The organism is Pseudoalteromonas sp. SR41-7, from assembly GCF_014163935.1.
Classification (GTDB): Bacteria; Pseudomonadota; Gammaproteobacteria; order Enterobacterales; family Alteromonadaceae; genus Pseudoalteromonas; species Pseudoalteromonas distincta.
This window is the reverse complement of the sequence record NZ_JACJEF010000004.1, coordinates 57,672-173,014: the sequence shown is the minus strand read 5'-3', so window position 1 is coordinate 173,014 and position 115,343 is coordinate 57,672. Positions and strand designations below refer to the sequence as shown.

General features: G+C 38.9%; 88 protein-coding genes, 1 tRNA gene and 1 pseudogene (2 of these 90 cut by a window edge). 56 read left to right on the top strand and 34 right to left on the bottom strand.

Features of this window, described 5'->3' with window-relative positions; translation table 11 throughout:
* Nucleotides 1-1,288, top strand: the 3' portion of a protein-coding gene (locus H5092_RS07025; protein WP_182733200.1) for a VolA/Pla-1 family phospholipase. The gene continues 1,142 nt to the left of window position 1, outside the view; the window shows 1,288 of its 2,430 coding nt (coding positions 1,143-2,430); its start codon lies off the left edge, out of view; it ends in the stop codon at nt 1,286-1,288.
* A 100-nt stretch (nt 1,289-1,388) separates the two neighbouring features.
* Complete coding sequence (gene sohB, locus H5092_RS07020) at nt 1,389-2,405, top strand: protease SohB (RefSeq protein WP_182733199.1); 1,017 nt, start codon at nt 1,389-1,391, stop codon at nt 2,403-2,405.
* A gap of 96 nt (nt 2,406-2,501) precedes the next feature.
* Here the strand turns inward: sohB and H5092_RS07015 are convergent, their stop codons facing one another.
* The gene (locus H5092_RS07015; RefSeq protein WP_182724288.1) at nt 2,502-3,836 is read right to left on the bottom strand and encodes a dicarboxylate/amino acid:cation symporter; all 1,335 of its coding nucleotides are present in this window, start codon (nt 3,834-3,836) and stop codon (nt 2,502-2,504) included.
* 193 nt (nt 3,837-4,029) lie between these two features.
* Here H5092_RS07015 and H5092_RS07010 point away from each other — a divergent pair, with 193 nt between their 5' ends.
* Both H5092_RS07010 and topA read left to right on the top strand, forming a co-directional pair.
* Nucleotides 4,030-7,995, top strand: a complete 3,966-nt coding sequence (locus H5092_RS07010; protein ID WP_182733198.1) for an Ig-like domain-containing protein — start codon at nt 4,030-4,032, stop codon at nt 7,993-7,995.
* 249 nt (nt 7,996-8,244) lie between these two features.
* Nucleotides 8,245-10,953, top strand: a complete 2,709-nt coding sequence (gene topA, locus H5092_RS07005; protein ID WP_182733197.1) for a type I DNA topoisomerase — start codon at nt 8,245-8,247, stop codon at nt 10,951-10,953.
* Nucleotides 10,954-11,311: 358 nt separating this feature from the next.
* On the opposite strand, the gene H5092_RS07000 is transcribed toward topA, so the two are convergent.
* A complete protein-coding gene (locus H5092_RS07000) occupies nt 11,312-11,554 on the bottom strand; it encodes a hypothetical protein (protein ID WP_002959734.1) in 243 nt (80 codons plus the stop codon).
* Between the two features lie 510 nt (nt 11,555-12,064).
* Nucleotides 12,065-13,687, bottom strand: a complete 1,623-nt coding sequence (locus H5092_RS06995; protein ID WP_182715325.1) for an alpha-glucosidase family protein — start codon at nt 13,685-13,687, stop codon at nt 12,065-12,067.
* A gap of 663 nt (nt 13,688-14,350) precedes the next feature.
* Between H5092_RS06995 and H5092_RS06990 the strand changes: the two genes are divergently transcribed.
* The 6 genes from H5092_RS06990 (at nt 14,351) to H5092_RS06965 (ending at nt 26,467) form a co-directional block, all read left to right on the top strand.
* Nucleotides 14,351-17,143, top strand: a complete 2,793-nt coding sequence (locus tag H5092_RS06990) for a TonB-dependent receptor (RefSeq protein ID WP_182733196.1) — start codon at nt 14,351-14,353, stop codon at nt 17,141-17,143.
* A 104-nt stretch (nt 17,144-17,247) separates the two neighbouring features.
* Nucleotides 17,248-18,741, top strand: coding sequence for a tryptophan halogenase family protein (locus H5092_RS06985; protein ID WP_182733195.1), 1,494 nt, complete (start codon nt 17,248-17,250; stop codon nt 18,739-18,741).
* Nucleotides 18,741-20,597, top strand: coding sequence for a glycoside hydrolase family 13 protein (locus H5092_RS06980; RefSeq protein WP_182733194.1), 1,857 nt, complete (start codon nt 18,741-18,743; stop codon nt 20,595-20,597). The genes H5092_RS06985 and H5092_RS06980 overlap by 1 nt, the downstream gene beginning before the upstream one ends.
* 88 nt (nt 20,598-20,685) lie before the next feature.
* Nucleotides 20,686-22,545: an alpha-amylase family glycosyl hydrolase gene (locus H5092_RS06975; protein ID WP_182733193.1), complete on the top strand. Its 1,860-nt coding sequence runs from the start codon at nt 20,686-20,688 to the stop codon at nt 22,543-22,545.
* The gene (locus tag H5092_RS06970) at nt 22,538-24,043 is read left to right on the top strand and encodes an MFS transporter (RefSeq protein WP_182733192.1); all 1,506 of its coding nucleotides are present in this window, start codon (nt 22,538-22,540) and stop codon (nt 24,041-24,043) included. Before H5092_RS06975 ends, H5092_RS06970 begins: the two co-directional genes overlap by 8 nt.
* A 9-nt stretch (nt 24,044-24,052) precedes the next feature.
* Complete coding sequence (locus H5092_RS06965) at nt 24,053-26,467, top strand: glycoside hydrolase family 15 protein (protein WP_182733191.1); 2,415 nt, start codon at nt 24,053-24,055, stop codon at nt 26,465-26,467.
* Between the two features lie 250 nt (nt 26,468-26,717).
* On the opposite strand, the gene H5092_RS06960 is transcribed toward H5092_RS06965, so the two are convergent.
* From H5092_RS06960 to H5092_RS06950, 3 genes are all read right to left on the bottom strand, one after another.
* On the bottom strand, nt 26,718-28,625 hold the full coding sequence (locus H5092_RS06960) for a S9 family peptidase (RefSeq protein ID WP_182715331.1): 1,908 nt from the start codon (nt 28,623-28,625) through the stop codon (nt 26,718-26,720).
* Nucleotides 28,626-28,697: 72 nt separating this feature from the next.
* On the bottom strand, nt 28,698-31,883 hold the full coding sequence (locus H5092_RS06955; protein WP_024596124.1) for a TonB-dependent receptor: 3,186 nt from the start codon (nt 31,881-31,883) through the stop codon (nt 28,698-28,700).
* 274 nt (nt 31,884-32,157) lie between these two features.
* A complete protein-coding gene (locus H5092_RS06950; protein ID WP_024596123.1) occupies nt 32,158-33,174 on the bottom strand; it encodes a LacI family DNA-binding transcriptional regulator in 1,017 nt (338 codons plus the stop codon).
* A 290-nt stretch (nt 33,175-33,464) separates the two neighbouring features.
* On the opposite strand from H5092_RS06950, the gene glk reads away from it, so the two are divergent.
* The 6 genes from glk (at nt 33,465) to H5092_RS06920 (ending at nt 40,693) form a co-directional block, all read left to right on the top strand.
* Entirely contained in the window at nt 33,465-34,457 is a 993-nt protein-coding gene (glk, locus tag H5092_RS06945) for a glucokinase (protein ID WP_002959751.1), read from the top strand.
* Between the two features lie 38 nt (nt 34,458-34,495).
* On the top strand, nt 34,496-35,509 hold the full coding sequence (locus tag H5092_RS06940) for a LacI family DNA-binding transcriptional regulator (protein ID WP_182197028.1): 1,014 nt from the start codon (nt 34,496-34,498) through the stop codon (nt 35,507-35,509).
* A gap of 335 nt (nt 35,510-35,844) precedes the next feature.
* The gene (gene edd / locus H5092_RS06935; protein ID WP_002959754.1) at nt 35,845-37,695 is read left to right on the top strand and encodes a phosphogluconate dehydratase; all 1,851 of its coding nucleotides are present in this window, start codon (nt 35,845-35,847) and stop codon (nt 37,693-37,695) included.
* Nucleotides 37,696-37,728: 33 nt separating this feature from the next.
* Nucleotides 37,729-38,349, top strand: a complete 621-nt coding sequence (gene eda / locus H5092_RS06930; protein ID WP_002959756.1) for a bifunctional 4-hydroxy-2-oxoglutarate aldolase/2-dehydro-3-deoxy-phosphogluconate aldolase — start codon at nt 37,729-37,731, stop codon at nt 38,347-38,349.
* Nucleotides 38,350-38,358: 9 nt separating this feature from the next.
* Nucleotides 38,359-39,363: a type I glyceraldehyde-3-phosphate dehydrogenase gene (gene gap, locus H5092_RS06925; protein WP_002959757.1), complete on the top strand. Its 1,005-nt coding sequence runs from the start codon at nt 38,359-38,361 to the stop codon at nt 39,361-39,363.
* 205 nt (nt 39,364-39,568) lie between these two features.
* Nucleotides 39,569-40,693, top strand: coding sequence for a sterol desaturase family protein (locus tag H5092_RS06920; protein ID WP_024597617.1), 1,125 nt, complete (start codon nt 39,569-39,571; stop codon nt 40,691-40,693).
* Nucleotides 40,694-40,772: 79 nt separating this feature from the next.
* Here H5092_RS06920 and H5092_RS06915 read toward each other — a convergent pair whose 3' ends face one another.
* The 5 genes from H5092_RS06915 to H5092_RS06895 form a co-directional block, all read right to left on the bottom strand.
* On the bottom strand, nt 40,773-42,095 hold the full coding sequence (locus H5092_RS06915) for a leucine-rich repeat-containing protein kinase family protein (RefSeq protein ID WP_259398373.1): 1,323 nt from the start codon (nt 42,093-42,095) through the stop codon (nt 40,773-40,775).
* A 41-nt stretch (nt 42,096-42,136) separates the two neighbouring features.
* On the bottom strand, nt 42,137-42,850 hold the full coding sequence (locus H5092_RS06910; protein ID WP_002959761.1) for a YebC/PmpR family DNA-binding transcriptional regulator: 714 nt from the start codon (nt 42,848-42,850) through the stop codon (nt 42,137-42,139).
* Nucleotides 42,851-43,106: 256 nt separating this feature from the next.
* Nucleotides 43,107-45,185 carry a M13 family metallopeptidase gene (locus H5092_RS06905; RefSeq protein ID WP_182733189.1) on the bottom strand — a complete coding sequence of 693 codons (2,079 nt, stop codon included), beginning with the start codon at nt 45,183-45,185 and terminating at the stop codon, nt 43,107-43,109.
* Between the two features lie 240 nt (nt 45,186-45,425).
* The gene (locus tag H5092_RS06900; RefSeq protein WP_182733188.1) at nt 45,426-47,204 is read right to left on the bottom strand and encodes an ABC transporter ATP-binding protein/permease; all 1,779 of its coding nucleotides are present in this window, start codon (nt 47,202-47,204) and stop codon (nt 45,426-45,428) included.
* A gap of 129 nt (nt 47,205-47,333) precedes the next feature.
* Nucleotides 47,334-49,397, bottom strand: coding sequence for a hypothetical protein (locus tag H5092_RS06895; RefSeq protein ID WP_182733187.1), 2,064 nt, complete (start codon nt 49,395-49,397; stop codon nt 47,334-47,336).
* Between the two features lie 460 nt (nt 49,398-49,857).
* Between H5092_RS06895 and H5092_RS06890 the strand changes: the two genes are divergently transcribed.
* From H5092_RS06890 to H5092_RS06865, 6 genes are all read left to right on the top strand, one after another.
* On the top strand, nt 49,858-50,319 hold the full coding sequence (locus tag H5092_RS06890) for a hypothetical protein (RefSeq protein WP_182694981.1): 462 nt from the start codon (nt 49,858-49,860) through the stop codon (nt 50,317-50,319).
* 108 nt (nt 50,320-50,427) lie between these two features.
* Nucleotides 50,428-52,266: a protein translocase subunit SecD gene (gene secD / locus H5092_RS06885; RefSeq protein WP_182733186.1), complete on the top strand. Its 1,839-nt coding sequence runs from the start codon at nt 50,428-50,430 to the stop codon at nt 52,264-52,266.
* On the top strand, nt 52,259-53,194 hold the full coding sequence (gene secF / locus H5092_RS06880) for a protein translocase subunit SecF (protein WP_182715335.1): 936 nt from the start codon (nt 52,259-52,261) through the stop codon (nt 53,192-53,194). Before secD ends, secF begins: the two co-directional genes overlap by 8 nt.
* Before the next feature lie 181 nt (nt 53,195-53,375).
* On the top strand, nt 53,376-53,852 hold the full coding sequence (locus tag H5092_RS06875) for a GreA/GreB family elongation factor (protein ID WP_007582643.1): 477 nt from the start codon (nt 53,376-53,378) through the stop codon (nt 53,850-53,852).
* Nucleotides 53,853-54,260: 408 nt separating this feature from the next.
* Nucleotides 54,261-55,004, top strand: coding sequence for a BRO family protein (locus H5092_RS06870; protein WP_182733185.1), 744 nt, complete (start codon nt 54,261-54,263; stop codon nt 55,002-55,004).
* Nucleotides 55,005-55,185: 181 nt separating this feature from the next.
* Nucleotides 55,186-55,647 carry an REP-associated tyrosine transposase gene (locus H5092_RS06865; protein WP_182733184.1) on the top strand — a complete coding sequence of 154 codons (462 nt, stop codon included), beginning with the start codon at nt 55,186-55,188 and terminating at the stop codon, nt 55,645-55,647.
* 181 nt (nt 55,648-55,828) lie between these two features.
* Here H5092_RS06865 and H5092_RS06860 read toward each other — a convergent pair whose 3' ends face one another.
* On the bottom strand, nt 55,829-56,179 hold the full coding sequence (locus tag H5092_RS06860) for a zinc ribbon domain-containing protein YjdM (RefSeq protein ID WP_182724301.1): 351 nt from the start codon (nt 56,177-56,179) through the stop codon (nt 55,829-55,831).
* Between the two features lie 293 nt (nt 56,180-56,472).
* On the opposite strand from H5092_RS06860, the gene H5092_RS06855 reads away from it, so the two are divergent.
* From H5092_RS06855 to H5092_RS06845, 3 genes are read left to right on the top strand one after another with little or no spacing between them, the layout of a single operon-like run.
* On the top strand, nt 56,473-57,867 hold the full coding sequence (locus H5092_RS06855; RefSeq protein WP_182733183.1) for a RimK family protein: 1,395 nt from the start codon (nt 56,473-56,475) through the stop codon (nt 57,865-57,867).
* A 4-nt stretch (nt 57,868-57,871) separates the two neighbouring features.
* Complete coding sequence (locus H5092_RS06850) at nt 57,872-58,984, top strand: GNAT family N-acetyltransferase/peptidase C39 family protein (RefSeq protein WP_182733182.1); 1,113 nt, start codon at nt 57,872-57,874, stop codon at nt 58,982-58,984.
* 8 nt (nt 58,985-58,992) lie between these two features.
* On the top strand, nt 58,993-59,505 hold the full coding sequence (locus H5092_RS06845) for an MgtC/SapB family protein (protein WP_002960746.1): 513 nt from the start codon (nt 58,993-58,995) through the stop codon (nt 59,503-59,505).
* Between the two features lie 16 nt (nt 59,506-59,521).
* Here the strand turns inward: H5092_RS06845 and H5092_RS06840 are convergent, their stop codons facing one another.
* Both H5092_RS06840 and H5092_RS06835 read right to left on the bottom strand, forming a co-directional pair.
* Nucleotides 59,522-60,748, bottom strand: coding sequence for an EAL domain-containing protein (locus H5092_RS06840; protein WP_182733181.1), 1,227 nt, complete (start codon nt 60,746-60,748; stop codon nt 59,522-59,524).
* Nucleotides 60,749-60,836: 88 nt separating this feature from the next.
* A complete protein-coding gene (locus H5092_RS06835; protein ID WP_138488986.1) occupies nt 60,837-61,847 on the bottom strand; it encodes a GlxA family transcriptional regulator in 1,011 nt (336 codons plus the stop codon).
* A gap of 126 nt (nt 61,848-61,973) precedes the next feature.
* Between H5092_RS06835 and H5092_RS06830 the strand changes: the two genes are divergently transcribed.
* A complete protein-coding gene (locus H5092_RS06830; protein ID WP_182733180.1) occupies nt 61,974-63,881 on the top strand; it encodes a beta-ketoacyl synthase in 1,908 nt (635 codons plus the stop codon).
* 191 nt (nt 63,882-64,072) lie between these two features.
* A complete protein-coding gene (locus H5092_RS06825; protein ID WP_182733179.1) occupies nt 64,073-65,098 on the top strand; it encodes an energy transducer TonB in 1,026 nt (341 codons plus the stop codon).
* Nucleotides 65,099-65,160: 62 nt separating this feature from the next.
* On the opposite strand, the gene H5092_RS06820 is transcribed toward H5092_RS06825, so the two are convergent.
* Together H5092_RS06820 and H5092_RS06815 are read right to left on the bottom strand one after the other, a co-directional pair.
* Nucleotides 65,161-66,345, bottom strand: coding sequence for a DUF1624 domain-containing protein (locus tag H5092_RS06820; protein WP_182733178.1), 1,185 nt, complete (start codon nt 66,343-66,345; stop codon nt 65,161-65,163).
* Nucleotides 66,346-66,494: 149 nt separating this feature from the next.
* Nucleotides 66,495-66,911 (bottom strand): MgtC/SapB family protein, encoded by a 417-nt coding sequence (locus tag H5092_RS06815; protein WP_002960738.1) that lies wholly within the window; start codon nt 66,909-66,911, stop codon nt 66,495-66,497.
* 512 nt (nt 66,912-67,423) lie between these two features.
* On the opposite strand from H5092_RS06815, the gene H5092_RS06810 reads away from it, so the two are divergent.
* Entirely contained in the window at nt 67,424-67,798 is a 375-nt protein-coding gene (locus H5092_RS06810; RefSeq protein WP_008134020.1) for a hypothetical protein, read from the top strand.
* On the opposite strand, the gene fghA is transcribed toward H5092_RS06810, so the two are convergent.
* Complete coding sequence (gene fghA / locus H5092_RS06805) at nt 67,752-68,594, bottom strand: S-formylglutathione hydrolase (protein ID WP_182733177.1); 843 nt, start codon at nt 68,592-68,594, stop codon at nt 67,752-67,754. The genes H5092_RS06810 and fghA overlap by 47 nt on opposite strands.
* 72 nt (nt 68,595-68,666) lie before the next feature.
* On the bottom strand, nt 68,667-69,788 hold the full coding sequence (locus H5092_RS06800) for an S-(hydroxymethyl)glutathione dehydrogenase/class III alcohol dehydrogenase (protein ID WP_002960732.1): 1,122 nt from the start codon (nt 69,786-69,788) through the stop codon (nt 68,667-68,669).
* A 134-nt stretch (nt 69,789-69,922) separates the two neighbouring features.
* On the opposite strand from H5092_RS06800, the gene H5092_RS06795 reads away from it, so the two are divergent.
* From H5092_RS06795 to hflX, 6 genes are all read left to right on the top strand, one after another.
* Nucleotides 69,923-70,795, top strand: a complete 873-nt coding sequence (locus H5092_RS06795) for a LysR family transcriptional regulator (RefSeq protein WP_182694990.1) — start codon at nt 69,923-69,925, stop codon at nt 70,793-70,795.
* Nucleotides 70,796-70,942: 147 nt separating this feature from the next.
* Nucleotides 70,943-72,160, top strand: a complete 1,218-nt coding sequence (locus H5092_RS06790; RefSeq protein ID WP_024595632.1) for a lipoprotein-releasing ABC transporter permease subunit — start codon at nt 70,943-70,945, stop codon at nt 72,158-72,160.
* Nucleotides 72,153-72,851, top strand: coding sequence for a lipoprotein-releasing ABC transporter ATP-binding protein LolD (gene lolD / locus H5092_RS06785; protein ID WP_007375330.1), 699 nt, complete (start codon nt 72,153-72,155; stop codon nt 72,849-72,851). The genes H5092_RS06790 and lolD overlap by 8 nt, the downstream gene beginning before the upstream one ends.
* Nucleotides 72,841-74,085 (top strand): lipoprotein-releasing ABC transporter permease subunit, encoded by a 1,245-nt coding sequence (locus H5092_RS06780; RefSeq protein ID WP_182733176.1) that lies wholly within the window; start codon nt 72,841-72,843, stop codon nt 74,083-74,085. Before lolD ends, H5092_RS06780 begins: the two co-directional genes overlap by 11 nt.
* A gap of 117 nt (nt 74,086-74,202) precedes the next feature.
* Nucleotides 74,203-74,673 (top strand): DUF1456 family protein, encoded by a 471-nt coding sequence (locus tag H5092_RS06775; protein WP_182694991.1) that lies wholly within the window; start codon nt 74,203-74,205, stop codon nt 74,671-74,673.
* A gap of 327 nt (nt 74,674-75,000) precedes the next feature.
* Nucleotides 75,001-76,350 carry a GTPase HflX gene (gene hflX, locus H5092_RS06770; RefSeq protein WP_024595635.1) on the top strand — a complete coding sequence of 450 codons (1,350 nt, stop codon included), beginning with the start codon at nt 75,001-75,003 and terminating at the stop codon, nt 76,348-76,350.
* A 142-nt stretch (nt 76,351-76,492) separates the two neighbouring features.
* Here the strand turns inward: hflX and H5092_RS06765 are convergent, their stop codons facing one another.
* Nucleotides 76,493-78,226, bottom strand: a complete 1,734-nt coding sequence (locus tag H5092_RS06765) for an AMP-binding protein (RefSeq protein ID WP_182733175.1) — start codon at nt 78,224-78,226, stop codon at nt 76,493-76,495.
* Nucleotides 78,227-78,411: 185 nt separating this feature from the next.
* On the bottom strand, nt 78,412-78,858 hold the full coding sequence (locus H5092_RS06760) for a DUF3010 family protein (RefSeq protein ID WP_002960715.1): 447 nt from the start codon (nt 78,856-78,858) through the stop codon (nt 78,412-78,414).
* A gap of 354 nt (nt 78,859-79,212) precedes the next feature.
* Here H5092_RS06760 and thrS point away from each other — a divergent pair, with 354 nt between their 5' ends.
* From thrS to H5092_RS06710, 10 genes are all read left to right on the top strand, one after another.
* On the top strand, nt 79,213-81,123 hold the full coding sequence (gene thrS, locus H5092_RS06755) for a threonine--tRNA ligase (protein ID WP_182724307.1): 1,911 nt from the start codon (nt 79,213-79,215) through the stop codon (nt 81,121-81,123).
* Between the two features lie 59 nt (nt 81,124-81,182).
* Nucleotides 81,183-81,743, top strand: a complete 561-nt coding sequence (gene infC / locus H5092_RS06750) for a translation initiation factor IF-3 (RefSeq protein WP_002960714.1) — start codon at nt 81,183-81,185, stop codon at nt 81,741-81,743.
* A gap of 211 nt (nt 81,744-81,954) precedes the next feature.
* Entirely contained in the window at nt 81,955-82,155 is a 201-nt protein-coding gene (rpmI, locus tag H5092_RS06745; RefSeq protein ID WP_002960713.1) for a 50S ribosomal protein L35, read from the top strand.
* 15 nt (nt 82,156-82,170) lie between these two features.
* On the top strand, nt 82,171-82,530 hold the full coding sequence (gene rplT, locus H5092_RS06740; RefSeq protein ID WP_002960711.1) for a 50S ribosomal protein L20: 360 nt from the start codon (nt 82,171-82,173) through the stop codon (nt 82,528-82,530).
* A 441-nt stretch (nt 82,531-82,971) separates the two neighbouring features.
* Nucleotides 82,972-84,789: a M14 family metallopeptidase gene (locus H5092_RS06735; RefSeq protein ID WP_182674173.1), complete on the top strand. Its 1,818-nt coding sequence runs from the start codon at nt 82,972-82,974 to the stop codon at nt 84,787-84,789.
* Between the two features lies 1 nt (nt 84,790).
* Nucleotides 84,791-85,432, top strand: a complete 642-nt coding sequence (locus H5092_RS06730) for an MBL fold metallo-hydrolase (protein ID WP_182724308.1) — start codon at nt 84,791-84,793, stop codon at nt 85,430-85,432.
* A 106-nt stretch (nt 85,433-85,538) separates the two neighbouring features.
* Complete coding sequence (locus H5092_RS06725; protein ID WP_002960703.1) at nt 85,539-85,997, top strand: Lrp/AsnC family transcriptional regulator; 459 nt, start codon at nt 85,539-85,541, stop codon at nt 85,995-85,997.
* A gap of 129 nt (nt 85,998-86,126) precedes the next feature.
* The gene (locus H5092_RS06720; protein WP_024596640.1) at nt 86,127-87,683 is read left to right on the top strand and encodes a SulP family inorganic anion transporter; all 1,557 of its coding nucleotides are present in this window, start codon (nt 86,127-86,129) and stop codon (nt 87,681-87,683) included.
* Between the two features lie 249 nt (nt 87,684-87,932).
* Entirely contained in the window at nt 87,933-89,009 is a 1,077-nt protein-coding gene (locus H5092_RS06715) for a sensor histidine kinase (RefSeq protein ID WP_024596641.1), read from the top strand.
* Nucleotides 89,002-89,826 (top strand): LytTR family DNA-binding domain-containing protein, encoded by an 825-nt coding sequence (locus H5092_RS06710; protein WP_024596642.1) that lies wholly within the window; start codon nt 89,002-89,004, stop codon nt 89,824-89,826. The genes H5092_RS06715 and H5092_RS06710 overlap by 8 nt, the downstream gene beginning before the upstream one ends.
* A 68-nt stretch (nt 89,827-89,894) precedes the next feature.
* On the opposite strand, the gene pyk is transcribed toward H5092_RS06710, so the two are convergent.
* Nucleotides 89,895-91,331, bottom strand: a complete 1,437-nt coding sequence (gene pyk / locus H5092_RS06705; RefSeq protein ID WP_024596643.1) for a pyruvate kinase — start codon at nt 91,329-91,331, stop codon at nt 89,895-89,897.
* 377 nt (nt 91,332-91,708) lie between these two features.
* Here pyk and gndA point away from each other — a divergent pair, with 377 nt between their 5' ends.
* Nucleotides 91,709-93,082 (top strand): NADP-dependent phosphogluconate dehydrogenase, encoded by a 1,374-nt coding sequence (gene gndA, locus H5092_RS06700; RefSeq protein WP_024596644.1) that lies wholly within the window; start codon nt 91,709-91,711, stop codon nt 93,080-93,082.
* A 68-nt stretch (nt 93,083-93,150) separates the two neighbouring features.
* Here gndA and ansA read toward each other — a convergent pair whose 3' ends face one another.
* The gene (gene ansA, locus H5092_RS06695; protein WP_002962901.1) at nt 93,151-94,161 is read right to left on the bottom strand and encodes an asparaginase; all 1,011 of its coding nucleotides are present in this window, start codon (nt 94,159-94,161) and stop codon (nt 93,151-93,153) included.
* An 82-nt stretch (nt 94,162-94,243) separates the two neighbouring features.
* Nucleotides 94,244-96,109 carry a signal peptide peptidase SppA gene (gene sppA / locus H5092_RS06690; RefSeq protein WP_182721386.1) on the bottom strand — a complete coding sequence of 622 codons (1,866 nt, stop codon included), beginning with the start codon at nt 96,107-96,109 and terminating at the stop codon, nt 94,244-94,246.
* A gap of 219 nt (nt 96,110-96,328) precedes the next feature.
* Between sppA and H5092_RS06685 the strand changes: the two genes are divergently transcribed.
* From H5092_RS06685 to H5092_RS06655, 7 genes are all read left to right on the top strand, one after another.
* Nucleotides 96,329-98,290 carry an FAD-dependent oxidoreductase gene (locus H5092_RS06685; protein WP_182724309.1) on the top strand — a complete coding sequence of 654 codons (1,962 nt, stop codon included), beginning with the start codon at nt 96,329-96,331 and terminating at the stop codon, nt 98,288-98,290.
* 93 nt (nt 98,291-98,383) lie between these two features.
* Nucleotides 98,384-99,067 carry a DoxX family protein gene (locus H5092_RS06680; protein WP_182733174.1) on the top strand — a complete coding sequence of 228 codons (684 nt, stop codon included), beginning with the start codon at nt 98,384-98,386 and terminating at the stop codon, nt 99,065-99,067.
* 129 nt (nt 99,068-99,196) lie between these two features.
* Nucleotides 99,197-99,745 (top strand): NAD(P)H nitroreductase, encoded by a 549-nt coding sequence (locus tag H5092_RS06675; protein WP_138489000.1) that lies wholly within the window; start codon nt 99,197-99,199, stop codon nt 99,743-99,745.
* A gap of 203 nt (nt 99,746-99,948) precedes the next feature.
* Entirely contained in the window at nt 99,949-100,326 is a 378-nt protein-coding gene (locus H5092_RS06670) for a hypothetical protein (protein WP_024596649.1), read from the top strand.
* 144 nt (nt 100,327-100,470) lie between these two features.
* Nucleotides 100,471-100,561, top strand: a tRNA-Ser gene (locus H5092_RS06665).
* A 53-nt stretch (nt 100,562-100,614) separates the two neighbouring features.
* Nucleotides 100,615-101,001 carry a hypothetical protein gene (locus H5092_RS06660; RefSeq protein ID WP_024597253.1) on the top strand — a complete coding sequence of 129 codons (387 nt, stop codon included), beginning with the start codon at nt 100,615-100,617 and terminating at the stop codon, nt 100,999-101,001.
* A 69-nt stretch (nt 101,002-101,070) separates the two neighbouring features.
* The gene (locus H5092_RS06655) at nt 101,071-101,691 is read left to right on the top strand and encodes an FKBP-type peptidyl-prolyl cis-trans isomerase (protein WP_002962890.1); all 621 of its coding nucleotides are present in this window, start codon (nt 101,071-101,073) and stop codon (nt 101,689-101,691) included.
* Between the two features lie 361 nt (nt 101,692-102,052).
* Here the strand turns inward: H5092_RS06655 and H5092_RS06650 are convergent, their stop codons facing one another.
* Both H5092_RS06650 and H5092_RS06645 read right to left on the bottom strand, forming a co-directional pair.
* Nucleotides 102,053-104,422 carry a TonB-dependent receptor gene (locus tag H5092_RS06650; RefSeq protein WP_182711305.1) on the bottom strand — a complete coding sequence of 790 codons (2,370 nt, stop codon included), beginning with the start codon at nt 104,420-104,422 and terminating at the stop codon, nt 102,053-102,055.
* A gap of 215 nt (nt 104,423-104,637) precedes the next feature.
* Nucleotides 104,638-105,027 carry a YkgJ family cysteine cluster protein gene (locus H5092_RS06645; RefSeq protein ID WP_024597255.1) on the bottom strand — a complete coding sequence of 130 codons (390 nt, stop codon included), beginning with the start codon at nt 105,025-105,027 and terminating at the stop codon, nt 104,638-104,640.
* Nucleotides 105,028-105,307: 280 nt separating this feature from the next.
* Between H5092_RS06645 and H5092_RS06640 the strand changes: the two genes are divergently transcribed.
* Together H5092_RS06640 and H5092_RS06635 are read left to right on the top strand one after the other, a co-directional pair.
* Complete coding sequence (locus H5092_RS06640; protein WP_002961145.1) at nt 105,308-105,487, top strand: hypothetical protein; 180 nt, start codon at nt 105,308-105,310, stop codon at nt 105,485-105,487.
* A gap of 199 nt (nt 105,488-105,686) precedes the next feature.
* Nucleotides 105,687-106,115, top strand: coding sequence for a hypothetical protein (locus H5092_RS06635; protein ID WP_002961147.1), 429 nt, complete (start codon nt 105,687-105,689; stop codon nt 106,113-106,115).
* Nucleotides 106,116-106,252: 137 nt separating this feature from the next.
* Here the strand turns inward: H5092_RS06635 and H5092_RS20645 are convergent, their stop codons facing one another.
* The 4 genes from H5092_RS20645 to H5092_RS06625 all read right to left on the bottom strand — a co-directional run bounded on the left by H5092_RS20645 (nt 106,253) and on the right by H5092_RS06625 (nt 108,210).
* On the bottom strand, nt 106,253-106,414 hold the full coding sequence (locus tag H5092_RS20645; RefSeq protein ID WP_259395030.1) for an alpha/beta fold hydrolase: 162 nt from the start codon (nt 106,412-106,414) through the stop codon (nt 106,253-106,255).
* On the bottom strand, nt 106,387-106,785 hold the full coding sequence (locus H5092_RS20640) for a hypothetical protein (RefSeq protein ID WP_259395932.1): 399 nt from the start codon (nt 106,783-106,785) through the stop codon (nt 106,387-106,389). Before H5092_RS20640 ends, H5092_RS20645 begins: the two co-directional genes overlap by 28 nt.
* A 96-nt stretch (nt 106,786-106,881) precedes the next feature.
* Nucleotides 106,882-107,241: an alpha/beta fold hydrolase gene (locus H5092_RS20635; protein ID WP_259398372.1), complete on the bottom strand. Its 360-nt coding sequence runs from the start codon at nt 107,239-107,241 to the stop codon at nt 106,882-106,884.
* A 558-nt stretch (nt 107,242-107,799) separates the two neighbouring features.
* A complete protein-coding gene (locus H5092_RS06625) occupies nt 107,800-108,210 on the bottom strand; it encodes a hypothetical protein (RefSeq protein WP_024597258.1) in 411 nt (136 codons plus the stop codon).
* Between the two features lie 293 nt (nt 108,211-108,503).
* On the opposite strand from H5092_RS06625, the gene H5092_RS06620 reads away from it, so the two are divergent.
* The gene (locus H5092_RS06620; RefSeq protein ID WP_024597259.1) at nt 108,504-108,977 is read left to right on the top strand and encodes a hypothetical protein; all 474 of its coding nucleotides are present in this window, start codon (nt 108,504-108,506) and stop codon (nt 108,975-108,977) included.
* A 27-nt stretch (nt 108,978-109,004) separates the two neighbouring features.
* Nucleotides 109,005-109,593 (top strand): annotated as a pseudogene (locus tag H5092_RS06615) (DUF1287 domain-containing protein).
* A gap of 35 nt (nt 109,594-109,628) precedes the next feature.
* Here the strand turns inward: H5092_RS06615 and yfaE are convergent.
* The 5 genes from yfaE to ubiG all read right to left on the bottom strand — a co-directional run.
* On the bottom strand, nt 109,629-109,901 hold the full coding sequence (gene yfaE / locus H5092_RS06610) for a class I ribonucleotide reductase maintenance protein YfaE (protein ID WP_039489790.1): 273 nt from the start codon (nt 109,899-109,901) through the stop codon (nt 109,629-109,631).
* Nucleotides 109,901-111,031 carry a class Ia ribonucleoside-diphosphate reductase subunit beta gene (nrdB, locus tag H5092_RS06605; protein WP_002961159.1) on the bottom strand — a complete coding sequence of 377 codons (1,131 nt, stop codon included), beginning with the start codon at nt 111,029-111,031 and terminating at the stop codon, nt 109,901-109,903. Before nrdB ends, yfaE begins: the two co-directional genes overlap by 1 nt.
* A gap of 67 nt (nt 111,032-111,098) precedes the next feature.
* Nucleotides 111,099-113,381: a class 1a ribonucleoside-diphosphate reductase subunit alpha gene (gene nrdA / locus H5092_RS06600; RefSeq protein ID WP_182733173.1), complete on the bottom strand. Its 2,283-nt coding sequence runs from the start codon at nt 113,379-113,381 to the stop codon at nt 111,099-111,101.
* Nucleotides 113,382-114,445: 1,064 nt separating this feature from the next.
* Nucleotides 114,446-115,126, bottom strand: a complete 681-nt coding sequence (locus H5092_RS06595) for an HAD family hydrolase (protein ID WP_182733172.1) — start codon at nt 115,124-115,126, stop codon at nt 114,446-114,448.
* On the bottom strand, nt 115,126-115,343 hold the final stretch of the coding sequence (gene ubiG / locus H5092_RS06590) for a bifunctional 2-polyprenyl-6-hydroxyphenol methylase/3-demethylubiquinol 3-O-methyltransferase UbiG (protein WP_024600254.1). The gene runs 493 nt beyond the window's last position; the window shows 218 of its 711 coding nt (coding positions 494-711); its start codon lies off the right edge, out of view — the gene reads right to left on this strand; the stop codon is at nt 115,126-115,128. Before ubiG ends, H5092_RS06595 begins: the two co-directional genes overlap by 1 nt.

The following is a 115,343-nucleotide window of genomic DNA, read 5'->3' as shown; positions in this document are numbered from 1 at the left end:
CTTAGGACTAGATAGCACACGTCATTTAACAAAATATAACTCCATTCCAAAAGTACAAAGCATGGCAAATGTGCCAGTGCAAGTTACTAAGCCTATTTTACCAATAATTAATGGTGTACGTGCGCAGTTACAATTAGATCCTATCGCAATGCCTGATAGCGGATGGCCAGTTGTTATTATGCAACACGGTATTACAACACAAAAAGAAAGTATGCTTGCTTTAACGGCGCAGCTTTCTATTCAAGGCTTTGCAACAGTTGCTATTGACCATCCAAGACATGGTGAGCGTGGAATAGATGTTGATGGTGATGGAACAGACGACTTTAATGCAACAACGGGTTCTGTGCTTAGTTACATGAACTTAAGTTCATTACTTGTTGCGCGTGATAGCTTACGTCAATCAGCGGCTGATTTATTGGGTTTACGTTTAGGTCTAAACTTTATTAATGATGCAACGATTAATGCGCAAGATGTAACTTACATTGGTCATTCATTAGGCTCTATTGTAGCCCCTGCATTTATTGCACAAGCTAATAACCCATTAGCGCCAACCGTTGACCCATTATTTAATGTAAACACAGTAGCACTTGCAAGCGGCGGCGGCGGTATAGCTAGCTTCTTACTAGAATCAGCTGCATTTGGTCCATTTATCCAAGGTTCAGTACTTTCACAAGCAGGTACAACAGAAGCTGATGAGTTTAACGCGTATTTACAAGTTGATGCAGTGTCTAACTGTGGTGCAGTATTACCAGATATGGAAGCATATTTAACTTGTGGTTATAACGAGTATGTAGCTTCGTTAACTACAGCTGGTGAAACAAGTAAGCTTACTAATATTCAAGGAGTGTTTACTCAATTTGCATTTGCGGCGCAAACAGCGCTAGATAGCGGCGATCCAACTAATTACGCAGCCACTGTAAAAGCATTAGGTACTCCTGTTTATACTAATGTTGTTGTGGGCGATGGTGTTGATAACAAGCCTGACCAAGTGATACCACCAATGGCAGCAAATAATCCTATTTCAGGCACAATTCCATTAGCTAACTTGATGGGTCTTGAAACAGTAAGTACTTCGCAAGCATTGAGTGAAACACCAACAAGCTACTTAGTTAAATTTACTAAAGGGCATCATGGTTCTATATTAACGCCAGCTCAAGATGATGCACAAGCTGCAACTGTTGAAGGCAGTGCTGCCGCTAATACAGAAATGCAGTTGCAAGTAGCTACTTACTTAGCTGCTCGCGGTCGAATGTTATTAGTTTCCAACCCTGAGGTTGTGACTGATTAATAACCAGTAAAATAATTAACCTTTAAAAGCCACTGAAAAGTGGCTTTTTTTTGCTTTAAAGCATGCTAAATTAGCTGAAATTTATAAATGGAGAAACCAGTTGGAATTTTTATACGAATACGGTTTGTTTTTTGCTAAAACAATTACTTTTGTTATCGCTATAGCAGTTATTCTAATGCTAATAGTTGGCGCTGCAGTTAAGCCTAAAGCCAAAAAAGGTGAAATACAAATTGACGACATATCAGAGCAATTAGTCGATCTTAAAGAAAGTTTTCTACAAAATACGCTGGGTAAAAAAGAGCTTAAAGCACACCAAAAGCAGCTTAAATCGCAAAGTAAAAAAGCAGATAAAGATGAGCCTAAACCTCGTTTATATGTAATTGACTTTTTGGGTAGTATGGACGCTCACGAAGTAGAAAGCTTACGAGAAGAAATAACAGCCATTATCTCTATTGCTAACCCAAGTAAAGACAAAGTACTTATTCGTTTAGAAAGTGGCGGCGGAGTAGTGCATGGCTATGGACTTGCTGCATCTCAGCTACAGCGTATTAAAAATGCCGGTATTCCTTTGAGTGTTGCAATTGATAAAGTAGCAGCGAGCGGTGGTTACATGATGGCGTGTGTAGCCGATGAGATACTAGCAGCCCCTTTTGCCATAGTTGGATCTATTGGTGTGATAGCTCAAATACCTAACTTTAATAAAATATTAAAGAAAAATGATGTGGAATTTGAGCAAATTACTGCAGGTGAGTTTAAACGTACGCTTACTTTATTTGGTGAAAACACAGATAAGGCCCGTGAAAAATTTCGTGAAGAAATTGAACAAACACATGATTTATTTAAAACGTTTGTAAGCACTCAACGCCCAAGCTTAGATATAAACTTAGTTGCGACAGGCGAGCATTGGTTTGCAACTCAAGCGATTGATAAAGGTTTGGTAGATGTTATAAAGACAAGTGATGATGCATTGCTGGAGCAGCAACATGAGCGCCAAATTTATAAGATTAAATACAAAATTAAAAAGGGATTAAGCGATAAGCTAGCTCTTGGCCTGAGTAGTGGTGTAAATAAAGTGGGAATAAACTTACTCTCTAAATTTAAATCCCTAAATCCTTAGATTAGAATTTTTTTACGATTCAGTTTAATTCTTTCTACTCGAAAAAAAACCTTGATGTATTGCATCAAGGTTTTTTTATAGCTGTATAAATGTAGCTTATGAGTCAATAGACTGATGATAATCTTCTAAGTCTTTAGCTGCATTAGGGTCGTTAAAGATGCTCTCATCAAGTTCACCTTCAGATTTAGCCACAACACAGGTAACCATACAATCGCCAGTTACATTAACTGCTGTACGTGTCATATCAAGTAATCTATCTACACCGATAATAATTGCAATCCCTTCTACAGGTAAGCCAACTTGGTTAAGTACCATCGCGAGCATTATTAAACCAACACCAGGTACGCCTGCTGTACCTACAGAGGCAAGTGTTGCTGTTAGTATAACCATTAGATAATCAGAAATTGTTAAATCTACACTAAACACTTGTGCAATGAATACGGTAGCCACACCTTGCATGATGGCAGTGCCATCCATGTTAATGGTAGCACCCAGTGGGATAGTAAATGAGGCAACCGAGTTATTAGCACCTAGTTTTTTAGTAGCAGTTTCAAGTGTAATAGGCATAGTTGCGCTTGAGCTCGAGGTACTAAATGCAAATAAGCATGTGTGCTTCATTTTTGCTAAGAAAATAAGCGGGTTTAAGCCCGTTAATATTTTTAAAAGCAATGTGTAGTTTACAAAAGCATGTAATAACAGTGCAAGCACTACAACGCCAAAGTATTTGGCTAGGCTAACAATTAAGTTAAGCTCAATTGTCGTAAATAGTTTTGCCATTAAAAAGAACACGCCATAAGGTGCAATGTTCATTAACAGCGTAACTAGTTTTAAGATTACTGTGTTTAAATCTTCAAAAACACTTGCTACGCGTTTGCCTGTTTTACCACTTAATGCCATTGCTACACCAAATAATAGTGCAAACACTATAACTTGAAGCATATTACCCTTGGCCATGGCTTCAAATGGGTTAGTAGGAAACATATCTATAATTACACGTGCAAGGGTAGGCGCTTCTTTGGCATCATAAGTTGCATTAGATGGCAAGCTTATACCTTCACCAGGGCTAAATAATAAGGCAAGTGTAATAGCCACCGTTATAGCAATAGCCGTAGTTAATAAATATAAACCAATAGATTTACCACCTAGGCGGCCTAGTTTTTTAGGGTCACTTAAGCTACAGGTACCACAAACGAGCGATACAAAAACAAGAGGCACAACTAACATTTTTAAGCTGGCAATAAATATTTGGCCACCAACATGGAAAATACCATCAACAAAAAAGGCTTTAATTGGCAAAGAGAATAACCCAAGTGGTATTAGATAATCGTCTTCACCAGCTAATATAGCCTGAAATATAAAACCTACTGCAACCCCAAGCGCCATACCAATCATGATGCGAGTGGTTAAACTCATTGAACGGATTTTTGACATATTCCCTGATCTACATTTTATAAATTTGCCATAGACTACCAGCAAGGAAATATTTACTACAGAAAAAATTGGTATTTATTTAAAATTATTTTGCGCAAAAAAGTAATAAAAAACTGAGATTTTAGACTAAGTTATAGGTTAATATTAAGTGAAAATTAATTTTGATTATAATAACAACGCTAGGGAGAGGTTCATGCCTTTAATGCGACTGCTCGGCATTTCATTGCTAAGTTTTTTACTCACAGCCTGTGGTGGCGGTGGGTCACTTGAAAAAGACGGCTCTATTAGTGATGGTGATTCCACTACAGAGGCTGCTACATACTCGGTTTCATTAAAGGGATACTCTCAAACAGGCGAAACAGAGTCAAATGCTGTTACGGCAGATTCTCCCTTAAACTTAAGAGCAATACTCACTGATAACGACGGTGATGTTGTTGCTAGTCAGCGAATTACGTTTACTTTAACCGATACCGTTGGGGCTTTAAGCCAAACATCTGCACTAACAAATATAGATGGGGAAGCCGAAGTTGAACTAATGGCTGGTACTGTCGAAGGTGCTGGAGAAGTAACTGCCACATATACAATTGATGGCACGACCTATACAGATAGTTTTTCGTTTAGCTCAACAGGTGATGCTGGACTAAATCCAAATAATGAATACGTGATCCAATTACAAGGCTTCTCTCAAGGGGATGGATCTGAAACCAATTCAGTTTCAGGGGATACTCCAATCGATTTAATCGCCACTCTTACTAATAACGGTAATCAAGTATCTGGTGAGGTAATAACATTTTCTCTATCGGGTAATGTGGGTTCTTTAAATGCAAGTTCAGCACTTACACAAACTAATGGACAAGCGAAAGTAGAATTAACATCAGGAACAATTGAAGGCGCTGGTCAAGTTGTAGCAAGTTTCAACATTGATAGTGTTACTTATACCTCAAGTTTCTCGTTTCAATCCGACGGTAAAGAAGGTAACCAACCTGCTTATAGTTTAACTTTGCAAGGGTATTCAAATGGAACGGAAGTTCAATCAAACATGGTTACTTCATTAGTGCCACTTGAATTAAGAGCAACGTTACTTAATGACGGTACTCCAGTTAGCTCACAAAGCGTTAACTTTTCGTTAGCTAGTAATATAGGTGTTTTAAACCCTAGTTCTGGAAGTGTTTTAACCAATAGCAATGGTATAGCTACTATTGAGCTTTTAGCTGGAAATATTGAAGGTGCTTCAGAATTATCTGTAACTTACGTAAATAATGGAGTTACGTACTCATCGGAAGCCTTTGACTTTGAATCTATCATTGTTGAAAAGGCTGAAATTACGGTTAGCTTAATAGCAAATGATGGTTCGACCACTCGTAATGTAGATTTTTTAAACCCTGCTGTTGCCCAGGCGCAACTCTTATTAAACGGTGAACCAGGTGCCTTTAAGTTAGTAGCATTTAATTTATCAGGCTTAGGGACTATTAATCCTTCTAATGGTACTGCACTGACGAATGAGGAGGGGATTGCGAAGGTTGATTTATTAGCAGGAACAGAAGCCGGGGCAGGCTCAATAACGGCCGAATATATTGATAGCGATAACACGAGTTACACAGCTGAAGCTTTCACATATACAACTGCCGGGGATTCTCCTGCCCAAGGTGATGCAGATAATTTCACAATTGATCTGAGCCTAATATCGTCAACAACACTAATACAAACAAGTGAAATTAGTGCTAACGATAATGGCCTAGTGCAAGCTCTAGTCCTAGATTCAAATGGTGACCCAGTAGTCGGGGAAGTGGTTTCTTTTAGCTCTACCTTAGGTAGTCTTTTACCAAGCTCAGGTACTGCGCTAACAAATACTAACGGTATTGCTACTCTAAATTTAGCACCAGGTACAATTGAAGGGGCCGGTAATGTTACAGCCCAGTACGAAGCTATTACAGAAAAGGTTGGGTTTTATACTCGTGGTGATGCTATCGACCCTAATCAAAGCACCGCGGATATCAATTTTAAAATTTTGCAAAACTGTCCGGCTGATTTTAAAACAACTAGAGATGCAAGTTTCTGTGAAGAGGTAACAAGTATTTCAGGGGATTCTTCAGCTATTTTATTTATTGAAGTGACTAATGAAGACTCTACAACACCACTTACTCAAGCTTTAGTAACCGCTACTACTACTATTGGATCTATTACTCCTTCAACAGGCACTGCAATTACAGATGCAAATGGTATCGCACTACTCGATATTGTTCCTGGGCAGGATGTAGGGGCAGGTGAAATCACCGTGTCTGTACTTAATAGTAACTTGACTAAAGCGTTTCAGATTGCTGCGGTAGATATCGAAATTTCTATTTCGAGCTCTATTGCTGATGATGAGCTATTAGCTGCAGGGGCTACGGCTCTAATTTCTATTGAAATTTCTAAAGATGGTGAGTTATATACAACTCCATTAACGGTTGAATTCTCATCGGGCTGTGTAAGTTCGGGGCAGGCATCAATTGATGAAACAGTGACTAGTATTGGTGGATTTGCACGTTCTACATATCGCCCTTTAACTTGTGTGGGTGGTGATATTATTACAGCAACGGTTATTACTGGTGGAGATACCGTTTCTGCAAATACTACAATTAATGTATCACCTGCAAATATTGGTTTTTTACAGTTTATAGATGTTACAGAGTCTGTAATTGCATTAAAAGGTACAGGTGGTGCTGACCGTACTGAAATTTCAGAAGTGACTTTCAAACTTGTCGATTCGAACGGGAACGATTTAGCGTCAAGAACGGTTAACTTTGAACTTTCAACTGCTGTAGGTGGCATTACATTGGGCACAGCAAGCGCTATTACTAATGCCAGTGGCGAAGTGAAGACATCAGTACTATCTGGTTCGATTGCAACACCTGTACGTGTTATTGCATCAAGTGAAGAAGAGGTAGAAGGTAATACAGTTGTTGTAACAGCCCCTTCAGATATACTTGTTGTTAGTACAGGTATAGCTGATCAAAATAGTTTTTCGCTATCGCGTTCTATTTTCAATCCCCATGCATTAAATGTTGATGGTAATACAGTAGCGGTTAACGCACGTTTAGCCGATCACTTTAATAATCCTGTTCCAGATGGTACGGCCGTTACTTTTATTACAGAAGGTGGAGTTATTGAGCCAAGTTGTACTACAACGAATGGAGCATGTAGCGTTACTTGGACAAGTAGCAACCCGCGTCCTTTTACTGATTCAATGTACGAAAATACAATTGCTCAAAAATGTGATGGTGGATTACCGTGCCCATTAGGTATTTTAAATAATGATCTTACAATAGATTTACCACTTGGTGGACGAGCAACCGTTCATGCATATGCTATTGGTGAAGAGACTTTTTCAGACTTAAATGGTAATGGTTACTTTGATAGCGAAGACTTCTTTGATGATTTATTTGATATCCCAGAAGCTTTTATTGATAACAATGAAGATGGTACTTTTGGCGGCAAAGATTGTAGTGATGGAACAGACCCATGTTCTCGTGACAATTCAACAGGTGATGAGTTTGAAGAGTTCGTAGATTTTGATGGTAATGGCTCTTGGACTACCCAAAACGGTTTATACAATGGTTTACTATGTCGTGAAGAAGACGAAACCGCAGGACTATGTAGCCGTCAATTGGTTAATGTATTTCAAAACCAAGAGATTGTTATGTCGGGTGATGCGGCATTCTTTAGATTAGTAACCTATGCTGATGATTGCTCCGCTATTGCAGGCGTAACAGCATCTGAGGTGCATATAAACAGTGATCCAGCGAGCCCATTAGTACGTCGCTCACAAGCTGATCCAACAAGCCAACAGATGTGTCAAGTCAGTGAAATAGATTTAACCCAGAGTCCAACAGGGACTAGTAGTGTCAGTCTGATTATGTATATTGCAGATATGTATAATAATCCTATGCCTGCAGGTACTGAGGTATCTATTAGTACTGATAACGGTGAAATTACTGGCGAAACTAGTTATGTATTTCCTAATACTACGAGCTTTGTTCCAGTAGGTGTTTCTTTTGGTATTAAACGGGAACCTTTGACAGGTGGTAACGATAGTCCATCGGGTAGCTTAAACATTTCAGTTGAAGCTCCTTCAGGTTTAGTTTCGCCATTTTCAGTTTCAGTAATCGACGATTTATAATCGTTTAAAATAAAAAATGCCAACCTTTAGGTTGGCATTTTTGTTTCTGTTCTATATATTCCACATCAATTAATCTAAAAACACCTGTTTGTTTAATTTAACGACAAAAATTGTTCGTTTATTCAGTAAATACTGAAAAGTTTGTATTAAAAGCTTGTAACAACTAGTGTTTGTAGATATACCTATAAATATTCGCGCCGCTTATGTCGGCAAAACACATTTTTAATATTTGGTTAGAAATAGGCAACTATGGGCAAATCGCTAGTAATTGTAGAGTCACCTGCTAAGGCTAAAACAATTAATAAATATTTAGGTAATGACTTCATCGTAAAGTCCAGTATTGGGCATGTACGTGATTTACCTACTTCAGGTTCGAGCAAAGCTAAAGTGCCGGCAACTAAAACGCCAGCAGAAGTTCGCAAAATGGAACCTGAAGAGAAAGCAGCGTATAAAAAGCAACGAGATTATACTAACCTGGTCGCGCGTATGGGTATTGATCCTGAGCAAGGTTGGGAGCCGCATTATGAAATCCTGCCAGGTAAAGAGAAGGTTGTTCAAGAATTACAAAAGCTGGCTGAAAATGCAGATCAAATATACCTCGCAACGGATTTGGATAGAGAAGGGGAAGCAATTGCTTGGCACCTTCAAGAAATCATTGGCGGCGAACCTGAAAAGTATAAGCGCGTAGTTTTTAACGAGATTACCAAAAACGCAATACAGCAAGCTTTCGAAACACCTGGCGAGCTTAATACTGACATGGTTTACGCTCAGCAAACACGACGCTTTTTAGACCGTGTTGTAGGCTTTATGGTTTCTCCTTTGTTGTGGGCAAAAGTTGCACGTGGTCTATCTGCAGGACGAGTTCAGTCTGTTGCGGTACGCTTATTAGTTGAGCGTGAACGTGAAATTAAGGCATTTATCCCTGAAGAGTTTTGGGATATTCACGCTGATGTTAAGAATACTGAGTCTGAGTTACGCTTAGAAGTAACCAAACAAGCAGGAAAGGCATTTAAGCCTGTAAATGAAGCTCAGGCTAGCGCAGCTGTTGAAAGCCTTGAGAATGCAGAATACAAAGTAATTAGCGTTGAAGAAAAACCAAGTAAAAGTCGCCCAAGTGCGCCATTAATTACTTCAACCATGCAACAAGCGGCAAGTACACGCCTAGGTTATGGCGTTAAAAAGACTATGATGCTCGCTCAGCGTTTGTATGAAGGCGGTTATATTACTTATATGCGTACCGATTCAACCAATCTTTCAAAAGATGCGGTTGAAATGTGTCGTGAGTATGTAACGAACGAGTTTGGTGCTAAATATTTACCAAAAGATCCAATTAACTATAGCTCTAAAGGCAATGCACAAGAAGCGCATGAGGCAATTCGTCCTTCAAGCGTTACAGTGTTGTCTGGTCATATCGAAGGCGTAGATGCTGATGCTAAAAAGCTGTATGAGCTAATTTGGCGTCAGTTTGTAGCGTGTCAAATGGTACCTGCTGAATACGACTTAACAACACTGACTGTTGCAGCTAACGATTTCCAGCTCAAAGCAAAAGGCCGCGTGCTTCGCTTTGATGGTTGGACAAAAGTACAACCTGCGGTGCGTAAAAAGAACGAAGAAGATCAATCACTGCCAGCTGTTAAAGAAGGTGAAATACTTACTTTAATAGAACTTGATCCTAAGCAGCATTTTACTAAGCCGCCAGCTCGCTTTAGTGAAGCTAGTTTAGTAAAAGAGCTTGAAAAGCGTGGTATTGGTCGTCCATCTACTTATGCGTCGATTATATCAACAATTCAAGATCGTGGTTATGTACGTGTAGAAAATCGCCGTTTCTTTGCTGAAAAAATGGGTGAAATTGTTACTGACCGCTTAGTTGAAAACTTCACTGATTTAATGAACTTTGATTTTACAGCTAAAATGGAAGGTCGTTTAGATGACATTGCTGAAGGCGAGCGTGTATGGACTCAAGTTTTAGATAAGTTTTATGCTGATTTTTCAACGCAACTAACTGTCGCTAAAGACGAGCCAGAGAATGGTGGCATGCGCCTTAATGAGATGGTTGAAACCGATATAGAATGTCCTACATGTAGCCGCAAAATGGGCATACGTACGGCTTCAACCGGTGTTTTCTTAGGGTGTACTGGTTACAGCCTTCCGCCAAAAGAGCGTTGTACTACAACAATGAACTTAGTGTCGGGCGATGAAGCGGTTGCTGCTGATGTCGAAGACGTAGAAACCGAAAAATTAATGCAGATGAAGCGTTGTCCTATTTGTGAAACTGCAATGGACTCATACCTAATTGACGAAACCCGTAAACTACATGTGTGTGGTAATAACCCAGCATGTAAAGGGCATATAGTTGAAGAAGGTACCTTTAAAATTAAAGGCTACGACGGACCAATTATCGAATGTGATAAGTGCGGTTCTGATATGGAGCTTAAATCGGGTCGCTTTGGTAAGTACTTTGGTTGCAATAACGACGAGTGTAAGAACACACGTAAGTTACTTAAAAATGGTGAGGCTGCTCCACCAAAAGAAGATCCTGTTCACATTACTGAATTAGAGTGTGAGAAGTCAGATGCGTATTTTGTTTTACGTGATGGCGCTGCGGGTATATTTTTAGCCGCAAATACTTTTCCTAAGTCACGTGAAACACGTGCACCTAAGGTTGAAGAACTAAAACGCTTTAGAGACCGCATTTCGCCTAAGTTTTATTATTTAGCAGATGCACCAGCTAAAGATCCTGATGGTAATCTTGCTGTTGTACGCTATAGCCGTAAAAATAAATCTCAGTATGTTATGACTGAAGTTGACGGTAAAGCTACCGGCTGGACTGCTCATTATGAGGCAGGTAAATGGACAGAAGAAGCGAAGAAAAAAGCAGCGCCTAAAAAGAAAGCAGCTGCAAAAAAGGCACCAGCTAAAGCTAAGCCTAAAGCGAAAGCTAAAAAAGAAGATGAATAAGCTCGTTATTGCTTATTCATAGCTTTTGTAGATTTAAAAAGTCATAAAAAAACCGGAATGCACAGCTTGTGTCTATTCCGGTTTTTTTTGTGCCTAGTTGAATGCTTTCGCAACGGCTTTATTAGCAGTACATTCACCTAAGCGTGTTACCAATTTGATTAAAAACATGGTCATTTTAGCGTATTAAATAACTCAGTTACTGCGTTAAACACTATTCATATATGACTGCGTAGATGCAGAAAGTAGGCATTGCAGGGAGCAGCTGCCGAGAACAAATATATGTCATGCTTTTTCGCTTAGCTATTGAGCTATATTCTTATAGCTTTAACAGATCACTAATTAAATGTAATTGGTATAATTAAATCTTAACAGAAGATACTTTTTTATAGCCTTCAGATTCAAGCTCATCATTTACGCATTTTAATACGTAGGCATTTAGCTCTTCATTGCTTACGTCATCATCTTTAGCCCAGTTAACACACATTTCTGTGTATTCTTTTATCATTTCGGCTGAAGCTGTTGGCGCATCGTCTGCAACCGCGTAAGTCGCAGATACTGCAAATAGTGGTGCTACGATTAATGCTAGCAATGCTTTTTTCATTCGTTTATTCCTAAAAAAATGGTGTGATGACTGATTTATCCAGTTTAAAGTTAGGTATAAATCAGTAGTGCCCAATTCAGAACAACTCTGTTGGTATGCTGATTTTTAATCGAAATTGAAATAAAAGATAACGAAATTTTTTTATCGTGAGGATGAGTAATTTACTTGTCAGTTTTTTAACTTTAGTAAGTACAGCATTATCAGCTGGAGTAATATATTTAGTAGCTAAGAAAAATTGATTCTGCGCTTTATATTAATAACCTTTAGATTGTTTTAGGAAAAGTGATTTTTTAGGTTCAAAAATGAAATGGATAAGCGCCATTGTATATTTCTGCTATGAGGATATTTTAAGTTTGTAATATCAGCCGTATTATTTGCTTTAACTGAATGTCTAAATGTTGAAACTAAAAGTCACTAGAATGCGTTAAATACAAAAAAGCCCAAGTGAATAGCTTGGGCTTTTTCGTGTGTAACGCGCTTACGTATACACTAAACGTAACTTTTGAGTCATTAACACTGAGCGTAAAAACATGCGTAAGGCTCAAGTATTGTGGTGCCTCGGTCTAACTTTGCGCTGTGGTGGCTAAGCTCGGTGTATTCTTTAACGATTGATGTTGGCATATCAATACTTGTTTGCTTAGCGCTGAGATTGAACATACAAAGCATTCTTTGCTTTCCAAGCGTTCTATAAAAAGCAAGCACAGGCTCTGGCGTTTCTATAAATTCAATATCACCTTCAAGTAAAACTGTTTGGCTTTTTCGCCATGCCATAAACTCACGGTAGGCATTTAAAATTGAGTTGTTATCATCTGTTTGTATAGCTACTGATTGCTGCTTATGTGCATTATCAACGGGTAGCCAAGGTTTTACTTCACTAAAACCTGCATGAGATGAATCAGCTAGATCCCAAGGCATTGGTGTTCTACAGCCATCACGCCCTTTAAAATTAGGCCAAAATGTAATGCCGTATGGGTCTTGTAAATCTTCAAATGCCACACTTGCTTCACCCAGACCTAGCTCTTCACCTTGATACATACACACGCTGCCGCGAAGAGAAGCTAATAGGGCGGTTAGCATTTTACATTGTTGAGGGTTTACTTCGCCATTTTCGCTCCAGCGGCTCGCTACGCGCTCTACATCATGATTACTAAATGCCCAGCATGGCCAGCCTTCAGTCATACGTTGTTCTAGAGTTTGAACCGTAGTTCTAATATATTCACTTGAGTAATCATTTGTTAATAGCTCAAAGCTATAACCCATGTGCAGTTTGTCGCCACCTTGGGTGTACTGCGCCATTGTAGCTAATGAATCTTCTGATGAGATTTCGCCAAGCGATACAGTACCTGGGTATTTATTAAGTAATGTGCGAATATCTTGCATAAATTCAATATTTTCAGGCTGAGTATTATTGTAGTAATGGTACTGAAATGCATACGGATTATCTTCACTAAAACCACGACCCTGGCGCTTATCTTTTGGTTTAGCCGGATTATCACGTAATTGCGCGTCGTGATAGCAAAAATTAATTGCATCAAGCCTAAAACCATCAACGCCTTTTTTAAGCCAAAACTCAACATTATCAAGCACAGCTTTTCGAACATCTGGGTTATGAAAGTTAAGATCCGGTTGTTCGGTTAAAAAATTATGTAGGTAGTATTGCCCGCGACGAGGCTCCCACTGCCAAGCACCACCACCAAAAATAGATAGCCAGTTGTTTGGGGCTGTTCCATCATCTTTTGCGTCAGCCCAAACATACCAGTCGGCTTTACTGTTATTTTGATTTTCACGGCTATCAGTAAACCATTGGTGTTGATCTGATGTATGGCTTAACACCTGATCAATAATTATTTTAATATTACGAGTGTGGGCTTCGCTTATTAGCTCATCAAAATCATTTAGGTCACCAAAAAGCGGGTCAATGTCACGATAGTCGCTAATATCATAGCCAAAGTCTTTCATTGGCGATTTGAAAAAAGGTGAAATCCAAATAGCATCAACGCCTAAGCTTTTAATGTAATCAATACGATTAATAATCCCTCTTAAATCACCAATGCCATCGTTGTTGCTATCTTGAAAGCTACGCGGATAAACTTGATAAATAACCGCACCTTTATACCACTGCTTTTGGGTCATGCTTTTCTCCGTCATTCCACACAGTATTTAGACTATTTTTATTTGTGATTACGATTAATCACGTTATTTGCAAAAAGCATACGTGAAGCCTTGTACACTGTAAAAAGTCTGCATACGTATGCACTAAAATTAACGCAATTAAATTATTAAAAATAAGTACTTATAGCTAGTTTAAAGGTGTTTTATTTATGTGTTGGATTTTTACCAATTATGGTGCTCACTTACTTTCTGACTTTTATTAAACATAACGGTTTGTCATACAAGAGAAAATATATTTTATGTTTTGAATTTAATGGTCTGACCAATTAAACATTTGAATTGTGTCTAATATTTCTTATTTTGAATAGCGATACTAATTAGTTTCACTTTGTTTACATTGCGTCCTGTTAACTTTTAGTTTTTGATACAGTAGATTTTACATGTAATGTTGATTGCGTCATTTTAAATGATTTTATTTATAACAAAATCAATTGCTTAATGTTTGTTTGGCAAGGTTTTTATTAATCTGAAGTCGTGCTATAACTGTTGAATACGTATGCATAAAGTTGTTAATAAAATAAAGCTGGCGTTAATATTCATCCTGACAACAAAATTAGCTCGCCTGTTTGACTATCACTCAAATAAAGAAGCGAGTATCACAATATGGGTAACGGGAAAAACATCATGTCTATGTTCAAACCAAGTATATTAACGTTGGCAATGGCTACTGCAGGATTAGCAAGCTTTGCCTCTGTAGCAGCACAAGAAGATACAGCTAAAAATGATGACGTTGAGGTTATCGAAGTAAAAGGCTTTCGTGGCAGTGTTGTAGAATCAATCAACACAAAGCGTTTTTCTACTCAAGTCGTTGAGTCAATTTCAGCAGAAGATATAGGTAAGCTACCTGATTCATCTATTGCTGAGTCTATTGCACGCTTACCAGGTTTAACAGCGCAACGCCTAGATGGTCGCGCAAGTAGAGTATCAATTCGTGGTTTTGGTGAAAACGAAAGTGGCACCACATTTAATGGCCGCGAGCAAGTATCTATTAGTGATAACCGCGGCGTAGAATTTGACCTTTACCCATCAGAAATTATGAGCGGTGTAACTGTTTATAAAACACCAAGTGCAAATTTAGATGCAGAGGGTATTGCGGGCATAATTAACATGCAAACAGTTCGCCCACTAAGTAAAGGTGAACGTGTTGTTCAAGTAAATGGACAGTATGAGCAAACAAGCTTTGATAAATTAAACCCTGACGGCAACGACGACGGTTACCGTGGCACTTTCTCATACATCGACCAGTTTGCTGATGACACCATTGGTATTGCATTTGCACTAAACACCATGAGCTCGCCAAACCAAGAAAAACGTTGGAATTCATGGGGGTACCCTGAATTCACTGCTGAAGATGGTAACTCGTATTCAATTTTAGGCGGTGCTAAACCATATGTTCGTTCATCAACGCTTGAACGTGATTCAGCAATGCTTGTTCTAGAGGCAGCGCCTACAGATAAACTAAATATGACGTTTGATGCGTTGTATGTAGACTTTACAGACGAGCAAATTTTGCGCGGCATTGAAGTTCCTTTTGCTTGGGGTCAAGGTAGTATTGATGCAAGCAGTGCTATAGTAGATGCAGAAAGTGGATTTATAACAAGTGCTGTAACACAAGGCCAACGTGTTGTTGTGCGTAACGATTACCAAGAGCGTGATGCTGAACTAACTGCATTTGGATTTAACACTAAATACGATATTGATGATTCATGGTCAGTAGAATTTGACGCAAGCTACTCGCAAGTTGACCGTAAAATTTGGAGTATAGAAAGCTACTCAGGTACAGGGCGTGGTGATTCTCGCGGTGTAGCAGATAACTTAGGTTATGCTTTTAATGGTGGCAATACTGGCGCTACTTTTTCACATGACTTAGATTACAGCGATTATGATCTAATTCAATTAGGTGGGCCGCTTTCGTGGGGTGCAAGTTCTGCACTAAATGATGCATATGGATTAACTGGCACAGAGTATGAGAACCAAGCTCAAGACGGTTTTATTAATGCTCCAACTATTGAAGATGAATTAGTTACATTAAAACTTGCAGCGTCTAAAGTACTAGAAAACGAATACATTAGCTCAATTGAATTTGGCTTAGGTTATAAAGAGCGTGAAAAGTCTAAATCTTCGCAAGGTTACTTCTTGACTTTAACTGATTTTTCTCTTGAAAACCCAGGAATGCTTAGTGTACCTGAGCAATACCGTTTAGGCAGTGTTGGCCTTGACTTTATTGGGCTAGGCGACATGATAGCCTACGATGTAAATGGTTTAGTTAATGATGGTTACTATGAAACCCTTGACGAAAGTTTAACTAGCTCAACTCATGCAACTAAGTCGTGGACAGTAAAAGAAGAAATCACCTCAGCATTTGCACAAGCTAATATTAATGCAGAAGTAAGTGGTCTTCCATTAACTGGTAATGTTGGGGTGCGCTATGTTCATACAGATCAATCCTCTCAAGGTAATGCTTTTGGTGTAGATGGGAATACTGGTCTAGTCATTACTTCACCTACAGATATTGGTCACGATTATTCTCACGTTTTACCAAGCTTAAATTTATCACTTGCGATTGATGAGCAGCAAACAATACGTTTTGGCGCAGCTAAAACAATCTCACGTGCGCGTATAGATGAAATGAACGCCTCTGTTAATGCATCATATAATGATACACCGGATGAAAACGGTAACTTTTGGTCTGTATCGGGTGGTAACCCTAATTTAGAACCTAAAGAAGCAACAGGCTACGATTTATCTTATGAAAACTACTTTAGTGATGAAGGTTACTTCTCTGCTGCATTTTTCTATAAAGACTTAACCCAGTGGATTTTTGACGGTACTTACGCGATTGATATGTCGGGTGTTGCGGACCCATCAACAGGTGAAGTACCAGCTACGTCCGAAGGTACTGGCAGTGGCAAAGTAAATGGCGGCGGCGGTGACCTATACGGTTACGAGATATCTCTAGCGTTACCATTTAAAATTTTCCACCCGTCTCTTGAAGGCTTTGGCTTAATTGCTAGTCATACAGGTATTGAATCTGATATTGAAGATGGAAATGGCAATGAGTACGAACTACCGGGTCTATCAGATAAAATTCAAAGCTTAACGGTTTACTACGAGATGAATGGCATGCAATTACGAACCAGCATGCGTAAGCGTAGTGACTTCAAAGGTGATGTTTACGGATTAGGCTTTAATACAGAGCAAGTGAATATTATCGGCGAAACAATTTGGGATATTCAGGCAGGTTATGACTTCTCTGAAGCAGGGGTTGAGAGCCTTGAAGGTTTATCAATTCAGTTCCAAGTTCAAAACTTAACAGAAGAGCCGTTCACATCGCTTTCTGGCAATAACGCGCTACAAGTTCGTGACTACCAAGATTACGGTCGCACTTACTTGTTAGGCTTTAGCTACCAGCTATAATAAAGGTTGTGTGTAGGAGCCCTTGTAATTTGTTTTACAAGGGCTTTTTTATAGCTACTTTATCAAACTTAACAAAGCTTTAAACTGTAAACGTGGACAATAATATGAAACCAATAAAACACGTCGTAATCGCAGGCGGGGGCACGGCAGGGTGGATAACAGCCGCCTTACTTAATAAAGTGTTAGGTAAAGTAATTAAAATAACCCTTATTGAGTCAAGTGCTATTGGGACTATAGGCGTGGGTGAAGCAACAATTCCGCCTATTATTCAGCTTAATAACGCACTGGGTATAAACGAGCAAGATTTTATAAACGCTACAAATGCATCTATAAAACTAGGAATTGAGTTCGAAAATTGGAAAACCACCTCTCATAGCTACATGCATGCTTTTGGCTCATTTGGAAAAGACTTCCCCTTTTGCGATTTTTACAATTTTTGGGTAAAAGGAAAAATTACAGGCTCTGAAGATAGCCTATGGGATTTTTCATTAAATTACCAAGCAGCTAAACAGCATAAATTTGCACCATTAAATACCATACCTAACACGCAATTACCTGGCTTAAGCTATGCGTACCATTTTGACGCAACTTTATATGCTGAGTTTTTAAAAAAGCTCGCAACATCACGCGGTGTTGAGCATATTGATGCCAAAATAGAGCAGGTTGAACAATGCCCTCTATCAGGGAATATAAAATCATTAACCCTTGATAACACACAGCAGATAAATGGCGACCTTTTTATAGACGCTACAGGGCAGCGCGCCTTACTCATAGAGCAAACCATTAACACAGGTTTTGTAGATTGGTCTCATTATTTACCATGCGACAGCGCCGTTGCAGTGCAATCTCAAGGTACTAGCGAGCTAAAACCTTATACGCGTTCAATTGCACACAGCGCAGGCTGGCAGTGGCAAATACCGCTGCAAAGCCGAATAGGTAATGGCTTGGTGTACTGTAGCCGTTACTTATCTGACGATGCAGCAACGCAGTTATTATTAAAAAATTTACCCGCTGAACCAATTACGGCGCCACGTGTTATAAAATTTAAAACAGGACGGCGCTTAAAGCAGTGGCATAAAAATGTGGTGTCGGTTGGTCTTGCTAGTGGCTTTTTAGAGCCGTTAGAGTCAACTAGTATCCACTTAATACAAAGTGCAGTAACCCGTTTAATAAAGCTGTTTCCACACAATGGCATAAGCGAAGCTTTAGTTACTGAATTTAATAAGCAAAGCGTGATAGAAATAGAGCACATACGCGATTTTATTATTTTGCATTACAAACTGACGGAGCGAGAAGATTCTGCTTTTTGGCGACAATGCAAGCAAATGGACATTCCTCACTCATTGGCCCACAAGCTCAAATTATTTAAGGAAACTGGCAAAGTAGTGCGCGAAAACGATGAACTATTTGCCGAAGTTGCTTGGCAACAGGTATTTATTGGCCAAGGCCTCATCCCCGATGATTACAACAGTATTGTTGACTCATTAAGCAGTGAACAACTAAACGACTTATTTTCTACATTAAAAACGCTTATTACCTCAACAGTAGATCAATTACCCACTCATAAAGATTTTTTAGCAAAAATTAAAAAGGCCTGATGATGCGATTTTTAAACACACTTTTACTTGTAAGTGCCTGTACTTTACCAACCATTAGCTACGCACTTAACGTTGAGCCTGCTAATTGGTGGGTTGGCATGAACAAAAATACCATAACCATCATGGTGCATGAGCAAAATATTGCAAACGAGCAAATTAAATTAGCTAAATACAATGGTGTTAAGTTAAATAAAGTAACCCGTACAGATAACCCAAATTATGTATTTTTAAATATTACTATTACTGATACCGCTAAAGCAGGAACGCTTGTGTTTAACAGCAGCGAAGCGAGTCAAAATTTTGAGTTTTCACTACTTGAACGCAATAAAAACAGCGCAAACCGCCAAGGGTTTACATCAGCTGATACGCTTTATTTAATTAACCCAGATCGCTTTGCTAATGGTGATGAGCAAAACGATACTGTCCCTAGCATGCTAGAAGTCGCTGATCCTACTACAAAGGGCGGGCGCCACGGTGGTGATATACAAGGCGTTATAAACGCACTTCCATATTTAAACGATTTAGGCGTAACACAGCTTTGGCTAACCCCAGTGCTTGAAAACAATATGCCTAATTATTCTTACCATGGTTATGCAATTACTGATTTTTATAAGGTTGACCCACGTATGGGCTCAAACCGGTTATATAAAACGCTCTCGGTAAAAGCAAAAGAGCAGGGCATAGGCCTGGTAATGGATATGGTTCTTAACCATTTTGGCTCTGAGCATACTTGGGTTAAAGATAAGCCAACTAAAGATTGGATTAACTTTTATGGCGAGTTTAAAAAAGGTAAAAACGCCACAAGCCATGCGCGCCAAACTATACAAGACCCACACGCCAGTGAATACGACAAGCGCCAGTTTAACGATGGTTGGTTTGTAGAAACCATGCCCGATTTAAATCAGCGCCAGCCACTGTTAAGTGAATACTTAATTCAAAATGCTATTTGGTGGATAGAATACGCCGATTTAAGTGGTATTCGAGTTGATACCTACTCTTACTCAGATAAAGCATTTTTGAGTGATTGGACAAAAGCCATAATGCAGGAGTACCCAAACTTTAATATTGTTGGAGAAGAGTGGACGTCAAACCCTGCTATTGCCTCTTACTGGCAACGTGGCAAGCATAACCAAGATGGTTATACATCAAGCTTACCAAGCGTGATGGACTTTTCGTTGCAAGAGTCGGTAATTCAAGCACTAAATGAAGATGAAAGCTGGAATACCGGTTGGGTTAAAGTATATGAATCGTTAGCTAATGACTTTTTATACCCAGATACAGATAACATTATGGTATTTGCAGATAACCACGATATGAGCCGTGTTTATACTGAACTTGGCCAAGACGTAGCTAAAACAAAAATGGCGATGACGTTATTTTTAACCACACGTGGTATAGCGCAAATGTATTACGGCACCGAAGTACTATTGGATAACACCCCAAGTAAAGACCATGGTGATATTAGAATCGACTTCCCGGGTGGATTTGAAGGCCAAACACGTAATGCCTTTACCAAAGAGGGCTTAACAAAACAGCAAAAAGACATGCATAACACCATCAGTACGCTGCTTAATTTTAGAAAAAACAGCTCAGCATTAGATAAAGGAAAGCTTGTACATTTTACGCCTCAACAAGGGGTTTATAGTTATGTGCGTATTAGCGACGAGCAAACTGTGTTGGTATTTATGAATAAAAATACACAAACGCTACAAAAAAACATTGAGTATATGCAAGAGGTGATGCCTAACAGCACAACAGCATTTAATTTATTTACTCAAAAAACACAAAAGCTGGGCAAAACCATTGAATTACCAGCGATGAGCGCAACGGTACTCGTTTTAAAAACGCCACAATAGTAACTTGAATACGTATGCAGCAACTGTATGGTTGCTGCAGTAATCTTTAGTATAAAGTTAATAACAATACTGACAAAAAAGACACACAATGAAAAAATCAGTTTATGTATCCGCAGTACTTTGTAGTGCACTTATTGCTACAGGGTGTTCAGAAAATAACAAACCTGAACAACAGCAACCACCTGCACACACGCAAAATGAGCTTACCAAGCCGGTTGTATATCAAGTATTTACTCGCTTGTTTGGTAATACCGAAACAGCCAATGTTTCATGGGGCACTAAAGAGCAAAACGGCGTAGGTAAATTTGCCGACTTTAACGATGCAGCCCTAAAAGGCATTAAAGAGTTAGGCACCACACATGTTTGGTATATCGGTGTGTTACACCATGCGTTAGTGGGCGATTATACCGACTACGGCATTTCGCAAGATGACCCCGATGTAGTAAAGGGCCGTGCAGGTTCACCGTACGCAATTAAGGATTACTACGATGTTAACCCCGACTTAGCCGTTAATGTGACGAACCGCATGGGAGAGTTTAGCCAGCTTATTGAACGTACACATAGCCACGGCATGAAAGTCATTATTGATATAGTGCCTAACCATGTTGCCCGCAATTATCAATCACTTGGAAAGCCTAAAGGCGTTAAAGACTTTGGCGAACAAGACGACACCACTAAAGCGTACGATAAAAACAATAACTTTTTCTACGTACCAGGGCAGTCTTTTCAGGTGCCAACATCGCCAGAGTACAAAGTATTAGGGGGTAATGAAAGCCCATTAGCTGATGGCTTTTTTGATGAAACACCCGCTAAATGGACAGGTAACGGTGCCCGTGCACCAAAACCCGATATAAACGATTGGTACGAAACAGTAAAAGTAAATTATGGCGTAAAGCCAGATGGTAGCTACGATTTTGTTCAATTGCCAAGTGAATACAAAAATAAAGACTACCGTGCTCATTATGCATTTTGGCAAGATAAAGAACTTCCTAACAGCTGGTACAAATTTAGAGACATAGCACTTTTTTGGCTCGATAAAGGCGTTGATGGCTTTAGATACGACATGGCCGAAATGGTGCCAGTAGAGTTTTGGAGTTTTTTAAATTCGTCGATAAAAATGCAAAAAAGCGACGCCTTTTTGTTAGCCGAAGTGTATAACCCGCTAATGTACCGTGCGTATATTCACCAAGGTAAAATGGACTACCTTTACGACAAAGTAGGCTTTTATGACACACTAAAAGCCATTATGCAGGGTAAGCAAGCTGCTAATACTATTTTTGCAGCCCAAAGCCAAGTTACTGATATTGAAGCGCACATGCTGCACTTTTTAGAAAACCACGACGAACAACGCATCGCGAGCCCTGACTTTGCAGGTAACGCTGCGTGGGGTAAACCGGCTATGGTGGTTTCTAACTTAATGAGCCGCGCACCCACGTTATTATATTTTGGTCAAGATGTGGGAGAAGATGGCTCAGAAAACGCAGGATTTGGCACAGCTACACGCACCAGTATTTTTGACTACATTGGCGTGCCAGCGCACCAAGCATGGATGAATAATGGCAAGTTTGACGGTGCTAATTTAACACAAGAGCAAGTAGCACTTCGTGACTACTACAAAGCGATTATGTCACTAAATAGTTTACCTGCTGTGGTAGGCGGTGAAATGACTGAGCTTAGCGTTACAGGAAGTGAGCGAGTTGTAGGTTTTACGCGCAAACTTGGCCAACAAGCGCTGTACGTATTAAGTAACTTTAGTGAACAACCTCAAACAATTACGGTTAATTTATCAAAGGCACAATTAGGAGCAATGAGTGAAAATACGCTATTAAATGATTTACTTGAAAATCACACCACCCAGCTTAAAGCTCACCCGCAAGGCGCTACATTTAACCTCACACTTGATGCATTTAGCAGCGCAGTTTTAACTAATAAGGCTAATCATGAATAATCAAAATAATAATTATGACAGCAACAAACCAAACCTGAGTTTTTGGCAAATATGGAATATGTGCTTTGGTTTTTTAGGTATTCAATTTGGCTTTGCACTACAAAACGGCAATGTGAGCCGAATATTTCAAACATTAGGCGCACAAGTTGATGATATTCCCATTTTATGGGTTGCAGCCCCACTTACAGGCTTAATTGTTCAGCCTATTATAGGTTATTGGAGCGATAAAACGTGGGGGCGCTTTGGCCGTCGTCGTCCGTTCTTTTTTATAGGCGCAGTGTTAACAACGCTTTCACTATTTATTATGCCGCATTCACCAACGCTTTGGATTGCCGCGGGTATGTTATGGATCATGGATGCGTCAATCAACGTAACCATGGAACCGTTTAGAGCACTTGTTGGTGATAACTTGCCAGAAAAACAACGCGCGACAGGTTACGGTTTACAAAGCTTTTTTATTGGTATTGGTGCTGTACTAGCCTCAGCATTACCATGGATGATGACTAATTGGTTTGATGTAAGCAATACCGCAGCCCCAGGGCAAATTCCTGAATCTGTTAAATACTCATTTTATTGGGGCGGGGTGGTGTTACTTGTTGCCGTGCTTTGGACCGTGGTACGTACTAAAGAATACAGCCCTGAGCAATTAGCGGCTTTTGAAAAGCAAAGCGCTCAACCTACTACAAGCAAACTGGTTGATATTAACTTTAATAAAGGCGCCATTATTTTTGTAGTGCTGGGTTTAGCAACCCTTGCATTAGTCATGGGCTTATCGCTTGAAAAAGAATTATACCTATTAGCTGGTGGTTTATTAGCGTTTGGTATTGTGCAGTGGATTGCAGCGGCGCTTAAAAGTGCGAATAAAACCCAAGGTGGTTTTTACCAAGTAGTACAAGATGTATTTACTATGCCAGAGGCTATGAAGCAGCTTGCCTGGGTGCAGTTTTTTAGCTGGTTTACTTTATTTGCTATGTGGATTTATACCACCGCTGCAGTAACAAGCTTTCATTATGGTAGTAGCGATGCAACCTCTAAAGCATTTAACGATGGTGCTGACTGGGTGGGTATTTTATTTGCCGCTTACAATGGATTTGCCGCAATTGCCGCTATGTGTATTCCGTTTTTAGTTAAAAAAATGGGATTAAAAGGCGCGCATTGCTTTAATTTATTGCTGGGCGCGTTAGGTCTTGCAAGCTTTATGTTTATTCAAGATCCTAAAATGTTACTTATTCCTATGATTGGGGTGGGGTTTGCGTGGGCGTCTATTTTATCGCTGCCTTACGCCATGCTAAGTAACGCACTGCCAAGTAATAAAATGGGCGTTTACATGGGTATTTTTAATTTTTTTATAGTTATACCTCAGTTACTTGCCGCCAGCATTTTAGGGCTCATTTTACGCCACGTATTTTCTAATCAGCCTATTTACGCATTGTTAATTGGTGCAGCCTCGTTCGTTGTCGCTGCCGTTGCGGTAATGCGCGTTAAAAATTCAAATTAAGGACACACAATGAAAAAATATAACCTTATAACCGCCTCACTTTTAACGTTAGGTTTAACCGCTTGCGGCGCTCAAAACACAAGCACAACTAACGAAAGTACCACAGCACAGGTTACATCAGCACCAGGCGCCCCAGGCACAGAGCCTTTTTGGGCTTATGCGGGTAAAACAGGTATTGGCACGTCATACGAGCAATACCAAAACGGCCAATACAGTGATTCAGCTGCAACGGGCGATGTATCTAAGGTGTGGTTTTCAATTGCTAAAGGTATGATCACCGAAACCATGTTTGGGCTTATTCACCAAGCTCAAATAAAAGACATGCAATTTATAGTAACAGGTAAAGACTTTACCGTTAGTGAAGCTGATGATTTAGATGTCACCATTGATTACTTACATAAAGATGCACAAGGTCGCCCATTATCGCTTGCCTACAAAGTAACTAGCACTGATAAACAAGGGCGCTTTAGCCTAGAAAAACACATTTTTACTGACCCAGATGGGCAAACATTATTTGTACGCAGTGTATTTAACACTGAGCTTGAAGGGCTAAAAGCATATGTGTCTGTTAATCCGTATATTAATAATAACGGGCTAGGTGACTTCGCTAAAACGACTGAGCAAGGCCTTGTCGCATGGGAAGACGATAACTATTTATCACTTCAATCAGCGACCTCATTTAAAGATAAAACAGTGGGCTTTACCGGTGAAAGCGATGGTATTAACGCACTTAAAACTACGCAATCTATAAATACACAATACACAAATACCGGCGATACAGCAGGTAATGTAAGCATGCTTGCAGAGCTTGGCGACATAAGCGCGAATACCACCTTTGATTTAGCACTTAGTTTTGGTAAAACGCAGCAGCAAAGTATAAAGCAAGGCGAAAAAAGCTTAGCAAAAGGGTACCAAGCGGTGCTTGATCACTATAACGGTAAAGGTGAAGCGCTAGGCTGGGAGGATTACCTACAAAGTCTCAAACCGCTCAATAAAATGATTGAACAAACAGCCGATAACGGTAAGCTTTTATACACAAGCGCCATGGTTTTAAAAGCACAAGAAGATAAAACACACGCAGGGGCATTAATTGCTTCTCTATCTAACCCATGGGGCGAAACGGTTTCGGCTAAAGAGGGCTCTACTGGCTATAAAGCGGTATGGGTGCGCGATTTTTACCAAGTAGCCATGGCATTTATGGCGCTCGGCGATACCGCCACCGCAAAAACAGCGTTTGAATACCTTGAAAAAGTGCAAGTAAATAGCAAAACACCAGGTAATAAAGGCGATACAGGCTGGTTTTTACAAAAAACGCACGTAGATGGTGAGCTTGAATGGGTCGGCGTACAGCTTGACCAAACAGCTATGCCTATTATGCTTGCTTGGAAGTTACATAAAGCCAATGTACTTAGTGATGAAGAGCTAAAAAGCTGGTACGGAAAAATGTTAAAACCCGCGGCTGATTTTTTGGTTGATGGCGGCCTTACTAAAATTTTATGGAACGACACGCAAATTACACCACCGGCAACCCAACAAGAGCGTTGGGAAGAGCAAAGCGGTTATTCGCCTTCGACTACTGCAGCAATAGTCGCTGGCCTTATTACAGCCAGTGATATTGCAACACTAAGTGGCGATGATACAAACGCAAAGCGCTACTTAGATACAGCTAAAAAATACAGCAGCGATATTGAATCGCAAATGTTTACCACTAAAGGTAACTTAAAAGGCGAGAATAGCGATGGCGAATACTTTATTCGTATAGGCCAAGATACCGATGCAAACTCAAACACTAAAATTAACGCTAATAATGGCCGCGAAGGGTTTAATAAAAAGCAAATTTTAGATGGCGGTTTTTTAGAGCTAGTACGCTATGGCGTACGCGGTGCAAATGATGAAAGCATCGTTAAAACACTACCTGAGTACGATGACGAAACACTAGAAGATAACCTACAAGTTAAATACAGCTTTAGCTTTGACGACGGCAGCGGCACATTTGCAGGCTACCGCCGCTATGGTAATGATGGCTACGGCGAAGATGAAGTAACGGGCACAAACTATGCCGAGGGTGGCAGTAATACACCAGGCCAACGTGGTCGTGTATGGCCGTTTTTCACAGGTGAACGTGGCCACTATGAAATAGCAGCAGCTAACGCAAACAACGCCTTTGATGATGCTAAACAAGCGCAAATTAAAAATAGTTATGTTAAAGGTTTGGAGCAATTTGCCAATAAAGGGCTAATGCTACCAGAGCAAGTATGGGATGGTGTAGGTGTAAATAAAGCTGGTCATGCGTTAGGCGAGGGCACAAACTCAGCAACGCCACTTGCATGGACACATGCAGAATACATTAAGCTTGTACGCTCACTCAGTGATAAACAAGTATGGGATTATTATCCAGTGGTTGGCGAGTCACTTAAAGACTAATATAAAGCAAGCTGCAGTTATTAAAAAGGCTTCTAAATAAATTTAGAAGCCTTTTTTACTATTCAGTTATTCTGTATTTAAACTAATATGAATCAGCAATAATACTTAATTATTTGTTGGTAATAACTAGATAACGAAATTTTTATCTTGTTATCAGTACGATTTTCTTACCTCAAAATAGATCACCTAATTAGGCGATTTGATATGAAGGGTGCTCTTCATATGAAATGAATGCCACCCTTTTATTACATTATTTGAGGCCACATTTATTATCAAACCAAGATAACAACTCTGTATAAAACTCTTTTTTATGATCGTAGAAAAGCGTATCAGAAAAGTGATCAGCATCTTCTAGCTCAATATATTTAAAGTCTTTTTTGTACTTTTCAAGCTCAGATACAAAGTCTCTACTGTGTTTTACTGGAACACGACTGTCGATATCGCCATGTACAACCAGTATAGGAATATTTACTTTATTTACTTGCTCTACAGGAGAGACACCAGTAATAGTAGGGCGTTGTAAGATACTTAAAAAGCGATTTTCGTTAAGAGTTGCATTGATACGACTTAAATCACTTACACCCGCACCGGCAACAACACATTTATATATGTTGTTTTCACGCATAGATGCAGCAAATGCAGCATAACCACCATAACTCCAACCAAATAAAGCAAGCTTATCTTTTGTTGCTAAACCTTTATCTATTAAATATTGTGCGGCGTCATCTAAATCATCTTGTTTTTTCAAGCCCCAGTTATTATCACCGGCTATCCAATGCTCCAAACCGTAACCTGTAGAACCTCGGTAGTTTGGTTGAATAACTACGTAACCATGATAGGCGAGTAACTGTGCCCAGTCATCAAATACAACAGAGTCACGAACCCAAGGACCACCGTGAGGGAGTACTATTGCGGGGTAAGGACCTTTAGTTGCAGGAATAGTTACGTATGCTTTTATTTTACGTCCATCTCTTGCTTTATAAGAGATATATTTAACGGTTCCTAATTTACTTTTATCAATAAACGGAAGGCGATCACCAATCTTAGTTAACTTCTGTTTATTAGTAACAATGTAATAGCTGCCAGGGTTATCGTCAGCAGATACTCTCACTACTAATACATTATCGTTATCAGAGCTACTGATGATTTGTACAAATTTACCTTTAAATAAAGACGCAACAGATTCGTTAAGTGCTTGTAGGTTAGGATCTGTGAAATAAAACTTAGGTTGCTTAGTTGTATAGCGAAAGCCTTGTAAGGTGCCGTCGGTATCAAGTATAACACCATCGGTATCTACAGACTTAAGACCAAATTGACGTTCAGAATACTGACCTGTTTTAATATTATAAATATAAATGCCAGTCGTATTTTCGCCTAAGTTGGCATTAACATAAACTTCGTTAGGGTTACCTTTCGCAAACCCTAAAATCTCAAAGTTTTCACGCTTTTTAGGACTAACTTGCTTAATTACTTTCCAATCATCATTACCTTTATCTCGGGCATAATAATCGATTGCGTTATCAGACTTATTCCAACCTTGGGCTATTCTTATTTCACCGTCGTAGTCAGAAACGAATGAGCCTGATACTTTTTCATTTCCGCGCATTACAGTAACGCTTCGTCCAGTATTAATATTAAAGCGCACTACATCTGGAATGTAGTTATTATTAATATCAACCTCTACTAATACTTCATCTTTTTTGTCAGGAAGTATATTTATTATATTAAATTGAACATTTCGTTTTTTCTTAAATGGTAATAGCCAGTCGCCTTTACCATCTGCATCGGTTATTGCAAACTTATTAACCCAGTATTTGCGACTTCCATCTTCTAATATTTGCCTAAACATAACGCCAAGTTTTTCATCGTTTAACCAGACGATTGAAGATATCAGCATTTTATCAGCGCCTAATCTTACAGGCTCTGCATCTAGGTTATTTGGATCTCTTATCTCAATTATATAGTCACCATTTTTAGTAGTCGCTCTTAAAATAGCAAGCTTCTTACCATCAGGTGATGCTACAACACTGCGTATAGCAGATGACATTGAGAAAGCATCAATACTGCTTACTTGTGCCGCATCTTCAGTTTCGCTATTAGCAAAAGAAGATAGGCCTAGTAGGGTTAATCCTACTAATATTCTTTTTTTAAATTTCATTTTTATTCCCTCAAAAAAAATGGCCTAAAATTTTAGGCCATCTGGATTGAATATTTACTCAGCCAATTCTAATTAAAAAGAAGCTGTAAAACTGATGTATGGGCTACGACCTGAAGTGTCATAACCAACACCTAGAGGGATATTAGTGTTTGAAAAAGAACCACTTGGATCTACTTTAGGAGGAGCTTCATTAAACACGTTACGAACACCAAAGTTCACTTTATAAGCATCGTTAGACCAAGTCATACCGATATTATGTACAAAGTAGTCATCGGTGAAGCCAACTGGGCGACATTTAAGTGCTTCACCGTTAGCATCAGTTAAACCACGACAACCTGCAGTGCCTTCTTCAAATTCACCTAAATCATCCTCATCTTCACGACCTTTACCGATGAAACGCGTTTCCCAGTTAAATCTAAAATCAGAGTATTTAAGTTGTAAGCGAGCGGTACCACGCCATTCCGGAGAATCTGGCTCGCCCATATTGTCATCAATAGTACCAAGCACGTCAAAAACTTGCTCTGTCATGCGAGTAGCTTGAAGATCTAGTGTAATACCTAGGTTTTCTTCTGCGATTACTGTATCTGTTTCAAAGTAGATATTGTAATCAAAACCTTTAGATGAGATTAAACCAATATTGATAAAGCTAGCATCAACTAAATCAATTTGACCATTTTCGTCACGTCCGATACGGCTACAGAAAGCATCATTACCATCAGCAGAATAACACTGACCAATACTGTAACCAGCGCTTGGCTCTGCAATACTATTCGTTACTTCAATATCAAAGCGGGTTAATGACATTGTTAAATCAAATGCATCAGTGAACGGTTGTTCAAAGATAAAACCGTATGTTTTAGCCACTGATGTTTCAGCACTAAGCTCAGTTGTACCGCCAGTTTCAATCTCAGCGCTGTAAGCTGCAGTGTATGAGTCAGTTCCATTTTGACCTAAACCAAGAGTAGTTGGATCAATACCTGATGCTTGACAAGCGTTTAGTACAGCTGTATCACGTGTTTCTTCTGCTGCATTATATGTAGCTGCTGAACCTGGGTTCAATGGGTCGATATTACGAGCATCTTCCGGAACAACACATGGATCGGCAACTGTATTAAAACCAGACGTACCGTTTAAGAAACGCTCGCGTAGGTTAGGTGCTCTGTACGAAGTACCTTTTGTTGCACGTAGAGTAAACCACTCAACAGGACGGTAAATTGTTTTAAGACTATAAGTTGATTCTGCATCGTAGAAAGATTCTTCAGAAACACGGCCAGAAGCTGTAAATGTAAGTTCTTCAGCGCCTTTAACACCTTTAAGTAAAGGGAATTCAACTTCTGTGAATATTTCCTTTAAGTTACGTGAGCCATCAGCGCCTTGGTCAGCAAAATAGCCCCATAGTAAGCCTTGAGATGCAGCAGCATTTGGATTTGATTCAATTTCATCACGACGATATTCAACCCCAACGATACCTGCAACAGTTTCGTTGTTCCATGGTAATGCGAAGAAATCACCACCCATGAATGCATTGAAAACAAACTGGTTTACTTTAGTTTCGATATCGCGGTCGATAAACAAGTAAGCAGCTTCTTCAGGTGAAAGCGTACCGCCACCTTCTTGATAAATACTATCTGCAAATAAATTAACAGGAACACATCCATCAGAACCGGTACCACAGGTAACAGTACCATCATCATTAAGAACAGCGGTTTCTAATGAGTTAATTAAGCGCTCTTCATCAATACCAACACGGTGGTCAGTACCTTTTGATGCACTGTACGATACAGATGCGTCGTAGTACCAATTGTCTAAGCCGATGTTTTCAAACATACCAAGATTACCAGTAACACCAGTAACTAAGCGATATTGTGAAACTTCAACCTCAGTTTGATCACGGTCACCACGAATATTGATGATTGGCTGAACGGCTTCTGGTCCACCAGGGCCCACACCTAACACGCCAAAACAGTCAATACCGTTTGTTCCACAAGGGTTATATGGGTTTGATGCCGCTACTTGTTGGAATATCTGTGCACCTGGACTAAAAATTGGTGATTTACGACTAGCGTATAAACCTTCGTAGTAGAAAGTTGTATCGTTATCATCTTGGAAGTTATATTCACCATTAAGCATTAGTGAAATACGTTCATTTTTACTTCTGTAATCACCGCTTTTGTAGTAATCAGATTGTTGGAAAGCGTATAGAGGGTCTTGGAAATCAACGTCACGGAAACCATCGCCGTTACCATCTACAAATACACCATCGTTGATACCATCGCCATCAAAATCGCCCGCTACCCATGAAGGTAAAAATCCTTCAAGACTTGATGGTACAGTTGATTCACTGAAGTTTGGAATACCAGTGTTTGTAAAGTCAGGTGTATAATAAACACTACCAAAGAAAGATGGTACGCTAATACGGTTTGTTAGAGGGAAAATGTCACATGAATCTTCACCGCTTGCTACAGGACCATAGCCACTGTTTCGGGTTACGATACTGCCATCTTCAGCTTCCCAAATACGCTCTTCACACCCTTTAACAAAAGGGTTGCCAGCTAAAGATTGAGATTTCTGTTCTGAATATTCAACACCAACGGTGATAAAACCATTATCCATGGTTTTGCCCCACATACCCGAAAGTACAGTTTCTTCACCGCCTTCACCTTTAGGTTGACGGTAAGATGCATCAAAAATAAAGCCTTCAACATCTTTTTTTAATATTACGTTAGCTACACCCGCTACCGCATCAGAACCATAAACGGTTGATGCGCCATCAAATAAATTCTCTACACGCTCAATCATTACACCTGGTATCAAGTTCAAATCAGGTGAAGTTGGCGCACCACCTACACCTGCGGGAGCCATTCTTCGACCGTTGATAAGTACAAGAGTACGCTCAGCACCTAAACCACGAAATCCGATTGTTGCGGCGCCTGGACCGTTATCTAGTACAAAACCACCAAATGTATTATCTATTTGAGCACCAGCCGCTTGGCTGGTTGACTGGAGCATTGAACCTGCATCAAATAAACCCATTTCACGAGATAAGTCACCGTTGATAATTTGAATTGGCGATGCATTTGAAAATTCAGCTTTTCTTATACGCGAACCTGTTACAACAATTCGCTCTGGCGCTTCTTCTTCTAGTTCAACGTCTGAGTTTAAGTCATTTTCCTGGGCTAGCGCGTTAGGCGCTAAGGCTACAGATCCTAGCAATAAAGAATATCTTATTGCATTTGATAGTGCTTTAGTTTTAAACATATGTAAATCCCTGAGATATTATTGTTATTTAAGCTATAAATCATAAATTAAACAAAGTGAAATATAGCATCACAATAAATTTACATTATTGAAACTAAATAGTAAATGCGGTTAATGGTGAGTAACTACGCAATAGGTGCTGAAACAGTCAGTTTTGGGCCTTAAAAGTGATTTTTTTCGCTAATTTTTTTTTAATTGTCTGTTTTTAAATGGTTTTCTTGTTTGTAAACGAATGTGAATGGATGTAATCGACATATACATGGAAAGAGAAGGCTCAGCTTGACTTTCTAGGAATGAGAATAGGAGGCAACAGGGTGCTTTGAACTTCTTCACCACGTATCAGTTTTAATAGGTTCTCTACTAACATTTGCCCAGCAATAGTGGTGTTTTGTTCTATTGTAGTTAGGGGGGGGTTTACATAACTTGCAATGGCTATATTATCAAAGCCGACTACCGCAACATCTTTCGGCACGTTGATATTTGCTTCTTTAAGTGCGCGTATAGCCCCAATAGCAATTAAGTCACTTGCAGCAAATAAGGCGTTAAATTTAATATTATTAGCAATTAGTGAGCGTGTTGCGTGATAGCCAGATTCTTCAGTAGAGATAGCATTAGCCATTTTACGCTCATTTATTTTAACGTTGTTAGCCAATAGCTCATCTTTAAAACCCTGAAAACGACTAAAAAATTCGGGGCTGTGATCAGAAGCATCACCAATAAAAGCGCAATCAGTTCTGCTATGCGCAATAAAGTGCTCAGCGGCGAGCTTACCGCCACCGTAGTTATCACAACAAACAGTTAAATCGGGACGGTTATCTACCGTTGCACCCCAGCAAACAAACTTAGTGTTTTGTTCAAGTAAGGTGTTAAATTTTGGTTGGTAATCAATGTAATCGCCATACCCGAGTAAAATAATGCCATCAGCTCTGTGGCTGTCTTCGTAGTCTGCTTGCCAATCAGCACTGGCCGATTGAAATGAAACTAATAAATCGTAACCTTCTTTAGCGCAAGCACGGGTAATACTGCCAAGCATGGCTAAAAAGAAAGGATTTATTTGGGACTCGTCAGAAGTGGGATCTTCAAACAACAATAATGCAAGCGTACTACTTTGTTGAGTGCGAAGGTTACTCGCATTTTTATCAACTTTATAATTAAGCTTTTTGGCTATATCGAAAACACGCTTGCGTGTTTCTTCATTAACAAGGTGGCTGTTACGTAAAGCGCGAGATACAGTCGATTGAGATACCCCTGCATAGTGGGCAATATCAAATGAGGTAGCTTTACCTTTCATTGTTACAACTTAATTAAATTGATAAATAATTGTGTCATTTTCGTTTATTGATGAATAATTTCAAGCTTTTTGTGAATTAACGTATATTTTTATTGATAAATTCCTGACACCGGTGTCATAATGTCAGTGTTTTATCATTTTGTTGTCAAAACGTATTCGCTGTCTATATCTTTATAGGCAGCATTTTTTACTGTGATAGCTACTTTGAGGTGATAGCTCAAAGTATAAATAACAATGGTACACCATTGTAAAATAATAAGCATGAGTCGCTTAACAAAAGAGATAATACTATGAGCCCAAACGCTTCTGCCCAATTTGATCCCATCTTAGTTGCTGATGTCGGCGGCACTAATGCCCGCTTTGCTTTAATAACTGCTTTTAATGAACAGACTAACCAATTTATAATAGAGCACATTAATATTTTTCCTAGTGCCAATTTTGGTTCTCTTGAAAGTGCGCTCGAGCAATATTTACAAACCGTCCCACATATTGCACCCAAACGCGCATGTTTAGCCGTTGCAGGGCCAATAAAAGCCGGGCAAGTGCATTTAACCAATTTAGGTTGGCATTTTAGCGTCAGTGAATTTAAAACTCATTTTGATTTACAACAACTTGAAGTCATTAATGATTTTGCTGCCTTTGCTTACGCTGCCCCTTACTTAGATCCTAAACAAAATGTCATTGTTAAATCAGGTCAAGCTGATGATAACGCAAACATTGGTGTTATAGGTCCAGGTACTGGTTTTGGTGCCGCGTGCTTAGTTAGAACGTCTCAATCTACCGCAGTGCTAAGTTCAGAAGGGGGGCATATATCACTTGCACCTGTTAATGAACTCGATACTTTATTATTAAATGAGTTACGTAAAGATCATCCCCATGTTTCTATCGAAACAGTTTTTTCAGGTCCTGGCATAACGCATTTATACAAAGCAATGTCTGCGGTTAAGGGTGTAACAGCTAAAAATTTAGATGCCGCACAAATTAGCAGCCTTGCAAATAGTGGTGAATGTGATGTGTGTGATGCAACCTTAAACCAGTTTTGTGATTGGATTGGCAGTGTTGCCGGTGATTTAGCGGTTGTTTATGGCGCGTTAGGTGGATTATTTATTGGCGGTGGAATACTACCTCGTATGCAAGCGAGACTTCTTGAGAGTCGTTTTGTTGAACGATTTTCGCAAAAGGGTATTATGTCGCAGTACGCAGGACAAATCCCTGTAACACTCGTAACACAGGACAACATACCGCTTATTGGCGCTGCTGCGTGTTTACACAATAGCAAATAGGGCTTTGGTCTTACAGGTTGTATTTGGATAATGGACAGATGAAAAAAGTAACCATAAATAGTGTAGCAAGCCATGCAGGGGTTTCTAAAAAAACCGTCTCACGCGTGTTAAACAATGAGCCTAATGTAAGTGCCGCCACCCGAGAAAAGGTGCTTGCGGTATTTAAAGAGCTTGATTACACCCCAAATCCAATTGCACGAGGTCTTGCTCAAAATCGTAGCTTTATTATTGGCTGTTTATACGATAACCCAAGTAAAAGTTATATTACCCGAGTGCAAACGGGCGCCTTAGAAGCGTGTAAAGAAAACAACTATAATTTATTGATACACCCTTGTGAGTTTCGTGGTGAAGCACTTATAAATAATATTGAGCAATTACTACAAACTTCTCGATTAGATGGCATTGTGCTAACACCTCCTTTTGGTGACTTTGCTGAGCTTGCTTCTTTTTTAAAATCCAAAAAAATTCCTTATGCAAGGGTTGCTTCAGCTTTACTACAAGATGATTCAATTTCAGTGCGTAGTAACGACGAGCAAGGCGCATTTGAGATTACCGAGCATTTAATTAACCTCGGTCATAAATCTATAGCCTTTATTAAAGGGCACCCGGATCACAGTGCCACGCAACAACGTTTTAAAGGTTACAGGCGTTCACTTGCAAGCCATGGTATAGAATTTGATGAGCGCTTAGTCGAGGAGGGTAACTTTAGTTATCACTCAGGTGTAGATAGTGCACGCAGCATATTAGATTTATCCCCTAGGCCAACCGCTGTATTTGCATCAAACGATTACATGGCGGCTGCCGTACTTAAATTAGCAACTCAGCGCCAATTAAAAGTGCCTGATGACATTTCAATAGCTGGGTTTGATAATGCGCCCATTGCACGTCATATTTGGCCTGGGTTAACAACGATTGCACAGCCCGTTGAAGAAATGACTAAACAAGCCGTAACGCAACTTATTTTACACATAGCTCAACCACAAGAGCAGCCGTATCAGGTAACGCTTGAGTCGCGCTTGATTACACGCGAGTCTACCTCAGCAATAAAATAGTGAGTTTAAAACACTTTCACAGTAGCCCGAATATGAGTGACGCTTATTCGGGCTTTTTTTACTCTGAACTTGCTAAAACATGGTTTGTGCCTAAAAATCAATTAGGTCATTATTCGGTCATGTTAAAATATTAAACTATTTTTGTTACCCGGGGTTGACACCGGTGTCATTGCTATGCGTTAATACAGTGACACCGGTGTCAGGGTTGTTGTGAGAGGCTCCCTGGTAGCGTACCTTTGAACGGGTAAATCAAAGATGCTCAGTACAGTTATTTACGTGGAGTCTGTAGTTGCTACTGAGCCTTTATCCTCTAACTAATAGAGATGAGTTAAATTATGTTACATCCTCGTATTCAAGAAGTTACCCAGCGCGTTATCGAACGCAGTAAAAATACCCGTCAAGATTATTTAGATCGCATTTCGCACGCAAAAAAACAAACAAGAGTTCGTGCCGGTTTAGGTTGCGGAAATATAGCCCATGTTATGGCTGCATGTAGCAGTGATGACAAAGCGCGCTTAAAGGCTGATGAGCAGCCAAATCTTGCTATTATCAACTCATATAACGATATGTTATCGGCTCATGTGCCATACAAAGACTACCCAGATTTAATTAAAGACATTGCAACAAAATACGATGCTACAGCTCAAGTTGCTGGTGGCGTTCCTGCAATGTGTGATGGTGTTACGCAAGGGCGTGACGGCATGGAACTTTCACTTTTTTCTCGCGATGTAATTGCTATGTCTACAGCAATTTCTCTTTCGCACGATGTGTTTGATGGCGTTTTTTGTTTAGGCGTTTGTGACAAAATTGTTCCTGGTTTATTAATTGGTGCATTGTCGTTTGGTCATTTACCTGTGTTCTTTTTACCAGCAGGTCCAATGCAATCAGGTATTCCGAATAAAGAAAAAGCACGTATTCGCCAAAAGTTTGCACAAGGTTTAGTGAGCCGCGAAGACTTACTTGAAGCTGAAAGTGCGTCTTATCACAGCGCTGGTACGTGTACGTTCTACGGTACTGCCAATTCAAACCAAATGTTAATGGAAATAATGGGCTTACACCTTCCAGGTAGCTCGTTTATTAATCCTTACACTGAGCTTCGCGATGGCCTTACAGGTAATGCTGTAGAAACTATGCTTAAGCAGCTTACGGATGATAAAGAAAGCCCTTGTTTAGCCGATGTGATCAGCGAAAAAACGATTATAAATGGTTTAGTGGGTCTGCTTTCTACAGGTGGTTCTACTAACCATGCAATCCATATTGTTGCGATAGCAAAAGCTGCCGGCATTCAGGTTACGTGGAAAGATATGTCTGACTTATCAGAAGTTGTACCACTTCTTACACGTATTTACCCTAACGGCTCAGCTGATGTAAACCACTTTCAAGCAGCAGGCGGTATGGGTTTCTTAATGCGAGAACTAGCAAGCGCTGGTTACTTACATACAGACGTTAAAACAATGCTTGGCGATGGTTTAGCACCATACATGACAGAGCCTCGTTTAGATAAAGACGATAGCTTGATCATGAGCGACTCAACTGGCCCAACTAAAGTTAAATGGGTAGATTGCCCAGCAAACTCGCACGATGAAGAAGTACTTCGCCCAGTGAGTAACCCATTTAGTAAGCAAGGTGGTCTGCAACTTCTGACTGGCAACTTAGGTAAAGCTGTTATCAAAGTGTCAGCTGTTGCTGAAGAACATCAAACCGTTACTGCTCCTGCAAAAGTATTTAGTTCACAAAGTGCTCTGCAAGATGCATACACTCGTGGCGAATTAAACCAAGACTTTATTGCCGTGCTAAAAGAGCAAGGCCCTAAAGCGAAAGGTATGCCAGAGCTACACAAGTTAACGCCAGTAATGGCAACGCTTCAAGATGAAGGCTTTAAAGTAGCCATTGTTACTGACGGTCGTATGTCGGGTGCATCAGGTAAAGTACCTGCTGCTATTCACTTAGCACCAGAGGCAGTAGAAGGCGGCATTATTGCTAAAATCCGAGAAGGCGATTTAGTGACGCTTGATGCGCCAAACGGAATATTAAAAGTACACGTTAGCGACGAAGAACTTGCTAAGCGTGAAGCAGAGCTTAGCCTGCCAAGTGCAACATTTGGTACAGGTCGTGAATTATTTACTGGATTTAGAAATATCGTAAGCAGTGCCGATTTAGGCGCGAGTGCTTTTGGACTTGAATAAATATTAGCCATACTGGGTAATGAGGAACAAGTAATGAGTATTGAAAAAATCTTAGCATCGGCACCCGTAGTGCCAGTGGTTGTAATCGAAAAATTAGAAGATGCAGCACCACTTGCAAGAGCTTTATACAACGGTGGCTTAAAAGCCTTAGAAATAACACTACGTACACCCATTGCTGCAGAAGCTGTAAAGCTAATGAAAGCAGAAGTACCTGAAGCCTATGTAGGTACTGGTACGGTAGTAGATAAGGCAAGTTTTGATCTTTCGGTTGCTGCTGGTGCAGATTTTATGGTGAGTCCAGGTGTGAGCGATGAGCTTATTGCTTTAGCTAAAACATCAGATATACCATTTTTACCAGGCGCTGCAACTGCAAGTGAAGTTATGCAACTTGCGTCGCATGGTTTTAAGTATTTAAAATTCTTCCCAGCAGAAGCTGCAGGCGGAACAGCTATGCTTAAATCAATCGGTGGCCCATTACCACATATTACTTTTTGCCCAACTGGCGGCATTAGCCTAGCAACTGCTCCTAATTATTTAGCGCTTAACAACGTTATTTGTGTTGGTGGTACGTGGATGCTAGATAAACAACTAATTGAAAATAAAGACTGGCAAGCAATTGAAGCGCTTGCTCGCCAAGCAAGTGAACTTAAATAGGAGTCTAAAATGATTAATGTAGCAATTAACGGGTACGGCCGTATCGGTAGAAATGTTTTACGTGCACTTTATGAGTCAGCTCAAAACAGCGAAATTAAAATTGTAGCAATTAACGATTTAGCACCAGCTAACGTAAATGCACATTTAACGCAATATGACTCTGTTCATGGTCAATTTTCAAAAAAAGTAACACTTGAAAACAACACTATGCTAATTGGGGATGACGTAATTACGTTAACGCAAGAGCGTGACCCTGCAAACTTACCGTGGAAAGAGCTAAACGTAGATATCGTTTTAGAATGTACTGGTTTTTTCACTAAACGTGATGACGCCGCTAAGCACATTACTGCAGGCGCTAAAAAAGTAATCGTATCTGCTCCAGGTACTGGTTTAGATGCAACAGTAGTGCATGGTGTAAACAGCGACGTAATTAATGCTGACAGCAATATCATTTCTAACGCTTCTTGTACTACTAACTGTTTAGCGCCAATTGCAAAAGCAATTAACGACACAGTAGGTATTGAGCAAGGTAGCATGACGACTATTCACGCTTACACCAACGATCAAAACTTATCTGACGTTTACCACCCAGATTTATACCGTGCGCGTAGTGCAACTCAATCTATGATCCCAACTAAAACAGGTGCTGCGGCAGCTGTTGGTTTAGTATTACCAGAACTTGCTGGTAAATTAGATGGTATGTCGGTACGTGTACCTACAATCAATGTTTCTTTAGTTGATTTTACGTTTATCACAAAGCGTGATACGACTGCAGAAGAAATCAATGCAATCATGAAAGAAGCATCAACGGGTTCAATGAAGAGTATTTTAGAATATAACGAGCTTCCGCTTGTTTCTATCGACTTTAACCATAACCCAGCGTCGTCTATCTTTGATGCAACGCAAACTAAAGCCAATGGCAAACTAGTTAAAGTAATGGCTTGGTACGACAATGAGTGGGGTTTCTCAAACCGCATGTTAGACCAAGTTAAAGCATTAGGTCAGTACTTATAATTGACCTTGTAAAAGTTTAGCTTTATCCAACCAAGCCACGCATTGCGTGGCTTTTTTGCGTTTAGTTTATCTGTATATTTGCAATTCAAAATTAGAAGGGAACTATTTGTATTTTTTATACCCTAAATTTTGTTAATATGTGGGTGTGTAAATCAATGGAATTTCGTTGTATTTAATCAACTCAACGACGCAAGGAATAATAAAAATGATCAGAGCTCTATCGCGAAAAGTATTTCGCACAAATCATCTTCAGATAGGTGAGGGCAACATAAGTGGCTACATAGCCTGCTTTTTAGCAATACTGAGTTGCTTAGGCGTATTAGCGTTTCACTTTCCTGAATATTTAACCACACCAGAGCTGAGAAAAAGCTACAGCGTCGACTTTTTACGTCAGCTTATGTTTGCATCATTATTGGTCTCGGGCAGTTTAGGATTACTTAACTTTGTACGTAATACCAATAAGCGTTTAGGGGCTACAGCGTGGTTTTTTATTTTACTCGCTATTATGTTTGGCGGACCAAACGTTGAAGTAAACGAATTTGCTTCTGATACACCTTATATAGGGCTTGATTGGTTTATTTTAGATTTACTCGGCTCAACACTTATATTTATTGTGATTGAAAAGTTATTACCTCATCGTAAAGATCAAAAAATATTACGTAGCGAATGGCGAGGCGATTTAAACCACTTCTTTGTAAATCATTTAATTATTGGTTTTGTATTACTCGTTACTAACCACTTTGTGCATTATGGCTTTGGCTGGGCTGTATCATCTACAGTACAAGGTTATATAGAGCAAACACCCTTTATAGTGCAGTTGTTTTTAATAATACTCGTGGCTGATTTAATGCAGTATTGGGTGCATCGTGCCTATCACGAAGTCCCTTTATTATGGCGCTTTCATGGCGTACATCACAGTGCTAAAGAAATGGATTGGTTAGCGGGCTCTCGCCAGCATATTCTTGAAATACTCGTAACGCGCAGCTTAGTGCTCACGCCTATATTTGTACTTGGTTTTTCACAGCAAATAATTAGTTTGTACGTAATAATTGTGGGTTTGCAGGCTGTGTTTAACCATGCAAATGTGCGTGTGAAATTTGGTTGGCTAAAATATTTTATGGTTACACCGCAGTTTCACCATTGGCATCATGCGTCAGATAAAGCCGCGATTGACCGAAATTACGCTGCACATTTTTCGTTTTTAGATTATGTGTTTGGTACTGCTGTTAAAGGCCAAAAAGAGTGGCCACAAGCGTATGGTGTAGTCGGGGATTACATGCCCGTAGGTATGCTTAAACAACAGGTTTACCCGTTTAAGCGCACTAAATAAGTACGGAAAATCCGAATAAACATAAAATAAAAGCGAGTAAGATGTTACATTTTGCTCGCTTATATTATTAATATTAAATTTATTTTAGCTCTGCTAATAACTCAGTAAATGTAGGTCTTTGATTTAATGTAGGTTGCATGGCACATTTTGCCATATCGGACATTTTAACAAAGAGCTCACTTTGTTTATCATCGCCAGTTACCGTGCCTATTAAGTCTTCAATTAAACACCCTAATGCACGTACTTCAATTAACTCGATTTGCTTTTGTTGATAATCACTTAACATGGCTAAGTTTGTGGCTGCACCAAAATCACCAAATAATACATCAGCATCTTTGTTTATCATGGTGTTATGCGCATACACGTCGCCATGGCTTACTTTACAAATATGCAAGTGATGTAAGGTACTTACCATTTGCTGTGCAATTTTTAAAATAGCGTGAGTTGAGTAATGGCAATCATCATTAAAGGTATCACGAGTACAGGTTTCAAGGCTTGGAGGCAGGCCTAAATTAGCAAAGCTTTTATCTATTAGCTCCATTACTAAACCTAGCTGATCACTTTGCTCAATGTAGGCAAGTACTTGAATTAAATTAGCGTGATCGCCTGCTTGTAAGCAGCAATTTACTTCATCAAGCGGGTAGCCGTCGCTGGTAATTGCGCCTTTAAATAATTTAATCGCTACAGCACTTTCAATAGCTTGTGCTAAATGAATAACGCCCGATGCACCTTGGCCAATAACATGACTAAGTGTGTAATCGTTAAGAGACTTATTTTCTAAGCAGCTTTTTGTAAGGCACTGGGCTTTATTAAAATCGTTACCGGCAAACGCAAGCCAAGCAAGTTTAGGCAATTCAAACAGCCAGTCGTCTACGTGTGTTAAGTTATTAGCAGAGAGCCTAACAAGCTCAAGGTTTTTACACTGCGCCATGCTACTTGGCAGTTGCTTAAGTTGATTGCCTGCAAGCGCAAGCTTTTTAAGCTGGGTATAATTACCAAAATCTTCAGGCAATTCGCTTAACGTATTATCGGTGAGTATTAGCCACTCAATATTTTTTGGCAGGCTGTTTAAAGCAAATTCAGAAATTTGGTTACCTTTAAACGCGACCATAATTAAAGCAGGGCATTTAGCGAGCACTTTAGGAATATGCTTAAACTGATTAAACGATAAAAACACACGCTTCAGGTTTGTTAAACAGGCAAATTCATCAGGTAGTGTTGATAAGTTATTATTCGATAAATCGAGAACTTCAAGCGTGTCAGCTAAGCTAAATATTTCTTCAGGGAATATTGTTAGCTCTTCTACTAATTGCAGGCGAGTAGCACCAACAAGTTTGCCACTTTTAAGCTCTTTAAAGGAGTTCATATTAATACCATGTTCTAAAAATGAAAAAGCCAACATAGCTGTTGGCTTAAAGTCGTTCTAACTTACTAAATTGCTATTTAGAATTGCGCGTTATGGTAAACGTTTTGTACGTCGTCGCAATCTTCTAACATTGCTAAAAAGCGTTCCATAACTTCAACGTCTTCGCCTTCAATCGGCGTTTCAATTTGTGGCACAAAGCTAATTAGGTCTTCGTCAAATTCAGTCACGCCCATTTCTTCAAGCGCTGTACGTGTATTGTTGTACTCTGTATGAGGAGCAAAAACAGTAACTTTACCGTCATCTACTTCTACGTCAGTTACATCAACATCAGCCATCATAAGAGCTTCAAGTACTGCTTCGTCGTCATCACCGTCAAATACAAAAATAGCAAGGTGATCAAATAAATGTGAAACAGAGTTTTGAGCGCCAATTTTAGCATTTGCTTTGGTAAAACAAACACGGACATCAGCAAAGGTACGCTTGTTGTTGTCTGTTAAACAGTCAACAATAATCATACAGTTACCAGGGCCGTAACCTTCGTAACGTGTTGCTGCGTAGTCTTCACCGCCGCCGCCTTTTGCTTTGTCTATTGCGCGGTCAATAACGTGTGCTGGTACTTGGTCTTTTTTAGCGCGTTCAATTAAACGACGTAATGATAAGTTACCATCTGGATCTACACCGCCGTTTTTTGCACAAATATAAATTTCTTTGCCGTACTTAGAATAAACTTTAGTTTTAGCACCCGCAGTCTTAGCCATTGAATCTTTTTTGTTTTGGTAAGCTCTTCCCATCTGCGTTTCGCCTTAATATATGTAAATAATAGAATAAAATTATAATGCGTATTCTAAAGGTAAATGCATTCAAGGGCTAGTAAGTATTAAAACAGATTAAATCGGTAGCGTTTAAAAGCCATGTAAACTGTATTTTATTAATGGGATCATCGAGGGTTCTAGACGTTGGAATTATATCTATTATGTGTAAATTTAATTCAATAAAAAAAGCAACCTGTATAACAGGTTGCCTTACTAAATAATAAGTAAGTGTTACTTACCAAATACGTACACGCTCATCTTCAGGAAGGTATAACGCATCGCCTGGTTTTACATCAAACGCTTTGTACCATGCATCGTGGTTACGCGGCGCTTGTGCTCTAAAGCGACCAGGGGCATGTGTGCCACCACGCAGTTGGTTAAGCATGCTTTGCTCAGTACGTTTTTCTTTCCATACTTGTGCCCACGCAAGGAAGAAACGCTGATCGCCAGTAACGCCGTCAATAACAGGCGCTTCTTTACCATTTAAACTGAGCTTGTACGCGTGATAAGCCATTGATAGCCCACCTACATCACCAATGTTTTCGCCAAGGCTATTTCGACCATTAACAAAGTTACCTTCTATTGGCTCGTATTTACTGTACTGCGCAGCCAGTTGATCGGCTTTTTTGTCAAATGCAGCGCGGTCAGCATCAGTCCACCAGTTACGTTGCACACCGTTTTCGTCTGATTTTGAACCTTGATCGTCAAATCCATGACCCATTTCGTGACCAATTACAGCGCCAATACCGCCATAGTTTACAGCGGGATCGGCATTTGGATCGAAAAACGGCGGTTGTAATATCGCAGCCGGAAATACAATTTCATTAAACGAGCTATTGTAGTAAGCGTTTACGCGTTGTGGCGTCATGCCCCAGCGGTTACGGTCTGTTTTTTGTAGCTCTTTTTCAACACTTTCTGCATGAAAAAATTCACGCATGTTTTTCACATTACCGATTAAATCGTTTTTAGTAATGCTTAAACCATCATAAGACTGCCAAACATCGGGATAACCAATTTTTGGTACAAATGCAGCCAGTTTAGCGCGCGCATTTACTTTAGTTTCATCGCCCATCCACTCTAAGTTATCAATACGTTCACCAAGAGCTGTACGTAGGTTTTCAACCAGCTCAGACATTTGTTGTTTTGACGACTCAGGAAAGTAACGTGCTACGTATATCTTACCAATAGCAAAACCAAGCGAACTTGTGCCTGACATTTCACTTATTGCACGTTTCCAACGAGGGCGAGGCTCTTGCTGTCCGTTTAGTTCTTTACCAAAAAAAGCAAAGTTAGTATTAAATACGTCCTCTGATAGTAAACCTGCGTTACCGCTAATAGCGTGATACGTTAGGTAGTCTTTCCATACTGCAATATCTTCTTGATTGATTAGCTCAATCATCGCTTTTATTGGCTCAGGCTGAGATACATTTAACTGAGGTACTTTATAACCTGTTTGCGCAAAATATAAATCCCAGTTAAAGCCAGGATAAGCAGTGCTTAAATCGGCACGTTCAACTTGGTTTAGGGTTACGTCGCGATTACGGCGCTTTTCACGAGGCCAATGACCTTGTGCAATTTTGGTTTCAAGATCAACTATTGCTTGAGCGCGCTCAGCGGTATTTTCTACTCCTGCAAACTTAAGCATGTCAGCAATGTGAGCAACATAAGCTGTACGGGTTTTTACAAAGCGCTCAGCGTCTTCAAGGTAGTAAGAACGATCTGGTAAACCTAAACCACCAGCACCTAGTGACATTTCATATTTATTAGGGTCTAGGCGATTAAACCACATACCGCCGCCAAAAGGGGCTTTATTACCGGTTAACCAAGACTTACCAAACATCTCAGCTAAATCGTCAGTTGACGCTATATCACTAATTTCACTTAACAATGGCTTAATAGGCGCTACACCGAGTTTATTAAGTGTTTCGGTATCCATATACGCATTGTAAAAATCAGCAACGAGTTTTTCTTCTGCGTTTAAATCTTTACGTGCGGCTATTTCTTCAATAATAGCTTTAACATCGCCTTCGCTGCGCTCAGCTAATCCAGAAAATGCACCATAGCGGGTTTTATCTGCAGGCATTTCGTAGTTGTCATACCACGTGCCGCTGGCATACATAAAAAAGTCATCGCCTGGTTTCACGGCTTCGTTACGAGCTGTTAGATCAACACCAAAACTACCTAACTCTGCTTTTTCTGTCACTGTTGCTGTAGTTACTTTAGGTTGTTGCTCATCTATTTTTGTTGTTTGCGGCTCTGAACAACCTGTAATAAATGTGGCAGCTAATGCTGCGGCAATTAAACTCTTTTTCATTACTTACTCCTGAGTATCACTGATTGAATTAAAGCAGCAGTGAATCATTTTTATTGTTACGAATATTTAACTTATCGATTGTTATTGATATTAATCAGACAAACAAATCTTTTGAGGTGAATCACCACAGTGCTCGATAAAGCTAATATAGGAGAAAAGAGAAAGGCTAATAGGTTCTATAAACGCTTTATTTAGCTCGAATACTTAAAAGTATCCGAGCTAAGAGGGGGCACACACTATTTATTTTTTATGCTGAAGCTCCCACATACGGGCGTATTCTCCGGCGAGTGTAAGTAACTCATCGTGCTTACCTTGCTCAATAATTTGTCCGGCTTTGAGCACAATAATGGTGTCTGCATCGGTAATAGTAGATAACCGATGAGCAATAACAATACTCGTATGGTTACTGGCAACCTCACGCATTGCAGCAAGTATTGCTTGCTCAGAATGAGAGTCGAGTGCAGATGTTGCTTCATCAAAAATTAAAATAGGGGACTTTTTCAAAATGGCGCGGGCAATGGCAATACGCTGTTTTTCGCCGCCGGATACTTTTAAACCGCGCTCGCCAACCAGTGTTTTATCGCCTTTATCAAGTGTGCCTATAAAGTCTTTTAAATGCGCCATAGCAATGGCTTCGTCAATTTCAGCATCGCTTGCTGATGGTCTACCGTAAGCGATATTTTCACGAATGGTGGTGTTAAACAGCACGGTGTCTTGCGGCACTATTGCAATGGCTTTTCGTAAACTATTAAGTGTTACTGAGTTTATTGCTTGATTATCGATACTAATTTCACCGGCGCTTACATCATAAAAACGATAAAGCAGTCGCGCCAATGAGCTTTTACCAGCCCCACTGGCACCAACAATAGCTACTTTGCTGCCTGCTTTAACACTAAAGCTAAGATTATTAAGAATAGGGCGATGCGCATCGTAACTAAAACTTACATTATTAAATGTTATTTCACCTTGGCTAATATTGAGCTCTTTAGCATTAAGTGCATCGGTTATTTGTGGTTTTTTGTTAAGTAGCCCAAGCATGTTTTCAAGGTCGGTTAGCGCGCGTCTTATTTCGCGGTACACAAAGCCTAAAAAGTTAAGCGGTAAAAACAATTGAATCATATACGCGTTGATCATCACTAGTTCACCAATAGAAAGCGTACCTGCAACTACCTCGGTTGAGCCCAACCACATTAACGCGGTAATAGCACAGGCAATAATAAGTGCTTGGCCTGAGTTGAGGGCGAGCAACGACATTCTATTTTTTAAACGGGCTTTTTCCCAGTTTGCTAAAAAGGTGTCGTACGTTTTGGCTTCAAACTGCTCATTATTAAAATATTTCACAGTTTCATAATTAAGCAGGCTGTCTATTGCGCGGGTATTACTTTTATTGTCGGCAGCATTTGCTTCTCTAATAAAGCGGTTTCGCCACTGAGTAACCACCACAGTAAAGGTAATATAAATAGCAACTGCCAGTAATGTAATCAGCGCAAACCAAACAGAAAACAACGTGCCAAAAATAATCGCAACGGTCAGTATTTCAAACAAAGTAGGCACAATGTTAAACATTAAAAAGCGCATTAAAAAACTTAACCCACTAGTACCGCGTTCTATATCGCGGCTAATACCGCCAGTTTGCCTATCTAAATGAAAAGCCAGCTCAAGTGAGTGCAAATGCTTAAATACTTTTAAACCAATATCACGCATAGCGTGCTCGGTTACGCGAGAAAATACAGCATCTCTTATCTCACCTAAAAATACGCTAGCAAAACGCAGTGCACCGTACATCAATAACAATAAAGCGGGGATAACTAACAGTGGGTTAATCGACTTATCTACCGAGTCTATAATTTCTTTAAGTGCCCACGGCATCAACAAAGTGGCACCTTTTGCGCCTATAAGCGCCATAAGTGCAATAAAAACACGGCCTTTAAATTTTGTAAGGTAGGGCCACAGTGTTTTTACACTTTGGCGTAAATTCATGGCGTCGGGGCGTTTTTCACTGCTTTGTTTAGAGCGCATTCAGTATCTCAGAGTTGGTATATGGGTAAATAAAATAACTTATAAGTTAAGTAAACGCCGTTAATTGAAACAAGGAAAGGTATTAGTTTTTTGGATATTAATTTTAAGCATTAAAATGCGGTTACCAAATTAATGCTTTCTAAAATAGCAGTATATGTTTTCTGGTAGAATATATCTCATGTAGCGCTTTCTGAAGCCAGCTTTCCATAATGATTTGTTATAGGTTTGCTTAAATTTAATTGGATTAAGAAACATTTTTAATGGTTCAGGCGATTTCGCAAAGTAACTTTCATGGCTATTTGCTCCTACATACTCAGAGTGTTTGAGATTACCAAAGTTCACAGACTCGCTATAGGTAGGAGTTTTTAATAATCTAGATATAGGTTTTATAGCCGTTTCAGGAGCGATATTTATTTTTTTATAATCTCTTTCAATAGCCATAAAATCAGAAATAAAGTCCATAGCTCCTTTTTGAAATTCGTTTATTGTATTTAGCTTATCATTAGAAAAGTCATTAGGTTCGAATATAGCTACTATGTCATCATTTTTTTTATCGAATTTAATTACAGAGCCGTGAGGTGCTGAAAAAATAAATTCGAGCATATGCACACCTTCCGATAACACTTGAAAATTATTTTTAGGTTCTGAAAAGTTACACATATAGCCAGACATCGGAAACCCTTTTTCAGCAAACTTCATTGCAGTTTGAAATGTGCCTAGGTAATAACCATTAATGTCTATTTCATTATTTTCTAATAACATTAGCTTATTTAATGAGTTCTGAATTGTCCCTTGCCACCCAATGTCAACAATCGCGACTTTTTTGGCATCCATAAACCCAATTTGATTTAGGTAAGTTAGTAGGTTTTCTCTTTCTACAGCTGCAATACTGCATACATCATCAACTAATAAATGAAAGAGTTTTGCTAATTTATCCTTATCGTTATCTGTGTCAATTATATGATTTTGATCAAAAAATCCAACTTCTTTTATTTTTTTAATATGTTTTGTTGCATCTATATCAACTCTATCAAGGTAATTAGCGACGCTCAAATTAGGAACAAAATGGCATAGTACTTTTATCGAATATTCATCGATTCCATTGTATATAGTTGGGATGTTTATAGCTCGTCTTGATGCGTACATATACTTACTAACAGGCGTTTTAGCTCCCTGATTCATAAGGCTATAGGCTTTGTGCATAATATAGCCGTCGCGAGCAAAGAAAAATATATGTTCTATTTCTTGATGCAAAACCTGGCTAGTTAACCAACGAGTTAAGCCAAAATATATTATTCCACAGTATACATAACCAAAGTCGTACCATATATTCTCGTTGTTATTATCTCTTTGGGTAAACGTTTTGTTGATGATAGTCGCAAAATAAATAGATTCTTCTATAGAGAGTTTAGAAGGGTATAGCTGCCTTAGTCTTTTAAATGAATGATGGCTAAGCGCATATTCACTGGTTTTTTTGTAATAATAAGGTTTGATGCCTTCTTTCATCGCGTTAATGACATCGGCGAAGTAATAATCGCCAATATGTAAAAGCTTAGACGGTTTACAGGATAGGTCTTTAAGTATATGCGGATATAACCCTCCTTTAGACTTTGATTTACGAATTACAGAGGATAAAAATAATTTATGAAATTTTGTATACCCATTATCGTAAAGAATTTTTTTTATCACGTACTCCGGTAAGTACATGTCTGAGGTGAAAATAACCTTTTTACTATTATCAATACAGTATTGATAAAAAGAGTGCATATATTCATTTTGAACACAAAATTTTAATTCTATTTCGATTTCTAGCGCTTTCAATATGTTAATTACTTTGCTATCTAGATTTTGTGTTTTTTGTATATGTGCATATATCTCATCCAAACCTATGGATTGGGTACCATTTAGCTCAGCTAGTATTTTTGTTGCTTCTGCCTCGGCATTACCTCGGATGCTTTTAAAGTCTATGTCTAGCTTTTTATGTTCATCATTATATAAATTCTCAACTATTGTAAAAATATCAGCTGGTTCGAAGACTTTTCTGAGGATTACTGTATCAAAGATATCAAAAGAGACTATTTCACTGTTGTTTATTAGCTTTTTTAGGTCAGTGTCATTACTTAGGGTATTTATTAGCTTTAAGCTTTTGTTGTAAAATTTTGAGGCTATTTTACTAAATATGTTTTTTTCCATAATGACTTTCCCTGCCTTATTTACTATCCATAACATAATTAAGAAAATCAAAATTTAGCTATTTGTTTACATTTAATTATACTAATTTCGTATAGCCGCTGCAACTTGACCATTTATAGTACGAAGTTTTATGGCTTATTTATTATTTTACCAAAAAAAACGACTAAATGAATGCAAAATGAATAATAAAACTACAAGTAATAAATTAAAATTAACCCTAAATAACTACTCCTTTTGTATTTGGTAAGGAAAAGAGATGCTGTCGAAGTAGTAGATTTGAGCGCAACATATTTTATAAATGAAATTACCAAAAAAATCTTTAAATAATTGGTTCGAAATAAAGCAACGCCAGCGCCTCAGGTTAAGTTGTAAGATCAAACTAAATTAACGAGCAGGCTATTGTATTTTAAACGCTTGCCCTTATATACTACGCATCCCTTATTTTAGTTTTAAAACGTGAATGTTTAAATTTAGAGTGTTTTTAACTGCCTTTTTGCTACTTGCTGCACTTTTTAGTGTGCAGAGCAATGCTATGGGCGCCTCACAAAATTTAAATATTACTGTTAGTACGCAGGTTTCGCTTACTGATATTGCCGATTTAACTAAAATACAGCCTATTAGTAAGTCTGTAGATACTGCGCAGCATAAAAAAACGCATCAAACCGATTTTGACGCGCACCAACCAAGGTTAACTGCCAATAATTCATCATTGTTTTTGCACACTGTTCAAAGTGAGCCAGAATACGATGTGGTTTTTGAATTTTTTGCTCAAAATCTTGTTAGGCATATATTCTTACGACCAAGAGCGATTAATCCTATACAGCCTTGGTATACGCTTGTAACTAATAGTAAAAAGTCGCGCTTGAGTGGCTGGAAAGACGTTAATTTACTCTACAGAGCTGTAACTACCTACCACGCTTAATTTTCCTTATTTAATTTTATTAGGTTTTAACTTTTAAAGTTTTAGCCTGCAGATTAATTGTGCTTTTAAAAAGTACGTTGCTAGCTTTGCTGGCAATAAGGATTCAACATGTTAAGTTTTAAAAAAGACAAAAAACCGTCTACGGCTAAGTTCAAATTAAGCTATATAGCCATGCTAATAGTATTGGTTTTATTAGCTATCAGCGCATTACCAAATTTATACCCAAATAAATCGTGGTTGCACATCAGTGCTGCTCCGCACAGTGAAACGCAATCTTTACCGAGCACTAAAACGCTAGTTACTTTTTTAAATAACCAAGGGTTAGAGGTTGAGCAGGGTTTAGATAAGCAATCAACTATTAATGTACTTTTAAACGAGCCAACTAAAAGCGCTCAGGCACAAGCGGCTATAAAAGCGCAATACCCAAACACGCAAGTTAAAATTGTTGAGCATGCAACCAGCCCTACATGGTTACAAAATTTTGGTTTATCACCAATAAAGCTGGGCCTTGATTTAAATGGCGGTGTGCTATTTGTATTAGACGTAGATTTAGATAAAGCCGTTGATGAGCAGTTAGTCAGTGCGTATCAACAAGCTAAATCAATCATTATTAAGCAAAAAGCACATGGCGTAAAAGCGCAGCAAACTCAGCACGGGTTTGAAATAAACGCATTGCCTAATGCAACAGACAAGTTAACCCCCGTTATTGAAGAGCTACAAAGCCGGTTTGCTAATTTAGCCGTTGTAACAAGCAATAACGGCAGCGTTAAAACTGCCAAATTTAGTTATTCGGAGCAAGGCCGCAGCAGCTTTGATAAAGAAGTAATGGGGCAAACACTCACAACCCTTCGTTCACGTATTGAAGAGTTAGGCATTACCGAAGCGGTAACACAGCGCCAAGGAAAGCACCGCATTCGTATAGAGCTACCAGGCGTGCAAGATCCAACCGAAGCAAAACGTATTATTGGTGCAACAGCATCGCTTGGTTTTTATCAATTAAAAGAAATTGGCGGGCAAACATTTAATATGCAATCGGGCGGAACCATAAAGCTCGATCCTGTGCCAATTTTTACAGGCGATCATATTAATAATGCAAACATAGGCCGCGACGATTGGGGTAAACCATTGGTACAGCTAAGCCTAGACGGCCAAGGAGGGGATGCAATGTCGGCGTTTTCAAAAGCCAATATTGGTAAGCCAATGGCGACGGTTTACTCTGAGTATTCTCAAAATGCTAAAGGTGAAGTAGTTAAAAAAAGCGAAGTTATTAATGTTGCCAATATTGCTCAGCATTTAAGTTCGCGTTTTAGTATTACCAATATGAAAAGCCAACAAGCGGCAGCCGATCTAGCATTGTTATTACGTGCAGGCTCGCTTACAGCACCCGTTACAATTGTGCACGAACAAACAATAGGGCCAAGCCTCGGCAGCGAAAATATTAGTAATGGCTTAGCCGCGCTTATGTTAGGCATGGGTATTACGCTTGCATTTATGGCGCTTTGGTATCGCCGTTTAGGCCTTATTGCAAACGTAGCACTTATATTAAATTTAACGTCGCTTGTGGGCTTAATGTCATTATTACCAGGGGTTGTGTTAACGCTTCCGGGTATCGCTGGCCTGGTGCTAACCATAGGTATGGCGGTAGACACTAACGTAATAATATTTGAACGCATTAAAGAAGAACGCCGCCAAGGCCGTGCACCATATCAAGCTATTCAAGAGGGTTATAAACAAGCCGCAAATACAATATTTGATGCCAATATAACCACCATGATCACCGCACTTATCTTATACGGCATAGGCTATGGGCCCGTTAAAGGTTTTGCCATTACACTCGCACTGGGGCTTTTAACGTCTGTATTTACAGGTGTGTACGTATCAAAAATATTAAGCCAAACGTTGTTTTTAAAAATGGGTAAAAAAGTAGGAGAAAAAGCACATGCTTAACACTTTTTTGAAAGGTGAGGCGGGCACACGTTTACGCTTTATGGGTATGCTTTTAAGTGCCATTTTAGTGCTGCTATCCGTATTTACGCTTACGCAAAAAGGTCTAAATTTTGGCCTAGATTTTACCGGCGGTTATTTAACTGAGTTTACAACCAGCCAAAGTGTTGAACTAAAAGAGCTTCAATCGTTTATTGCTAAAAATCACAACGGTGAGTTTGAGCTAACCGCGCAAGGTAATAGTCATTTTCAATTAAGAGAAGCGCCAAGTGCATCAACAACAGCTAATAGCCTTGATTGGCAAAGCGCTGTTACACAAAACGATGATATAAACGCACAGGTATTATCGTCAGCTTATATTGGCTCACAAGTGGGCGATGAGTTATTTGATCAAGGCTGTTTAGCAATGTTTGCTGCAATGATTGCGGTAATGATTTACCTTGCAGTGCGTTTTGAATGGCGATTAGCGGTAGGCTCTGTGGTTGCGCTAGTGCACGATTTAATACTTGTACTTGGATTATTTTCACTATTACAAATTGAATTTAACCTAACCGTACTGGCAAGTTTACTGGCTATTATTGGTTACTCACTTAACGACTCAATAATAGTAGGGGATAGAGTACGCGAGCTTTTACGTGTTCAATCAAACAATGTACTTAGCCCAGCGACTATTATTAATAATGCGATTAAAAGTACGCTAACACGTACCTTAATAACGTCGGGTACCACACTTGCAACGGTTGCGAGCGTTTGGTTGCTTGCAGGTGCACCACTGCAAGGCTTTGCTATTGCATTATTTACTGGCATTGTAGTGGGTACGTTCTCGTCTATTTGTATAGCGGCAACCTTGCCGGAGCTATTAGGCTTAAGCGCTAAAAACTACGAAGTTAAAGTAGATGCCCACACGCAAACATTATTAGATATGCCATAAGGTTTTTAATAAAGCACAAGCAAAGAGCTGCACCAACCAGCGGCTCTTTGCTTGTTTAATGTTTATTTAAACCCGGCTAGTATTCCAACCAACCTTGCGGGGTTTAAAACAATGGTTTTAAGCCCCGCAAAAATGTTAAACTAACTGCCTTATTTTTACTGCCAGTATTGTATTAATCCCCATGAATAAAACCCACGTTATCGAACATCTTCGTTTTGCGCTAGAAGCGCAGCTTACAACAGCAAAAGTAGCGGCAAAAACCGCGCACGACACCGCCACACATGAAGAAAACATAGCCGAAAACAAATACGATACCCTAGGGCTCGAAGCCGCTTATTTAGCACAAGGCCAAGCCCAGCGCGTAAACGATTGCTATAAAAGCATAGAATTGTTTGAGCCTGCCTTTAACGAAAAGCCAACCGACAAAATAGCTATCGGTTCGCTGGTATGTTTAGAAGATGATAACGCAGCCCAAAAATGGTTTTATTTAGGCCCTGCAGCAGGTGGTTTAACCGTAAATGTTAAACAACATGCAATTGCTGTTGTAACACCCGGCGCACCAATGGGTAAGCAATTATTAAATAAACAGATTGATGATGAAATTACGTTAACAATTGCAGGTAAAGCCCACGAATATGTTGTGGTAGAGATCTTATAAAGCTTTGGTTTTTACGAGAAGCGTTTGCTGGTAGAGCCATGCCAACGTAATAAACGCTTATTTATATTCATAAATTAATTATCGGATGGCATGGCTTCGCCACTTATCCGACCTACGTCAATGCTTTAATACCTGACGTGGTGAATATGTAATCTTTAAATGTAGGTCGGATAAGCGAAGCGCCATCCGACAAAGGTAATTTTGTCTCATAACACTATTAAAAGTCGTTTTGGTGCAAAACAACAGAGCCTATTTTATAACATGGCTAATCATTTGTTTACATTGAAGTTATTTAGTGGAATTACTGGGCTAAGTAATACACGTCGTTTTGGGATGTTATAAAACCCCAAAGTGGTGTTCGGTAAGTTGCTAGTTCACTACATCAATTTAGGAGTTCATTTAAAGCACATGAATAATAATTTAGTCAAAGTTTGCTATACAGGTGAAACTGGTTCTAGCGATATAAGAACATTTCATAGAGATGATATTTTATATGTTTCTTTAAGAGACGTACTTATTACGTTAAATAAAGAAAATCGTGAAATTAATGAAAATCATGTCGCTAAATCTATGGTGAACGTGCTTAAAGGGCAATTGAATGCGCTTGATTCAGATGAATATATTATGGAACCAGTCATAGGTGGCAAGTATTCTGATGATGAAGAAATTTTTGTTACACAACCTGGGTTATATCGAGTTTTATCTAGTGATAAAACTATTGCAGGTAAAATTTTCCAAAGATGGTTGTTTCATGAGGTTGTACCTTCATTAACCAAATATGGTGAATACCCACCACCGTTAGTTTCTCAAGACTCTGATGTTAAAAGGCTAGCTACTACTCTTTTAATGGAAATTGAACAAAGAGAAGAGTTGGAACGTAAAACTCAGGAACAATTTAATACACATGAAAAAATGCTAAATCATCTTGGCAATAAATTACAAAATATAGAATCGAACAATCAACAAATTGATTTTATGTGTGTTATGGATTTTTGTAATTTACACGGAATTGACAAAACAGAGGAGCAGCTTGTTCTTGGGTGGTGTATAAAAATCTGTGCAGAAAAAGGAGAACCATCAAGAAGAGTCATAGTTAAATCGCAGGAAGTTCTTCAATTCCCTATGTATGTATGTATTAGTTGCTGCAGCTAAAGAATTACAAATAGATAAATAATTAGGGGACACCCAGCCTAATTACCAACACGATAAACTATTACCTTTGTTCATAAATCTATTGTCGGATGGCATGGCTTTGCCATTTATCCGACCTACGCCAATGTTGTATATATCCTAAATTTACGCTTTATTTATCTAATAATATAGTGGACATACAATGCAATATCGTCGGAATTATGTAAAAGGAGGGTCATATTTTTTTACTGTTAATTTGCTCGACCGTAATAAATCGTTGTTAGTTGAGCATATTGATTTATTAAGAGAGTCTATCCGCGTTGTTAAATTCCAAAGGCCATTTTATATAGATGCATGGGTTGTGCTACCCGATCACCTTCATGCGGTTTTAACCTTGCCAGACAACGATACGGATTATTCTGGGCGCTGGCGAGAAATTAAAAAGCGATTTTCAAAATCACTCCCAAAAACAGAGTTTTTAACTCAAACAAGAAAACGTAAAAATGAGCGAGGAATTTGGCAACGCCGTTTTTGGGAACATACCATCAGGGATGATAATGATTATTGGCACCATGTTAACTATGTTCATTTTAATCCGTTAAAGCATGGTCTAGTTAGTCGAATAGTTGATTGGCCTTATTCAAGTTTTCACAGAGCCGTATAGCGAGGGATTTATACGAATAACTGGTGTGGCGAAAAGATATAAATTATTTGTAGGTCGGATAAGCGAAGCGCCATCCGACAAAGCCATAGCAACATAATACACTTTAGCTTTGTACAAAAGTTTGTTGTTGAATGAAATAACTTTGGCCTTTATTACGCGTCGGATGGCATGGCTTCGCCATTTATCCGACCTGCGAATTAGCTTTTTTCACAAATTTCGCTGTTACCATCATTTCGCCAATGCCTTCTACTTTACAATCAAGTTCGTGATCTTTTTTATCAAGCACACGTCTAACAACCGCTTTGGTGCCAATTTTAATTACTTGCGAGCTGCCTTTAATTTTTAAATCTTTGGCTACGGTCACTTTATCGCCATCATTAAGTAAAGTGCCGTTGGCATCTTTTACTAAAATTGCGTCTTCATCATTTGTAGTATTTGGGTTCCACTCATGGGCGCACTCGGGGCAAATAAGCAGTTGTTGGTCTTCGTAAACATATTCACATTGGCATTTTGAGCAAGCAGGCAGCGACATTTTTAACTCTCATAAGGTGTTGTTTTGCGTATTTTAATCTGCATTATTAGTTAATCAATATTTTTCATCTTCACGCTAAAAATATCTCGTTTGTGCGTTTTTAAAAAAGGGCATATAAAGCACATGTCGCTTAAGCAATTTAAGCGCTAACTCGTACAGTAGGTACCTGTTAAAGCACCCATCATATTAAGTGATTCGCGCAATGCCCACTTAGTACGATGGGTGTTTCTATTTATAATGCTTAGTATTTTACTAAGCATGCTTTTTATATTTTGACTTAACTAGGAAAAGTCGTGTTTAAAACCTTAATTGTGGTTGATAACAACGAGCAAACGCTTGCTCAATCGTTCGAAAATGTAATTACGTTTAATACCTACTTACGTGATTACCCAAAACATAACGAACCAAAAACACGCATTATTAATCTGTGCGACTCAAGCCAATACTTGAGCAAAGGTTACTATTGCTCATTACTTGCAGAGGCGCGCAAGCACCAAGTTTTACCCAGTGTAAAAACCATTAATGCTCTTCGTAGTGGCCAAGCTCCTATGTTAAATGTGGGCCAAATAGATGGCACACTTTACTTTGGTAATGCCCAAAACGATTTACAATCAAAAGCGGCAAAGTCGGTATTTAAACAATACCCAGCGCCTATTTTATTTGTTGATGAACAAGGATTATTGCAACAAGGCTCGATGTCGTCTTTAAGCGAGCAGCAGTACAGCGAATTTGTAGCCAAGCTAGATAACTTTACTAAAACGCAGTGGCGTATTAGTTCTGTGCAACGTCGTTTTAGATGGGACATGGCAATACTTGTTGATCATAACGAAAAAGTACCACCGAGTGACAAAGACGCCATTGCACGTTTTATTAAAGCAGCTGCTAAACACGGTATTTATGCACAAGCATTAAGCTTTGACGAAATTGATAACATTGCCCAGTTTGATGCGTTATTTATTCGCCAAACTACAGCGATTGACCACCCAACGTATCGCCTTGCAAGCATAGCGCAAAGCCTGGGTTTAGTGGTTATTGACGATGCTGAGTCTATTTTACGTTGTTGTAATAAAGTGTATTTACACGATGCATTTAATTATCAAAAAGTGCCAAGTTTAAAAACGGTTGTAGTGGCTGATCAAGCAAATGAAACGCTTGAGCAATTAGAAGAAGCGTTTACGTATCCGCTTGTTTTAAAAATGCCTGAAGGGTCGTTCTCAAAAGGTGTGTTTAAAGTTTCAAACCGTGATGAGCTTGCCGCTAAGCTTACAGAGCTGTTTGAATATAGCGCATTAGTGCTTGCACAAGAGTACATGTATACCGAATATGATTGGCGAGTGGGTGTGTTAAATGGCCGTGCAATTTATGCATGCCGCTATTTAATGGCGCGTAACCATTGGCAAATTTATAACCACGACGCTAAACGGTTTTTCTCTGGCGGCTTTGAAACTCTACCAACCTTTGAGTTACCAAAAGCGGTGTTAGATGCAGCATTAAAAGCATGTAAAACAGTGGGTAGGGGTTTATATGGCGTAGATGTTAAAGAGCATCAAGGCAAAGCATATGTACTTGAAGTAAACGACAACCCAAGTATTGATCACAAGGTAGAAGACGGCTATTTAGGCGACGAGCTATACATGATCATTATGGATGAGTTTAAACAACGCTTAGAAGCACGAGGCCGTGGGTAATAACATGAGCAACCTTGTTATTCGAAAGGCGCTTAGTAGTGATTTAAATGCACTGATTGACGTTGAAAACGCTTGCTTTAATAACGATAAATTAAGTCCGCGTAGTTTAAAACGCTGGCTTAGTGCAAAACACGGTATTTTACTCGTTGCCCAAAATGGCGAGCAAGTATGTGGATATGGATTAGTGTGGTGCCATAAAGGGACTCGTTTAGCGCGTTTATATTCGCTTGCTGTAAAACCCACAATGCAAGGTAAGGGCGTTGCAAAGACATTGCTTACTAGCCTTGAAAAAGAAACGTATGAGCGAGGGCGTATTTACCTTCGTTTAGAAGTGGCTGTAAATAACCAAGGTGCGATAGGGCTTTATAAAAGCTTAGGTTACAGAGTGTTTGGTCAATATAGCGATTATTACGATGACCACAGTGACGCACTACGAATGCAAAAAAACATTCGACAAACGAGTGAGTTAAAAGTGGCGCGTTTAACGCCGTGGTATCAGCAAACTACTGAGTTTACGTGCGGACCTGCTGCACTATTAATGGCAATGGGCGCACTTGAGCCAACAACTGAGCTTACCCAATCGCATGAGCTGGCACTTTGGCGTGAAGGTACCACCATTTTTATGACATCGGGTCATGGTGGTTGCCATCCGTTTGGTTTGGCACTTGGGGCTAATAAGCGTGGTTTTAAAAGCGAGGTAATGGTTAATACCACAGAGCCTTTGTTTTTAGATGGCGTACGTAACGAAAACAAAAAAGTGGTACTTGCCACCGTGCATCAACAATTTGTAGATGGTATTGCAAAAGCAAATATACCGCTTACGTATAAAGATGTAGAGCTTGAGCATATTGAGCAGTGGTTAAGTAAAGGCTTTAGTGTGCTGTTATTAATTAGTACATATAGTTTTGATGGTAAAAAATCGCCACACTGGGTGTGTGTTACGCACCTTGACGAGCACTGCGTGTATGTTCACGATCCGTTTTGTGAGCCCGGTAACGATAAACAGCTCGCAATAGATTGCCAATATGTACCTATTGCACGAAGTGATTTTAGCAAAATGTCAGCGTTTGGTAGCCAACGTTTAAGAACGGCGGTGGCTATAGCTAATAAAATATAAGGTTAACAGTGACTTTTTTAGATTTAATTGATGTAGCCCCGTATTCATGGGCAGCTATTGGTACTGCGGCTTTTTGTGGTGCTATTATTGGAATAGAGCGCCAATTGCGCGGCAAGCCTGTAGGTATTCGTACATCAGCCCTAATAACGTTGGGTACGTATTTGTTTTTATCCACTGCGTTTAATTTACAAGGAGATGTAATAGATCATTCTCGTGTAGTTGGGCAAATAATTACAGGTATTGGCTTTTTAGGGGCAGGCGTTATGCTCGCAAAAGATGGTGCGGTAGTTGGCGTAACCTCTGCTGCAACCATTTGGGTGCTTGCATCAATAGGCGTGATGATAGCGACAGAAAACCTTGGGGCTGCAATAAAACTCTCGGTGCTGGTGGTCGGTATTTTATACGGTGTAGACGTACTTGAGGCTAAATTTAAAAGCTTAAGCAAAGGCGTACACACTAAAGTAAAAAACTATCAAAAGCGCTATTATCGAAAAGAATTTAACGAATCAGAACGCCACTAAAAGTGGCGTTTATTAATTATAGCGTAATTGTTTGATATTGGATGGCATCTTCAATAGGAGCTGGGCGCCCAATAAAATAGCCTTGCACGTTATCAACGCCTAGTTTTCTTAGTGTGTTTAATTCATCTTGATTTTCTATACCCTCAGCTACAATTGAGCAATTAATAGCTTTGGCAAATCCGCATAGTGCTTTAGCTAATAAAAACTTTCTACTGTCTTTATTTATATTTTGAGTGAGGCTTATATCTAACTTAATGATATCTGCCTCTAATTCTAAAATATGTTGAAAAGACGAATAGCCAGCTCCAACATCATCTATAGCTAATCTTACGCCTTTGCTTCTTAATGGTTGAAGTGCAGTTCGCATCGCTTGGTAGTCTAAAATAGGTGAATGTTCAGTCACTTCTAAAATTATTCTATTACAATCGATGCTTTGTAATACTTTGTCTATTGAGCCTGATAAAATATGCTGAGGTGAAGTATTTATAGTGATATAAGCTTTTTCATTAAATTGATCTAAGCAATGTAATGTATTTTGTATAGCAAGTATTTCTAATGCTTCTCCTAAACCCAGTTTTTCAGCATCTTTAAACCAAATATCAGGTGTTTTATAGGGTTCAATAAAAAAGCGTGACAGAGATTCATAACCCGAAAGTTGGTTGGTTGATAAATTAAATATGGGCTGAAAATAAATCGTAATATCGTTTGTTTTTATAATATTTTCAATAAGCGACTTTGACTCATTATTTAAAATGTCAGACTGAACTTTTTTTTCGATTAACTCAGTAGCTATTTCAGAAATGAGCCTAAGAAATGACAAATCTTTGTCGTTCAGGGCATTGTCTAATACGGTTTTATAACAGCAAAAAGTTCCATAAACTTTTCCGGTGGATAAAATAATGGGTACACCAATATAAGAGCCAATATTTAGCTTTTCTGTGACTGGCATGTTGCGGGTTATTGGGTGCTCAAGAGTATTAGGGATTATTTGTTCTAGCTCGTTATCAGATATTTTTTTACAGTAAGTTTCGCAAATTGGATCTGAATTACCTACTGATACGCATGTATTTGTAGTTTGGTTATCTACCACTTTAAAAACGCGCTCAGTATTGGTGAATTTTGAAATAAACGCGACTTCCATACTTAAATGTTTTCGTACAAGTGAAAGTAACTTTAATAACTTTGATTCAATAGAAGCATCGCTTTGTGGATCAAAAAGGTGCTTACTAAGTTTATCTCTCATGCAGTTACCTTGGTATGGCGTAAATTATATTATTGATAAGAGTATAATTTATGTATAAAAAAATACCAATTTAGAGTGTCGTCGCTGGTTAGCCAAACAACTTTCTCCTAACTACTTTTCTGTAGCCACTGGGTGTTTGGCTTAATACTTTTTTAAACACGCGGGTTAAATGCCCTTGGTCGTTATATCCAACTTCTAAAGCCACTTCTTGAATTGATAAATTTGATGATGCTAATAACTCTTTCGCACCTTCTACGCGTAATTGTTGCCAATACTCGATAGGGCTTTGGTTCGTTGCGGCTCTAAAGCGGCGGGTAAAAGTACGATAGCTTAAGCTAAATTGGGCAGCGACTTCTTGCAAGTTTAGCTCGGTGGCTAAATTCGTTTTTAGCCAAAATTGAATTTGCGCAATTAGCTCATCGGGGTGGCGGTCTACTGCACCTTCTAAATAGCGTTGATCTTCGTAGGGTTTGCGTATTTCGTGCGAAAAATTACGCTCTACATGCTGCGCGGCGGCTTTTGTGTAGTACTGGCTGATAATATGTACGATAACATCTGCAAGGGCATTAAGGCTTGCTACGGTATACATGCGCTCTGATTGGGTTATAAAAAAGTCGGGCTTTAAGCGCACCTGCGGGTAGTCATGGCTAAATTGTTTGGCGTAATGCCAATGGGTGGTAGCAGGGTGGCCATCAAGTAAGCCAGCCTCAGCTAATAAACAGTTGCCAGTACCGACACCAATTATATGGCTGCCTGCGCTAAAGCTTTCACTTAGCCAATCAACTATTTCCTGATTTGTTCGCACCACTGGGCGTGGGTTCCGCCAAATACCCGGCACTATAATCAAATCGCTGTAGGGCGCGTTAGTTGTTATGCAATCAGGATTTATAGCAAGGCCTGCACGGGTGGGTATAGATTCAGCACTTTTAGCCACTAAATTTATAGCAAGTGGCCTAAAGCTTTGCTTATCAAGATGCCCTTTAGCAAAGGCCTCGCCGGCTCTTAGCATTTCTATAGGCAGCGTTAAACTAGTCACTAATAAATGCGGATATACCGCTATAGCAATGTTTAGAGGTGGATTAGTGTGTTTATCAGTCATATAAATGCTCCGACCAGTACATTTTGGCCTTTTGTGCTGAATATTTGGCTATTAAAGCACAATGTGTGGTGCGTAATCCATTTAAACTGCCTCTTCTCCTTATAACACGTTTCTAAAAGGTAAATTATGACAGCATTACCCGTTATAGTAGGCATGGGTGGCATTAACGCCGCTGGCCGTACTTCTTTTCATCAAGGTTATCGCCGTATCGTGTTAGATAGTTTAAATGCTCAAGATCGCAGTGAAACATTTTTAGGCCTCGCCACACTGATGAATCTAGTAAGCGTTGTAAACGGCCAATTACAAGATACACAAGGTAATAATGTTGAGCAAAGCGACATAGAAGCACGCTTTGGTGAGCAAATTATTGCTGGTACACTTATTCGTAAAATTGAAAAAGAACACTTTGATGCCGACGCAACACCGTGGCAGCAAAAAATGACACTAACCGCATCAAGCGATAACGCAATTGTGTTTGAAACGCGTGCTCGCGACTTACCTGCACCTATTCCAGCTAGCTGGCAAGTTGAAGAGCTTGAAGGCAAAAAAGTTAAAGTAACTATTGCAGCCGACTTAGACGTAAAGCATGACTCAACACGCGATAACCCAATTAAATCTGCTGGGCAATTTCCGACTGGGTTTGATCCATCAGTTATGTATAACAGCCGCTATCAGCCTCGTGGTTTGCAAGCCACTATTTTTGCAGCTACAGATGCGATTAAATCAACAGGGCTTGATTGGCAGCATATTATGAATAGCGTAGAGCCAGATAAAATTGGTACCTATTCAGCATCGGTAATTGGCCAAATGGACGACAAAGGCCTAGGTGGTTTAGTAAAGGCGCGCCAACAAGGCGACCGTGTTAGCACTAAGCAGTTAGCACTGGGCTTAAATACAATGTCGACCGATTTTATTAATGCCTATGTTACGGGCAATGTAGGTACTACGTTTTCGACCTCGGGCGCATGTGCAACGTTTTTATATAATTTACGTGCAGCGGTTAATGACATACAAGCAGGGCGCACACGCGTTGCGGTTGTCGCAAGTGTTGAGTGCGCTATTACACCAGAAGTTGTAGAAGGCTTTGGTAACATGAGTGCACTTGCAAACGTTGAAGGTTTGCGCCGTTTAGATAACTTATCAAATGATGAAGAACCAGATTACCGTACTAGCAGTCGCCCATTTGGCGATAACTGTGGCTTTACATTAGGTGAAGGCGCGCAAGTTGCTATTTTAATGGATGATGCTTTAGCCCTTGAGTTGGGCGCTGATATTATGGGCAGCGTACCGGATGTGTTTGTAAATGCAGATGGCGTTAAAAAGTCGATTACATCACCTGGACCTGGTAACTATATTACAATGGCAAAATCAGCTGCACTTGCTAGCAGCTTATTAGGTAAAGAAGCACTGCAAGAACGTAGCTTTATTTTAGCTCATGGTTCTAGTACACCGCAAAACCGTGTAACAGAGTCTTTGATTTATCATAAAGTAGCGCAAACGTTTGCTATTGATAACTGGAAAGTAACAGCGCCAAAAGCGTATGTTGGCCATACTATTGCACCTGCAAGTGGTGACCAGTTAGCGATTGCGTTAGGCATATTTAGTCATAATATTATGCCGGGTATTACCACAATTGATAAAGTGGCTGATGATGTTTATAGCGACCATCTTGATATTCGTAATAGCCATTACGAATGCGCTGATATGGATATTGCTTTTATAAATTCAAAAGGCTTTGGCGGTAACAATGCAACAGCGACTGTACTTTCACCAAAAGTAACAATGCAAATGCTTGCTAAGCGCCATGGCGATGATGTTATAACTAGTTACACACAGAAAAATAGTGTGGTTAGCGCTTCGCAGAAAACGTATCAAACGCAAGCAGATTTAGGCCAGTACGAGCTTATTTATCGCTTTGGCGACGGACTTATTGACGACAACGACATTGTAATAGACGAGCAAAGTATTCATTTACCTGGCTTTGAAAAAGCAATTACGTTTAGCACAACAAACTCCTATCAAGATATGTTTTAAGCACACATACTTGTTAGCAAGGCGCTTTTTAAGCGCCTTTTTTAATGCCTAAAATATATGTAGCTATTAGATTATTTTTGTTACCCCCCAAATTTAGCTTATTAATTGAACTTATTTTTTGTGTTTATACTTGCTTTTATGTTGATCGTTTGTTTCTATTATATAAACACTATCTAGGATGGATAAAACCGATGAAAAAACTCATATTAGCGCTTTCTTTAACTTCTGCTTTTACTCAACTCTCTGCGTTTGCTGACGACTTTGTCCCTGCAGAGGTGATTAATAAAAATTACGATCAACTTACTAATACCTCACCGCGTGCGTCTCGATTAGAAGGAATTAATTTAAGTAGTTATCTTGTTGATGAAAACGGCCAAGTGAGCGATATCGAAATTGTAGCTACAGCTGGTCAAAAAAAGTATCAAAGAGAAGTAATGGATTACGTGTCTAAGCTCAACTACAAAAGTGCAAAATTAAATGGCGAGACTATACCTGTAGCAAAAACTATTACTGTAAGTTCGCAAAATTTACATGCTGGATTTTCAAATGATAAAGCGTCTCGCGGCTTTTTTAATGATTATGAACAAGCTAGTAAGTTAATCGATGAAAAGAAATACGATGAAGCTAAAAGCCGTATTAATGAGTTAGAAAACGAACATACGAAAAATACGGTTGAGATTGTTTTGCTTGCATGGCTTAAAAGCCAGCACAGTTATTTTGTACAAGACTGGAAGAGCTTTGATCAGCACATCAACGAAGCGTTTTTATTTAGAGGTAACCTACCAGATCAAATTCAAAAGCGTGTGATAAAAAATGCATTACAATGGTTTATATCAAAACAAGATTATGTACGTGCCTATGACGCAATAGATGCGTTAGGCAATATTGAATCCATCACTTTTACACAGCAAAATAAGGAACAGTTATTAGCTCAAGTTAATGATATTTATAAAAGTTCTGGTGATATAAAACAACAAATAGAGCTATTGCCTAAGCAGGCGATATTACCTTTATTGTCAAAAAGTGAAGTAGCGCTTGAAGCGCAAATGCCGCTAACTAAAGTCCAGTTACGCTGCGAGAACAAAGTAGTAAATTACGATACAAGCACAATTGATAAAATTGTAATTTCACAAAACGATGTGCGTTGTGGGTTATTAATTAAAAGCGCTCAAGCACAAACCGTTACGCTAAAGCAAAGTGGTGATAGCTTTTTATAAGTTTTACGTATTGGTTAATGACATAAAACCCCGCAAATATTATGCGGGGTTTGTGTTTTTACTTATATATATTTAGCAATTAAGCTATGTTTGTGGCTTCGCTTCCAAACAATGTATCGCTTAGCGAGTAGGGTTGTTAGTCCTATTACAACGGCTATAAATAAAAGTGTTGCTGTGTAACTCATGCCATAACCTTCAGGCAAACCAACGAGAGTATCTGCGTAGGTCATATCGCTAAAATTGAAGCCAAGAATAGGTATAAGTAACCAAGCAATAGCATGTAATAAATACAAATGCACAAGGTATGAAAACATACTTGTTTTACCCAGTACTTGTAAAAAGTTATGCGAAAACTCGGTTTTTAAACCACTTAATGCCTTTAAAAAAATAAGCCCAAGGCCAACAGTAAGTAACATAAACTGCAGCGAAAGCGGATACTTTGTTGGGTTTAGAAACGACATAACAGTGAGTAATGAGCTTGTATGTATAGCAAACTGTGACATATCACCGTATAAGTTAAATCCACGTAAAACGCCATAAAGCGCAAGGCAAGTAACGCCTAATAATAATGCGTGATTCATCACTTTTTTACTGTATTGTTGCGCTTTGTAATAAACACCAGCGCAATATGCCAATGCCATTAAGCCAACAATGGGGGCAACTGGGTAGGTTGTTCTAATTTGAAAATCAAAAGGGAGATCAAGTACATTTTTTTGATGCGCAATGGACCAAGCAGTATGTGCAAATGTATTAGGCTCAAAGCTTGTTCCATCAAATAAATTATGCCCAAACACGAGTAATAAGCCTGCTACAAAAATGGCATAAATGCCCAGGAAACGCAGCAGTCCTAAAATAACAAAGCCCCAGCCGATAGCCCAAATAACTTGTGCGTATAGCATTGGGTATAATGGGTTAAAGCTCCAAGACCACGAAACAATAGTAAATTCAAACAAAATTAGCACTAAACCACGAATAATCAAGCTTTGTGAAAATGCTTTAGTGGATACATATTTATGCTCTGTTATAGCCGCAGATAGACCTGCTAAGAATACGAAGAGTGGTGCGCAAAAGTGAGAAACAAAACGCGTAAAAAAGGTAACGGGATCAGTCCCTGGAATGGTCATCGGATCGGTAACTGAGTAATTAAGGCAATAATACATACCATGGTCAATAACCATAAATATAATTATAATGCCCCGTAATATATCAATATGATGTAAGCGGTTATCGGTTGAAGGTAGCGACATAAGAGAGCTATATAGAGTGATTTAAAACTGTATTTATTATATGTTATATTGTATCAAATTGAAATCGTGTATTTATATTTTACCAGTGATTATACACACGTAATACGACCAATATCTGCTCGCATTACTTGTAATAATACAGCCAATTATCACTTAAACTTTTTTACATACCTTAGCGTTATAAAATTAATAATGGCAAGCAAAATGGCTATTTCGTAACGGCTATAGGCCACAGCTATACCAATTAAGCCCATATTCCAAATACTGGCTGCGGTTGCTGTACCGGAGGTTGATTTGTTATTTTTCAAAATTGCGCCACCGCCAATAAAACCAATGCCAGTAATGATGCCTTGCAACATTTTAGATTGAGCTTCTGCGCCATCTAAAACCGACATCGCTATTAATGCATACCCACACGATGCAACAGCAACAAGAGGAAAGGTACGAAGGCCTGCACCATCATGGCTACGCTCTCTGTCGTAAGCCATAGGTAGCGCAAGTAGGTAGGCAATACCTAAATGTATTAAGTTATCGATGATTTCATTCCACTGTAAATCAATTTCCATTATTGAGCCTATGCGGGTTAATTTTGTTAATAATAAGCAAACAGTGGGCCATTGCATAAATAACTAATAATCAATGGTTTATTGTAGGAAGCTGAGTTTAATAAAAATTATTGAGGAAACTTTTACATGTTTTTATTACTATTTTACGCGATAGTTAATTTGATCTGAGTTTTAAAGCCCCGTATTCTTTTATCATACCTAAAAGACACCTATGTGAACCTTTTGCCTTTAAATAAAACATTAATCACACCCACTAAACTTGAAAAACAGCGTTACTATTTTGCGCTGGGTTATCTGTTTTTGCTTTTTTATTTCCTGAACTTCTCACAGAACACTTACAACCTACCATTAATAAAATTTTAGGTTATTTAGGAGTACCATTTTTTATATTGCAGCTGGTGGGTGTTACAAGAAAGTTTATAAATGATTTTAGGTAGTAATACTTACATTTTTTTACAGAGTTACAATAAAAAACGTATACAATTTAGGTAATATTTTGTTTAGGATGAATGATGAAAACAATTATTGTACTTTTGTTTTTTTATTGCCTTTCTGGCTGTACAGTTGCGGGCGCTATTATTGATGGGCAAGCACAATCTCAGGCGCGTAATGATAAAAATAGTATTAGCCCGGCGCAGTCAACACCTTATAAAAACCCACTAGAGCCAGTACCTACAGATAAAAACGGATTTAACTTTACTGATATGGGATTAAAGATAGATTCGGCTCTTGTTAGCCTAGTTAAAGGGGAAAGCACTACTACGCAAGTATGTAGGCAGGTCACTAAAAGTCTAAAAGAGTGTGTAGAGGTAGAAAAGTCATCCCTACACACCAATGAGTCTAAGCAGTTAAAAACTGATGATGAAATAATAAGTGTTGGTCAATAAAGCTGCTTATAAAAAAGTAGCTATGATCGTAGCCTGCTTGCATTTCAAGTGTAAGCGGGTAGCTTTTTTTATCAGCAATAGCGACTAAGTTTTCTGGCTTAAGTTGCTCTTGTAAAAAACCATCGGCATCACCTTGACTCACTAACATAGGTAAGTAATGAGCTTGCTCTGCGTTTTTCATCAGCTCGCAGCTGTCGTATTGCTTCCAAAGCGCTTCATCATTTCCTAAATAACCAGTAAATGCTTTTACACCCCAAGGGCATTCAATAGGATTTACAATAGGGCTAAAAGCCGATGCACTTACAAACGCAGTCGGGTTTTTAAGTGCAACCATTAATGCACCGTGCCCGCCCATAGAATGACCGCTAATTGCTTTTGTGCTTGTTATTGGAAAATGTTGTTCTATCAATGCTGGTAATTCACTAACAACATAATCGTACATATTAAAATGGGTGTTGTAAGGAGCTTGCGTGGCATTTACGTAAAAGCCTGCGCCTTGTGCAAAGTCGTAGCTGTCTTCATTGGGTACGTTTTCGCCACGCGGGCTAGTGTCAGGCGCTACAATAGCAATACCCAGCTCTGCTGCTTTTTTAAATGCACCGGCTTTTTGCATAAAGTTTTCGTCGGTACAGGTTAAACCTGATAACCAATAAAGTACCGGTACTTTATTTGCTTCACTTGCGCCAGGTGGTAAAAATACGGCAAAGCGCATAGTGCAATGTGTACTTTGCGAGCTGTGAGTATATTGCTTATGCCAACCGCCAGACACTTTTACACTTGAGATATTTTCTAACATACTTAATCCTTAAAAGCCGTAAACTTAAAAGTATTACGGCTTATTAATAAGCTATTTTACGAATGCAGTTTATTAGTAATGAATGACTGTACGAATACTTTTGCCTTCGTGCATTAAATCAAACGCTTCGTTAATATCTTCAAGGCTCATTGTGTGAGTAATAAAGTCGCTAAGAGCAAATTCACCTGCCATGTAACGCTCAACAATTTCAGGGAGTTGTGAACGGCCTTTAACGCCACCAAATGCACTACCACGCCATACACGCCCAGTTACCAGCTGAAACGGACGGGTTGATATTTCTTGGCCTGCACCTGCCACACCAATAATGACCGACTCACCCCAACCTTTGTGGCAACACTCAAGCGCTGAGCGCATTACGTCAACATTACCGATACATTCAAACGAGTAGTCAACGCCTCCATCTGTCATTTCAACAATAACTTCTTGAATTGGCTTGTCGAAATCTTTTGGGTTAATTAAATCAGTAGCACCTAGTTTTGTAGCTAAATCGAATTTAGTGGTGTTTATATCAACACCGATAATACGACCTGCACCAGCCATTTTTGCGCCAATAATCGCAGACAAACCAATACCGCCTAAGCCAAATATAGCAACAGTGTCGCCAGGCTTTACTTTAGCTGTGTTGGTAACTGCGCCCATGCCCGTTGTTACACCACAGCCTAGTAAGCAAATCTCTTCTAGTGATGCTTCTTTATTTACTTTAGCAAGTGAGATTTCTGGCAATACAGTGTACTCAGAGAACGTTGATGTACCCATGTAGTGATAAATTGGTTGGCCATCTTTAAAAAAGCGTGTAGTGCCGTCTGGCATTAGGCCTTTACCTTGTGTTTCGCGCACGGCTGAACACAGGTTAGTTTTACCTGAAGTACACATTTTACATACGCCACATTCTGCAGTGTATAAAGGAATAACATGATCCCCCACTTCAACACTCGTTACGCCTTCGCCAACTGCATAGACAACACCAGCGCCTTCGTGACCTAAAATAGCAGGAAATATGCCTTCAGGATCTTGTCCTGATAATGTAAATGCATCAGTATGACACACACCTGTAGCGGTAATTTTTACCATAACTTCGCCTTTTTTAGGCATCATCACATCAACTTCTTCAACACTAAGTGGTTGATTAGGACCCCAAGCAATGGCAGCTTTTGATTTAATAAATTCAGACATGTGTTTTATTTCCTTTAACTGGCTATTAAAAAATAATTGTAGACCCAATTTGCTTGGGTGATGGGCTTATTGTATTTGTTTCTCAAATAATGATAATCTCAATTTTATTAAAACACTTTTACAGTATGGTAATAATGGCACGTTGGGATGGAATTGATGAGTTTATAGCGGTTGGTGAAGAGGGCAGCTTTACTGCGGCTGCAAAAATGCTTGGGCTTTCGGTTGCGCATATTAGCCGCCATGTTACGGCGCTTGAGCAACGTTTAAATACCCAGCTTTTAACTCGTACTACTCGTAAAGTGGTTTTAACTAAAGAAGGTGAAGTGTACTTACATCAAATAAAGCACTTACAACACGCTATGGACGAGGCAACTCAAGGCCTTGCTCAGCAACAAAGTACGCCTAAAGGTAAAATAAAGCTCACAGCACCAGTTATGTACGGAGAGAGCTTTATTATGCCCATAGTGCATAATTTTATGAAGGAGCATCCCGAGGTAGAAGTTGTTGCCACACTAAGTAACGAGCAAGAAAACTTATTAGAGGGCGGATTTGATTTAGCCATAAGGTTAGGGCATTTAAAAGATTCGAGCTTAAAAGCGCGTAGGTTAAGTGCGCGGCGTTTTATTATGTGCGCTGCACCGCAGTATTTAACGCGATTTGGTGAGCCGCATACTTTAGGCGAGCTAAACAGCCATGAATGTTTAATTGGGAATAGTAGCTACTGGCGCGTAAACGAAAATGGGCGCGATAAACACATTAAAATAGCAGGGCGGCTACAGTGTAATAGTGGTTGGGCGCTGGTGGATGGCGCAAAAAAGGGGCTCGGTATTGTACAACTCCCAGACTACTACATTGAAAACGAAATTAACTCAGGGCAATTGGTGCCTATTTTAACACCCTATCAACCACAGCAAGAAGGGGTATGGGGCGTATATCCACCAAGGCAGTTTGTGGCGACTAATGTACGGGTATTGCTCGATTATTTAGTTAAAGGGCTGAAAGCTTAATCGCGAATTAATGGTTAAGCATGTATTGCTGTAAATATAGCCAAGTATCAGATTTTTAAATTATTTCTTACATTTTACGCCATACCCAAAGGCACTTTTTTCGTGCTACTATTGCTCAATACTTTTACGATAAGTGTTAAAAATAATATGTTTCAACCGGTTAGCTTATTTATAGGGCTTAGATATAGTCGCTCCTCTAAAGGAAATGCGTTTATATCGTTTATTTCGTTTTTTTCTATTGCCGGTATCGCTATTGGTTTAATGGCATTATTTACGGTAAGCAGTGTAATGAACGGGTTTGAAAATAGCCTAAAAACCAATATGCTTGGACTTATTCCGCATGTTGAAGTTAGCGCAGGTAAACACACTGCCACCCAAATGGGCACCCTTAAAACCGACCTCGAACAATCTCCTTATGTTGATCATGTAAGCTTATATCGCCACGGCGAAGCTATTTTGCAAACGAATAAAGACTTGCACGGCGTTTTACTACAAGGCCTTTATAACGACAGCGGGTCTTTGTATAAAATTACCGATAAAATAGTGCAAGGCGATTGGAAAACTGTATTAAACAAAAATTACAACATTGCTATAAGCCGTTATTTGAGTCGTAAATTAGGCGTTAGCGTGGGTGATAAGCTTCGCGTTATTATGCCTAATGCTTCAACATATACACCTCTTGGGCGAGTACCCAGCCAGCGTTTATTTAAAGTGGCCGCAATATACGAAACCGGATCTGAGATAGATATGGCACTTGCGTTTACAAGTGGCGCTTCACTACAACGGGTATTAAAGCTGGATAAAAACACTGCCCCAAATTTAAGTGTTTCATTGCACGAACCTTTCGAACTAGATGAGTTTATTGAAGCAAGCCAGCGTATTTTACAAGATCATAATTATAGTGATTGGCGCAGTACCCAAGGTACTCTATTTGCAGCCGTTGCTATGGAAAAGCGCATTATGTCTATGTTGCTTGCCCTCATTGTATTGGTGGCTGTATTTAATATTGTATCGGCATTAACCATGATGGTAAGCGAAAAACAAGGTGAAGTGGCCATACTACAAACGTTAGGTTTAACGCCTTCGCAAGTGCAAAAAGTGTTTATGGTGCAAGGCTTATATAACGGCGTAATTGGTACAGCAATAGGCGCATTTTTAGGTGTAATATTTAGTTTATATATAAATGAGCTACTTGCATTAGTGGGCTTAAACTTATTGGCAGGTATAGAGCTTCCGGTAAAATTTGATATTTTGAGTTTAGTAATAATAGCGTTTGCCAGTATTGCTATGAGCTTTTTAGCTACCTTATATCCTGCGCGTAAAGCCGCAAAAGTAAAACCAGCAGAGGTATTACGTTATGAATGATTTAGTAATTAGTTGTGAAAATTTAAGTAAAGTTTATCAAGATGGCAGCAACCAAGTTGAAGTATTAAAAGGTGTTGATTTAGCGCTGCAGCAAGGTGAAATGCTCGCTATTGTAGGGAGTTCTGGCTCTGGTAAAAGTACGCTTTTACACATACTTGGCACATTAGATACCGCAAGCTCAGGTAGCGCTAAAATTAAAAACCAAGAAGTTGCAAAACTTTCGCGAACAGAGCAAGCCGCATTTAGAAACCAAAACTTGGGCTTTATCTATCAATTTCATCACTTATTAATGGAGTTTAGCGCAGTCGAAAACGTGGCTATGCCATTATTAATTAAAGGCTTGAGTGCAAAAGAAGCCAAAGCTCAAGCGCTCGATATGCTCGAAAAAGTAGGCCTTGCACATCGCAGCTCGCATAAACCGTCTGCGCTTTCTGGTGGAGAGCGCCAACGCGTGGCTATTGCCCGTGCACTGGTTACAAAACCTGCGCTTGTGCTTGCTGATGAACCAACCGGTAATTTAGATAAACAAAATGCGATTAAAATTTACGATTTAATTAATGAGCTTAACCAAAGCTTAAACACCAGTTTTGTGGTAGTTACACACGATTTAGAACTTGCCGATAAGCTGGGCAAAATAGCTTATTTAGACGATGGAAAACTAGCTATTAAAGAGTCGCAGCATGTTGCTTAGTGCATTTTTAAGTAAACGTTTTAGAGCCTATTCAGGCCACAATGATGAAAAAAACGGCTTTGTTAGTTTTATCGCTAAAGCGTCGACTATTGGTATTTTATTAGGTGTCGCGGTTTTAATTGTGGCGCTGTCGGTAATTAATGGTTTTGAGCAGCAACTAGTACATAGATTACTAAGTGTTGTGCCACAGGTTGAATATGTAGCACCAAGTAGACCCATCGCGAATTGGTCGCAAAAAATTGAGGATTTACAAACACAACCGCATGTAACAGGGGCTGCGCCATTTATTGCAGTGAATGGGATGGCGCAATATAAAAGCCAGCTAAAAGCGATAGAAATTCGAGGTGTTGAGCCATCGCTCGAGAGTAATGTATCGGCGGTAAATCAGTTTACCAGTGGTAAATTAGTCAGCCAGCTAGGCCTTGACGATGTAATTTTAGGTAAACAAATAGTAAAACAGTTAGACGCCAAAGTAGGCGATAACATTACATTACTTATTCCGCAAATTAGTCAAAAAGGTCAATCATTATTAGCGCCTAAACGCGTAACACTTAACCTTGCAGGTGTTATAGAAATGGGCGGACCGATTGATAGCACCGCTGCATTTATACATCTTAACAAAGCACAGCAAACATTGGGTTACGATGAAACCCAAGTAACAGGGCTGCGTTTAAGTGTTGATGATGTGTTTTCGGCGCATCAAATAGCGCTAAGAGTGGGCCAAACTATTGACGACTACGTGTATATTTCTAGTTGGTTTAGAACCCAAGGCAGCCTTTATCAAGATATTCAAATGGTGCGTACCATTGTTTATATTGTGGTGTTTTTAATTATAGCGGTGGCCAGTTTTAATATTGTATCGTCCTTGGTGATGGAAGTACGCGAAAAACAAGGCAATATCGCAATTTTAAAAACCATGGGCGCGAAAGACAGTACTATTTTAGCCACCTTTGTAATGCAAGGCTTAATGCAAGCATTTGTAGGCGTGGCATTAGGGACACTAATTGGCGTGGTATTAGCGCTTAATATAAGTGAGCTTTTTACGTGGATAAGCCAATTATTTGGAGCCAATCCGCTTGAGGGCGTTTATTTTATAGAGTTTTTACCAAGTAAATTAGTACTTGAAGACATTGGTATTACAGTGATTGTTACGTTTGTGCTTGCGATACTTGCCACTATTTATCCTGCATGGCAAGCAACGCGCGTAGATCCTGCCAAGGTGCTTGGTAACTAGGTATAAGAAGCTCAGATAAAAATTTATAGGGTGGTATTAGTAAACCTGTTAAACTAGGTGCTTATATAAAATTAAGCAATAACTGCTTGGTTGCTATACCTCACTTTGGGATTTACTTTGACTAATAACGATATTTTACGCCGCATTCGCTACACTTTTAACTTAACTGATACTGCTATGGTCAATGTTTTTGCATCAGCAGAGCATACGGTCACCAAAGAGCAAGTAATTGCATGGTTAACTAAAGAAGGTGAAGAGGCTTTTACCCCAATAAGTGATACTGAGTTTGCAAGCTTTTTAAATGGGTTTATTAATACCCAACGTGGCAAACGCGAAGGTGAGCAACCAGAGCCAGAGAAAAAGCTAAACAACAATATTATCTTTATGAAGCTACGTATTGCTTTAAATATGAAAGCAGAAGATGTTATAGCAACACTTGCACTTGTTGATTTTGATTTAAGTAAGCATGAGTTAAGCGCATTTTCTCGTAAAGTAGATAACAAACATTACCGTGTTTGTAACGATCAAATATTACGTTTGTTTTTAACCGGCGTACAAAAGCAGCATCGTCCAGAAGAGTCTGCTTAGTAACTGGTTTTAGCTAATTAGCTTTTAGTTAATGGGCTTGTGTAGGTGCAATGCTACATAAAGCCTATTATCAATGGTAAACCCCAACACTTAATAATTAAATACATTTATAACAACACCAAGTTACTTATTGGTTTACTTGCGTGTAAAAATTATATTGCCCCCGCACAAATAGTTCACAGATTAACGCTAATTTTGGCAAAATAAAGATAATAATTGCATTCGTAAGCTATAACGCTGTAAAGCTCGGTCATAACAGCGTAGGATCAAGTTACTTTCGAATGAAAATTAGGTTTGCACTTTAGGTGCATTAACATATAAAAAATTATGCAACTAACTGCAAAACCATCACTTCCTAATGCGTTACTTATTTCTATTAGTACACCACAATTTAAAGGCGACGAAGCAACAGAATCGCTTGCAGAGCTTGCTCGTTTGGTAACTACATTAGGCTTTAAAGTAGTAGGTACACAATCGCAAAAGCAAAGTTCTACCCAAAAAGTTAATGTACTGGGCTCAGGAAAACTAGCTGAAATAGCACACCTTACCGGCAATAAAGGGATGGTTGAAAACGAGCAAGAAGATGATTTACTTGATGAAGACCCTTTAACCGAAATATCCTCAGAAATTCCATCAAACGATTTAGAGTTTGCATGTGCCGATGTAGTGGTATTTGACTGCGATTTAACGCCTTCTCAACTGCGTAATGTTGAGAACCAATTAGGTGTAGAAGTATTTGATCGCACTGGTATTATCATTGAAATATTTAGCCGTCATGCGCGTACTAAAACTGCAAAATTACAAGTTGAAATTGCTCGCCTTAATTATGTCGCGCCACGGCTTCGTGAAACATCAACAGGTGATAAAGAACGCCAAATGGGTAAAGGTGCGGGTGAAACCACACTTGAGCTAAATCGCCGTAAGGTGCGCGATCAGTTAGCAGAATTAAAGCGCGAACTTGTTAGTGTTCAAGATGTAATGATGGACAGACGTACGCAGCGCTCTGAGCTATTCTCAGTGGCTTTAATTGGTTATACCAATGCGGGCAAGTCATCAATGATGCGCGCAATTACAGGTAGTGATGTAGAAGGCGAAAACAAACTTTTTGCAACGCTAGATACCACTGTTCGCGCGCTGTATCCGATTACCCAGCCTCGTATATTGGTTTCAGATACGGTTGGTTTTATTAAAAAATTACCTCATGATTTGGTTGCTTCATTTCATTCAACGCTCGCTGAGGCACATGATGCGTCGTTACTGTTATATGTTGTAGATGCTTCAGATCCTTCTTTTCGCTCACAACTTGAAGTAGTACATAAAGTACTGGCAGAAGTTGGGGTAGAAGGTAGCAAAAAATTATTAGTACTGAATAAGTCAGACCAATTAAGTACTGATCAACAGCAGTCGCTAATGGATGAGTTTCCTGATGCGATGATGACCTCTACACGTAATCCAGATGATATTAGTAAACTGCACAAATACATTATTGGTATTGCTCAAGAGGACATGATTGAAGAAGAGATTGTTATACCGTACACAGCTAAAGGTATTGTGGGCGAAATCCGATCGAGTATGAGTGTTGTTAAAGAAGAATATGAATACAGCCATATTAAATTAACAGTGCGCTCGAGTGCGATTGATTTAGAACGTTTAAAAAAGAGAATGTTGAATTTATAATAAATTCAGTACATAAAAAGCACAGCCAATTGGCTGTGCTTTTTAGTATTAGTCCTAACATACGTAAATTTAGCGCTGCTAGCTCTGAACATAGCTCTGAGATAAATTCCCTACCCAGAGCCTCAGTTACTTAAAGACGAAACTAGGAAAAAGCGTTGTCGCTTAGCTCTTCTTGCATTTGCTCGCGCATTTTAAATTTTTGCAGTTTACCTGTTACTGTCATTGGGTAGTTTTCTACGAAACGGATATGTCGTGGCATTTTAAAGTAGGCTAGTTTGTCTTTTAAAAAGTCACGAATTGCTTGCTCATCAAGTACAGCATCTTCTTTTGGTTGGATCCAAGCGCACACTTCCTCGCCATACTTTTCATCGGTTATACCAAATATGGCAGCATCTTGAATGCCCGGGTAGGTGTAAAGTACTTCCTCTATTTCTCGAGGGTAAATGTTTTCGCCTCCGCGAATAATCATATCTTTTATACGCCCAACAATCGTAACAAACCCTTCTGTATCCATGACACCTAAATCGCCAGAGTGCAGCCAACCTTCGTCATCTATTGTGGCTTTTGTTTTAGCTTCGTCATTCCAATAGCAGCGCATTATGCCTGCACCTTTACTACACACTTCGCCAGGTTGACCAATTTTTTGAATGTTACCCAGCTCGTCAATTATTTTAACCTCGGTATGGGCAAGTGCGCGGCCAACCGTTGTTACTTGCCGCTCTATTGAAGAGTCTGTTTCGGTAATGTTGTTTATGGGGCTGCACTCCGTTTGCCCGTAAGCAATCAGTATTTGATGCATGTTCATTTGTGTTTGTACTTTGCGCATTACTTGCTCTGGGCATGTAAAGCCTGCCATTACACCCGTGCGTAAAGTACTTAGGTCATAATCGTTAAAGTTACTCAGCTCAAGCTCACTAATAAACATAGTAGGTACACCGTGCAGCGCTGTACATCCTTCTTGTTGAACTACATCAAGCGTGGTTTTTGCATCGAACGAATCACTAGGGTAAATGGCTGCTGCACCTTTACTAACACACAATAAGCTACCCAATACCATTGCAAAGCAATGATATAACGGGATAGGGATACATAACTTGTCATCGCTCGTAAAGTGCATAGATTCGGCGACGAATAGCGCATTATTTAAAATATTTTTATGAGTGAGCGTTGCGCCTTTTGGGTTGCCTGTTGTACCTGATGTAAATTGTATATTGATGTCTTGATCAGCATTTAAGTTTTCACCTATTGCTTTTAATTCAAGCTCATGAGCTGCTGTTGGCAAGTTAATAACATCATTAAAAGAGTGCATACCAGGAGATGCTTCATCGCCAATGCGGATTATATTTTTAAGAGTGGGTAGTGCTTTTAAATTAAGTGTGTACTTATCGCAAGTTGCAAGTTCTGGCGCTAAACCATTAAGCATTTCTAAGTAATCACTGCCTTTAAAATTTGATGCTGTGATTAGAGTTGAGCATTCAACACTATTTAAAGCATATTGTAATTCGTTAGGACGATATGCCGGGTTGATGCACACCATTATTGCGCCAATTTTTGCCGTTGCAAATTGGGTTAAGCACCACTCAATATTATTAGGAGACCAAATACCAACGCGCTCACCTGGTTTTACGCCAAGGGCAAGTAACCCCTTCGCAAGCTGATTAACTTCTTTTTGAAATTCTTTATACGTTAATCTAATACCTTGGTGATGAACTACAACAGCTAACGCCTCTGGCCTTTTGTCGACAATAAAGTCAAAGTACTCGCCTATAGTTGAATTTGTTAAAGGTGTGCTTTGTATACCTTTAAAGTAGCTTTGGGATAACGGCAAGTGATTTGTTTGCTCTACTTCTTTTGCCGGGGTAGTGTGTGTGTGCATTGCTCTCTCCGTGAAAATGTGTGTGAGTTATGTAAACTACAAAGTTAAAATAAACACATATTGTCGACAAAGAGAAGTGCAGTTAGACTAATGTATTATTAGATTAATAAAAGCTAATACTACTTTTTAGACACAAAAAAACGCGTCTTACAATGTAAGTACGCGTTTTTAAACGAGTAATGAGTTTACATTTCGTCGCTGCGGTATGTTTTTTTCATGATATAAACGTAAGCGTTTACAAAAGCATTTTCTTGGTACTTTTTAAGGCCTGTTTCTTCAAAATCAATAGGGATGGGGTTGCGTTTTAACTGCTCTTTAACTTCAGTTGTAGTAAATAAACGTACATCTAAGTTGTCAATTAATTGAATTGCAGTTTCCATTTTAAAGCCTTTTGCACTGCCAGCAAATTTACCTTTAGGCTGACGCTCACGAATTGCAACAGAATCAATTTGGTAATCTTGCATTAGTTTTGCAAAATCGAATTGAAATTTACGCATTACTTCAGTGTCGTTACCGTTACCTAAGGTAAAGCGTGTTTGGCGCACATCGCGAATATCAAATACGTCATTATCTTTACTTAAAATACAAAGTAGTACATCACTACCGGTAATTTCTACACCACATGTTCTCATGTCTATTCTCTAAAATAACTTAATTACGCAGTATTATACGCAACGCACATTAAAATGCGAGTGTGGGTATAGCTGTAGGCGCGTAATTAATGCATTGATGCTTTTATATTTTAATAAAATGATTTTTTTGCTTTAAAAGCTACATTTTGTGGATAAAACGGGTCGATTTCACCCCTTTAAACTTGTAATTAAATGCGCGGCACGCGACAATATATCTTTGTAGTTGAATAGACTCCTCATCTACATATATTAGTCAATGCTTATTCGTAAAAGCGTTGTCGAGTCATTCTCATTTAATTTATTAAAAATACACGTGATACATTGTAGGTGTCACCACTGTAGCAAGGATTTATAATGCCAGTTATTACTCTTCCAGACGGAAGTCAACGTAGTTTTGAAAACCCTGTAAGCACGCTTGATGTTGCAAACGACATTGGTCCTGGTTTAGCTAAAGCGACCATTGCGGGCCGTGTAAATGGCGACCGTGTTGATGCATGTGATTTAATTAGTGATGACTCTCGTCTTGAGATCATTACCGCTAAAGACGATGACGGCCTTGAAATCATTCGTCACTCTTGTGCTCACTTAATCGGTCATGCAGTCAAGCAACTTTTCCCAGACGCAAAAATGGCAATTGGTCCTACCATTGATAACGGTTTTTACTACGATATCGATATGGAACACTCACTATCACAAGATGATCTTGAAGCAATTGAAAAGCGTATGCTGCAACTTGCAAAAACCAACTACGACGTAGTGAAAAAAACAGTAAGCTGGCAAGAAGCACGCGATACATTTGAAGCGCGTGGCGAAACATACAAAATAGAAATTTTGGACGAAAACATCGCTAAAGATGACCGTCCTGGGTTATATCATCACGAAGAATATGTAGACATGTGTCGTGGACCTCACGTTCCTAACATGAAATTTTGCCAAAACTTTAAAATAATGAAAGTGGCGGGTGCATATTGGCGTGGTGATTCAGAAAACAAAATGCTACAACGCATTTACGGCACCGCGTGGGGCGATAAAAAGCAACTTAAAGCGTATTTAAAGCGCCTTGAAGAAGCTGAAAAACGCGATCACCGTCGTATTGGTAAAGCGCTTGATTTATGGCATTGGCAAGAAGAAGCGCCAGGCATGGTATTTTGGCACAACGATGGTTGGAGCATTTACCGCGAGCTTGAAGAATTTGTACGTGAAAAATTACGCGAATATGAGTACGAAGAAGTAAAAGGTCCAATGATGATGGACCGTTCACTTTGGGAAAAATCAGGTCACTGGGAAAAATATTCAGAAGCAATGTTTACCACTGAGTCTGAAAAACGTGAATACGCAATTAAACCAATGAACTGCCCTGGTCACGTGCAAATCTTTAACCAAGGTTTAAAATCGTACCGTGATTTACCACTTCGTATGGCTGAATTTGGTTGTTGTCACCGTAATGAACCATCAGGTGCACTACACGGTTTAATGCGTGTACGTGGCTTTACACAAGATGACGCTCACATTTTCTGTACTGAAGAGCAGATAATGGACGAAGTTTCAGCGTGTATTAAGATGGTTTATGATACATATGAAACATTTGGTTTTGAGAAAATTGTTGTTAAGCTATCTACTCGCCCAGAACAACGCATTGGTGAAGACCATATGTGGGATAAAGCAGAACTTGCTTTAGCCGAAGCTCTTAAGCTAAATGACATAGAATTTGATTACCTACCAGGTGAAGGTGCTTTTTACGGTCCTAAGATTGAATTTACTTTGTACGATTGTTTAGACAGAGCGTGGCAGTGTGGTACAGTGCAATTAGACTTTGCATTACCGGGTCGTTTAGGTGCTACTTATGTAGCAGAAAATAACGAGCGTCGTACACCTGTAATGATACATCGTGCTATTTTAGGTTCTATTGAACGCTTTATTGGCATTTTAACTGAAGAGTACGCTGGTTTATTCCCGACGTGGCTTGCACCAAAGCAAGTGGTAATTATGAATATTACCGATAAACAGGCTCCTTATGTTAAAGAAGTTGTACAAAAATTAAATAAACTTGGAATTAGAGCCGCTGCTGACTTGAGAAATGAGAAGATTGGCTTTAAAATCCGTGAGCATACACTGAAGCGTATTCCATATTTACTTGTTGTTGGCGATAAAGAAGTTGAACAGCAAGAAGTAGCAGTGCGTACTCGCACAGGTGAAGACCTTGGCAAATTTAATGTTGATGATTTTGTAGCTAAAATTAGTGAAGAAATTAAAAATCGACAGTAAAAATCGAGCGTGTAAGGCATTAACAAACAGCCATTTACACGCTTATATTATTGATATTCTTGGAGGAACGTACTATTAGAGGCGGCAAGAAAGGGCAACAAACAGCTCAAAAAAATCGTATTAACGAAGAAATTACAGCGCAAGAAGTTCGTTTAATTGACATTGAAGGCGAACAAGCTGGAATTCAGTCATTACAAGACGCGCAAACTATGGCCGATGCAGCGGGTGTTGATCTTGTTGAGATCAGTCCAAACGCTGAGCCGCCTGTTTGTAGAATCATGGACTACGGTAAGTTCATCTTTGAAAAAAGCAAAGAACTAAAAGAGCAGAAGAAGAAGCAAAAGCAAATCCAGATAAAAGAAATCAAATTCCGTCCTGGTACGGATGAAGGTGATTATCAGGTTAAGCTTCGCAACTTACGTAAGTTCTTAGAAGCTGGTGATAAAGCTAAGATTACTATCCGCTTCCGTGGTCGTGAAATGGCTCACCAAGAAATTGGTATAGAATTATTAAACCGTATCAAAGCCGATTTAGAAGAGCTTGCAGTAGTTGAGTCCTTCCCAAATCGTGTTGAAGGCCGCCAAATGGTTATGATGATGGCGCCTGTTGCTAAAAAATAATTTTTAAGCGATAATACGCACCGAAATTAGCTCAGGTCTGCAAGCAATATGCGAATATTCACCTGAGTTAACCGGTCTTAAAGCAAGATTGCGGCATTTATGTTGGGTCTTCACCGGAACATGGCAGTAAGTTAGGCCTAAAAGTGGAGCTATAGAATTATATCTCACGCCTGCTTACTAATTTAAAAGCAATACAATTGGAGTTATTGCAATGGCTTATAAGCTAAAAAGTCACAGTGGCGCTGCTAAGCGTTTCAAAAAGACTGCTTCTGGCGGTTTCAAGCGTAAACAAGCGCATCTTCGTCATATTCTGACTAAGAAAACTTCTAAGCGTAAGTTACACCTACGTCCTAAGATGATGGTTCATAAAAATGACCATGGTCTAGTTTCACGTATGTTACCGTTCGCTTAATAGGGGTTTTTAGAAATGGCAAGAGTTAAACGCGGCGTTGTCGCACGTGCACGTCACAAAAAAGTTTTAAAACAAGCAAAAGGTTACTACGGAGCACGTTCACGTGTTTACCGCGTAGCTTTCCAGGCTGTTACTAAAGCGGGTCAATACGCTTACCGTGACCGTCGTGCGAAGAAACGTACTTTCCGTCAATTATGGATTGCACGTATCAATGCTGCTTCACGTCAAAATGGTCTGTCTTACAGCCGTTTTATCAATGGTCTTAAAAAGACTTCTGTAGAAATCGATCGTAAGATCCTTGCAGATATCGCTGTTTACGACCAAGTTGCATTCGCAGCGCTTGTAGAAAAAGCAAAAGAAGGCCTAGCCGCTTAAGCTTTTTTATATAAGTATTAAAAAGGAGCCTATGGCTCCTTTTTTTGTGCCTGTAATTTAGTAACTTAACCCAATGAGTAATACTAATTCGCTTAATTAAATGATCTATTTTGAGGGCGGAAAAACGTGTTGATAGCTAGGCAAAAAATTCGCTATTTAGTTGTTCTCAGCAATTGCTCCCGCATTGCTCTACCTTCTGCATCCATGCAGTCATAAATGAGAGTTTTTTAACGCAGGTAGCGACATGTTTAGCCCCGCAAAATGATTAAGTATTATTGCACATTGGTATAATACTTAATAAGGTTATAAAGCCTAAAAACACAGGTGTGAATGAGTGAAATGTATTTGGCTGCATTTTTTTGTTGAATCACCGCAGTTTCCTCATTATAAAAAATTTAGTTGATATAATTTATATAATTAAGGCGTTTGTTAGAGAATTTTATGTTTGCAAGTTTACTCATTTTATCTGCAAGTGTGGCGTATGACGCACACTTACCTCCACTCATTGAGTGGCAGGGGAAAAGCGTAGAGCTTTTACAAAAACAAGGGCCGTTAACTACTGACTTTGAGTTATCTGCAGGTGAAGCGTCGCCCGATTATGCAAATACAATGGCATTTGTAGATAGGTTAGTTGCTGCAAACCCTACTCAGTTTCAATCTCAAACCATTGGCTATAGTAATAGTAAGCGTGCAATAAAAATGCTAATTGCCAGTGAGCAAGGTTTTTTTGAAGCAAGGCAAATGGCTAATAGCACTAAGCCAACTATTTTTATCCAGGCAGGAATACATTCTGGTGAAATAGACGGTAAAGATGCCATGTTTATGTTACTCAGAGATATAGCGACGGGTAAGCGCCGTGACATTTTAAAAAAGGTAAACATATTATTTATTCCTATTTTAAATGTAGATGGCCACGAACGTAGCAGTGCATTCAATCGCATTAATCAACGGGGCCCTGCAAAAATGGGCTTTAGAACAAATGCTAATAACCTTAATTTAAATCGTGATTTTACTAAATTAGATACCCCAGAAGTTAGAAGTGTTTTAAAGGTTATTAACGACTACAACCCAAATTTATACATTGATGTACACGTTACCGACGGCGCAGATTACCAATACGATGTGACTTATGGTTACAATCCGGTATTTTCGAGCGAATCGCCTGCGGTATCAGATACATTAAACCAGTTTTTTAAACCTCTCATTGACGATACGCTAGCGAAGCAAGGACACATCCCAGGACCACTTGTTTTTGTTATGGACAAGCGCGACTTTAAAAAAGGGTTAGCGGGCTGGGTTGCTACGCCACGTTTTTCAAATGGTTGGGGGGATTTAAAGTCATTGCCGACTATTTTAGTCGAAAATCATTCATTGAAGCCTTACAAGCAACGTGTATTGGGAACTTATGTATTTTTAGATGGTGCTATTACTGCGCTATCAAAGCACAGTCATGAATTAGCTAATGCAGTAAAAAAAGAACAAGAATTTGTTCCTAAACAGTTAATAGTAAAGCGTGGCTATGCCAAGCAAGCTGATACGATTGCGCAGTTTAAAGGTATTGAATATTCATCAAGCATGAATTCACTTTCGGGTCAAAATGAAGTGAAGTATTTGGGTAAAGCACATACATATACTGACTTACCTATTTATTGGCAAAAAGATGTACAACATACAGTTGAAGTACCTAAAGCTTTTTTTATTCCGCCTGTATATAGCAACATTATTGAGAAACTAAAGTTACATGGTGTCTCTATTAATAAACTTGAAGGGGCAAACACACAGCCTTTGAAAGTTGCAAAGGTGGCTGACTACACGTTTGATAAAGCACCATTTGAAGGGCGTTTTAGAGTATCAGCAACTTTTGATTACGTCCCTGCTATAAATGTAGATTTAGATGGTTGGTATCAAGTCAATACTCAACAAAAAGCAGGTGAGCTTGCTGTGCATTTATTGCACCCAGAAGCTCCTGATTCATTTTTTGCGTGGGGTGAGTTTAATACTATTTTTCAGCGTACCGAGTACATGGAAAACTATGCGCTAATTCCGTATGCACGCCAAATGCTAAAAGATAACCCAAAGCTTGCGCTTAAGTTTGATGAAAAACTTAAAGATAAATCATTCGCGAGTGACGCAGAAGCTCGATTAAACTGGTTATATGAACAAAGTCCATTTTATGATCAAGCGTACTTAAAGTATCCAATACTTATGTCATTCGAAGAAGAAGTTGTTATTCCAGATCAAAAAAGTAAAGAAATTTAATATGGAAATCATAACTATACCTGTCACTGCCTTTGCACAAAACAGCCGTATTATTTGGTGTAGCGAAACTAAACACGCTGTGGTTATCGACCCAGGTGGCGACACTGATAAAATAATAATGGTCCTTAATGAGCATAAACTAGCATTAAGTGCTATTTGGTTAACGCACGGGCATTTAGATCATGTGGGTGGGGCTGATATTTTACGAAATCAATTTAACGTACAAATTATTGGTCCACAAAAAGATGAGTACTTTTGGTTTGAAAACTTACCTATGCAAGCACAGATGTTTGGATTTAAACCCATTGAACCGTTTTATCCGGATATTTGGCTAAACCATAATGACACCGTGAGCGTAGGTAAACTTAGCTTTTTAGTGAAACATTGCCCGGGGCATACACCCGGTCATATAGTGTTTTACCAACCAGACTATGAGTGCGTTATTGTCGGTGACGTTATTTTTAAAGGCTCAGTAGGGCGCACTGACTTTCCTAAGGGGAACAGTGAACAACTTATAGAGTCGATTAAGACGCATATTTTAACCTTACCTGATAATACTAAAATATTGGCAGGACATGGTAGCGACACTACGGTGGGGTTTGAAAAGAAAACAAATCCTTTTGTAAGTGGTAAGTTTGGTTAAGTTGCTTATTTTAAGTTTACAAACTGCATAAACATTAAAAATAAGCAGACTGAGTTTTAAAATGGTTGTATAATTTAACCAGTTTATTTGATAAATAAGAAATAAAATGTCTCTAAATCACGTAGATCGCCAAATATTGGCACTTTTACAACAAGATGCTAGTTTATCAACCGCAGAAATTGCAGATAAAGTAGGCTTGTCTCAATCTCCATGCTGGCGTCGAATCGCTAAGCTAGAGCAAGATGGTTATATAAAAAGCAAAGTGGCTCTTTTAGATGAGAAAAAACTTGGCTTTGATATGCTTGTATATGCACATGTGCGTTTATCAAATCACGGTAAAAAGAATCTTGCTGAGTTTGAAAAGCTGATCATGAGCTACGACGAGGTAACAGAGTGTTACACTATGGCTGGTACCATGGACTTTATGCTACGCATAATTTCACAAGGCATAGAAGGGTATGAGCATTTTGTGCGCGATAATTTACTAAGCTTAGAATACGTCCAAGAAGTACATTCTAATGTAACAATGACATGTGTAAAACGCAGTACTTCCCTTCCTTTGTAAAAGCACTTCTTTTAAAAGCTAAACCATTTTTAGTTTAGCTTAACCACATAATGATAATTGTTAACTGAGCGCTAATTTGGTAGAATTTAGCGCTTTTTTTGATACCCATTACACCATTTGAGGACCTCAATGTTTAACTTACTCAGTAGGGCGCCTAGCTCTGCTAAAAACGATATTCTATCTGGATTAACTGTGGCGTTAGCCTTAGTCCCAGAAGCAGTTGCGTTTGCCTTTGTTGCAAATGTAGAACCTTTGGTTGGTCTATATGCCGCGTTTATCGTTGGTTTAATTACGGCTATTTTTGGTGGTCGCCCTGGTATGATTTCAGGTGCAACCGGTGCACTAGCTGTTGTTATGGTAAGTTTAGTGCTTGATCACGGTGTTGAGTATCTATTTGCAACTGTGTTGCTGATGGGAATACTGCAAATTCTCGCGGGTGTATTTAAGCTCGGTAAGTTTATCCGTATGGTTCCTCATCCGGTAATGCTTGGTTTTGTAAACGGGTTAGCAATTGTTATATTTTTAGCTCAGCTAGGGCAGTTTAAAGTGCCAGATGGTATGGGCGGACAAGAATGGATGACAGGTAATCCATTATTTATCATGCTTGGCTTAGTTGCATTAACCATGGCAATAATCCACTTTTTGCCAAAATTGACTACAGCAGTGCCTTCATCTCTAGTTGCTATTGTAACTGTAACTGGATTAGTGATTGGATTTGATTTAGAAGCGCATACAGTATTAGATTTCTTAAAAGGAATGACTGGAGACGAAGCTGCAACAATCGCTGGCGGCTTGCCTGAATTTCATATTCCTATGGTGCCGTTTACTTTCGAAACGCTACAAATTATTTTTCCTTATGCACTTATTTTAGCGGCTATTGGTTTAATTGAATCATTATTAACGCTTAGCTTAATTGATGAGATTACAGAAACCCGTGGTCATAGTAATAAAGAATGTATTGGTCAAGGTGCTGCAAATATTACCTGCGGTATGTTTGGTGCAATGGGTGGTTGTGCAATGATTGGTCAATCAATGATCAATATAAATTCAGGTGGTCGCTCTCGTTTATCAGGTATAAGCGCTGCACTTATGCTACTTGGTTTTATTATTTTTGCCTCTAGCTTAATTGAAATGATCCCATTAGCTGCACTTGTTGGTGTTATGTTTATGGTAGTACTTGGTACATTTGAATGGGCAAGCTTTAAAATGATGAAGCGCGTACCATTATCTGATGCATTTGTAATTGTTCTTGTGTCGGGCGTGACGGTTATTACTGATTTAGCGATTGCTGTATGTGTGGGTGTTATTGTATCGGCTCTAGTATTTGCTTGGCAGCATGCGAAGCAGATATATACAACTAACTACATTGATCAGGAAGGCGCTAAGGTGTACGAACTACATGGTCCGTTATTCTTTGGCTCTGTTAAAAACTTTTCTGAGTTATTCGATGTGAAAAATGATCCTAAAAATGTGATTGTTGAATTTAAACACAGCCGCGTATCTGACCACAGTGCAATAGAAGCAATTGATACACTTGCTGACAAATACACAAAAGCAGGTAAACAACTTCATTTACGTCACTTAAGTAAAGACTGTACGCAGTTGCTTCATAAAGCACGAGATTTAGTTGAAGTGAATGTGATTGAAGATCCAACCTACAAAGTAGCATCAGATAAACTAGCTTAATTTACACAAGGCTATTGATATTTAAAAAGCGGAAGGCGGATAACCTTTCGCTTTTTTAGTGTCTCGACTATTTGTTTGCGGTAAGACTCTTAAAAAGCAAGGCAAGCTGTAGTGCTATGCAAACTCATAAATCTATATAATAAGACTACCTAATTTTGTGAAAATTAGCCCTACATAGGTAAAAATAATAAAAATAACAAACGCCTATTTTATGGAATTAGCTTTAACCATACGGAGTAAACATCTATTTTGAACTGGCAATCTTTAGTCGATAACAGGCAACGTTTTTTTTGGCTTTTGCAAATCGCGGGCTGGATTGGTTACGCGTTAGTAAATTATATCGGCTCTAAAGTATTTGAAATGCGTGATATATATGTATTTGTTATTTTATTGAATGCTTACGCTGGTTGTTTGATGACAGTGCCGCTTAGGTATATTTACCGTAAAATTTGGAATGCCTCGCCCTGGGTGTTAATGATTGTAGTATTTGGTGCCTCTTATATAACGGGCACTCTATGGGCTGTCGTTCAAAAATTCAATCTATGGGAAATATACCGCCATGGTTATAGACCAGAGGAGTGGTTTTATTACCTGCAGCAAGGTTTAGATTCGGTTTATATTATTTTATGTTGGAGTGGTTTGTACTTTGGCGTTAAATATTATCAGTTATTACAAAGTGAGCGACAAAAAGCGTTAAAGGCCACAACGATGGCACACGAAGCGCAACTAAAAATGCTCAGGTATCAGCTCAACCCCCATTTTCTATTCAATACACTTAACGCTATTTCTACTTTAATTTTGGTTAAAGAAAACAAAGATGCTAACTTAATGGTAGCAAGGTTAAGTGACTTTTTACGTTACACACTTAATACCGATCCAATTAAAAAAGTACCGCTTGAGCAAGAGCTACATGCTCTCATGCTTTATTTAGAAATAGAGCGCGTCCGTTTTGATGAGCGATTGAAAGTAAATGTAGATATTAGCGAGCAAGCAAAAGAGGCTTTAGTACCGAGCTTAATTTTGCAACCAATTATAGAAAACGCGATTAAATATGCCATTGCCCATCTGACAGAAGGTGGTGTAATTGATATTAAAGCACAAGTATTTGCGAATGAATTATTACTAGAAGTGGGTGACAACGGCCCAGGCACTGAAATACTTGATGGCCAATTAGTTAACGCTCAAGGTGTAGGTGTTGCTAACACCAAAGATAGATTAAAAACGTTGTATGAAAATAATTATTCGTTTGTATTATCACATAATACGCCAAGTGGATTAAAAGTTAATCTGCGAGTACCTTTTGAGAAGGCTGTGAAAAATGACTAAAATAAAAACACTCATTGTTGATGATGAACCGTTAGCGCGAAAAGGTTTAGCGGTAAGACTTGAAGAATATTCTGATATTGAAGTAATTAAATTGTGTAGTTCAGGCGCTGATGCAATTGAAATGTGCCAAAGCGAGAAAATCGATTTGGTTTTTTTAGATATTCAGATGCCAGGTATGAATGGCTTTGAGGTGGCAAGAGCGCTTAGCGAAAGTACAAAAGTACTACCTGCTATTGTATTTGTAACTGCTTTTGATCAGTTTGCTGTAAAAGCATTTGAAATTCATGCTCTCGATTACATTTTAAAACCCGTTGATGATAACAGATTAAAACAGGCGGTAGAAAAAGTGCATACTTATTTAAAAACGCAGCAAGACAACGCCCATAAGAAAAAACTAGCGAGTTTTGTAGCCGGTATTACTGGTAATAATTGCGAAGAAATATTAAAAAAATTAGCCACTGGCGATACCTTAACAGATAGACGTTACCCAGAATCGCTTGCAGTAAAAGAGCAGGGTGAAATTATACGGGTACCTGTAGCGACTATCCAATGGGTTGATGCTGCAGGTGACTATATGTGTTTACATTGTGAAGATGGACAAACGCATATACTTCGTAAAACAATGAAAGAGCTTGAGCAAGAGCTAGACCCTCAGTTATTTGTGCGTGTACACCGCAGTGCGATAGTAAACACAAAACAAATTAGTAAGCTGGTTACACAAGTAAGTGGCGAGTATTTATTAGTACTTGAAAACGGACAAGAATTAAAAGTGAGCCGTAGCTATCGAGATAAGGTTAAAGCGGCATTAGCAAGTTAAAGCCAACGCTTTTATTACAGGTACAAAAAATGCGAGCTAAGTTCGCATTTTTTATATTCGGCGTTTAATTACGCAACAGTTACAATTTTCATTGTGTTAGTTGCACCCACAGTTTCCATTGAGTCACCGTGAGTAATAATTACTGTATCGCCAGACTGTAAAGACCCTTGAGAAACTAAAGTATCAAGCGCGGCTTTTACCATACCGTCTTTTTCAGTTTTTGTAGAATCAAAAAATACTGGGTAAACACCACGATAAAGTGCTGTTTGACCTAATGTACTCGCATGGCGTGAAAGCGAGTAGATTGGTAAGCCAGAGCTGATACGTGACATTAATTTAGCCGTGCTACCAGATTCAGTAAGCGTGATGATAGCTTTAACAGAATCTAAGTGATTAGCTGCATACATAGCAGAAAGTGCGATAGATTCTGCATTGTTAGAAAAACGACTATCTAAACGATGCTTAGAAACATGCGTTTCTTTTTGAGATTCAGCACCTAAACAAACACGTGCCATAGTTGCAACAGTTTCTTCAGGGTAATCACCAGCAGCTGTTTCAGCTGAAAGCATTACAGCATCTGTTCCATCAAGAACAGCATTTGCAACATCCATAACTTCTGCACGTGTAGGCATAGGGTTATCGATCATCGATTCCATCATTTGCGTTGCTGTTACTACAGTACGGTTTAATGAACGAGCACGACGAATAATTAGTTTTTGCTTGCCCATAAGAGCTGCATCACCAATTTCAACACCTAAATCACCACGGGCAACCATTACAGCGTCAGACGCTAGAATGATGTCATCAACAGCTTCTTGTGTTTCAACGGCTTCAGCACGTTCAATTTTTGCAAGTAGTTGTGCTTTTGAACCAGCAGCTTCAGCAAGTGAGCGTACGTAGCGCATATCGTCGCCACTACGTGGGAATGATACGGCAATGTAATCTACGTCAATTTCAGCGGCAGTTATTAAATCTTCTTTATCTTTTTCAGTAAATGCTGGAGCAGTTAAGCCACCACCTAAACGGTTAATACCTTTATTGTTAGATAAAACACCGCCAACAGTTACAGTACAATGTACTAAGTGCCCAGCTACTTCATCAACAGTTAGTTGAATAAGGCCGTCATTTAGGAGTAGTAAGTCGTTAGGGCTAACGTCGTTAGGTAATTCTTTATAATCAATACCTACAGAGTTAACATCGCCTTCGCCTTTTTCCATTTTTGCATCAAGAGTGAACTTTGCACCCACAGAAAGCGTTACTTTACCTTCTTTAAAAGTAGAAACGCGGATTTTAGGGCCTTGAAGGTCAGCAAGAATAGCAATATGCTTGCCTAATTTTTTTGCAATATCGCGTACAGCTTGCGCACGGTCTTTATGATCTTGGGCAACACCATGTGAGAAGTTTAAACGTACTACATTAGCCCCAGCGATAATAATTTTTTCTAAGTTGTTATCTCTATCGGTAGCAGGTCCAAGGGTAGCGACTATTTTCGTGCGTCTTAGCATCAATTTCTCCTGTTTGCTTGGTGAAAGCATGTTGACGTTATTTTGTTGAATTAAAATATCTATATTAGATTAAAATATTTTAACTATGTGCAAACTTCAAAGGTTTGCCACTATTTTATACAAAACTATTGTGTCATCATTATGACACCGGTGTCAGAATGCGTCAATGATCTTAATTTCAATTAGCGTTGCTTTTAGTCACCCCGAGAGCATTGATGTTTGATATAATTACGTAGCTTATTTATCTGTAATAAAAAAGCATGTTGTATGGGCTCATAGTTAGTATTTTATGACTGTATGAGTATAATGCACGCGGTATTATTTAATTTATACACTGAATTTTCTAACCAAATAGTTGTTACCGAGGAGGACACTAGATGCAAGTTGCATTAGTAGGGTTAGGCGTTATGGGAAAAAATCTTGCCCTAAACTTGATTGAAAAAGGGATAACGCTAGTCGCTTATGATAAAAACCCACATGCGGGTGAAGAGTTACTAAGTTGTGCCAAATCACAAGGCATGGCTGATAGGCTTCACATTGTCTCTGATTTAAGTGACATGGTAAGGCGTTTAGAGGCACCTCGTTCTATTTTATTACTTGTTCCTGCTGGTGAGTTAGTTGATACAGTTTGTAATGAACTTGTAGAGGCCGGCGTTAATTGTAACGATATGATAGTCGATTGCGGCAATAGTAATTATAAAGACGGTATAACGCGTAAACTCAAATACCAAAATAAATTTGAATTTGCCACTATGGGAATTTCTGGCGGTGCAGAAGGCGCTCGCCATGGTCCTGCAATGATGGCAAGTGGTTCTGAAGGTGGTTGGGAACGTATTGAGCCATGGTTTGAAAAAGTAGCTGCTAGCTATAATGGCGATTCATGTTTTGCACGTGTTGGCCAATCAGCAAGTGGTCATTTTGTAAAAATGGTTCACAACGGTATTGAATACGCACTGATGCAACTTATTGCAGAAGTGTACCAATTACTTCGTTTAGGTACTAATCGTTCTCCAAAAGAAGTAGCTGAGATATTTAATGACTGGTCAGAAGGTCAATTAAATAGTTACTTACTGTCTATTTCTAGCCATATATTGTCACTTGAAAATCATAATAATGTACCGCTTGCGGACTTAATTGATAATAAAGTTGGCGCTAAAGGCACTGGTCTTTGGACTGCGCAAAATGCACTCGAACTTGGTATTGCTGTCCCTTCACTTGTTGCTGCTGTTCAAGCTCGTCATTTAACTAATGCATGCAACACAACGGCTGCACAAGAGATGACATATGCATCTAAATCAACGAACAATGTTGAAATTGATTTAGAAGAGCTAAAAGACGCGTTCTTACTTGCAAGCTTACTTGCGTATCGTCAAGGTTTAGCGCTAATTAAAGGTGCATCACGTACTCATCAGTGGAAAGTAGATTTATCTAAAACGCTTCAAACATGGCGCGCTGGTTGTATAATCCGTGCTGACTACCTTGATAGCGTTGCACAAGGTGTTGAATTTATTGACACTCTTGAAAAAGAGTCTAACTCTTTGCGCAAAATTACCGGTCAAGCAATAATGACTGGTTTAGCATTCCCTGTATTGGGAGCTACACAAACGTATTTAGCAACATTAACTACACCGAGTAATGGGCATTTAGTTCAAGCCCAGCGTGATTACTTTGGTGAGCATGGCATAAAAACCCACAGTGGTGAAATGTGTCATTTAACTGATTTAGTAGATATAGACGCTAAAGTTAGATAAAAAACAGTTGTTTAAAACGATAAAGGCACGCTATTTAGCGTGCCTTTTGTATTTTTAGCCCGTAAAAATTAACGGCTTAACTCACCACGCAAGTTATCTTGCATTAAATGACGAATCGTTTCGACTTCAAGCTTTTGGCTAAATAAATAATGTAACTTAGTTAAACATGCTTCAAGGGTCATATCGTACCCACTTATTACACCAATATTTAATAGCGCATTACCTGTTGCATAGCCACCCATGTTTACATGACCTTTTAAACACTGAGTTAAGTTAACAATTACGACGCCACGTTTACTTGCTTCTTCGAGTATTGACAAAAAGCTCGGATCTTGTGGTGCATTACCTACACCAAAACTCAGTAGCACCAGTGATTTAATATTGCCATTGACCAAGCTTTTAACTACCTCTTGGCTAATGCCTGGGTACAAATAAAGCACCCCGATAGGTTGAGGTGTAATAGGTGTAACTTGCAGCTCATTTTCAACATATGGGCTAAGCTGACCCTTAATAAGTTGAATATTAATACCCGATAACGCGAGAGGGTCTAGATTCGGCGAGGCAAAAGCATTAAACCCATCCGCGTGTGCTTTAGTTGCTCTATTACCTCTAAACAGTTGGTTATTAAAAAAGAGACTTACTTCAGCAATAGGATAATTTGCAGCTAAATACATGGCATTAAGTAAGTTTACTTGGCCATCAGAACGTAATTGTGAGAGCGGAATTTGTGAGCCGGTTACAATCACAGGTTTAGTCAAATTTTCGAACATAAATGACAGCGCTGAGGCTGTATACGCCATAGTATCAGTGCCATGGAGCACCACAAAACCATCATAATCTTGGTATTTATCTTTGATATCATTAGCAATGAGTTGCCAATGCTCTGGAGACATGTCTGAAGAATCTATAAGAGGGCAGTATTCGTGAATATCAAACAAAGGCATTTCATCACGATTAAATTCTGCGTTATTCACTACGGTTTCTGTTAAAAAACCTTCAGCTGGAATATAGCCTCGACTCGATTTTTTCATACCTATAGTACCGCCAGTATAAGCGATATAAATGCGTTTACGTTTCATAAAAAAAGCCCAGTAAAAAAACTGGGCCTAGTATAACGTTAAGCAGCTTTAAATACAGCTGATTAGGTGAAGCTATGCACTTTTATTGTGCAACGTTACACACTAAACAGCGTGCGTATACACCTTGTGGATCGTTGTAATCTTTAAGGTTTTCAACTTCAGTACTTAATTGGTTAATAACACTTCGTAAATTAGCTTGTGTTGCTAACACAGATGTTTTTTGTGTTTGCAAACCAAGCATAGATTTAATAGACGCATTACCAAAAATGTTTTGAATCATTTTTTCTTGCGAGCTTAAATCTTGTTTAATAGTTTTAACTTCATAATGATTAAGCTTGGCAAGTGCAGCAGCGGCTTCAATCGCACCTTGTTTGTCGCCTAGCTTATCAACCAAACCTAGTTCAAGTGCTTGAGATGCAATCCATACGCGGCCTTGGGCAATTTTGTCAACCTGCTCAGGCGTCATATTACGCGCATCAGCAACAACATTTAAAAAGCGACCGTATGCTTCCTCAACGTTCATTTGAATTACTTGACCCATCTTTTCATTTAGTGGACGAGTGATAGAAAAGCCAGCCATTTCGGTTGTTGCAACGCCATCTGAATAAACACCAATTTTCGATAAGGTTTTCTCAAATGTCATAAACGTACCAAATACACCAATTGAGCCTGTAATTGTACTTGGTGCTGCCCAAATTTCGTTTGCAGCAGAGGCAATCCAATAACCACCTGATGCAGCCACAGAACTCATTGAAGCAATAACAGGTTTACCAGCAGCCTTAAGGGCTAATACTTCAGCACGAATAACTTCAGAGGCAAACATACTACCGCCACCAGAGTCTATACGTAGTACAACCGCTTTAACTTTATCATCTAGGCGTGCTTTACGAAGTAGGGCAGCTGTAGAGTCACCCCCAATTTCGCCTGCTTTACGCTCACCATCAACAATCGTACCTTTAGCAACAACTACCGCTACTTTTTCGGTAATAGGGTTATCAATTTCAATAGGCGGTTTAATTAAGCTTAAGTATTCACGAAATGAAACTTGCTTAAATGTCTTACCATCTTCTTGTGTGCCTACTAAATCAATTAATTGTTTACGAACTTGCTGATTTGTTTTTAAAGAGTCAACCCACTGGTGATCAAGTGCATATTTACCTGCATCGCCATCGGCAGCTTTCATTTTTTCTAGATATACGTCCATTGTTTCGTCAAAATTTGACTCATCAAACGGGCGAACAGCGGCAACATCTTGTTTGTATTCGCTCCAAAGAGCGCCTAACCAAACGCGGTTAGCTTCTTTAGCTGCTTCAGACATGTCGTTACGAATAAAAGGTTCTACTGCTGACTTAAATGTACCAACACGGAAAATATGCTGCGTTACTTCAAGCTTTTCAAGTGCATCTTTAAAGTAAAGCGGGTACATGCCATAACCTTCAATACCTACGCTGCCGTATGGGTGCATAGCTATTTCGTCAGCATGCGATGCAATATAGTATTGTGCTTGAGTATAGTAATAACCCGATGCAATTACTTTTTTGCCAGCTTGCTTGAAGGCATCAATAGCCTTTGTAATTTGCTTAAGTTTATTTAAATGTGCTTTAGGCATCTCTTGTAAATCAAGCAATATCACCGAGATACGATCGTCTTTAGTCGCTTCGTTTATTACTTCAACAATATCGTCGAGTAATATTTCGCTTGGTGCTTCAGAACCAGAAGTTGCATCACTAATTGCGGCTTCAACTGGGTCTATATATGTTTTCTCTTCAACAATAGGGCCATTTAAGTTAAGCCTGAGTACAGAGCCATTTTCAACTATTATTTGATCATCGTCACTTGAGAGTGACACAAAGAAAACAATTACCAGTAATAAAAACAAAATGTTTAGTATTAAGCGACGAGAAAAATTAATTCCAGCCCAAATACCTTTAAATACCTTTGCTATCAAAATAGCTCCTTAATTTGGTACAGTTAATACATTAGTTCCATCTTAGCCTAGAATAAAAATAAATTTAACTGCTAAATCGTAACGAAGTGTTTATGAACCTATATAAACGTAAGTTTTTACAGCTATTTTTAATTAAATGCATGCACATATTGCTTATTACTTGCCATTAAAGCAGAATTAGCTAATGTATACAGGTTAGACCAGTTAACGGGGCACAAGATGTTAGAACAACAATTACAACTAAAACACACACAATTACGTAACCGCTTGGTTATGGGCTCAATGCATACAGGCCTTGAAGAGGGCTGGCATAACCGCAAACGCTTACGTGCATTTTATGAAGCACGTGCAAAAGGTGGCACCGCGATGTTAATTACAGGCGGATACAGCCCTAATTTACGTGGCAAGCTAACACCTATTTCTTCCTCATTTAATAGTTATTACGATGTGTTTAAGCATCGCGCTTACACAGATGCTGTGCATAAACACGGTGGAAAAATTTGTTTGCAATTATTACATGCTGGACGTTATGCATACCATCCTTTCAATCAAGCACCAAGTGCAATAAAAGCACCTATTAATCCTTATAAACCTAAAGCGATGTCGCTTGGCTCGATTAAAAAAACAATTAAAGACTTTGCGCATTCTGCCTATATGGCTGAAAAAGCCGGCTACGATGGCGTAGAAGTCATGGGTTCTGAAGGGTATTTGATTAATGAGTTTATGGCGCCTCATACCAATAAACGCGATGATGAGTTTGGTGGCAGCTTAGAAAATAGAATGCGACTTGCACTTGAAATAGTTAAAGCTGTAAGAGCAAAAGTATCTGAAAAATTCTTAATTATTTTTAGATTGTCGGTCATTGATTTGATTCCAAACGGTTCAACACCAGAGGAAGTTGTTATTCAGGCTACCGAACTTGAAAAAGCGGGTGTTGATATATTTAACACTGGTATTGGTTGGCACGAAGCGCGTGTACCGACTATTGCGAGTATGGTGCCACCGGGTGCATTTAAAGAAGCATCAAAGCGTTTAAAAGACGTAGTTAATGTCCCTGTGATTGCTGTTAACCGAATTAATACTCCAGAAATTGCTAACGATATTTTAAATGCAGGCGAGGCTGATTTAATTTCGATGGCACGTCCATTATTAGCTGATCCTGAGTTTTTTAATAAGTACGTAAACAATCAATCTAAACAAATCAATATTTGTATTGGCTGTAACCAGGGTTGTCTAGATCACGTATTTAAAAATAAACGTGCTACGTGTTTAGTTAATCCACAAGCTGCATTTGAGCTAGATTACCCGCTAGAGCAAGCAGCTAAAGCTAAAAATGTATTAGTTGTCGGTGCAGGTCCTGCTGGTTTATCAGCAAGTTGTTACTTGGCTCAAAAAGGGCATAACGTCACGTTAATTGATCAAAAATCGCAAATGGGCGGTCAATTTAATTTAGCCATGCAAATACCGGGTAAAGAAGACTTTAACCATACACTTACTTACTTCACTAATGAGCTCGAGCGATTAAAAGTAACTGTGGAGCTTAGTAAAGCTTACGACGATTCAATGCTTAAAGATTATGATGATATTGTTTTTGCAACAGGCGTTAGGCCGCGTGAAGCCTCTATTAAATGTAGTGATGATAAGCGTGTGTTTGCTTATGACGAAGTCATACGCGGCGAAGTAGAACTGGGCAAATCAATCGCTATTTTAGGTGCTGGCGGTATTGGTTTTGATATGGTTGCTTTTTTAAGTGAACATAAATCACAATCTATTAGCGAGTTTAAAACGCAATGGGGGATTGAGTGTGATGCACAACCTCATAAAGACGAGCGCCAATTGTATATGTTAAAACGCAGTTCGGGTCGTTTTGGTAGTGAGCTTGGTAAAACCACTGGTTGGATACATCGCCAAGTTGCTAAACAGCATGGTGTTAAACAAATTGCTGACTGCCAATATCAAAGTTTTGATAAGAATGGGTTAACAATTAATGTTGCTGGAGAAGTTCAAGTACTGCCGGTAGATACTGTTATTGCGTGTATTGGTCAGGTTTCTAATAGCGAAGTGCTAGAAGGTTACACAGATACCACAAAAGTGCATGTGATAGGCGGAGCTAAATTGGCTGCTGCAATTGATGCTAAACGCGCTATTTTTGAAGCTCTACAAGTGGCGAGAAGTATTTAACCTTTGTAAATAAATTGAAATAGTTTATCAATCTATACGGTCTTTTTTGTTTATAGTCTATAACTTAATAAACATTGAACACACAGGATACGCATGAATAAACTAATCAGTTTTTATAACATAATATTGGGTAAACTATCGTTTTTAGATGGTTTACCTGCTTTACTATTTCGCTTAATTTTAGCTCCCGTTATGATCATCGCAGGTTATAACAAACTTGCTATAAGTACTGAAACAGAAGGCTTTCTAAATAACTTTTTAGCATCGCCTGATGTCGTTCAATGGTTTGGTAATAGTGAATGGGGTTTAGGCTTACCGTTTCCTGATTTACTAGCCTTCTTAGCTGGATGGAGTGAATTTTTAGGTGGTTGGTTGTTATTATTTGGCCTTTTAACTCGCTTAGTCAGTATCCCGCTTATGTTCACAATGGTTGTAGCGGCTACTTCAGTACATTGGCATAACGGGTGGTTTGCAATAGCGCCGACTAATCCAGAAACAAGTGCTGCGCAAGTACTTGATTGGTTATCTATCCCAGGTGCAAAAGAAAGCCTCGAAAACTCATTAGAAGTACAAGACAGGATAGGAAAAATTCGAGACTTAGTTGAAGAGCACGGCTTACCTGATTACCTATACGAAAAAGGTAAACCATCTATTTTAAATAATGGCATAGAATTTTCGGCAATTTATTTTGCTATGCTCTTAAGTTTATTTTTTATGGGCGGTGGGCGTTTTGTTAGTTTTGATTACTGGTTAAAGCGAAACGTTATAAAAAAATAGCGCATTAAATGTATTTTATTAACGGCTGCATAGTTGACCCTTTGCGGCCGTTTTGCATTTTAATTTCTCGGTATTTATTATTTAAGGTTTTAAATGTTACTCTATCGTTTTGAATTTTGAGGAATCGTTATGAACGCTATCGAGCTTTTACTTACTCGCCAATCAGACTCTAAACTAACAGAGCCGGGCCCTACGCCTGAGCAGCTCGACATAATTAAGCAAGCAGCATTACGTGTTCCTGATCATGGCTGTATAGCACCGTGGCAGTTCATCATTGCTCAAGGTGATGCACGCAATAAACTGGGTGAAATTTACCATCAAAGTGCAGTGGCAGAGCAACAGACAGAAAAAGTAATTAACCGTGCTAAAGAGCTTCCCCTTCGTGCGCCTATGATTGTAATAGCAATTGCTAAATATCAAGAACACCCAAAAGTTCCTCGTATCGAGCAGGTACAAAGTGCAGGCTGCAGTGTATTAGCAATGCAACAAGCTGCATTTGCTCAAGGTTTAGGTGGTGTTTGGCGCACAGGTTACTTTGCACAAAGTAGAGCAGTCAAAAAAGCGCTTAACTTACATGAGCAAGATGAAATTGTAGGGTACTTATACATAGGTACTCCTCAAGTCGAGTGTAAAAAGTCACCTCGCCATAAACCAGAACATTATTTTAGTAATTTGTGAAATAGTATGAACTTTATGCAATTTGCATAGTCATAATTCATTAAGGTTACTAAGAGTAATATAAAAGAGTTAGTGGTTTGGCTGTGAGAAGCGCTTGGAAGCACAAAAGTTAATAATTCTTCTTCAGTTTGTTTTTTAATCGGTTGTTTTTTGATACATTATGGAAAGTCTTAATAAAAATAACGATAAAGAAGACGAAAACAATGGGAAATTTATTTTTACAGGAAAAAGAAAACTGGCTTGCGTGGTCAATTTGGGGAATTGTTGGTGCTTTTGTAACCTTGTATGTTGCAATGAGTACAAATGCAGCGCATTTTATAGCAGGCTCTGCAATAGGTATGCTAATACTGTTAACTTTGTGGATGCAACAGTCTAAACGTTTTGACTTTGGACGGGCATTTAAAGTGTGTTGTTATGTTTTAGCGCTAAGTGTACTCCCCGCTTTTATGTTTGTAATAGTGCCAAGTGATGATTTAAATCGATTTGACTTAATTTTTCAAAGTGTAACATTCGCGGCATTGAGTTTATTGGCTTGTTTAATTTGTTCTTGGATTGCTCGCAGGCCTAAACAATATTATTGAGTATTGAATTAATAAGCGTGTTGAAGTAATTAGCTTAACAAAAGAGCAATGTGACTTGTTTTTAATCGTTTAATTATTATTTACGATTAATTTATATTTAGCTCTTTACAAGTAACACGTTTAACCATATTATTCGCGCCGTACGGAGAGATGGCAGAGTGGTCGAATGCACCGGTCTTGAAAACCGGCATGGGTTTATAGCCCATCTAGGGTTCAAATCCCTATCTCTCCACCATTATTTAAAAAAACCGCCTTATAGGCGGTTTTTTGCTTTGTGGAGTTTAATTAATGACTAAAGCAACGAACCTATCAACCTCACAGCTATTAATAAAACATCTTTTATTATGGGTGGTATTTGGTTACTGCTATCAAAGTGCTATTAGCTTGTTGGCAAAAATGGCGGTCGACGCACAGCCAGAATATCCATTAATTACCGCTTTTGCTTATGGTCTTGGGTTTAATATTTTGGCTGCCCATCTTATTACTAAATATGATAAACATTGGCCAGTAATTGGCTCTGCTTTTATTGGTTTAGTAGGCTTAGTTGCAGTGCCATTTTTATTGTCTGGTGAATCTGGATTATTAGCTATTCCTTTACTTGTTGGAATTTTATTCACTTTACCGCTTTGTAGTTATATTGTTGGCCTAATTAAGCTAAAACTCAGCAAAAACTAGCCCCAAACGGGGTTTATTTTGTGATAGCATATACGTGTCTTTTAACTAACAAAACGTGAAAAACACATTATGTCAGATAATTTTACTACAGATGCTGAAAAAGCAAGTTACGGTATTGGCTTACAAATGGGTGAGCAACTTAAGTCTAATCCTTTTGAAGGCTTAAACCTAAATTCAGTATTTGAAGGCATGAAAGATGCGTACGCTGGTAGCGCATTTCAAGTTGAGATCCCTGAGATTCAAGCTGCATTCGAAAAGATTAACGAAGAGATCCAAGCTCGTCGTGAAGAAGAATCTAAAGTACTTTCTGCCGAAGGTATTGCATTCTTAGAAGAAAACGCAAAACGTCCTGAAATCACAGTAACTGAGTCTGGTCTTCAATACGAAGTACTAGCGACTGGCGAAGGCGAAAAGCCAACAGCTGAGTCTACAGTACGTGTTGATTACCACGGTACACTAATTAACGGTACTGTGTTTGATAGCTCATACGAGCGCGGTCAACCAGCTGAATTTCCAGTTGGTGGCGTGATCAAAGGCTGGACTGAAGCATTACAAATGATGCCTGTAGGTACTAAATGGCGTATCTACGTTCCTCATGAGCTTGCTTATGGTGAACGTGGCGCAGGTGCTGCAATCGCACCTTTCTCAACGCTTGTATTTGACGTTGAACTACACGAAATCATTTCTTAATTTAAATAAATTTTAAAATTAAGAGTTTAAAAAGCCGTATTCAATCTGAATACGGCTTTTTTGTGTCTGTAATCTAAGTGTTTTATACCAATTCGATTAATTAAGTGATCTATTTTGCGCTAAGAAAATAGGGTTGATAACAAGGCAAAAACTTTTTTAACTAATTGTTATCACTAATTGCTCCTGCATTGCTCTACCTTTTGCATCCATGCAGTCGTATATCATAATTTTTTACGCAGTTAGCGCAAAGTTTAATCCCTTGAATTGATCAAGTATTATTGCCGATCGATATTATATATTCTAAAAATAAAAAAACCGCATTAATAAAATGCGGTTAATAAACTAAAACTACTTTTAATTATTAAAAATAGCCACGAACACCAAAGCGGAAGTTTCTGCCTGGTAGTGGGGCTTTATCTTTAATAAATGAGCTATGTACAAAACCTAACTCATCAGTAATGTTATCAACGTTTATATACAGCTGTGCATCGACACTGCCTAAACCTAATTGGTAATTAGCTTGTGCATCAAATAACGTATAGCCATCAGTTTGAGTTTCAAAGGCAGTTACATCGTTTTGATCAAAGTAATGAGTACCCGTTAATGTTAGTTGTAAGTCACCTAAATCGTACTGTAACTCAGAGCCTAATTTATTGGCAGGGATACGTGGTAAATTACCTTCGTCGTCTTTTAGTTTTGCACGAGTTGAGTCACCAAATACTTTAACCATAGCGCTTGGTGTTACTTGGTAATGCGCGTCAAACTCAATGCCATAAAGCTCTGCGTCTTTACTTGTAAATTGATAAACCGCAACAGCATCGTCATGTGCACCAATAGCTGATTCTAAACCATCTTCTTCATCGTAAACTAACCCCGTATTTTCTTGAAAATAAAAGTTTTTGATATCGTTATAGAAAAAGTTAACGGTGTAACCAAAATCACCGCTAAAGCGTCTAAAGCTTAAATCTAAGTTTGTTGAAGTTTCCTGCTTGATATTTTCTGGCTCAAAATGCGCTTCATTATCTTCAATATTGTAACCAAGGCCTAGCTCGTAAGTGCCAGTTGCAATGTGTAAGCCGTTAGATAAAAGTTCTGCCGAAAGCGGTGCTCGTTCTGAATGAGAAATACTTGTAGCGATACTATGACCCGGCTTGTATTGCCAAATGGCACCAGCAGAGGCACTTAAATTGGTAAAACTTTCGTTATACCCAATGGTTTCTTCGTCGCTGTGATCTATTTCTACTTCATCGTGGCTATGCTCGTGTGCCGTGATTTGGCTTTCAATTTTGTAATCTTCAACACGTGCGCCAAGTTCAATTGTAACGTCGCCAAATTCACGCTCTTCTAGTAAATATAATGCGTTAGTTGTAGTTACACTTGCGGGTGTAAAGGCTTCTTCACCAATTGCATCGTAGTCAGAATCGCTGTAGTGATAGCCCATCATTCCGTGCCAATCAGCAAACTTATGCTCTACATTTAAACGTGCTTCAGTCGTTTTATTTTTAAAAGTAGTACCAATTTCGCCATCTTCAATTTCGCTGTGCGAGTAATCTGTATAGCCAACACGTAGGTTGATGGTTTCAATCCAGTTATTATGAAGGGCGTAACTTACAAGCCCTTGCCAGCGATCTTGCTCTAAATGTGCATAAACCGGCTCTTCAGCTGCTTCATCTTCATGTTCTGCATGCTCTTCTTCAGTTTCACCTTCGTGATCGTGATGATGCTCATGCCCAGGAATACCGTAATCAGTATCAATACTACCGTAAGAAAAACCAATCGTTAAATGATCGCCAACATAGCTGGTACCAAAGTTGAGTGTTTCGCTATCAATAAAAGTATTTTCTACAGAATTCTCTGTTTCTACATCGCCATCATCGTCGGCAATAGTAAAGGTAGGTGTTTGGTAATCATCGCCACTGCGCTTAGTGCCATCAAAATGAAAGTTAAAGCCTTCATTACCTGTTTCAAGTTTTGCAGCTACTGTGTTTGAGTTTGACACTGTATCGTGGCTGTATTCAGCAGCACCCATAAGCTCGTCGATATTGTCTGTAGGAATGCGGTTATCAACCACGTTTACAACACCGCCAATTGCACCAGAGCCATAAAGTAGGGTACTTGGGCCACGTAATACTTCAATTTGTTCTGCTGCTAGGCTATCGCTTGATGTCGCATGGTCTGGGCCAATACGTGATGCATCGCTGGCATCTAATCCGTTTTGTGTGATTTTAACGCGAGGGCCATCTAAACCACGAATAATTGGGCTTGATGATACAGGGCCAAAGTAACTTGCATTTACGCCTGGTAAACCTTTTAGCGTTTCACCAAGAGTTGGTTTAGATTTATTTCTTAATTCATCACCTGAGAGCACGCTTACTGGCGATATCATCTCGAGGCTATTTTTATGAAGTGCAGAGGCATAAACAACCACTGTCTCAACTGATGTTGGTTTAAGTGACACAGACAGATTATTTGAAGATTCGCTTACAGCAATACGAGAGTCTACGTAGTTGTCTTTACTAATATGTAATTGGCTATTTGCATCGATTTCTATAGCAAATTCGCCTAAATCATTACTTTTAACGCTTTGGTTTTTGCCATGCACATGAATTGAGGCATTTTTGATTGGTTGATTTTTATCATCCATTACTTTACCAGTAACAGTGGCAGCCAAAGCTGATTGAGAACATAAAACAGAAAAAATAGCAGAGGAGATTAATGTTAACTTTGTCATGGATATATTGGTTCGCGGTTATTATGTTGTGATATAATATAACACCGCAAAATCAGTGAATCAACAATGTTATAGTATAACTTTGTGTTTTGCGATGAATGATCTAAAAATGACGATTAAACCAATTTTATAAAAATTATAATAATAGGTATGTTTATAGAAATACTTATTTATTTAAGTGCGAGACTCATAGCGCTGCAGGTTTATCTGGGTATTTAAGAGCGGCTATCTATCATTATCAAATCTAGTTTATGCTGCGCTCTTGTCTGGTTTGTTATATCTATAGATTCAATCATTTCGCATTCGTCGCGGATCATCTCTGAAATAAGGCTAGGGTAGTGACGGCAGTCTTCTGGACGGTCAAGGTAAATACTGCAGGTATACATATTTTTAGCGAGAGGCTCCTTTTTAGGCGCAATTTCTAAAAATGGGCACACTTGAAGTCTTAAGCCTGTTTTTGGGTCAAACCAAATTTCGTTGTTTTTAACGTACTCATAAATTTCGGGGTTAAAGAGCTCCCATAAACCTATTTCTTCTTTCGTTGCGCTTAAGTCGCCGCCACCATATTTAATACAGCATTTACCACACTGGTTGCACTCTTTCATAATTTGCTAATTTAGTTGGCTGTTAACACATTTAAGTTAGGTATTAGTGTAGCACCAAATTTATTATTAACGCTCTACTGAATTGCCCCAGTGTTTGCTTTTTGGGTGTGTAAAAAAGTTAGATACAATAACTTAAGTTAAAACCCCTTGTTACATTTTATATAGTACAGGCTTTATTTAATGCTTTACTCTAAGGTGGCGAAAAATATTATGAAACCTGCTTGGGCAGTTTTGTAGTTATTAAATGTTGCTGAGCGGGATCCCTAAGTAGGATGTAATTATGAAAGAAGCTGTTACTAAGTTAAAAACAGAATTTAATGCAAAGTTATTATATTGGAACAACCTCAAAAGTAGTAAAGCCAAAGCGGCAATCATCTTATTATTTATAGTTGTTATTGCACTTAAAGTGTTTACGACCATCTTTACGTTGGATTGGGTTGCAAGTTTATTCAGTGTGTGAGGTTACTAAGAGTAATTGCGATAAAGTTTAATTACAGTGTGTTTAACGCCTACGCGATGTTCATTATTAATGTATTATTACGCTATACACCAAATTAAATAAATCAGTTGTTTAAATACATTTTATAATGACTCTAATGATACATTTTAGCTAAATTGAGTCAGTAAATTAGTTTAGTTGCACTAAAGGATAACCAGTGATGATGAATACAAAAATATATAAAGCGGTACATGACCTAGCAGAAGATTTAATGGCGGCGGCTAACAAAAATAACCGAGAAAAATTTGAATCTTTATTTGCTCAATTAAAAGCGATTTGTATTGAAAACGAAAATACCTCAAAAGATCACCCAGTACAATGGGAAACTTTGGCTGATTTTACCGAAGAGCTAGAAGAGGCAATCACGACTTATGAAAAAGCATTAGAAAAGTCTGTTGCGATTAATAACAAAGATCACATGTCATCAGTTTCTTTTTCAATGGCTACACTGCAGCTAGAACTTGGTCAAAAAGACGAGGCTATTAAAAATCTTCAAAATGCTAAGGTTAGTGCTAATAAAATTGAAGACAAAGAGCTTAAAGCTGAAATACACGATCTACTAGAGTCACTTATTGAAGAAGAAGGTTAAATACTTAAAATTTACTAGCTCAGACTTGATCTGACAGTTACCCATATTAAATACTATTTCTTTGGATTTAGCTTAAGTTAGTACAATTTAATGAAACGCTGATGGTTTATACCCTCAGCGTTTTTTATTTCCGCTATTTATAGCTTATCCATAAAGTTCACAATGTACTTTGCAATCTCAACTGGTTTTTCTTCAACACTAAAGTGTCCTGAATCGAGTAAATGTATTTCAGCGTTCGGTACATCTTTTAAATATGCTTTAGCGCCTGCGGCTATAAACGCAGGGTCGTTTTTACCCATACAATTAATGTTGCTGGTTGGTACTTGCGTAAATAAGCTTGCCATTTAGGGTAGTCGAGAAGGTTATTGTAGTAATCTTGTAGCAATTGTACTTGAATTACTCTATCGGATTTAGTTTGTAAAAAGTGAAGATCGTGCGTCCAGCTATTAGGGCTCATTACTTCTGGGTTACTTTGTACGTCTCGTAAATATTGCTTATTAATAATGGCTTTATTAGACGTGAACGAATAAATTTTATCACTCTGCGCTTGTGATTTGTCCTCATTCGCGGCTTTAAAAAAGGCTTGCCTCGGTAGGGTTAGCCCCTCTAAATACGCATTACCATTTTGTACAATAAGTGCATCAAGTTTATTTGGGTTATTTAACAACATTCTAAAGCCCACAGGAGCTCCAAAGTCGTGTATATAAAGGCTGTAGCGCTTTACTTTAAGTGTTGTTAGTAATCCTTCAACGTATTGAGCTAGAAATTAAAAAGTATATTTTTGAGTTTTTGGGTTTGGGCGTGCGCTATAACCAGAGCCTAAATAATCAGGTGCAATCACATGATAACGACCTGATAAGAGTGGGATCAATTCTCGGTAGCTGTGTGAAGACGACGGATACCCATGTAAAAGTACAATGGTTTGCTTATGCTGCGCGCCAGCTTCTCGGTAAAATATCTTTTTACCGTTTACATTTGCATATTTGTAAGTGGTTTTTGAAGGCCATACAGCATCAGCGGCATATACTTGAGCGGTAAACGTAGATATTGAAACTAATAAAAACACAATAAATGAGACGATGTGAGCAGGTTTTACTTTAAGGCTTTTTTGTATATCTAGGTGCATTAGTAAACTCGTTATTTTTGGTAATGACGCTTTATTTATTTACCAGACCTGTTATTTACACATTTATATTCAGATAATAACGCTGTAGTTTCACAGCAAAGAAGTGCACAGCTGGAGTAAGTGCAGCTTCGGACCTTACAAGATACTGATGAGCCAATAGTGGGCTAGGGCGTTAGCTCTTTATTGGCCGCTTTTTTGTATTTGAAATAGCTTATTAAATAAACGGCTATTGGAATCGTTGGGCTTAAAAATATGTGAGGATGGAAATAGATACCACGTTCGTCATATAGAAACATATATAACACGAGCGCAAACGTTGAAGGTAAGGTGATTGCACCGTGCCCAACAGCAGCAAATAGTGTCCACGAGAAAACACTAGGCCAAAGCACAGCTCTGATGTAAGCACCTTTATTAGTCGCTTTAGCCTTTTAGCGTAATTACGTGAAACAAAATAAGATATTACCGTTGGAAACAAAGTTAAAATGACACTTAACAGTATAAGCATAGTGATTCAATTCCTTTTGATATTATTTGCATAACCCAGTTTTTCACAATGTGTTAATTGGTTTGAGTTAATACCGTTTTTAAAGCAGCAATTTGCTTAATTTCATCAGCTGTTAATGCTTGATATAACCTAGGATAGGGCCAACCATAGCCCCATCTGAAAGTCGATGGTATATAAGGGCTGCCACCAAATCGAACTCCAGCAAGCATAATGTTCGCTATACTCGTTTCGCCGGCTTCAATAACACACTGTTGCAATGCTTTATCTGCTTCTAAACGTTGCCAATAAGTGCCACCTTGCCAGTAGGCGTAGTCGTGCGCTTTACAACATGCAAGCCACAACTTTTTATCTTTTGTCGTGCCGTCCGGAAAAGCACTACAGCCATCTGATGTGAACGGTTTTATATTTTCAGCATTTACTGTATTACTTAATATGACCAGTAAGACAATGGAACTGAAACGCATTATTTTCATACGAAAGAGTGTATTAGTAAAATTATACATGATTTTAAGTGTTACTGTTTTAGTTACAAATAATAACACTTTAAAAAGTATAAAAAAGGTTTTTACTGTTTATAGACCGGTTATGCTTATATGATAATTTTGATTTAGAGCTTTTTGTTTAGATATTCTATGCGTTCTATTTTCTTCGCTAGTTGAGAGGTGTTAATACTAAAAGTGCTGGTTAAAAAATTTACTAAAATATTAGATTAAGGTTTACACATGGTGTGTTGCATTTGTACTTTAGGAGAGGAGCTGTGCTAGAACAAATAGAAAATTGGATTGACGCTACAAATTTAAAATACAGCAGTCAAAAAGTGAGTTGTGATAAATTCAGTAATGAATTTTATGGGTTTTATTCTAGCGAGTTTTTAAAAAACGCGTATTACGTTGTTGTAGACCAAATACCAAAGCCAGACTTTGCGGGTCTGCGAGAAATGGGTCTAGGTGATTTTGTCGATATGGACGCGGCGGGTATAACGTATAAAAATACCTATTACCTACTTCCTGAGGTTGCAAAAGATTTGAGGGTTCATTTTCATGAGCTTGTGCATGTAGCGCAGTGGCTTAAACTTGGTCCTGACGCGTTTATGATGCGTTACATTAGCGAAATCCAACATGTAGGATATAACGACGCTCCGCTTGAAAAAATGGCATATGCGCTGGATACGCAATTTGCAAGTAAAGGCAATAAAATAGACGTTCTTAGGCACGTAGCCCAAACGCTGTAACTCAATTTTAGATTTAAAGGAGTTTATATGTACAGAATTATTGGGTGTTTACTTACTTTAGCGTGTATAAATAGTAATGCAGCATCGTTTGAAGAAGATATTGTTTCAGCTCTGCTTGAGCGTACAACTCATGATGTGACTTACGACGGCGCTTATCGCTCTATTGGCTACCCTGGTGGAGATGTACCTAAAAATATAGGTGTGTGCACCGATGTAATAATTAGAAGTTACAGAAAGTTAGGTGTTGATTTACAGAAGCTCGTGCATGAAGACATGCAAAAAAAACTTTGCGCTGTATCCATCTAAACGTATTTGGGGCTTAACTAAGCCTGATAAAAATATAGATCATCGACGTGTTCCAAATTTACAAGCTTACTTTGAGCGCCATGCAAACGTATTGAGTAAATCCAACAAAGTGAGTGATTATAAAACCTGCGATATAGTAACGTGGATGTTACCAGGTAATTTACCTCATATAGGTATGGTGATTAATGAGTTATCTCAAGATACGGGTAACCCACTTATTGTGCATAATATAGGGCGTGGTCCGCAAAAAAGCGATATGCTTTTTGATTATAAAATTACCGGACATTACCGGTTCGTTCCACACTATTGATAAGTTTAATAAACGATAGATGTAAGTATTGATTTTTATTTCAGATCAATACTTACATTGCCATTGGGTTTACAGCAGCACAACAGTATTTCGCCTTCGCGTACAAACGCAAGTGGCTCTTCGTTATACTCAACACTGCCTGACACTAAAGTTGCTCTACAAGCGCCGCAATAGCCTTCACGGCATTGGAATGCGACGTCTATTTTCATGGATTCTAAGCAGTGTAGAAGAGAAGGGCAGCCAGCGATAAATTCTATACACTGGCTGTTTTCTGCAAGCGTTATGCTTGCAGTAGACTTGTCACTCATTATAAATCAAAATCACCAAATTCTGATGCATCAACTTGAGAGTCTATTTGACCAACAAGGTATGAGCTTATTTCTGCTTCTTGTGGTGCTACTTGCACGTTATCAGACACTAACCACGAGTTTATCCACGGGATAGGGTTACTGTTATTTTCAAACTGTGCTGGCAAGCCAATTGCAGTCATACGTGCATTGGTAATGTATTCAACGTACTGACATAAAATATGCTTATTTAAGCCAATCATTGAACCATCTTTAAATAAATACTCAGCCCACTCTTTTTCTTGCTCTGCAGCATCAACAAACATTTTAATCGCTTCGTCGCGGCACTGGGCAGCAACAATCGCCATTTCTGGATCGTCCTTACCGTCTTGCATAATGTTTAAAATATGCTGAGTACCAGAAAGGTGAAGTGCTTCATCGCGTGCAATTAGCTTGATGATTTTAGCGTTACCTTCCATTAGCTCGCGCTCAGCAAATGCAAACGAACATGCAAAACTTACGTAAAAGCGAATCGCTTCAAGAATATTTACCGACATCATAGCCAGGTAAAGTTTCTTTTTAAGCTCAAATAAATTAATTATAACTGTTTTACCGTTAATCTCGTGTTTGCCTTCACCGTATAAGTTGTAAAGCGATACAGAGTTAATTAAGTCATCGTAGTATTTAGTTACGGCATCAGCACGTTCGCTAATTTTATCGTTGCTAACAATGTCATCAAAAATAAGCTCAGGTGCTTGTGTTACGTTACGGATAATATGCGTGTATGAACGGCTGTGAATTGTTTCACTGAACGCCCATGTTTCTATCCATGTTTCAAGCTCTGGTAGCGATACAATTGGAAGTAGAGCCACGTTTGGCGAACGACCTTGTACACTATCAAGTAGTGTTTGGTATTTTAAGTTGCTTAAAAATATATGCTTTTCGTGATCTGGTAATGCTTGAAAGTCTAAACGGTCTTTACTTACATCTACTTCCTCAGGACGCCAAAAGAAAGACAGTTGCTTTTCAATTAACTTTTCAAAAATTGGGTATTTTTGTTGGTCGTAACGAGATACGTTTACAGTTTGGCCAAAAAACATTGGCTCTTGCATTTGGTTATTATGGTTTCGGCTAAAAGTAGTATAAGACATGTTTATCACTCAAAAAACTATCAGAAAAAGCGGGCTAAAAATGCCCGCTTAAAATAAAAATCAGCAGTTATATTTTACACGCGCCGCCTTCACAATCATCATCTTCCACTTCTGGAGTATCTTCTTGTGAATCTGAGGCGCCATCGCGAGTATTGTGGTAATACAAGGTTTTAACACCTAGTTTGTACGCGCTTAGTAAGTCTTTCAATAAGACTTGCATAGGTACTTTACCGCCTTCGAACTTGTTTGGATCATAATTTGTATTTGCAGAAATTGTTTGGTCAACAAATTTTTGCATTATGCCAACAAGCTGCAAGTAACCATCGTTTGATGGAATGTCCCATAGTAACTCGTACTGATCTTTTAAACGCTCATACTCAGGAACAACTTGTTTTAAAATACCGTCTTTACTTGCTTTAACGCTAATATGTCCACGTGGTGGCTCAATACCGTTAGTTGCGTTAGAGATTTGCGACGATGTTTCTGATGGCATTAATGCACTTAGTGTTGAGTTACGCATACCGTGCTCTTTAATATTTGCACGTAGTGTATCCCAGTCAAGATGAAGTGGCTCATCACAAATTTTATCTAAATCACGTTTGTACGTATCTGTTGGCATAATGCCTTGAGAGTACGTTGTTTCGTTAAACTTAGGACATGCGCCACGCTCTTTAGCAAGCTCGTTTGATGCTTTCATTAAGTAGTATTGAATAGCTTCAAAGGTTTTATGTGTTAATGCATTTGCGCTACCATCTGAATAACGCTTACCGTTTTTAGCTAGGTAGTAAGCGTAGTTAATCACGCCTATTCCTAGTGTACGACGACCCATAGTTGCATTTTTAGCCGCCGGTACAGGGTAGTCTTGGAAATCAAGTAAGTTATCAAGTGCGCGTACTGCAAGTTCAGCTAGCTCTTCAAGCTCATCAAGTGACTCTATTGCACCTAAGTTAAACGCAGAAAGTGTACAAAGCGCAATTTCGCCTTCTTCGTCATTTACGTTGTTAAGTGGCTTAGTTGGCAATGCAATTTCTAAACATAAGTTAGATTGGCGAATTGGCGCAACTTTAGAAATAAATGGGCTGTGTGTATTACAGTGATCCACATTTTGTAAATAAATACGACCTGTACTTGCACGTTCTTGCGCAAACATAGAGAAAAGCTCAATGGCTTTAATACGTTTTTTACGAATAGACTCGTCTTGTTCGTATTTTACGTAAAGTGCGTCAAACTCAGCTTGGTCTTCAAAAAATGCATCATAAAGGCCAGGCACATCTGATGGGCTAAATAATGTAATGTAGTCATCTTTAATTAAACGAGAGTACATTAGTTTATTAAACTGTACGCCGTAATCAAGGTGACGAACGCGGTTGTCGTCTACACCACGGTTATTTTTAAGTACAAGTAGGTTCTCTACTTCTAGATGCCAAAGCGGGTAGAACAAAGTTGCAGCGCCGCCGCGTACACCACCTTGCGAACAACTTTTAACGGCTGTTTGAAAGTGCTTATAAAAAGGAATACAACCTGTGTGGTACGCTTCGCCGTTACGAATATGGCTACCTAAAGCACGAATTCGACCAGCGTTAATACCAATACCTGCGCGTTGTGATACGTATTTAACGATTGCAGACGATGTAGCGTTAATTGAATCAAGGCTGTCGCCACATTCAATTAATACACACGAGCTAAACTGGCGAGTAGGCGTGCGTACACCTGACATAATTGGCGTTGGTAGAGATATTTTAAATAATGATACCGCGTCGTAAAAACGTTTGATGTAATCAGTACGTGTTTCACGTGGGTAGTCTGAAAATAAGCTTGCTGCTACTAAAATATATAAAAACTGTGCACTTTCGTATATTTCACCCGATACACGGTTTTGAACTAGGTACTTGCCTTCAAGCTGTTTTACAGCTGCGTAGCTAAAGTTAAGATCGCGAGAATGATCAAGGTATGCATCAAGCTCGTCTAATTCTTGCTCTGTGTAATCTACTAATAAGTGAGCATCGTAGCGTTTATCGCCAACCATTTTTGTTACGTGGTCAAATAAACGTGGTGGCTCAAATTGACCGTACGCTTTTTTACGTAAATGGAATACAGCTAAACGTGCAGCTAAGTATTGATAATCAGGCGATTCTTTTGAAATCTGATCCGCTGCTGCTTTAATGATGGTTTCGTGGATGTCTTTGGTACGAATACCGTCGTAAAACTGAATGTGCGATTTTAATTCAACTTGCGAAACCGAAACGTTGTTTAAACCTTCGGCGGCCCATTCAATAACGCGATGGATCTTATCCAGATCAAGTGGCTCTTTGCGCCCGTCACGTTTGCTTACAGATAACTGTTGGTTCATTTGCCTGTATTCCTTGGGAATTATGTATTTTGACCAATGCTTTATACCTCGCCGAAGCAAGGTACATACTCATTTATTATAGGTTTCACCGTATTGGCGAATTTAATTGAATAACATTTGGCCACAATATCTGGTGTTGTTCAATTTAGAGATCACAAGATAGTGTGGTCTGAGTTGTTTTGCAAGGGACATAATTGCCCCTATTTGTGGATAACTTTGGGATAACGCATTTGTGTTAGTAGACACTCACCTTCGAACAATCATTTAAGTTGAAATATGCAAAAATCAACTAATGATCTGCTAAATTTACGCATTTTAAAAATAAATTTTGACTGCTTTTTTTATCGGCAAGCTTTGTGTGAAAACTAACACAATCACAATATATAGTGTTTAATAATTAACATAGCACTATATATGGATTCAGTGGACTATCTAAGTGAGTTGTTTAGTGTTCATAGTTGAACGCTTTTATAAATAAAAAGCATAATTAGAGGGAACATATAGAAATGGGCTAAAAGATAGCCCATTTAAATTTATACAAAGAGCATGCTGCTCAGTGTAATAATTTTAAAAATACCTATTATTACACTTTCTGATATTTCTATAGATAAACTGAACTTCAATTTTAGTTATCCTAAATCTGAGTTAGTCACTTGCTGAGAATATAAGAATAAGTTACGCTCAAACTTCCAAACTTGGGCACTTTCTTAAAACTCGAGCAAGTGTCTTTGCTAACATCATATTCAAAATTTGAGTATGATGTTAGCCCCTCCACTTAATTGAAATATCAATCCCATCAAAGTGTTAATAAAACTCTAATGTGGTCTGAGTTGTTTTGCAAGGGACATAATTGCCCCTATTTGTGGATAACTTCGGTATAGCGTATTTGTGTTAGTAGACGCTCACACTTAAACGACCACTCAACCAAAGGCGTTCAAAAAGTAAACTAAATTCTGCTAAATTTACGCATTTTAAAAATAAATTCTGACTGCTTTTTTTATCAGCAAACTTTGCGTGAAAACTAATGAAATCACAATATATAGTGTTTATTAATTAACATGGCACTATATATGGTTAAAACCATCAATTGGGCTTTGCCAGTTAAAATTGGCTTTCCAAGCTATCGCTTCATCTTTACTTGGGATGTAACCCCAAAGTGCCGTTGCGGTATGCATACCTGCCGCTTTGCCTGCTTGTATGTCTCGCTGTGCATCACCAATGTATAAACAACGGCTTGGTTCTACTTGCATAAGCTTTGCACAATGTAGCAGTGGTAAAGGTGATGGCTTAGCTTCAGTTAAGGTGTCGCCACTTATTACTACACTGGCATTTTTTAATGCGGGAATAGCTGCCACTAAAGGATCGGTTAAAAAGCCAGGCTTGTTAGTCATGATCCCCCATTTGATCTTTTTCTGATCAAGGCCGATAAGTAACGATTCAACTCCGCTGAAGCAATGCGTGTGTTTTGCTATGTTTGCAGCGTACTCGTTAACTAATTGCTTTATAAGCTCGCTTTGGTGTTGTTTGTCCCATAATTCTTTAAAACCAGCCTCTAATAATGCGCCTGCGCCGTTAGATGCCGCAGGACGGTATATATCACTACTAACAGGTTCTATTTCATTGCTAATAAGGACTGCGTTTAAAGCGGCACCTAAATCATCAGCGGTGTCGAGTAGGGTGCCGTCTAAATCAAATAAAAATGCATCGTACTCTATAAGGGGGTGGGGGGCTTGAGAGTTAGCCATTAAGCTAACTTCTCAAAATAAAGTATGTAATTTACGCTAACGTCACTATTGAGTGTATATTGCTTTGATAGTGGGTTATAAGAAAGCCCTGTACTTGCACGAACTTTTAAACCGGCTTGCTCTGCCCATGCAATAAGCTGCGCAGGTTTTATAAACTTTTTATGGTCGTGTGTACCTTCAGGTACCATTTTTAAAAGTTTTTCAGCGCCAACAATCG

Excerpts from the sequence above, each read along its gene's own strand:
- H5092_RS07015 (WP_182724288.1), bottom strand. The coding sequence starts at position 3,836 with ATGTCAAAAATCCGTTCAATGAGTTTAACCACTCGCATCATGATTGGT.
- H5092_RS07010 (WP_182733198.1), top strand. The coding sequence starts at position 4,030 with ATGCCTTTAATGCGACTGCTCGGCATTTCATTGCTAAGTTTTTTACTC.
- topA (WP_182733197.1), top strand. The coding sequence starts at position 8,245 with ATGGGCAAATCGCTAGTAATTGTAGAGTCACCTGCTAAGGCTAAAACA.
- H5092_RS07000 (WP_002959734.1), bottom strand. The coding sequence starts at position 11,554 with ATGAAAAAAGCATTGCTAGCATTAATCGTAGCACCACTATTTGCAGTA.
- H5092_RS06995 (WP_182715325.1), bottom strand. The coding sequence starts at position 13,687 with ATGACCCAAAAGCAGTGGTATAAAGGTGCGGTTATTTATCAAGTTTAT.
- H5092_RS06990 (WP_182733196.1), top strand. The coding sequence starts at position 14,351 with ATGTCTATGTTCAAACCAAGTATATTAACGTTGGCAATGGCTACTGCA.
- H5092_RS06985 (WP_182733195.1), top strand. The coding sequence starts at position 17,248 with ATGAAACCAATAAAACACGTCGTAATCGCAGGCGGGGGCACGGCAGGG.
- H5092_RS06980 (WP_182733194.1), top strand. The coding sequence starts at position 18,741 with ATGATGCGATTTTTAAACACACTTTTACTTGTAAGTGCCTGTACTTTA.
- H5092_RS06975 (WP_182733193.1), top strand. The coding sequence starts at position 20,686 with ATGAAAAAATCAGTTTATGTATCCGCAGTACTTTGTAGTGCACTTATT.
- H5092_RS06970 (WP_182733192.1), top strand. The coding sequence starts at position 22,538 with ATGAATAATCAAAATAATAATTATGACAGCAACAAACCAAACCTGAGT.
- H5092_RS06965 (WP_182733191.1), top strand. The coding sequence starts at position 24,053 with ATGAAAAAATATAACCTTATAACCGCCTCACTTTTAACGTTAGGTTTA.
- H5092_RS06960 (WP_182715331.1), bottom strand. The coding sequence starts at position 28,625 with ATGAAATTTAAAAAAAGAATATTAGTAGGATTAACCCTACTAGGCCTA.
- H5092_RS06955 (WP_024596124.1), bottom strand. The coding sequence starts at position 31,883 with ATGTTTAAAACTAAAGCACTATCAAATGCAATAAGATATTCTTTATTG.
- H5092_RS06950 (WP_024596123.1), bottom strand. The coding sequence starts at position 33,174 with ATGAAAGGTAAAGCTACCTCATTTGATATTGCCCACTATGCAGGGGTA.
- glk (WP_002959751.1), top strand. The coding sequence starts at position 33,465 with ATGAGCCCAAACGCTTCTGCCCAATTTGATCCCATCTTAGTTGCTGAT.
- H5092_RS06940 (WP_182197028.1), top strand. The coding sequence starts at position 34,496 with ATGAAAAAAGTAACCATAAATAGTGTAGCAAGCCATGCAGGGGTTTCT.
- edd (WP_002959754.1), top strand. The coding sequence starts at position 35,845 with ATGTTACATCCTCGTATTCAAGAAGTTACCCAGCGCGTTATCGAACGC.
- eda (WP_002959756.1), top strand. The coding sequence starts at position 37,729 with ATGAGTATTGAAAAAATCTTAGCATCGGCACCCGTAGTGCCAGTGGTT.
- gap (WP_002959757.1), top strand. The coding sequence starts at position 38,359 with ATGATTAATGTAGCAATTAACGGGTACGGCCGTATCGGTAGAAATGTT.
- H5092_RS06920 (WP_024597617.1), top strand. The coding sequence starts at position 39,569 with ATGATCAGAGCTCTATCGCGAAAAGTATTTCGCACAAATCATCTTCAG.
- H5092_RS06915 (WP_259398373.1), bottom strand. The coding sequence starts at position 42,095 with ATGTTGGCTTTTTCATTTTTAGAACATGGTATTAATATGAACTCCTTT.
- H5092_RS06910 (WP_002959761.1), bottom strand. The coding sequence starts at position 42,850 with ATGGGAAGAGCTTACCAAAACAAAAAAGATTCAATGGCTAAGACTGCG.
- H5092_RS06905 (WP_182733189.1), bottom strand. The coding sequence starts at position 45,185 with ATGAAAAAGAGTTTAATTGCCGCAGCATTAGCTGCCACATTTATTACA.
- H5092_RS06900 (WP_182733188.1), bottom strand. The coding sequence starts at position 47,204 with ATGCGCTCTAAACAAAGCAGTGAAAAACGCCCCGACGCCATGAATTTA.
- H5092_RS06895 (WP_182733187.1), bottom strand. The coding sequence starts at position 49,397 with ATGGAAAAAAACATATTTAGTAAAATAGCCTCAAAATTTTACAACAAA.
- H5092_RS06890 (WP_182694981.1), top strand. The coding sequence starts at position 49,858 with ATGTTTAAATTTAGAGTGTTTTTAACTGCCTTTTTGCTACTTGCTGCA.
- secD (WP_182733186.1), top strand. The coding sequence starts at position 50,428 with ATGTTAAGTTTTAAAAAAGACAAAAAACCGTCTACGGCTAAGTTCAAA.
- secF (WP_182715335.1), top strand. The coding sequence starts at position 52,259 with ATGCTTAACACTTTTTTGAAAGGTGAGGCGGGCACACGTTTACGCTTT.
- H5092_RS06875 (WP_007582643.1), top strand. The coding sequence starts at position 53,376 with ATGAATAAAACCCACGTTATCGAACATCTTCGTTTTGCGCTAGAAGCG.
- H5092_RS06870 (WP_182733185.1), top strand. The coding sequence starts at position 54,261 with ATGAATAATAATTTAGTCAAAGTTTGCTATACAGGTGAAACTGGTTCT.
- H5092_RS06865 (WP_182733184.1), top strand. The coding sequence starts at position 55,186 with ATGCAATATCGTCGGAATTATGTAAAAGGAGGGTCATATTTTTTTACT.
- H5092_RS06860 (WP_182724301.1), bottom strand. The coding sequence starts at position 56,179 with ATGTCGCTGCCTGCTTGCTCAAAATGCCAATGTGAATATGTTTACGAA.
- H5092_RS06850 (WP_182733182.1), top strand. The coding sequence starts at position 57,872 with ATGAGCAACCTTGTTATTCGAAAGGCGCTTAGTAGTGATTTAAATGCA.
- H5092_RS06840 (WP_182733181.1), bottom strand. The coding sequence starts at position 60,748 with ATGAGAGATAAACTTAGTAAGCACCTTTTTGATCCACAAAGCGATGCT.
- H5092_RS06835 (WP_138488986.1), bottom strand. The coding sequence starts at position 61,847 with ATGACTGATAAACACACTAATCCACCTCTAAACATTGCTATAGCGGTA.
- H5092_RS06830 (WP_182733180.1), top strand. The coding sequence starts at position 61,974 with ATGACAGCATTACCCGTTATAGTAGGCATGGGTGGCATTAACGCCGCT.
- H5092_RS06825 (WP_182733179.1), top strand. The coding sequence starts at position 64,073 with ATGAAAAAACTCATATTAGCGCTTTCTTTAACTTCTGCTTTTACTCAA.
- H5092_RS06820 (WP_182733178.1), bottom strand. The coding sequence starts at position 66,345 with ATGTCGCTACCTTCAACCGATAACCGCTTACATCATATTGATATATTA.
- H5092_RS06815 (WP_002960738.1), bottom strand. The coding sequence starts at position 66,911 with ATGGAAATTGATTTACAGTGGAATGAAATCATCGATAACTTAATACAT.
- H5092_RS06810 (WP_008134020.1), top strand. The coding sequence starts at position 67,424 with ATGAAAACAATTATTGTACTTTTGTTTTTTTATTGCCTTTCTGGCTGT.
- fghA (WP_182733177.1), bottom strand. The coding sequence starts at position 68,594 with ATGTTAGAAAATATCTCAAGTGTAAAAGTGTCTGGCGGTTGGCATAAG.
- H5092_RS06800 (WP_002960732.1), bottom strand. The coding sequence starts at position 69,788 with ATGTCTGAATTTATTAAATCAAAAGCTGCCATTGCTTGGGGTCCTAAT.
- H5092_RS06795 (WP_182694990.1), top strand. The coding sequence starts at position 69,923 with ATGGCACGTTGGGATGGAATTGATGAGTTTATAGCGGTTGGTGAAGAG.
- H5092_RS06790 (WP_024595632.1), top strand. The coding sequence starts at position 70,943 with ATGTTTCAACCGGTTAGCTTATTTATAGGGCTTAGATATAGTCGCTCC.
- lolD (WP_007375330.1), top strand. The coding sequence starts at position 72,153 with ATGAATGATTTAGTAATTAGTTGTGAAAATTTAAGTAAAGTTTATCAA.
- H5092_RS06780 (WP_182733176.1), top strand. The coding sequence starts at position 72,841 with ATGTTGCTTAGTGCATTTTTAAGTAAACGTTTTAGAGCCTATTCAGGC.
- hflX (WP_024595635.1), top strand. The coding sequence starts at position 75,001 with ATGCAACTAACTGCAAAACCATCACTTCCTAATGCGTTACTTATTTCT.
- H5092_RS06765 (WP_182733175.1), bottom strand. The coding sequence starts at position 78,226 with ATGCACACACACACTACCCCGGCAAAAGAAGTAGAGCAAACAAATCAC.
- H5092_RS06760 (WP_002960715.1), bottom strand. The coding sequence starts at position 78,858 with ATGAGAACATGTGGTGTAGAAATTACCGGTAGTGATGTACTACTTTGT.
- thrS (WP_182724307.1), top strand. The coding sequence starts at position 79,213 with ATGCCAGTTATTACTCTTCCAGACGGAAGTCAACGTAGTTTTGAAAAC.
- rpmI (WP_002960713.1), top strand. The coding sequence starts at position 81,955 with ATGGCTTATAAGCTAAAAAGTCACAGTGGCGCTGCTAAGCGTTTCAAA.
- rplT (WP_002960711.1), top strand. The coding sequence starts at position 82,171 with ATGGCAAGAGTTAAACGCGGCGTTGTCGCACGTGCACGTCACAAAAAA.
- H5092_RS06735 (WP_182674173.1), top strand. The coding sequence starts at position 82,972 with ATGTTTGCAAGTTTACTCATTTTATCTGCAAGTGTGGCGTATGACGCA.
- H5092_RS06730 (WP_182724308.1), top strand. The coding sequence starts at position 84,791 with ATGGAAATCATAACTATACCTGTCACTGCCTTTGCACAAAACAGCCGT.
- H5092_RS06725 (WP_002960703.1), top strand. The coding sequence starts at position 85,539 with ATGTCTCTAAATCACGTAGATCGCCAAATATTGGCACTTTTACAACAA.
- H5092_RS06720 (WP_024596640.1), top strand. The coding sequence starts at position 86,127 with ATGTTTAACTTACTCAGTAGGGCGCCTAGCTCTGCTAAAAACGATATT.
- H5092_RS06710 (WP_024596642.1), top strand. The coding sequence starts at position 89,002 with ATGACTAAAATAAAAACACTCATTGTTGATGATGAACCGTTAGCGCGA.
- pyk (WP_024596643.1), bottom strand. The coding sequence starts at position 91,331 with ATGCTAAGACGCACGAAAATAGTCGCTACCCTTGGACCTGCTACCGAT.
- gndA (WP_024596644.1), top strand. The coding sequence starts at position 91,709 with ATGCAAGTTGCATTAGTAGGGTTAGGCGTTATGGGAAAAAATCTTGCC.
- ansA (WP_002962901.1), bottom strand. The coding sequence starts at position 94,161 with ATGAAACGTAAACGCATTTATATCGCTTATACTGGCGGTACTATAGGT.
- H5092_RS06685 (WP_182724309.1), top strand. The coding sequence starts at position 96,329 with ATGTTAGAACAACAATTACAACTAAAACACACACAATTACGTAACCGC.
- H5092_RS06680 (WP_182733174.1), top strand. The coding sequence starts at position 98,384 with ATGAATAAACTAATCAGTTTTTATAACATAATATTGGGTAAACTATCG.
- H5092_RS06675 (WP_138489000.1), top strand. The coding sequence starts at position 99,197 with ATGAACGCTATCGAGCTTTTACTTACTCGCCAATCAGACTCTAAACTA.
- H5092_RS06670 (WP_024596649.1), top strand. The coding sequence starts at position 99,949 with ATGGGAAATTTATTTTTACAGGAAAAAGAAAACTGGCTTGCGTGGTCA.
- H5092_RS06660 (WP_024597253.1), top strand. The coding sequence starts at position 100,615 with ATGACTAAAGCAACGAACCTATCAACCTCACAGCTATTAATAAAACAT.
- H5092_RS06655 (WP_002962890.1), top strand. The coding sequence starts at position 101,071 with ATGTCAGATAATTTTACTACAGATGCTGAAAAAGCAAGTTACGGTATT.
- H5092_RS06650 (WP_182711305.1), bottom strand. The coding sequence starts at position 104,422 with ATGACAAAGTTAACATTAATCTCCTCTGCTATTTTTTCTGTTTTATGT.
- H5092_RS06645 (WP_024597255.1), bottom strand. The coding sequence starts at position 105,027 with ATGAAAGAGTGCAACCAGTGTGGTAAATGCTGTATTAAATATGGTGGC.
- H5092_RS06640 (WP_002961145.1), top strand. The coding sequence starts at position 105,308 with ATGAAAGAAGCTGTTACTAAGTTAAAAACAGAATTTAATGCAAAGTTA.
- H5092_RS06635 (WP_002961147.1), top strand. The coding sequence starts at position 105,687 with ATGATGAATACAAAAATATATAAAGCGGTACATGACCTAGCAGAAGAT.
- H5092_RS20645 (WP_259395030.1), bottom strand. The coding sequence starts at position 106,414 with ATGGGTAAAAACGACCCTGCGTTTATAGCCGCAGGCGCTAAAGCATAT.
- H5092_RS20640 (WP_259395932.1), bottom strand. The coding sequence starts at position 106,785 with ATGTTGTTAAATAACCCAAATAAACTTGATGCACTTATTGTACAAAAT.
- H5092_RS20635 (WP_259398372.1), bottom strand. The coding sequence starts at position 107,241 with ATGCACCTAGATATACAAAAAAGCCTTAAAGTAAAACCTGCTCACATC.
- H5092_RS06625 (WP_024597258.1), bottom strand. The coding sequence starts at position 108,210 with ATGCGTTTCAGTTCCATTGTCTTACTGGTCATATTAAGTAATACAGTA.
- yfaE (WP_039489790.1), bottom strand. The coding sequence starts at position 109,901 with ATGAGTGACAAGTCTACTGCAAGCATAACGCTTGCAGAAAACAGCCAG.
- nrdB (WP_002961159.1), bottom strand. The coding sequence starts at position 111,031 with ATGTCTTATACTACTTTTAGCCGAAACCATAATAACCAAATGCAAGAG.
- nrdA (WP_182733173.1), bottom strand. The coding sequence starts at position 113,381 with ATGAACCAACAGTTATCTGTAAGCAAACGTGACGGGCGCAAAGAGCCA.
- H5092_RS06595 (WP_182733172.1), bottom strand. The coding sequence starts at position 115,126 with ATGGCTAACTCTCAAGCCCCCCACCCCCTTATAGAGTACGATGCATTT.